106 protein-coding genes and 1 other RNA gene (2 of these 107 only partly in view) are annotated in these 113,041 nt (G+C 73.8%); 27 read left to right on the top strand and 80 right to left on the bottom strand.

What is annotated here, in order from left to right; genetic code table 11:
- Positions 1-3,618, top strand: the 3' portion of a protein-coding gene (gene hrpA, locus KW076_RS10355) for an ATP-dependent RNA helicase HrpA (protein ID WP_255612571.1). 465 nt of this gene lie to the left of the window's left edge; only the last 3,618 of its 4,083 coding nucleotides appear in the window; the start codon falls outside the window, past its left edge; its stop codon occupies positions 3,616-3,618.
- 72 nt (positions 3,619-3,690) lie between these two features.
- On the opposite strand, the gene KW076_RS10360 is transcribed toward hrpA, so the two are convergent.
- The gene (locus tag KW076_RS10360) at positions 3,691-4,119 is read right to left on the bottom strand and encodes an HIT family protein (RefSeq protein WP_224355257.1); all 429 of its coding nucleotides are present in this window, start codon (positions 4,117-4,119) and stop codon (positions 3,691-3,693) included.
- A 49-nt stretch (positions 4,120-4,168) separates the two neighbouring features.
- Positions 4,169-5,212 carry a sulfurtransferase gene (locus tag KW076_RS10365; RefSeq protein ID WP_224355258.1) on the bottom strand — a complete coding sequence of 348 codons (1,044 nt, stop codon included), beginning with the start codon at positions 5,210-5,212 and terminating at the stop codon, positions 4,169-4,171.
- 138 nt (positions 5,213-5,350) lie between these two features.
- Here KW076_RS10365 and KW076_RS10370 point away from each other — a divergent pair, with 138 nt between their 5' ends.
- Complete coding sequence (locus tag KW076_RS10370; RefSeq protein ID WP_224355259.1) at positions 5,351-5,788, top strand: Fur family transcriptional regulator; 438 nt, start codon at positions 5,351-5,353, stop codon at positions 5,786-5,788.
- Between the two features lie 40 nt (positions 5,789-5,828).
- On the opposite strand, the gene KW076_RS10375 is transcribed toward KW076_RS10370, so the two are convergent.
- From KW076_RS10375 to guaB1, 6 genes are all read right to left on the bottom strand, one after another.
- Positions 5,829-6,626 (bottom strand): metal ABC transporter ATP-binding protein, encoded by a 798-nt coding sequence (locus KW076_RS10375; protein WP_224355260.1) that lies wholly within the window; start codon positions 6,624-6,626, stop codon positions 5,829-5,831.
- Positions 6,623-7,543: a zinc ABC transporter permease AztB gene (gene aztB, locus KW076_RS10380; protein WP_224355261.1), complete on the bottom strand. Its 921-nt coding sequence runs from the start codon at positions 7,541-7,543 to the stop codon at positions 6,623-6,625. Before aztB ends, KW076_RS10375 begins: the two co-directional genes overlap by 4 nt.
- Positions 7,544-7,589: 46 nt before the next feature.
- On the bottom strand, positions 7,590-8,609 hold the full coding sequence (locus KW076_RS10385; protein WP_224355262.1) for a metal ABC transporter substrate-binding protein: 1,020 nt from the start codon (positions 8,607-8,609) through the stop codon (positions 7,590-7,592).
- Positions 8,610-8,756: 147 nt separating this feature from the next.
- A complete protein-coding gene (locus tag KW076_RS10390) occupies positions 8,757-9,869 on the bottom strand; it encodes a hemolysin family protein (protein WP_224355263.1) in 1,113 nt (370 codons plus the stop codon).
- Positions 9,866-11,182, bottom strand: coding sequence for a hemolysin family protein (locus KW076_RS10395; protein ID WP_224355264.1), 1,317 nt, complete (start codon positions 11,180-11,182; stop codon positions 9,866-9,868). The genes KW076_RS10390 and KW076_RS10395 overlap by 4 nt, the downstream gene beginning before the upstream one ends.
- Before the next feature lie 193 nt (positions 11,183-11,375).
- On the bottom strand, positions 11,376-12,836 hold the full coding sequence (gene guaB1 / locus KW076_RS10400; protein ID WP_224355265.1) for a GMP reductase: 1,461 nt from the start codon (positions 12,834-12,836) through the stop codon (positions 11,376-11,378).
- 238 nt (positions 12,837-13,074) lie between these two features.
- Here guaB1 and KW076_RS10405 point away from each other — a divergent pair, with 238 nt between their 5' ends.
- From KW076_RS10405 to KW076_RS12715, 3 genes are all read left to right on the top strand, one after another.
- Positions 13,075-16,812, top strand: coding sequence for a multifunctional oxoglutarate decarboxylase/oxoglutarate dehydrogenase thiamine pyrophosphate-binding subunit/dihydrolipoyllysine-residue succinyltransferase subunit (locus tag KW076_RS10405; RefSeq protein ID WP_224355266.1), 3,738 nt, complete (start codon positions 13,075-13,077; stop codon positions 16,810-16,812).
- 80 nt (positions 16,813-16,892) lie between these two features.
- Positions 16,893-17,498, top strand: a complete 606-nt coding sequence (locus tag KW076_RS10410) for a GDSL-type esterase/lipase family protein (protein ID WP_224355267.1) — start codon at positions 16,893-16,895, stop codon at positions 17,496-17,498.
- A gap of 100 nt (positions 17,499-17,598) precedes the next feature.
- Complete coding sequence (locus KW076_RS12715) at positions 17,599-17,673, top strand: 50S ribosomal protein bL37 (protein ID WP_370467464.1); 75 nt, start codon at positions 17,599-17,601, stop codon at positions 17,671-17,673.
- Positions 17,674-17,780: 107 nt separating this feature from the next.
- Here the strand turns inward: KW076_RS12715 and rsrA are convergent, their stop codons facing one another.
- Together rsrA and KW076_RS10420 are read right to left on the bottom strand one after the other, a co-directional pair.
- Complete coding sequence (gene rsrA, locus KW076_RS10415; protein ID WP_224355268.1) at positions 17,781-18,059, bottom strand: mycothiol system anti-sigma-R factor; 279 nt, start codon at positions 18,057-18,059, stop codon at positions 17,781-17,783.
- Positions 18,056-18,748 (bottom strand): sigma-70 family RNA polymerase sigma factor, encoded by a 693-nt coding sequence (locus KW076_RS10420; protein WP_224355269.1) that lies wholly within the window; start codon positions 18,746-18,748, stop codon positions 18,056-18,058. The genes rsrA and KW076_RS10420 overlap by 4 nt, the downstream gene beginning before the upstream one ends.
- Before the next feature lie 232 nt (positions 18,749-18,980).
- On the opposite strand from KW076_RS10420, the gene aroA reads away from it, so the two are divergent.
- Genes aroA through KW076_RS10445 form a run of 5 tightly spaced genes read left to right on the top strand, consistent with a single transcriptional unit; the run spans position 18,981 to position 23,313 of the window.
- On the top strand, positions 18,981-20,432 hold the full coding sequence (aroA, locus tag KW076_RS10425) for a 3-phosphoshikimate 1-carboxyvinyltransferase (RefSeq protein WP_434084323.1): 1,452 nt from the start codon (positions 18,981-18,983) through the stop codon (positions 20,430-20,432).
- Positions 20,432-21,529 carry a ribosome small subunit-dependent GTPase A gene (gene rsgA / locus KW076_RS10430; protein WP_224355270.1) on the top strand — a complete coding sequence of 366 codons (1,098 nt, stop codon included), beginning with the start codon at positions 20,432-20,434 and terminating at the stop codon, positions 21,527-21,529. Before aroA ends, rsgA begins: the two co-directional genes overlap by 1 nt.
- A gap of 27 nt (positions 21,530-21,556) precedes the next feature.
- Entirely contained in the window at positions 21,557-22,372 is an 816-nt protein-coding gene (hisN, locus tag KW076_RS10435; protein WP_224355271.1) for a histidinol-phosphatase, read from the top strand.
- A gap of 3 nt (positions 22,373-22,375) precedes the next feature.
- Entirely contained in the window at positions 22,376-22,921 is a 546-nt protein-coding gene (locus KW076_RS10440; protein WP_224355272.1) for a CrcB family protein, read from the top strand.
- Positions 22,918-23,313 (top strand): CrcB family protein, encoded by a 396-nt coding sequence (locus KW076_RS10445; protein ID WP_224355273.1) that lies wholly within the window; start codon positions 22,918-22,920, stop codon positions 23,311-23,313. Before KW076_RS10440 ends, KW076_RS10445 begins: the two co-directional genes overlap by 4 nt.
- Positions 23,314-23,322: 9 nt before the next feature.
- Here KW076_RS10445 and KW076_RS10450 read toward each other — a convergent pair whose 3' ends face one another.
- The 10 genes from KW076_RS10450 to prfB all read right to left on the bottom strand — a co-directional run bounded on the left by KW076_RS10450 (position 23,323) and on the right by prfB (position 33,060).
- A complete protein-coding gene (locus KW076_RS10450; RefSeq protein WP_224355274.1) occupies positions 23,323-23,934 on the bottom strand; it encodes a nucleotidyltransferase domain-containing protein in 612 nt (203 codons plus the stop codon).
- 113 nt (positions 23,935-24,047) lie between these two features.
- The gene (locus KW076_RS10455; protein WP_286670220.1) at positions 24,048-25,439 is read right to left on the bottom strand and encodes a sodium/glutamate symporter; all 1,392 of its coding nucleotides are present in this window, start codon (positions 25,437-25,439) and stop codon (positions 24,048-24,050) included.
- A 103-nt stretch (positions 25,440-25,542) separates the two neighbouring features.
- Positions 25,543-26,514 carry a potassium channel beta subunit family protein gene (locus KW076_RS10460; protein ID WP_224355275.1) on the bottom strand — a complete coding sequence of 324 codons (972 nt, stop codon included), beginning with the start codon at positions 26,512-26,514 and terminating at the stop codon, positions 25,543-25,545.
- A 102-nt stretch (positions 26,515-26,616) separates the two neighbouring features.
- Positions 26,617-26,988: a transfer-messenger RNA gene (gene ssrA / locus KW076_RS10465) on the bottom strand.
- Positions 26,989-27,122: 134 nt separating this feature from the next.
- Positions 27,123-27,638 carry an SsrA-binding protein SmpB gene (smpB, locus tag KW076_RS10470; protein WP_044659238.1) on the bottom strand — a complete coding sequence of 172 codons (516 nt, stop codon included), beginning with the start codon at positions 27,636-27,638 and terminating at the stop codon, positions 27,123-27,125.
- A gap of 129 nt (positions 27,639-27,767) precedes the next feature.
- Positions 27,768-28,433 (bottom strand): CoA transferase subunit B, encoded by a 666-nt coding sequence (locus tag KW076_RS10475; protein ID WP_224355276.1) that lies wholly within the window; start codon positions 28,431-28,433, stop codon positions 27,768-27,770.
- On the bottom strand, positions 28,430-29,239 hold the full coding sequence (locus tag KW076_RS10480; RefSeq protein WP_224355277.1) for a CoA transferase subunit A: 810 nt from the start codon (positions 29,237-29,239) through the stop codon (positions 28,430-28,432). The genes KW076_RS10475 and KW076_RS10480 overlap by 4 nt, the downstream gene beginning before the upstream one ends.
- A 31-nt stretch (positions 29,240-29,270) precedes the next feature.
- Positions 29,271-30,479 (bottom strand): acetyl-CoA C-acetyltransferase, encoded by a 1,209-nt coding sequence (locus KW076_RS10485; protein WP_224355278.1) that lies wholly within the window; start codon positions 30,477-30,479, stop codon positions 29,271-29,273.
- A 190-nt stretch (positions 30,480-30,669) separates the two neighbouring features.
- On the bottom strand, positions 30,670-31,737 hold the full coding sequence (locus KW076_RS10490) for a 2,3-butanediol dehydrogenase (RefSeq protein ID WP_200970092.1): 1,068 nt from the start codon (positions 31,735-31,737) through the stop codon (positions 30,670-30,672).
- Between the two features lie 201 nt (positions 31,738-31,938).
- The gene (gene prfB / locus KW076_RS10495; RefSeq protein ID WP_224355279.1) at positions 31,939-33,060 is read right to left on the bottom strand and encodes a peptide chain release factor 2; all 1,122 of its coding nucleotides are present in this window, start codon (positions 33,058-33,060) and stop codon (positions 31,939-31,941) included.
- A gap of 104 nt (positions 33,061-33,164) precedes the next feature.
- Between prfB and KW076_RS10500 the strand changes: the two genes are divergently transcribed.
- From KW076_RS10500 to KW076_RS10510, 3 genes are all read left to right on the top strand, one after another.
- Positions 33,165-33,971: an alpha/beta fold hydrolase gene (locus KW076_RS10500; protein WP_224355280.1), complete on the top strand. Its 807-nt coding sequence runs from the start codon at positions 33,165-33,167 to the stop codon at positions 33,969-33,971.
- A 104-nt stretch (positions 33,972-34,075) separates the two neighbouring features.
- A complete protein-coding gene (locus KW076_RS10505; RefSeq protein ID WP_224355281.1) occupies positions 34,076-34,807 on the top strand; it encodes an SAM-dependent methyltransferase in 732 nt (243 codons plus the stop codon).
- A 114-nt stretch (positions 34,808-34,921) separates the two neighbouring features.
- A complete protein-coding gene (locus KW076_RS10510; RefSeq protein ID WP_224355282.1) occupies positions 34,922-35,833 on the top strand; it encodes a 3-hydroxyacyl-CoA dehydrogenase in 912 nt (303 codons plus the stop codon).
- A gap of 90 nt (positions 35,834-35,923) precedes the next feature.
- Here the strand turns inward: KW076_RS10510 and KW076_RS10515 are convergent, their stop codons facing one another.
- The 7 genes from KW076_RS10515 to KW076_RS10545 form a co-directional block, all read right to left on the bottom strand.
- Entirely contained in the window at positions 35,924-36,412 is a 489-nt protein-coding gene (locus KW076_RS10515) for a pilus assembly protein TadG-related protein (RefSeq protein WP_224355283.1), read from the bottom strand.
- Complete coding sequence (locus tag KW076_RS10520; RefSeq protein ID WP_224355284.1) at positions 36,412-36,882, bottom strand: hypothetical protein; 471 nt, start codon at positions 36,880-36,882, stop codon at positions 36,412-36,414. The genes KW076_RS10515 and KW076_RS10520 overlap by 1 nt, the downstream gene beginning before the upstream one ends.
- A complete protein-coding gene (locus KW076_RS10525) occupies positions 36,866-37,285 on the bottom strand; it encodes a TadE/TadG family type IV pilus assembly protein (protein ID WP_224355285.1) in 420 nt (139 codons plus the stop codon). Before KW076_RS10525 ends, KW076_RS10520 begins: the two co-directional genes overlap by 17 nt.
- A gap of 12 nt (positions 37,286-37,297) precedes the next feature.
- Positions 37,298-37,507, bottom strand: a complete 210-nt coding sequence (locus tag KW076_RS10530; protein ID WP_224355286.1) for a hypothetical protein — start codon at positions 37,505-37,507, stop codon at positions 37,298-37,300.
- Positions 37,508-37,608: 101 nt separating this feature from the next.
- Positions 37,609-38,550: a type II secretion system F family protein gene (locus KW076_RS10535; RefSeq protein ID WP_224355287.1), complete on the bottom strand. Its 942-nt coding sequence runs from the start codon at positions 38,548-38,550 to the stop codon at positions 37,609-37,611.
- Positions 38,547-39,404 (bottom strand): type II secretion system F family protein, encoded by an 858-nt coding sequence (locus KW076_RS10540; RefSeq protein WP_224355288.1) that lies wholly within the window; start codon positions 39,402-39,404, stop codon positions 38,547-38,549. The genes KW076_RS10535 and KW076_RS10540 overlap by 4 nt, the downstream gene beginning before the upstream one ends.
- Positions 39,404-40,630 carry a TadA family conjugal transfer-associated ATPase gene (locus KW076_RS10545; protein WP_224355289.1) on the bottom strand — a complete coding sequence of 409 codons (1,227 nt, stop codon included), beginning with the start codon at positions 40,628-40,630 and terminating at the stop codon, positions 39,404-39,406. Before KW076_RS10545 ends, KW076_RS10540 begins: the two co-directional genes overlap by 1 nt.
- 228 nt (positions 40,631-40,858) lie before the next feature.
- Between KW076_RS10545 and KW076_RS10550 the strand changes: the two genes are divergently transcribed.
- Positions 40,859-43,951, top strand: coding sequence for an FtsK/SpoIIIE domain-containing protein (locus tag KW076_RS10550; RefSeq protein ID WP_224355290.1), 3,093 nt, complete (start codon positions 40,859-40,861; stop codon positions 43,949-43,951).
- Positions 43,948-44,562 carry a dienelactone hydrolase family protein gene (locus tag KW076_RS10555; RefSeq protein ID WP_224355291.1) on the top strand — a complete coding sequence of 205 codons (615 nt, stop codon included), beginning with the start codon at positions 43,948-43,950 and terminating at the stop codon, positions 44,560-44,562. The genes KW076_RS10550 and KW076_RS10555 overlap by 4 nt, the downstream gene beginning before the upstream one ends.
- Positions 44,563-44,607: 45 nt before the next feature.
- Here KW076_RS10555 and KW076_RS10560 read toward each other — a convergent pair whose 3' ends face one another.
- Positions 44,608-46,059, bottom strand: coding sequence for an MFS transporter (locus KW076_RS10560; protein WP_224355292.1), 1,452 nt, complete (start codon positions 46,057-46,059; stop codon positions 44,608-44,610).
- Positions 46,060-46,176: 117 nt separating this feature from the next.
- Between KW076_RS10560 and KW076_RS10565 the strand changes: the two genes are divergently transcribed.
- Complete coding sequence (locus KW076_RS10565) at positions 46,177-46,812, top strand: DUF805 domain-containing protein (RefSeq protein ID WP_224355293.1); 636 nt, start codon at positions 46,177-46,179, stop codon at positions 46,810-46,812.
- A gap of 33 nt (positions 46,813-46,845) precedes the next feature.
- Here the strand turns inward: KW076_RS10565 and KW076_RS10570 are convergent, their stop codons facing one another.
- On the bottom strand, positions 46,846-47,424 hold the full coding sequence (locus KW076_RS10570; RefSeq protein WP_224355294.1) for an LURP-one-related/scramblase family protein: 579 nt from the start codon (positions 47,422-47,424) through the stop codon (positions 46,846-46,848).
- Between the two features lie 135 nt (positions 47,425-47,559).
- On the opposite strand from KW076_RS10570, the gene KW076_RS10575 reads away from it, so the two are divergent.
- From KW076_RS10575 to KW076_RS10585, 3 genes are read left to right on the top strand one after another with little or no spacing between them, the layout of a single operon-like run.
- Complete coding sequence (locus KW076_RS10575; RefSeq protein ID WP_224355295.1) at positions 47,560-48,747, top strand: LLM class flavin-dependent oxidoreductase; 1,188 nt, start codon at positions 47,560-47,562, stop codon at positions 48,745-48,747.
- Positions 48,744-49,433, top strand: coding sequence for a CE1759 family FMN reductase (locus KW076_RS10580; protein ID WP_224355296.1), 690 nt, complete (start codon positions 48,744-48,746; stop codon positions 49,431-49,433). Before KW076_RS10575 ends, KW076_RS10580 begins: the two co-directional genes overlap by 4 nt.
- A complete protein-coding gene (locus tag KW076_RS10585) occupies positions 49,405-49,944 on the top strand; it encodes a MarR family winged helix-turn-helix transcriptional regulator (RefSeq protein ID WP_224355297.1) in 540 nt (179 codons plus the stop codon). Before KW076_RS10580 ends, KW076_RS10585 begins: the two co-directional genes overlap by 29 nt.
- A 108-nt stretch (positions 49,945-50,052) precedes the next feature.
- On the opposite strand, the gene KW076_RS10590 is transcribed toward KW076_RS10585, so the two are convergent.
- The 8 genes from KW076_RS10590 to KW076_RS10625 all read right to left on the bottom strand — a co-directional run bounded on the left by KW076_RS10590 (position 50,053) and on the right by KW076_RS10625 (position 56,311).
- Positions 50,053-51,198 (bottom strand): trypsin-like serine protease, encoded by a 1,146-nt coding sequence (locus KW076_RS10590; protein WP_224355298.1) that lies wholly within the window; start codon positions 51,196-51,198, stop codon positions 50,053-50,055.
- A 119-nt stretch (positions 51,199-51,317) separates the two neighbouring features.
- Positions 51,318-52,310 (bottom strand): SseB family protein, encoded by a 993-nt coding sequence (locus KW076_RS10595; protein ID WP_224355299.1) that lies wholly within the window; start codon positions 52,308-52,310, stop codon positions 51,318-51,320.
- Entirely contained in the window at positions 52,307-53,092 is a 786-nt protein-coding gene (priA, locus tag KW076_RS10600; RefSeq protein ID WP_224355300.1) for a bifunctional 1-(5-phosphoribosyl)-5-((5-phosphoribosylamino)methylideneamino)imidazole-4-carboxamide isomerase/phosphoribosylanthranilate isomerase PriA, read from the bottom strand. The genes KW076_RS10595 and priA overlap by 4 nt, the downstream gene beginning before the upstream one ends.
- Before the next feature lie 60 nt (positions 53,093-53,152).
- Positions 53,153-53,305, bottom strand: a complete 153-nt coding sequence (locus tag KW076_RS10605) for a hypothetical protein (RefSeq protein ID WP_224355301.1) — start codon at positions 53,303-53,305, stop codon at positions 53,153-53,155.
- The gene (gene hisH / locus KW076_RS10610) at positions 53,305-53,964 is read right to left on the bottom strand and encodes an imidazole glycerol phosphate synthase subunit HisH (RefSeq protein ID WP_224355302.1); all 660 of its coding nucleotides are present in this window, start codon (positions 53,962-53,964) and stop codon (positions 53,305-53,307) included. Before hisH ends, KW076_RS10605 begins: the two co-directional genes overlap by 1 nt.
- A complete protein-coding gene (gene hisB, locus KW076_RS10615) occupies positions 53,964-54,566 on the bottom strand; it encodes an imidazoleglycerol-phosphate dehydratase HisB (protein ID WP_224356839.1) in 603 nt (200 codons plus the stop codon). Before hisB ends, hisH begins: the two co-directional genes overlap by 1 nt.
- Before the next feature lie 87 nt (positions 54,567-54,653).
- Positions 54,654-55,793, bottom strand: a complete 1,140-nt coding sequence (locus KW076_RS10620; RefSeq protein ID WP_224355303.1) for a histidinol-phosphate transaminase — start codon at positions 55,791-55,793, stop codon at positions 54,654-54,656.
- 95 nt (positions 55,794-55,888) lie between these two features.
- A complete protein-coding gene (locus KW076_RS10625; RefSeq protein WP_224355304.1) occupies positions 55,889-56,311 on the bottom strand; it encodes a LysM peptidoglycan-binding domain-containing protein in 423 nt (140 codons plus the stop codon).
- Between the two features lie 241 nt (positions 56,312-56,552).
- Here KW076_RS10625 and lexA point away from each other — a divergent pair, with 241 nt between their 5' ends.
- The gene (gene lexA / locus KW076_RS10630; protein ID WP_224355305.1) at positions 56,553-57,254 is read left to right on the top strand and encodes a transcriptional repressor LexA; all 702 of its coding nucleotides are present in this window, start codon (positions 56,553-56,555) and stop codon (positions 57,252-57,254) included.
- 36 nt (positions 57,255-57,290) lie between these two features.
- Here lexA and KW076_RS10635 read toward each other — a convergent pair whose 3' ends face one another.
- The 3 genes from KW076_RS10635 to KW076_RS10645 form a co-directional block, all read right to left on the bottom strand.
- Positions 57,291-59,375 carry an ATP-dependent DNA helicase gene (locus KW076_RS10635; protein ID WP_224355306.1) on the bottom strand — a complete coding sequence of 695 codons (2,085 nt, stop codon included), beginning with the start codon at positions 59,373-59,375 and terminating at the stop codon, positions 57,291-57,293.
- Entirely contained in the window at positions 59,372-61,012 is a 1,641-nt protein-coding gene (gene hflX / locus KW076_RS10640) for a GTPase HflX (protein WP_224355307.1), read from the bottom strand. Before hflX ends, KW076_RS10635 begins: the two co-directional genes overlap by 4 nt.
- Positions 61,013-61,080: 68 nt before the next feature.
- Entirely contained in the window at positions 61,081-61,707 is a 627-nt protein-coding gene (locus KW076_RS10645) for a GNAT family N-acetyltransferase (RefSeq protein WP_224355308.1), read from the bottom strand.
- Positions 61,708-61,923: 216 nt separating this feature from the next.
- Here KW076_RS10645 and KW076_RS10650 point away from each other — a divergent pair, with 216 nt between their 5' ends.
- Genes KW076_RS10650 through KW076_RS10660 form a run of 3 tightly spaced genes read left to right on the top strand, consistent with a single transcriptional unit; the run spans position 61,924 to position 65,172 of the window.
- Complete coding sequence (locus KW076_RS10650) at positions 61,924-63,051, top strand: NAD(P)-binding domain-containing protein (protein ID WP_224355309.1); 1,128 nt, start codon at positions 61,924-61,926, stop codon at positions 63,049-63,051.
- 5 nt (positions 63,052-63,056) lie between these two features.
- Positions 63,057-63,704, top strand: a complete 648-nt coding sequence (locus KW076_RS10655) for a class I SAM-dependent methyltransferase (protein ID WP_224355310.1) — start codon at positions 63,057-63,059, stop codon at positions 63,702-63,704.
- Positions 63,705-63,732: 28 nt separating this feature from the next.
- Positions 63,733-65,172, top strand: a complete 1,440-nt coding sequence (locus tag KW076_RS10660) for a dihydrolipoyl dehydrogenase family protein (protein ID WP_224355311.1) — start codon at positions 63,733-63,735, stop codon at positions 65,170-65,172.
- A gap of 3 nt (positions 65,173-65,175) precedes the next feature.
- Here the strand turns inward: KW076_RS10660 and dapF are convergent, their stop codons facing one another.
- From dapF to rpsO, 17 genes are all read right to left on the bottom strand, one after another.
- The gene (gene dapF / locus KW076_RS10665) at positions 65,176-66,129 is read right to left on the bottom strand and encodes a diaminopimelate epimerase (protein ID WP_224355312.1); all 954 of its coding nucleotides are present in this window, start codon (positions 66,127-66,129) and stop codon (positions 65,176-65,178) included.
- 9 nt (positions 66,130-66,138) lie between these two features.
- Entirely contained in the window at positions 66,139-67,077 is a 939-nt protein-coding gene (gene miaA / locus KW076_RS10670) for a tRNA (adenosine(37)-N6)-dimethylallyltransferase MiaA (RefSeq protein WP_224355313.1), read from the bottom strand.
- The gene (gene miaB, locus KW076_RS10675; RefSeq protein WP_224355314.1) at positions 67,077-68,615 is read right to left on the bottom strand and encodes a tRNA (N6-isopentenyl adenosine(37)-C2)-methylthiotransferase MiaB; all 1,539 of its coding nucleotides are present in this window, start codon (positions 68,613-68,615) and stop codon (positions 67,077-67,079) included. The genes miaA and miaB overlap by 1 nt, the downstream gene beginning before the upstream one ends.
- Before the next feature lie 24 nt (positions 68,616-68,639).
- The gene (locus KW076_RS10680) at positions 68,640-69,155 is read right to left on the bottom strand and encodes a regulatory protein RecX (protein WP_224355315.1); all 516 of its coding nucleotides are present in this window, start codon (positions 69,153-69,155) and stop codon (positions 68,640-68,642) included.
- 647 nt (positions 69,156-69,802) lie between these two features.
- Positions 69,803-70,897 (bottom strand): recombinase RecA, encoded by a 1,095-nt coding sequence (gene recA / locus KW076_RS10685; protein WP_224355316.1) that lies wholly within the window; start codon positions 70,895-70,897, stop codon positions 69,803-69,805.
- 201 nt (positions 70,898-71,098) lie between these two features.
- On the bottom strand, positions 71,099-71,317 hold the full coding sequence (locus KW076_RS10690) for a DUF3046 domain-containing protein (protein ID WP_224355317.1): 219 nt from the start codon (positions 71,315-71,317) through the stop codon (positions 71,099-71,101).
- A 46-nt stretch (positions 71,318-71,363) separates the two neighbouring features.
- Positions 71,364-71,774 carry a helix-turn-helix domain-containing protein gene (locus tag KW076_RS10695; protein ID WP_286670221.1) on the bottom strand — a complete coding sequence of 137 codons (411 nt, stop codon included), beginning with the start codon at positions 71,772-71,774 and terminating at the stop codon, positions 71,364-71,366.
- A 79-nt stretch (positions 71,775-71,853) separates the two neighbouring features.
- Entirely contained in the window at positions 71,854-72,495 is a 642-nt protein-coding gene (locus KW076_RS10700) for a CinA family protein (RefSeq protein WP_224355318.1), read from the bottom strand.
- Positions 72,492-73,106, bottom strand: coding sequence for a CDP-diacylglycerol--glycerol-3-phosphate 3-phosphatidyltransferase (gene pgsA, locus KW076_RS10705; protein WP_224356841.1), 615 nt, complete (start codon positions 73,104-73,106; stop codon positions 72,492-72,494). The genes KW076_RS10700 and pgsA overlap by 4 nt, the downstream gene beginning before the upstream one ends.
- Positions 73,103-76,342: an FtsK/SpoIIIE family DNA translocase gene (locus KW076_RS10710; RefSeq protein ID WP_224355319.1), complete on the bottom strand. Its 3,240-nt coding sequence runs from the start codon at positions 76,340-76,342 to the stop codon at positions 73,103-73,105. Before KW076_RS10710 ends, pgsA begins: the two co-directional genes overlap by 4 nt.
- Positions 76,343-76,422: 80 nt before the next feature.
- Positions 76,423-77,340: a 4-hydroxy-tetrahydrodipicolinate synthase gene (gene dapA / locus KW076_RS10715; RefSeq protein WP_224355320.1), complete on the bottom strand. Its 918-nt coding sequence runs from the start codon at positions 77,338-77,340 to the stop codon at positions 76,423-76,425.
- Between the two features lie 10 nt (positions 77,341-77,350).
- Positions 77,351-77,857, bottom strand: a complete 507-nt coding sequence (locus KW076_RS10720; RefSeq protein WP_224355321.1) for a hypothetical protein — start codon at positions 77,855-77,857, stop codon at positions 77,351-77,353.
- On the bottom strand, positions 77,844-78,632 hold the full coding sequence (gene dapB / locus KW076_RS10725; RefSeq protein ID WP_224355322.1) for a 4-hydroxy-tetrahydrodipicolinate reductase: 789 nt from the start codon (positions 78,630-78,632) through the stop codon (positions 77,844-77,846). Before dapB ends, KW076_RS10720 begins: the two co-directional genes overlap by 14 nt.
- 25 nt (positions 78,633-78,657) lie before the next feature.
- Positions 78,658-80,172 carry an alanine/glycine:cation symporter family protein gene (locus tag KW076_RS10730; protein WP_224355323.1) on the bottom strand — a complete coding sequence of 505 codons (1,515 nt, stop codon included), beginning with the start codon at positions 80,170-80,172 and terminating at the stop codon, positions 78,658-78,660.
- A gap of 119 nt (positions 80,173-80,291) precedes the next feature.
- Positions 80,292-81,602, bottom strand: a complete 1,311-nt coding sequence (locus KW076_RS10735; protein ID WP_224355324.1) for a M16 family metallopeptidase — start codon at positions 81,600-81,602, stop codon at positions 80,292-80,294.
- Between the two features lie 126 nt (positions 81,603-81,728).
- Positions 81,729-83,981, bottom strand: coding sequence for a polyribonucleotide nucleotidyltransferase (locus KW076_RS10740; protein ID WP_224355325.1), 2,253 nt, complete (start codon positions 83,979-83,981; stop codon positions 81,729-81,731).
- 248 nt (positions 83,982-84,229) lie between these two features.
- Positions 84,230-84,499: a 30S ribosomal protein S15 gene (gene rpsO, locus KW076_RS10745; RefSeq protein WP_017488396.1), complete on the bottom strand. Its 270-nt coding sequence runs from the start codon at positions 84,497-84,499 to the stop codon at positions 84,230-84,232.
- Positions 84,500-84,679: 180 nt separating this feature from the next.
- Here rpsO and KW076_RS10750 point away from each other — a divergent pair, with 180 nt between their 5' ends.
- Complete coding sequence (locus KW076_RS10750) at positions 84,680-85,744, top strand: CPBP family intramembrane glutamic endopeptidase (RefSeq protein WP_224355326.1); 1,065 nt, start codon at positions 84,680-84,682, stop codon at positions 85,742-85,744.
- 987 nt (positions 85,745-86,731) lie between these two features.
- On the opposite strand, the gene KW076_RS10755 is transcribed toward KW076_RS10750, so the two are convergent.
- The 18 genes from KW076_RS10755 to KW076_RS10840 all read right to left on the bottom strand — a co-directional run bounded on the left by KW076_RS10755 (position 86,732) and on the right by KW076_RS10840 (position 105,626).
- Positions 86,732-87,580 carry a class I SAM-dependent methyltransferase gene (locus tag KW076_RS10755; RefSeq protein WP_224355327.1) on the bottom strand — a complete coding sequence of 283 codons (849 nt, stop codon included), beginning with the start codon at positions 87,578-87,580 and terminating at the stop codon, positions 86,732-86,734.
- Positions 87,581-87,587: 7 nt separating this feature from the next.
- Entirely contained in the window at positions 87,588-88,571 is a 984-nt protein-coding gene (locus KW076_RS10760) for a bifunctional riboflavin kinase/FAD synthetase (protein ID WP_224355328.1), read from the bottom strand.
- Complete coding sequence (locus KW076_RS10765; protein WP_224355329.1) at positions 88,571-89,020, bottom strand: hypothetical protein; 450 nt, start codon at positions 89,018-89,020, stop codon at positions 88,571-88,573. Before KW076_RS10765 ends, KW076_RS10760 begins: the two co-directional genes overlap by 1 nt.
- 11 nt (positions 89,021-89,031) lie before the next feature.
- A complete protein-coding gene (locus KW076_RS10770) occupies positions 89,032-89,400 on the bottom strand; it encodes a hypothetical protein (protein WP_224355330.1) in 369 nt (122 codons plus the stop codon).
- Positions 89,397-90,395 (bottom strand): tRNA pseudouridine(55) synthase TruB, encoded by a 999-nt coding sequence (truB, locus tag KW076_RS10775; RefSeq protein ID WP_255612586.1) that lies wholly within the window; start codon positions 90,393-90,395, stop codon positions 89,397-89,399. The genes KW076_RS10770 and truB overlap by 4 nt, the downstream gene beginning before the upstream one ends.
- A 12-nt stretch (positions 90,396-90,407) precedes the next feature.
- The gene (rbfA, locus tag KW076_RS10780) at positions 90,408-90,845 is read right to left on the bottom strand and encodes a 30S ribosome-binding factor RbfA (RefSeq protein ID WP_224355331.1); all 438 of its coding nucleotides are present in this window, start codon (positions 90,843-90,845) and stop codon (positions 90,408-90,410) included.
- A 78-nt stretch (positions 90,846-90,923) separates the two neighbouring features.
- A complete protein-coding gene (gene infB, locus KW076_RS10785; protein ID WP_224355332.1) occupies positions 90,924-93,770 on the bottom strand; it encodes a translation initiation factor IF-2 in 2,847 nt (948 codons plus the stop codon).
- A gap of 185 nt (positions 93,771-93,955) precedes the next feature.
- A complete protein-coding gene (locus tag KW076_RS10790; RefSeq protein ID WP_224355333.1) occupies positions 93,956-94,255 on the bottom strand; it encodes a YlxR family protein in 300 nt (99 codons plus the stop codon).
- Positions 94,256-94,384: 129 nt separating this feature from the next.
- Positions 94,385-95,437, bottom strand: coding sequence for a transcription termination factor NusA (nusA, locus tag KW076_RS10795; RefSeq protein ID WP_224355334.1), 1,053 nt, complete (start codon positions 95,435-95,437; stop codon positions 94,385-94,387).
- Between the two features lies 1 nt (position 95,438).
- Positions 95,439-95,996: a ribosome maturation factor RimP gene (gene rimP / locus KW076_RS10800; RefSeq protein WP_224355335.1), complete on the bottom strand. Its 558-nt coding sequence runs from the start codon at positions 95,994-95,996 to the stop codon at positions 95,439-95,441.
- Between the two features lie 52 nt (positions 95,997-96,048).
- Positions 96,049-96,846 carry a sulfite exporter TauE/SafE family protein gene (locus tag KW076_RS10805; RefSeq protein WP_224355336.1) on the bottom strand — a complete coding sequence of 266 codons (798 nt, stop codon included), beginning with the start codon at positions 96,844-96,846 and terminating at the stop codon, positions 96,049-96,051.
- A 13-nt stretch (positions 96,847-96,859) separates the two neighbouring features.
- Entirely contained in the window at positions 96,860-98,680 is a 1,821-nt protein-coding gene (locus tag KW076_RS10810) for a proline--tRNA ligase (protein WP_224355337.1), read from the bottom strand.
- A gap of 78 nt (positions 98,681-98,758) precedes the next feature.
- Positions 98,759-99,652 (bottom strand): GNAT family N-acetyltransferase, encoded by an 894-nt coding sequence (locus KW076_RS10815; RefSeq protein WP_224355338.1) that lies wholly within the window; start codon positions 99,650-99,652, stop codon positions 98,759-98,761.
- A gap of 1 nt (position 99,653) precedes the next feature.
- Positions 99,654-100,805 (bottom strand): flavodoxin-dependent (E)-4-hydroxy-3-methylbut-2-enyl-diphosphate synthase, encoded by a 1,152-nt coding sequence (gene ispG, locus KW076_RS10820; protein ID WP_224356843.1) that lies wholly within the window; start codon positions 100,803-100,805, stop codon positions 99,654-99,656.
- Between the two features lie 138 nt (positions 100,806-100,943).
- The gene (locus KW076_RS10825) at positions 100,944-102,314 is read right to left on the bottom strand and encodes a M50 family metallopeptidase (protein ID WP_224355339.1); all 1,371 of its coding nucleotides are present in this window, start codon (positions 102,312-102,314) and stop codon (positions 100,944-100,946) included.
- Positions 102,311-103,573, bottom strand: a complete 1,263-nt coding sequence (gene dxr, locus KW076_RS10830) for a 1-deoxy-D-xylulose-5-phosphate reductoisomerase (RefSeq protein WP_224355340.1) — start codon at positions 103,571-103,573, stop codon at positions 102,311-102,313. The genes KW076_RS10825 and dxr overlap by 4 nt, the downstream gene beginning before the upstream one ends.
- Positions 103,574-103,638: 65 nt before the next feature.
- On the bottom strand, positions 103,639-105,252 hold the full coding sequence (locus KW076_RS10835; protein WP_224355341.1) for a monocarboxylic acid transporter: 1,614 nt from the start codon (positions 105,250-105,252) through the stop codon (positions 103,639-103,641).
- The gene (locus KW076_RS10840; RefSeq protein ID WP_224355342.1) at positions 105,249-105,626 is read right to left on the bottom strand and encodes a DUF485 domain-containing protein; all 378 of its coding nucleotides are present in this window, start codon (positions 105,624-105,626) and stop codon (positions 105,249-105,251) included. The genes KW076_RS10835 and KW076_RS10840 overlap by 4 nt, the downstream gene beginning before the upstream one ends.
- A gap of 182 nt (positions 105,627-105,808) precedes the next feature.
- Here KW076_RS10840 and KW076_RS10845 point away from each other — a divergent pair, with 182 nt between their 5' ends.
- Both KW076_RS10845 and KW076_RS10850 read left to right on the top strand, forming a co-directional pair.
- A complete protein-coding gene (locus KW076_RS10845) occupies positions 105,809-106,465 on the top strand; it encodes a TetR/AcrR family transcriptional regulator (RefSeq protein WP_224355343.1) in 657 nt (218 codons plus the stop codon).
- Positions 106,466-106,519: 54 nt separating this feature from the next.
- On the top strand, positions 106,520-106,990 hold the full coding sequence (locus KW076_RS10850; RefSeq protein ID WP_224355344.1) for a GNAT family N-acetyltransferase: 471 nt from the start codon (positions 106,520-106,522) through the stop codon (positions 106,988-106,990).
- Between the two features lie 36 nt (positions 106,991-107,026).
- Here the strand turns inward: KW076_RS10850 and KW076_RS10855 are convergent, their stop codons facing one another.
- The 3 genes from KW076_RS10855 to KW076_RS10865 are packed head-to-tail and all read right to left on the bottom strand — an operon-like array spanning position 107,027 to position 110,564.
- Entirely contained in the window at positions 107,027-108,367 is a 1,341-nt protein-coding gene (locus KW076_RS10855; protein ID WP_224355345.1) for a dihydrolipoamide acetyltransferase family protein, read from the bottom strand.
- Complete coding sequence (locus KW076_RS10860) at positions 108,364-109,434, bottom strand: alpha-ketoacid dehydrogenase subunit beta (protein ID WP_224355346.1); 1,071 nt, start codon at positions 109,432-109,434, stop codon at positions 108,364-108,366. Before KW076_RS10860 ends, KW076_RS10855 begins: the two co-directional genes overlap by 4 nt.
- Positions 109,431-110,564 carry a thiamine pyrophosphate-dependent enzyme gene (locus KW076_RS10865; protein WP_224355347.1) on the bottom strand — a complete coding sequence of 378 codons (1,134 nt, stop codon included), beginning with the start codon at positions 110,562-110,564 and terminating at the stop codon, positions 109,431-109,433. Before KW076_RS10865 ends, KW076_RS10860 begins: the two co-directional genes overlap by 4 nt.
- 187 nt (positions 110,565-110,751) lie before the next feature.
- Between KW076_RS10865 and KW076_RS10870 the strand changes: the two genes are divergently transcribed.
- Positions 110,752-111,747, top strand: a complete 996-nt coding sequence (locus KW076_RS10870; RefSeq protein ID WP_224355348.1) for an IS481 family transposase — start codon at positions 110,752-110,754, stop codon at positions 111,745-111,747.
- Positions 111,748-111,842: 95 nt separating this feature from the next.
- Here the strand turns inward: KW076_RS10870 and KW076_RS10875 are convergent, their stop codons facing one another.
- Complete coding sequence (locus tag KW076_RS10875) at positions 111,843-112,406, bottom strand: DivIVA domain-containing protein (RefSeq protein WP_224355349.1); 564 nt, start codon at positions 112,404-112,406, stop codon at positions 111,843-111,845.
- A 64-nt stretch (positions 112,407-112,470) separates the two neighbouring features.
- Positions 112,471-113,041 carry the 3' portion of a phosphatidate cytidylyltransferase gene (locus KW076_RS10880; RefSeq protein ID WP_224355350.1) on the bottom strand. Its footprint extends 263 nt past the window's final position, so 571 of the gene's 834 nt are visible here — the last part of the coding sequence; its start codon lies off the right edge, out of view; the stop codon is at positions 112,471-112,473.

The raw sequence follows: 113,041 nt of genomic DNA on the forward strand, positions 1-113,041 counted from the left end.
CTCAAGCGCCTGCTCCCACGCCGGCCGGACCTCAAGGTGATCATCACCTCCGCCACGATCGACCCGGAGCGCTTCGCCCGGCACTTCGGCACCGAGGACGAGCCCGCCCCCATCATCGAGGTCTCGGGCCGCACCTACCCGGTGGAGATCCGCTACCGGCCCCTCACCGAGGAGCCCTCCCCCGACGACCCGGACGACGACGCCGACGACCACGCCGAGACCCGCGACCCCATCGACGCGGTCGGGGATGCCGTGCTGGAGCTGGCCGGCGAGGCCCCCGGCGACATCCTCGTGTTCTTCCCCGGCGAGCGGGAGATCCGCGAGGCGGCGGATCACCTGGCGGGCGTCGTCGCCTCCACCCCGCGCCTGGCGGGCACCGAGGTGCTGCCGCTCTACGGGCGCCTGTCCATGGCGGAGCAGCACCGCGTGTTCGGGCGGGCCGGGGCCGGGGTGCGCCGCCGGATCGTGCTGGCCACCAACGTCGCCGAGACCTCGCTGACGGTGCCGGGCATCAAGTACGTGATCGACACGGGCACCGCCCGCATCTCCCGGTACTCGCACCGCACCAAGGTCCAGCGCCTGCCGATCGAGCGGATCTCCCAGGCCAGCGCCAACCAGCGCTCGGGCCGCTCCGGCCGCACGAGCGACGGCATCGCGATCCGCCTGTACTCCGAGGAGGACTTCCTGTCCCGGCCGGAGTTCACGGACCCGGAGATCCTGCGCACCTCCCTGGCCTCGGTGATCCTGCAGATGCTCTCCCTCGGCGTGGCGGACACCCCGCGGGAGGTCATGGACTTCCCGTTCGTCCAGCCGCCGGACTCCCGGCAGGTCACCGACGGCGCCGCCACCCTCACCGAGCTCGGCGCCCTCCACGCCGACGCGCCGACGCGCGGGGGCGGACGCGGCCGGGGCAAGGGGGCCGGGAACCGGTCCGCCGCCGGCACCATCACGGACATCGGCCGCCGCCTGGCCCGGCTGCCCGTGGACCCCCGCCTGGGCCGCATGATCCTGGAGTCCGGGCGCCGGGACTGCACCCGCGAGGTCATGGTCCTCGCCGCCGCGCTCACCATCCAGGACCCCCGCGAGCGCCCCGTGGAGCAGCGCCAGGCCGCGGACGAGCTCCACGCCCGCTTCGCCGACGACCGCTCGGACTTCTCCGCGTACCTCAACCTCTGGGAGTACCTGCGCGAGCAGCAGAGGGAGCTCTCCGGCAGCCAGTTCCGCAAGCTCTGCCGCCGCGAGCACATCAACTGGCTGCGCGTGCACGAATGGCAGGACCTCGTCCGCCAGCTGCGCCAGCTGTCCAAGGACGTGGGCGTGTCCGTGCACCCGGGTCCGGTGGACCCGGTGGGCAAGCACGACGACGTCCACAAGTCCCTGCTGACCGGCCTGCTCTCCCAGATCGGCGCCTACGACGAGCGTCGCCGCGAGTACCAGGGCGCCCGGAACACCCGGTTCGCGGTGTTCCCGGGCTCCGCCCTGTTCAAGAAGCGCCACCCCTTCGTGATGGCCGCCGAGCTCGTGGAGACCTCCCGGCTCTGGGCGCGCGCCGTCGCGCGGATCGAGCCGGAGTGGATCGAGGAGGTCGCCGGGGACCTCGTGCTGCGCTCCTACGCCGAGCCGCACTGGTCCCGGAAGGCCGGAGCCGCCGTCGCGATGGAGAAGGTGACCCTGTTCGGGGTGACGATCGTGCCCGAGCGCAGCGTGCGCTACGGCCGGATCGACCCGGTGCTCTCCCGCGAGCTGTTCCTGCGGCACGCCCTCGTGGAGGGCGACTGGCGCACCCGGCACCGCTTCTTCGCCCGCAACCGGAGGCTCCTGGAGGAGGTCGACGAGCTGGAGACGCGCCTGCGCCGCCGCGACCTGCGCGTGGGCGACGAGGAGCTGTTCGCCTTCTACGACGCGCGGGTCCCCGCGAACGTCGTCTCCGAGCGGCACTTCGACGCGTGGTGGAAGAAGGCCCGCCAGGAGACGCCGGACCTGCTGGACCTGGACCTGGACGCCCTGCTCACCCAGGACGCCGACGAGCTGGACACGGACGCCTTCCCCACGGCCTTCCGATACCCGCTGCCCGGCGGGGACGCCGACCTGGCGCTGGACTACACCTACGACCCGACGGGCGCCTCCGGCACGGACGGCGTCACGGTGGCCGTCCCCATCCTGCTGCTCAACGAGGTCGCTCCCGGCCCGTTCGCCTGGCTGGTGCCCGGCCTGCGGGGGGAGCTCGTGACCGCCCTCATCAAGGCGCTGCCCAAGGCCGTGCGCAAGAACCTCGTCCCGGCCCCGGACGTCGCCCGTCTCCTCGTGGAGGACCTCGACGCGCACGCCGACCCGCTCCGGGACGAGCTGCCCGCGGCCCTCTCCTCCGCCGTGCGGCGCGTCCGCGGGGCGGTCGTCGAGCCCGAGCTGTGGCGGCTGGACGCGGTCCCGGACCACCTGCGCATGGACTACCGCGTGGTGGACGCCCGCGGCGCGGTCATGGGCGCCGGGCAGGACCTGCCCGCCCTGCAGGCCCGGCTGGCGAAGGCCAACCGCTCCGCCATCGCCGCCCGCCTCGCCGGCACGGACGACCCGCGCAACGCCCGCCCGGGTCAGGGCGCCGGGCGCGGCCGCGGGAAGACCGAGCCGAAGGGCGGGGACGGCGGAGCACGGGGCCCCGCCGCGGACACCGGCCGCCCCGGCCCGTCCCGGACCGCCGACGGCGCTCCCGCCTTCCGCGAGCGGCACGGGCTGACCTCCTGGACCGTCGGCGAGGTCCCGCGGCAGATCACCACCGCCCCCGGCGACCGCGGCCCCGCGATCACCGGCTACCCCTCCCTGATCCCCGAGACCACGGCGGACGGGTCTCCGGCGGCGGGTCTCGTCGTCGCGCGCTCGGCGCAGGACCAGGCGGCCTGGCACCGCGCCGGTGTGATCGCGCTGCTGCTGGCCACGCTGCCGAGCACACACCGGTACGTCCTGGACCACCTGGACAACAAGGAGAAGCTGACCTTCACGCAGAACCCGCACGGCTCCGTGGAGTCGCTCGTGCGGGACGCCACCCACGTGGCCGTCGACCGGCTGGTGGGCACCGACCTGCCGTTCACGGAGGTGGGGTTCCGGGCGCTGTTCGACCGCGTCCGGGCCGACCTGATCGACACGGTCTTCGCCGTCACCGCCCTCGTGGAGCAGGTGCTGTCCCGGGCCGCGGAGGTCCGCCGCCGCCTCAAGGGCGGCGTGTCCCTGGCCATGGCCCCGGCGAAGTCCGACGTCCAGGCGCACCTGGAGCAGCTCGTGTTCCCCGGCTTCCTGGCCGCGACCGGCTGGCAGCAGCTGCAGCACCTCCCCCGCTACGTGCAGGGCATGCTGGCGCGCCTGGACAAGCTCGACGCCGGCGGTCACCTGCAACGCGACGGCCAGCACATGGCCGTGGTGCAGGGCCTCGAGGACGAGTTCGACGCCGCCGTCACCGCGCACCGCAGCCGGTTCCCGGGCACGCCGGTGCCGGCCGAGCTGGAGCGGGTGCGGTGGCTCCTCGAAGAGCTGCGGGTGTCCTACTTCGCGCAGGAGCTGGGCACGGCCGTCTCCGTGTCGGAGAAGCGCGTCCGCCAGGCCCTGGCGCAGGCGAGGCAGGGCTGACGCCGACGGGCCCGCCCGGAGGGGCGGGCCCGGACGGCTCGGTGGTGCGGGAGGGTCGGTCCCGGGGCCTGATCAGTCCTGGGGGACGACGTCGCCGTGCCCGTCCTCGCGCAGGCCGGCCCGGATCGCGGCGGCGGCCTCGTCGAGGGACTCCGGCTCCGGGGCGTTGTCCACGCGCGCCATGTCGTAGTCGTTCATGGAGTTCGAGGGCCACACGTGCACGTGCAGGTGCGGGATCTCGTAGCCGGCCACCATCAGTCCCGCCCGCTGGGCGCCGAACGCGCGCACCTGCACGCGGCCGATCGCCTGCGCCACGCGGGTCAGGTGGGCCAGGAGGTCCGGGTCGGCGTCCACCCACTGGTCGACCTCCTCGCGGGGCACGACGAGCGTGTGGCCCTGCGCGAGCGGGCCGAGGGAGAGGAACGCGACGCACTGCTCGTCCTGCCAGACGAAGCGGGCGGGCAGCTCGCCGGCGATGATCCGGCTGAAGACGGTGGCCATGGGGTCCTCCTGGAGGTCTCGGTGGGGCTGGTCGGCGTCCGGGACGGGGTCAGTCGCCCTCGGGCCGGGGGCCGGTCGCCACGGGGCGGTCCGGGTCCTGGATCCAAGCCGACCACGAACCCGGGTACAGCGCCACACCGTGGCGTCCGGCGACGGCCAGGGCGAGCACCTGGTGCGCCGCCGTGACCCCGGAGCCGCAATACACGGCCGCGGGGACCTCGTCGGACAGGCCCGCGTCCTCGAAGCGGGCGGCGAGCGCCGCGGGGTCCAGCAGCCGCCCGTCGGCGGCGACGTTGCCGGAGGTGGGCAGGGACCGGGCGCCGGGGATGTGCCCGGCCACCGGGTCCAGGGGCTCCTCCTCGCCGCGGTAGCGCTCGGCCGAGCGGGCGTCGAGCAGGAGGCCGCCGGCGGCGATCGCCTCCGCGCCGTCCGTGTCCACCACCGGCATGCGACCCCACGAGGGGTGCACGGAGCCGGGCTGCGGGATGACCTCGCCCGGCTGCAGCGGCAGACCGGCGGCCCGCCAGGCCCCGAGCCCGCCGTCCAGGAGCACGGAGTCCCGCAGGCCCGCGTGGCGCAGCAGCCACCATGCCCGCGCGGCGGCCAGGGAGCGGTCGTCGTCGTAGACCACCACGGTGTCGCCGTCGTCGATGCCCCACATCCGCAGGGAGTGCGCGAACTGCACGGGGTCCGGCAGCGGGTGCCGCCCCTGGCGGGGGCCGGCGTGCCCGGCGAGCTGGTTGGGCAGCGAGACGAACACCGCCCCGGGCAGGTGCCCGCGCAGGTAGGCGTCGTGGCCCGAGCCGCCGGCGCCGGCCACCGCGTAGCGCACGTCGAGGAGGATCACGCGGCCCGGGTCGACGCGCCGGTCGAAGACGGGCCCGGGCGGCGGGGCGGGCACGGGCTCGGCGGGGGTCAGGCCCAGCCATCCGGCGAGCACGCCCACGTCCACGAGGGACGGCGGCTCGGCGGCCGCGGGGTCGGGGGCCGTGGCGTCCTCGGCGAGCTCCGCCAGGGGCGTCTGATCGGTCGGGGCGTCCGCCGCGGGCGACGAAGCCGGAGACGGGGGACGGCCCTCGGTTGAATCCTTCACGACGGACACCCTACTGTGCCGCCCCCGCCCCGCGCGGGGCCCGCTGGTAGCCTGGGGATCCACCGTCCCGGCGCCGCGCCCGCGGCCCGCCCCGTCCAGCGACGCCGCCCGCAGGCGGTGCGGAAGGAGCCCGTCAGCGTGAGCGAGACCCCCGGCCGCCCGTCCGAGGCCCCCGCACCGCGCGGGCGCAGCACCCGCCAGAAGGCGGCGGTGGACGGCGCCCTGGACGCCGCCGAGGACTTCGTCAGCGCCCAGGAGCTGCACGCGCGCCTCAGGGACGCCGGCGAGCGCGTCTCCCTGGCGACCGTCTACCGCGCCCTCCAGCAGCGGCTCGACGAGGGCACGGTGGACATGCTCCGCCGCGAGGACGGGGAGTCCGTGTACCGCCGCTGCGCGGCCGAGGGGCACCACCACCACCTGGTGTGCCGGGTCTGCTGGACCACCGTGGAGGTGACCGCGCCCGGCGTCGAGGAGTGGGCCGCCCGCATGGCCGCGGAGCACGGCTTCTCCGACCCGGACCACACCGTGGAGATCACCGGCGTGTGCGCCGAGTGCCGCGCCGCCGGCCGCGGCTGAGCCGCGCGCCGCTCCCGGCCCGAGCCGGGGGCGCCGGCCGTCAGCGGACGCCGTCCACCGGATCGTCCAGGAACGGCAGGCGGGGCCCGTGCAGGACGCCGTGGCCGTAGGCCGCCTCCAGGTTCGCCTCCGTGAGGACCTGCCGCGGGGTGCCCGCGGCCACCACCCGCCCGCTCATCAGCACCACGAAGTCCGCGGCGGCCGCCTCGTCGAGGTCATGGGTCGTGTGCACCACGGAGACCCCGCGGGCGGGCTCCTCGTGGAGGAGCCGGTCGATGGTGCGGGCGGAGACGAGGTCCAGGCCGGTGAGGGGCTCGTCGAGCATGAGCACGTCGTGCTCCTGGGCCAGGGCCTGCGCCACGTACACGCGCTGCCGCTGGCCGCCGGAGAGCTCGTCCAGGTGGCGGCGGGCCAGGTCGGTGACCGACATGCGCTCCATGGCCGCGTCCACGGCCTCGCGGTCCGCCGCCCCGAAGCGGCCGAACCAGCCGACGCGCGGGTACCGGCCCATGCGCACCACGTCCCGCACGGTCAGGGGCACGCCCTGGGGCACCGGGATGGTCTGCATGACGAACGCGGTGCGGCGCGCGTGCCGGGAGGGGCTCTCCCCCCGCACCGTGAGCGAGCCGGCGGCCGGCTCCAGGGTGCCAGCCAGGGCGTGCAGGAGCGTGGACTTTCCGGAGCCGTTCGGGCCGATCACGGCCACCAGCACCCCGGCGGGCAGGGTCAGGTCGGACGGGGCGACGGCCACGTGCGCGGCGCGGCGCAGCTCCAGGCCGCGGGCCTCGGCGAGGACGCCAGCCCCCGGAGTCGGAGCGGTGGGGACGGTGCGGGTCATCGGGCGGGGCTCCCCTCGGTCTCGCGGCGGCTCTCGGCGTCGTCGTCTCCGGCCGGGGTGGGCGCGGACGCGGCTCCCCGTGTGCGCCGGCGTCGTCCGGCGGCGGCCTGCACGGCGGACCGTCCGAGCAGCACCACGAAGAACAGGACGACCGGGACCAGCGCCATGGTCGCGGAGGCGGCGGTCCCCCAGTGGTAGCTGAGCACGAGGCCGGCGACCACGGACAGCGCGCCGATCCCGGCGGAGAGCGCCATCATCTGCGGCACGGTGCGGGTGAGCAGCGCGGCGGTGGCGGGCGGGCCCACCAGCAGGCCGAAGACCAACACGGTGCCCACGGCCTGGAAGGAGCCGATCACGGCGGCGCCGATCAGCACCAGCAGCAGCGTGTGGGTCAGGCGCGGACGCATGCCCAGGGCCTGCGACTTCGCCTCGGAGAAGCTCAGGGCCAGCAACGGCCGGTAGAGCACCAGGGCGAGGACCACCACCACGACGCCGATCGCCGCCTGCACGAGCAGGTTCTCCGGGGTGACGCCCAGGGCGTCGCCGAAGAGGATGGCCGTGAGCGATCCGGTGTAGGAGCTCGAGAGCGAGATGATCACCACGCCGAGGGCCATCATGCCCACGAAGAGCAGACCGATCGCGGTGTCCTCCTTGAGGGTCGTGGTGCGGTGCACCAGGGAGATCCCGCCCATCATCAGGACGGCGGCCAGCGCCGCCCCGAGGTGGGGGCTGCCCCCGAGGAGCACGGCCAGCGCGATGCCCGGCAGGACGCCGTGGACGAACGCGTCGCCGAAGAAGCTCATGCCCCGCAGGACGAGCCACGTGCCCACCGCCGAGCACATCAGGGCGGCGATCAGCCCGCCGAGCAGGGCGCGCTGCTGGAAGCCGAGAAGGAAGGGGTCGATGAGCCAGTCCACGGCGGGGTGGTGTCCTCTCTGGACGTCGTCGGCGGCGGGGCGGGCGTCAGCCCTTCAGGGCGTCGGCGAGGGTGCGGGCGTTGTGCAGCATGGCCTGGGCGTAGTCCGCCTCGGGGGTGCCGACCGGGCCGACCCCGCCCTCGTATAGCTGGACGACGGGCAGTCCCCCGGCCTCCCTCGCGACGGTCTCGACGAGCCCGTTGGGGGTGCCCGTCGAGGTGAGCAGCGCGGCGGCGCCGTGGTCCTTCACCTGCTGCGTGAGGGCGGCCAGCTCGCGGGAGGAGGGCTCCGCGTCGGTGGAACCGCCCGGCACCACCACGCCCTCGATCGTGAAGCCGTAGGCGGCGGAGAAGTAGCCGTAGGCGTCGTGGTCGGTGACCAGCGTACGCCGCTCCTGGGGCACGGCCGCCAGGATCTCCCGCACCTGCCGGTCGGTCTCCTCCAGCTCACCCTCCACCGTCGCGCCGCACTCCGCGTACTTCTGCTCGCCGGTCTCGGCGGCGAGCTCGTCGCCCACCACCCGGGCGGCGGCGGCCATCCGGGCCACGTCCATCCAGACGTGCGGGTCCTGGGAGCCGTGCTCGTGCCCGGCGTGGGCGTCCGCACCCTCGTGCCCCGCGTGGTCGGCGTCGTGCTCGCCGAAGGGCAGGGGGTCCAGGCGCGGCGCCACCTCGACCACCACGGCCCCGTCCTGGCGGGCGTTGTCCAGGGCGGAGTCCATGCCGCCCTCCAGGCCCAGTCCGTTGGTGAACACCAGGCCGGAGTGCACCATCTGCGCCACCTGATCGGAGGAGGCCGCAACGTCGTGGGGATCGTCCCCCGGGCCCATCACGGAGACGACGGACCCGCCGCCGCACCGGGCCACGCGGTCCGCCACGGACGCGAGCTGGGTGGTGGTGGCCACGGCCACCACGGGCCCCGCGGCCGACGACGACGCCGTCACCGCCCCCTCCTCCGCGGCGGACGGGCTGCTGGAGTCCGCCACGGAGCAGCCGGCGAGGGCCACGCCGAGGGCGGCCACCACCGCGGGGGCTGCGAGACGGGGAGTGGGGGACGAACGGGACACCTGGGACGGTCCTTCCGGGGAGGGCGGGCCGCCCGGTCGGCGGCGCTTCTTGCTAAAGATTCTCACTATAGCACCCGCTCCGTGCCTGGACGCGCCGACGCCCGCCCCGGAACGGGGGCGGGCGCCGGCGTCGTCGGGGCCAGGGCGTCACCGGGCGGGCAGGTCCCGCATCCGCGTCGGCTCGGGGGCCGCGTGGGAGCCCGTGGTCGGGCGGAAGCGCCGCGGGGACTGCGTCACGTCGTGGATCTCGCCCACGAGCTCCTCGAGGACGTCCTCCAGGAAGAGCACGCCCACGGTGGCCCCGTCCTCGGAGATCACGCGCGCCAGGTGCGAGCCCGTGCGCTGCATGAGACCCAGGGCGTCCTCGACCTCGTCGGCCACCCGGACGTTGGCCAGGGAGCGCACCCGCGTCACCGGCACCGGGTCGGCATAGCGGGAGGGGCCCCCGGCCAGCACGTCCTTGAGGTGCAGGTAGCCCGCGTAGCCGCCCTGCGAGTCCTCCACGACGAAGCGCGAGTACCCCACGCGGCCCACGGCCCACTCGAACTGCTGCGGCGTGACGTCCTCGGGGACGCTGACGACCTTCTCGATCGGGACCATGACGTCCCCGGCCGTGTAGGAGGAGAACTCCAGGGCCGAGTGGAGCACCCCGGACTCGTCCTCGAGCGTCCCCGACCGCGTGGACTCGGCCACGATGGTCTGCACCTCCTCGAGGGTGAAGGAGGAGGCGACCTCGTCCTTCGGCTCGATCCCGAACGCGCGCAGCACCGTGTTCGCGGCCCAGTTGAGCACCACGATCAGCGGGTGCAGGAGCTTGGACAGCCACACCAGCGGCTGCGCCAGCAGCATCACCGCGCGGTCCGCGAAGGAGACGGCGGCGTTCTTGGGGACCATCTCGCCCATCGTCACGTGCAGGAAGGTGACGATCAGCAGCGCCAGCACGAACGCGACGACGTCCGCGGCCGCCAGTGGCAGACCCAGTGCCTCCATGGGCGCCGCGAGCAGATGGTGGAGGGCGGGCTCGGAGACGTTGAGGATCAGCAGGGAGCAGACGGTGATGCCGAGCTGGCACACCGCGAGCATCTGGGAGACGTGCTCCATGGCGAACAGGGCCACCTGGGCCTGTCGTGAGCCGGCCTCGGCCCGGGGCTCGATCTGGGAGCGGCGCGCCCCCATGACGGCGAACTCGCCCGCCACGAAGAACGCGTTGGCGGCCAGCAGCACCGCCAGCCACAGCAGTCCGACGACGTCCTGGCTCATGCGCGGGCCTCCTCGGTCACGGGGCGGGGGTCGAACCGCACGCGGTCGACGCGGCGGCCGTCCATGCGCTCCACGGTCAGGGTGCCGACGTCGAGCGGCACCACGTCGCCGACGGCGGGGATCCGGCCCAGGCGGGCCATGACGAAGCCGCCGATGGTCTCGTAGGCGCCGTCCTCCGGGACGTCGAGGGCCTTGATCTGGGCGTGCGCCTCGTCCGGGCGCAGCTCGGCGGGCAGGTACCAGCGGCCGGAGGCGGTCTGGAGGACGCCGGGGGTCACGCGGTCGTGCTCGTCGGAGACCTCGCCGACGATCTCCTCGACGACGTCCTCCAGGGTCACGACGCCTGCCGTGCCCCCGTACTCGTCGACCACGATGGCCAGCTGCAGGCTGGCCTCGCGCAGCTCGGCGAGCAGCTGGTCCAGGTGCACGGTCTCGGGGACGCGGATCACGTCCGTCATCAGGGCGCCGGCGGTGAGGTCCGCCCGGCGGTCCATGGGCACGGCCACGGCCTTCTTCACGTGCACGACGCCGAGGACGTCGTCGGGCGACTCGCCGATCACGGGGAAGCGCGAGTAGCCGGAGCGGCGGGCGAGCTCGACCACGTCCAGGAGCCCGTCGTCCTCGCCCACGGTCTCCATCCGGATGCGCGGGGTCATCACGTCCGCCGCCGTGCGCTCGGCGAAGCGGAGGGTGCGGTCCAGGAACGTGGCGGTCTGCTCGTCGAGGGTGCCCAGCTGGGCGGAGCGGCGCACCAGGGAGGAGAGCTCCTCCGGGCTGCGGGCGCCGGAGATCTCCTCCTTGGCCTCCAGCCCCATGCGGTGCAGCACCCCGTTGGAGAATCCGTTGAGCACGAGGATCGCGGGCTTGAACACGGCGGCGAACACCAACTGCGGGCGGGCCAGGGCCCGGCCGAGGCGCAGCGGCTCCGCGATGGCCATGTTCTTCGGGACCAGCTCGCCCAGCAGCATGGACAGCAGCGTGGCCGCGGCCATGGCAACGACGAGCGACACCGGCCCGGCGACGGACTGCGGGAGGCCGACGGCGAGGATCAGGGGGTCGACCAGGCGGCTGATGGCCGGGTCCATGACGTAGCCGGTGAGCAACGTCGTCAGCGTGATGCCCAACTGGCAGGCGGAGAGCTGGGTGGACAGGGACTTCAGGCACGTCAGCAGCGGCTCCCACGAGCGGTCGCCGTCGTCGACCATGCGCTGCACGGTGGGCGCGTCGATCGCGATCAGGGAGAACTCGACCATCACGAAGAAGCCGGTCCCCAGGACCAGCAGCAGGCCGAGGATCAGCAGGATCCACTCCACGGGACCCCACCCCCCGCGGCCGATCGGCGGCGCTGCGCACCGCGGGACGGGCGGGGACTGGAGGGCTCCGATCCGGCCGCGTCCGCGGGGGCGGACGGGCGGTCTGGCACGGCAGTGTCAGGGTGATCCATAGTCCGTCCAGCATACCGAAGGCCGCCCCGGCGCACCCGGGTCGGCGAGCGTCCCGGGGCGGTCACCAGGACGCGGGGACGGGGCGCCCCTCCTCGTAGCCGGCCGCGGACTGCACGCCGACCACGGCCCGCTCGCGGAACTGCGCCAGGTTCGCCGCGCCGGCGTAGGTCAGCGACGAGCGCAGGCCCGCCGTGATCCCGTCCACGAGGTCCTCCACGGAGGGCCGCCGCGGGTCCACGTACATGCGCGAGGAGGAGATCCCCTCCTCGAACATCGCCTTGCGCGCACGGCTGAACGCGTCCTCGTCCCGCGTGCGGTGCTCGACGGCACGGGCGGAGGCCATGCCGAAGCTCTCCTTGTATCGGCGCCCGTCGGAGCCCTGGACGAGGTCGCCCGGGGACTCGAGGGTCCCGGCGAACCAGGAGCCGATCATCACCTGGCTGGCGCCGGCCGCGAGCGCCAGGGCGACGTCCCGCGGGTGCTTGACGCCGCCGTCGGCCCAGACGCGGGCCCCGACCTCGCGCGCGGCCGCGGCGCACTCGAGCACCGCCGAGAACTGCGGACGGCCCACGGCGGTCTGCATGCGGGTGGTGCACATGGCGCCGGGGCCCACGCCCACCTTCACGACGTCGGCGCCGGCCGCGACGAGGTCGCGCACCCCCTCGGCGGTGACCACGTTGCCGGCCACGACGGGCACCTCCGGGTCGAGGGCGCGCACGGCGGCCAGCGCGTCGCGCATGACCCGCTGATGGCCGTGCGCGGTGTCCACGACGAGGACGTCGGCCCCGGCGGCGAGCAGGGCGGCCGCACGGGAGCCGACGTCCCCGTTCACGCCGAGGGCGGCGCCGACCTGGAGGCGGCCGGACGCGTCGAGGGCGGGGGCGGCCAGCGAGGAGCGCACCAGGCCCTGGCCGGTGACGACGCCGCGCAGCACGGGGCGGTCCGCGACCGGGTCCTCCACCACTGGAGCCAGCGGCCGTCCGGCGGCGTGGAGGACCTCGAAGGCCGCGCGCGGCGCGTCGGGGCCCTCGAGGTCGGCCGGGGACAGCAGGACGGAGGGGGTGCGCATCACGGAGACGACGGAGGCGAACCGGTCCACGTCCCCGCAGTCCTCGGCGCCGGCGACGCCGAGGAGGCGGCCGTCGTCGTCCACCACGCAGACGGCGCCGTGGGCGCGCCGGTCCACGAGGTGGAGCACGTCGAGGACGGTGGCATGCGCGTCCACCGTCAGCGCCGTGTCCGCCACCGCGTGGGCGGCCTTCACGGCGGCCACCGTCTTCGCCACGACGTCGACGGGGACGTCCTGCGGCAGCACGCCGAGTCCCCCGCGCCGGGCCAGGGTCTCGGCCATGCGCCGCCCGGTCACCGCGGTCATGTTGGCGGAGACGAGCGGGACGGATCCCACGGTCCCGTCGTCGGGTGCGATGTCCACGGCCGTGCGGCTGCCCACCTCGGAGTGCGAGGGGACGAGGAAGACGTCGTTGTAGGTCAGGTCCACGGCGGGCTCGTGCATCAGGCGCATGGGGCCATGCTCTCAAAGGCCCGTGGCGCCGGTCACGTCGAGCGCCCGGCGGGGCCCGGGCGGCGCGTGCCCCTGCCGCTGGCCCGGGGCGAGCGCCTATGCTGTTCCGAGGCGTTCTCGCGCCCGTTCCCGCGCGGGGACCGGCGGTGCGCGGACGCGCCGAAGCGACCGGCTTCCCCGCACCCCCTGGATTCCGGTCGGCCATCAGCATCCAAGGTTCAGGAAGAGGCGTTTCACAGTGCCAGAACTCACGTCCGATCGGCTCTCGCAGGAGTTCCCGGGCAACGAAGATCTCGTCGCCCAGATCTACCGGAAGTACCGGGAGGACCAGGGCGCCGTCGACCGGCAGTGGGCCCAGATCTTCGCCCGCCTCGAGGCCTCCCAGCCGCAGCCCGAGCCCGCCGCGGCCGCCCCCAAGGCGACCTCCTCCGCCACGGCCGAGCCGGCCCCGGCCGTGAAGCCCGCCGTCAAGAGGGGGGCGGCCACCCCCGCCGACCCGCAGGCGGCCGCCAAGAAGTCCGGCCCCACCGACGTCTCCGCCCCGGCCCAGCGCAAGCGCTCCGTCTCCGAGGCCGTGCCGTCCGAGCCGGCCCGCGACGCCGCCGCCGGCGCCTCCGAGAAGCAGGACAAGGCCACCGTCCTCAAGGGCATGGCCAAGGCCGTGGCCACCAACATGGACGCCTCGCTGTCCATGCCCACGGCCACCACCGTGCGCGACCTGCCGGCCAAGCTGCTGATCGACAACCGCACGGTCATCAACAGCCACCTGGCCCGCACCCGCGGCGGCAAGGTCTCCTTCACGCATCTGATCGGCTATGCCGTGGTGCGCGCGCTGAAGGCCATGCCCTCCATGAACACCCTCTACGAGGAGCGCGACGGCAAGCCCACCATGGTGGAGCCGGCGCATGTGAACTTCGGCCTGGCCATCGACCTGCCCAAGCCGGACGGCACGCGCGCGCTCGTCGTCCCGAACATCAAGGCCGCCGAGACCCTGAGCTTCCGCCAGTTCTGGGAGGCCTACGACGACCTCGTCAAGCGCGGCCGCGCCAACAAGCTGACGATGGACGACTACGCGGGAACCACCGTCTCCCTGACCAACCCGGGCGGCATCGGCACCGTGCACTCCGTGCCGCGCCTCTCCAAGGGCCAGGCCGCGATCATCGGCGTGGGCGCGCTGACCTACCCGGCCGCCTTCCAGGGCGCCGCCGAGTCCACGCTGAACAGCCTGGCGATCTCCAAGACCATCACCCTGACCTCCACGTACGACCACCGCGTGATCCAGGGCGCCGGCTCCGGCGAGTTCCTCAAGCTGATCCACGGCTACCTGCTCGGCGAGGACGGCTTCTACGACGACGTCTTCCACGACCTGCGCATCCCCTACGAGCCGGTCCGCTGGGCCCAGGACGTGCAGGTGAACCCGGAGGAGCAGATCGGCAAGGTCGCCCGCATCCAGCAGCTGATCCACGCGTACCGGGACCGCGGCCACCTGCTGGCCAACGTGGACCCGCTCGAGTACCGCATGCCCACCCACCCGGACCTGGACATCCGCGAGCACGGGCTCACCCTCTGGGACCTGGACCGCGAGTGGCCCACCGGCGGCTTCGGCGGCGCGGACACGCTGACCCTGCGCAGGATCCTCGGCGTGCTGCGCGACGCGTACTGCCGCACGGTGGGCGTCGAATACATGCACATCCAGAACCCGGCTGAGCGCGCCTGGTTCCAGGACAAGCTGGAGCGCCCGTACGAGAAGCCCAGCCGCGAGGAGCAGCTGCGCATCCTGGGCCGTCTCAACGCCGCCGAGGCGTTCGAGACGTTCCTGCAGACCAAGTACATCGGCCAGAAGCGCTTCTCCCTGGAGGGCGGCGAGTCCCTGATCCCGCTGCTCGACTCCATCCTCGGCGACGCCGCGGACGAGGGCCTGGACGAGGTCGCGATCGGCATGGCGCACCGCGGCCGGCTGAACGTGCTGACCAACATCGCGGGCAAGACCTACTCCCAGGTCTTCCGCGAATTCGAGGGCGCCACCCCCGGCGGCGCCTCCGGCTCCGGCGACGTGAAGTACCACATGGGCACGGAGGGCACGTTCGTCTCCGACGCCGGCAACTCCACCCGCGTGTACCTCGCCGCGAACCCCTCCCACCTGGAGGCCGTGGACCCGGTGCTCGAGGGCGTCGCCCGCGCCAAGCAGGACCGCCTGGAGGCCGCCGGCGAGTCCGGCGCGGCCTTCCCCGTGCTGCCGATCCTGGTGCACGGCGACGCCGCGTTCGCCGGCCAGGGCGTGGTGACCGAGGTCCTGAACCTGTCCCAGCTGCCCGGCTACCGCACCGGCGGCACGATCCACGTGGTCGTGAACAACCAGGTGGGCTTCACCACCTCCCCCGCCGAGGGCCGCTCCTCGGTGTACGCCACGGACGTCGCCAAGACCATCCAGGCGCCGATCCTGCACGTGAACGGTGACGAGCCGGAGTCCGTGCTGCGCGTGGCCCGGCTGGCCTACGAGTACCGCCAGCGCTTCCACAAGGACGTCGTCATCGACCTGGTGTGCTACCGCCGCCGCGGCCACAACGAGGGCGACGACCCCTCGATGACCCAGCCGCGCATGTACACGCTGATCGAGCAGAAGCGCTCCACCCGCAAGCTGTACGTCGAGTCCCTCGTGGGCCGCGGCGACATCACTCAGGAGGAGGCGGACACCGCGCTGAAGGACTACCAGCAGCAGCTGGAGCGCGTCTTCGCGGAGACCCACGCCGCCGAGACCGGCCAGGCGGTGGCCACCACCGGTCTGGAGCCGGCCCGCGACCGCGACGCCGCCCGCCCGGCGCCGTCGACCACCGCGATCTCCCCGGACACGCTGCGCCGCATCGGCGACGTGCACCTGGAGGTCCCGGAGGACTTCACCGTGCACCCCAAGCTCTCGCAGCTCCTGGAGAAGCGCGCCAAGATGGCCGTCGACGGCGGCATCGACTGGGGCTTCGCCGAGCTGGCGGCCTTCGGCTCGCTGCTCATGGAGGGCGTGCCCGTGCGCCTGTCCGGCCAGGACTCCCAGCGCGGCACGTTCACGCAGCGCCACTCGGTCTTCCACGACCGCGTGACCGACGAGACCTGGACCCCGCTGAACCACCTCTCCGAGTCGGAGGCCCCGTTCTGGGTCTACAACTCGCTGCTGTCGGAGTACGCGGTGCTCGGCTTCGAGTACGGCTACTCCGTGGAGCGCTCTGACGCGCTCGTGCTGTGGGAGGCCCAGTTCGGCGACTTCATCAACGGCGCGCAGACGATGATCGACGAGTTCATCTCCTCCGCCGAGCAGAAGTGGTCCCAGAACTCCTCCGTCGTGCTGCTGCTGCCGCACGGCTACGAGGGCCAGGGCCCGGACCACTCCTCCGCCCGCATCGAGCGCTTCCTGCAGATGTGCGCCGAGGACAACATGCGCGTGGTCAACCCGTCCCACGGTGCGAACCACTTCCACCTGCTGCGCGAGCAGGCGTACTCCCGCCCGCGCCGCCCGCTGGTCGTGTTCACGCCCAAGCAGCTGCTGCGCCTGAAGGCGGCCGCCGACCCCGTGGAGGCCTTCACCCAGGGCGGCTTCCGGAAGGTCATCGGCGACGCCTCCGTGGACGCCGCGCAGGTCGAGCGCGTGATCCTGGTCTCCGGCCGCCTGTACTACGACCTGCTGGCCCGCCGCGAGAAGTCGGGCGACACCTCCACCGCGATCGTCCGCGTCGAGCAGCTCTACCCGCTGCCCGCCGAGGAGATCCGCGCGGAGCTGGCCAAGTACCCGGGCGCCCAGGTGCGCTGGGTGCAGGACGAGCCCGCCAACCAGGGCCCGTGGCCCTTCATGGCGCTCAACCTGCTGCCCCAGCTGGACCGCGAGGTCACGCTGGTCTCGCGTCCGGCCCTGGCCGCGACGTCGGCCGGCACCAAGGGCCGTCACGACGAGGAGCTCTCCACGCTCCTGGACACGGCCTTCGGGGCCTGAGCATCCGTCACCCGTGACCGCGGGCCCGCGGCGTCGTCGACGTCGCGGGCCCGCGGGCGCATCGACCGAAAGGACTGACCGTGCAGAACCGCCGGATCCGCATCGCCGCCGTCGGCGACCACATCCTGGCCGGCGCGGGCGACCCGCGCTCCATCGGCTGGTGGGGGCGGGTCCTGGCCCGCACCGCCGCGCCGGAGGTCACGCTGGAGAACTACGTGCTGGCCGTGCCCCACGAGACCACGGAGCAGCTCAACGAGCGCTGGTGGGGCGAGGCCTCGCGCCGCTTCTCCGAGTCCGCGGAGAACCGCCTCGTGGTGGCCCTCTCCGACGCCGACCTGGACCTCGAGGCGTCCTCGAGCGCCCGCTCCCGCCTGAACCTGGCCAACGTCCTGGACACGGCCTCGCAGCGCGGGATCACCGCCCTCGTGGTCGGCCCCGTGCCGACGCTGGACGAGGCCCGCAACGACCGCCTGGCCGACCTGAACACCGCCTACCAGGACGTGGCGGCCCGCCGCGGCCACCTGTACGTGGACGCCTTCACGCCCCTGCGCACCCATGAGCAGTGGCGAGCGGACCTGGCCGCCGGCGACGGCGTCCCGGGCCAGGCCGGCCACGGGCTGATCGCCTGGCTGGTGCTGCACCGCGGCTGGTACCAGTGGCTCGGCGTCCCGGAGCCCACGGCCTGACGCCGCGCGGGCCCACGGCCCGAGTCGGCACAGGGGCGACGGCCTGATGTGACAGAATGACTCACCGACCATCGTCCGCTATCCGAGGAGAGGAGACGCCATGAGCAAGCGTGCCCGCAAGCGCCGCGACCGCAAGAAGGGCGGCGCGAACCACGGCAAGCGTCCCAACACCTGAGCGTGAGCTCAGCGCGGCGACGCGCCGGGTGAACAGCCCGCGACGACGAGGGGCCGGTCCGTCCAGGACCGGCCCTTCGTCATGTCCCGGCGAGGCCGGGCGGCGTCTCAGCCGGCGCGGCGCACCGTGGTCGTGGAGACCTGGGTGATGCGCGTCATGATGGTGGCGCGCAGCTGCGCGGGGGCCTTCTCCTGGCAGGAGCGGCGCAGGGCGGAGCGGATGATCAGCTCGAGCTCCTGCTGGTGGTGGCAGTCGGGGCACTGGTCCACGTGCGCGCGGACCTGGTCGATGTCCTCGGGGGTGAGGGCGCCGTCGAGGTACTGGTAGAGCTGCTCGAGGCGGTCCTCGCCGTCGTTGCAGCCGCGGCAGTCGCCGTCCTGGCTCATCGCTTCTCCTCCTGGGTGCTCGTCTCCTGTGCCGTCCGGCCCTTGGGGCCCATGCCGCGCTCGCCCGCGTAGTCCGTGAGCCTCTCGCGCAGCTGCTTGCGGCCGCGGTGCAGGCGGGACATGACGGTGCCGATGGGGATGTCGAGGATCTCGGCGATCTCCTTGTAGGCGTAGCCCTCGACGTCCGCGAAGTACACGGCCAGTCGGAACTCCTCGGGGATCGCCTGGAGGGCGTCCTTCACCTCGGAGTCCGGCAGGTGGTCGAGCGCCTCCGTCTCGGCGGAGCGCAGGCCGGAGGACGTGTGCTCGGCCGCGCGGGCCATCTGCCAGTCCTCCACCGTGTCGGTGTCCGCCTCCAGCGGCTGGCGCTGCTTCTTGCGGTACAGGTTGATGTACGTGTTGGTGAGGATGCGGTACAGCCAGGCCTTGAGGTTGGTGCCGGGCCGGTACTGGTGGAAGGAGGAGTACGCCTTCGTGTATGCCTCCTGCACCAGGTCCTCCGCGTCCTGCGGGTTGCGGGTCATGCGCATCGCGGCCGAGTAGAGCTGGTCGACGAACTCGAGGGCGTCGCGCTCGAAGCGGGCGCGGCGCTGAGCCTCGGACTCGGCGTCGACGTCGATCCCCGGCAGGTCCAGGGCGGGGGCGTCCGCGGGCCGGGCGATCTCCGGGGTGCTGTTCTGGGTGCTCATCGCAGGCCAGTCTACGGCGGCGCCCCGACTCCCGGTCAGGACGGGGCGCTCCAGCAGGGTCGCGGCCATGCGGGGGCTCCTTCCTGACGCCGGTGCAGCGGTGCGCGGGCGGCGGCCTCGGGGCCGCCGGCGGGACGGTGCGTCCCGCACGGGGCACAGCGCACCGCCCCCCGTGCGGTATTCCCGTGCCCACGCCCCGGTCCGGCGTCGGGCCGCTCGGTAGGCTGGACGGGTGACCGCACCTGGACCCGCCGCCCCCTCCCCCACGACGCCGCCCTGCGCCTCCGCCGCGTCGCGCACGCCCGCCTCCGCCTGGCCGGACCCGTGGCCGGCGCCGGCCGCGGCCGGGCCGGTGCGCGGGACGGTGCGCGTGCCGGGCTCGAAGTCGCTGACCAACCGGTGCCTGGTGCTCGCGGCGATCTCCGCCGGCCCCTCGGTGCTGCACGGCGTCCTGCGCTCCCGGGACACCGACCTGATGCGCACCGCCCTCACGGCGCTGGGGGCCCGGTTCGAGGACCGGGCGGACGGCGCCGTCGTGGTGCAGCCGCTGCCGGTGGGCGTGCCCTTGGAGGAGCCGGTGGCGGTCGACTGCGGGCTGGCGGGCACGGTCATGCGCTTCGTGCCCGCAGTGGCCGCGCTCCGTCCGGGCACCGTGGTCCTGGACGGGGACGCCGGCGCCCGCGTGCGCCCCATGGCGCCCCTCCTCGACGGGCTGGCCCAGACGGGCACCCGCGTCGAGTTCCTCGGCGCGGAGGGCTTCCTGCCCGTCCGCCTGACGACCGGCGAGGAGCTCGGGGCGGAGGCGGCGATCGACTCCTCGGCCTCCTCGCAGTTCCTCTCCGGCCTCCTGCTGTCCGCCGCGCGCCGCCCGGCGGGGCTGACGCTGCGGCACACGGGTGCCCAGGTGCCCAGCCCGGAGCACGTCGCGATGACGGTGCAGTTCCTGCGCGAGCACGGGGTCCACGTGGACACCCTCGAGGAGGGTGCGTGGCGGGTGCACCCCGGCGCCCCCGCCGGCGTCGAGTCCGCGGTGGAGCCGGACCTCTCCAACGCCGGACCCTTCCTCGCGGCCGCCGCGGTCACGGGCGGAGAGGTCTCCGTGCCGGACTGGCCGGCCGCAACCACCCAGATCGGCGACCGCTGGCGCAGCATCCTTCCCGCCTTCGGCGCCGAGGTCTCCTTCACTCCGGATCCCACCGACGACGCGCGGGGCACCCTGACGGTGCGCGGCGGCGTGGACGAGGCGGGCCGGCCGCGCATCGCGGGTGCGGGCGAGCTGGCGGGCACCGCCGAGCTGGCCCCCACCGCGGCCGCGCTGGCGCTCCTGGCGTCGGGGCCCACGCATCTGACCGGGATCGGCCACCTGCGCGGACATGAGACGGACCGGCTCGCGGCGATCGCGGCGGAGGCCGGGCGCTTCGGGGTGCGGGTCGAGGAGTCCGCGGACGCCCTCGCCTTCCCCGGCTCGGACTCCTCCGGACCGCTGCGCCCGGCCGAGGCCCGCACCTACCACGACCACCGGATGGCCACCTTCGCCGCCGTCGTCGGGCTGGCGGTGCCGGGCACCGCCGTGCAGGACGTGGCCACCACGGCCAAGACGCTGCCGGACTTCCCCGCGCTGTGGACGGCCCTCGTGGGCGGGGAGCCCGCGCACGACCGGCCCGAGAGGGACGAGGTGCGCTGATGGGACGGAGTCTGGACCCCTCGGCCTGGGACGAGTCCCACGTGCGCGTGCGCCCGTCGAAGCGGGGCACCAGGCCCCGCACCAAGCAGCGGCCCCAGCACGAGGACGCGCAGACGGGCCTGGTCACCACAGTGGACCGCGGCCGGTACACGGTGGTGCTGCCCGGCCGGGCCCACGCCCCCGTCACGGCGATGCGGGCGCGGGAGCTGCGCCGCACCCCCATCGCCACGGGCGACCGGGTGGACGTCGTGGGCGACCTCTCCGGGGACGAGGGCTCGCTCGCCCGCATCGTCCGGGTGCAGGAGCGGGACACGGTGCTGCGCCGTTCGGCGGACGACTCGGACGCGGTGGAGCGCGTCGTCGTCGCGAACGCGGACACGCTGATGGTGATGGTGGCCGCGGCCAACCCGGAGCCGCGCACGGGCTTCATCGACCGCGCGCTCGTGGCCTGCTACGACGCCGGCATCCACCCGGTGCTGCTCATCACCAAGACGGACCTGCGGGATCCGGCCGAGCTCGTGGCCCACTACGAGGCCCTGGACCTGGAGGTCATGACGTCGGGCGCCTCCCGGTTCGAGGCGGAGTCCGGGGACACGGACCTCGACGACGGGCTCGTGGAGCGGGTGGCCGAGCGCCTGGCCGGGCACACGGCGGCGTTCGTGGGCCCCTCGGGCGTCGGCAAGTCCACGCTGCTCAACGCCCTCACGGGCGCCGGGCGCGCCACCGGCCACGTGAACGCCGTGACCGGCCGCGGCCGGCACACCTCCTCCTCCGCCCTGGCCATGTCCCTGCCCGGCCCGGACGGGGAGCCGGTGCCGGACACCTGGGTCGTGGACACCCCCGGCATCCGCTCCTTCGGGCTGGGCTGGGTGGAGCCGGACCGCGTGGTGGAGGCCTTCGAAGACCTCGCCGGCGGCCTGGAGGGCTGCCCGCGCGGCTGCACCCACCTGGCGGACTCCCCCGGCTGCGGCCTCGACGCCTGGGTGGCGGAGGGCCACGCGGGTGAGGCCGGCCCGGCCCGGCTGGCGTCGCTGCGGCGGCTGCTGGGCAACCGCACGACGGCGGAGGCCGGCGGGTCCGCCTCCTCCGAGGACTGAGCCCGCCCGCGGTATAGCGTGGGACACATGGACCAGACTTGGAACGCCGCACGGGACCTCACGGAGGACCTCCGCCTGGCGCACATGCTCGCGGACAACGTGGACTCGATCACCATGTCCCGCTTCAAGGCCCAGGATCTCGAGGTCAGCACCAAGCCGGACCTCACCCCGGTGTCCGACGCCGACCGCGCGGCCGAGGAGTCCATCCGGTCCACGCTGTCCCGGGCTCGGGCGCGCGACCTGATCCTCGGAGAGGAGTTCGGCGGGAACCTCTCCCGCACCGGACGCCAGTGGGTCGTCGACCCCATCGACGGCACCAAGAACTTCGTGCGCGGGGTGCCCGTGTGGGCCACCCTGATCGCGCTGCTGATCGACGGCGAGCCGGTGGTCGGCGTCGTCTCCGCCCCCGCCCTGCACCGGCGCTGGTGGGCCGCGGCCGGCCAGGGCGCGTTCGCGGGGACGTCCCTGACGCGCGCCCAGCGGATCCAGGTCTCCGACGTGGACCGCGTGGAGGACGCGTCCCTGTCCTTCTCCTCGATCGAGGGGTGGCGGGAGCGCGGGGCGGTGCGGGAGTTCCTGCAGCTCACCTCGGACGTGTGGCGGGTGCGCGGCTTCGGCGACTTCTGGTCCTACATGCTGCTGGCGGAGGGCGCCGTGGACGTGGCCACCGAACCGGAGCTCGCGCTGCACGACATGGCCGCACTCGTGCCGATCGTCCGGGAGGCCGGTGGCCGGTTCACCTCCCTCGACGGCGAGGAGGGCCCCTTCGGCGGGCACGCCCTGGCCACCAACGGCCTGCTGCACGACGAGGTCCTGCGCCGGCTGACCCCGGGCCAGGACTGACCCGTGGCGGACGCGCGGCCGGCCGCGGGCGGAGCCGCGGCGCGCCGGACGCTGCCCTGGGTGGCGCTCGGCGGGGCGGCGGGTGCGCTCGCGAGCCTCGGGGCCGGGGCGCTGATCGCCCAGGCGATGGGTCCGGGGGACCCGAGCATCTCCGGGCCGCTCGGCACCGCGTCGGCCACGCTGGCATCGGTGGCGGCCGTGAACGTGCTGGGCTCCTTCCTCCTGGGCCTGCTGCGGGGCGCGTCCGGACGTCCCGGCGCGCGGTGGGATCCCCGCCTCGTGGCGGCACTGGGGACCGGCTTCCTGGGCGCCTTCACCACCTTCGGCACCGTGGCCGCGACGCTGGCGCTGCCCGTGATGATGACCGCCGGCCTGGCCGCCACGGGGGACACGTGGTGGATCCTCCTGGCGGTCGTGGTCGTGGGCCTGCTGATCGCCGTGGCGGTGCTGGCGGCGCTGAGCACCGCCGCGGCCGCCCTGGGACTGCACCTGGGCGGCCGGGGCGCCGGGTCCGGCTCCGCCGGCCGTCCGGACGGGGCGGCCGCATGAGCGCCGGGACGGTCCTCCTGACCGTGCTCCTCGCCGGCCTGGCGGCAGCCGTGGGGGCCGGGTTGCGCCATCTCGCCGACCACCGCTGGGGCGGCCGGGGTGTCCTGCTGGCCAATGTGACGGCCTCCGCGCTCGCCGGGGCGCTGTTCGCGATCGGCTTCGGGCCCGGATCCGCTGACCCCGAGGGCCCGGCCGGGGCCGCACTGGCCCTCGGCGCCGCCGGCGCGTTCGTCCTGGCCCTGGGCACATGGTCCACGGTGGCGTTCCAGGCCGCGCAGGAGGTCCTCGCCGGCCGGACCCGGCGCGCCGTCCGGGTGTGGTTGGTGCACCTGGCCTCCGGGACGGCGGCCGCCGTCGTCGGCGTCCTGGCCGTGGGGTTCCTGGTCCGCTGAGCCGCGGGCTCAGCCGACGAGGACCCGCTGCGCCCACCCGAACAGCAGGCGGCCGTCCCGGTCCACGTCCACGGCGGCGCCGCCCCGCACGGCGAGCGCGAGGGCCAGCACGTCCCGATCCGCGGGGTCCACCACGTCCAGCAGGTCCGTCTGACGGCGCACGTGCGTCCCGGTGCGTTGCAGGTGCCGGGCCTGGACCACGAAGGCGGCGGCCTTGGCCAGGCCGGCGATCGTCTCCGGGCTGCGGGTGTGCACCAGGGTGTGCACGGCGCCGTGGTAGACGTTCCCGGCACCCGCGGTGACCGCCCGGGCCACGGCGGCCGCGTCCAGGCGAGGCAGCAGCTCCGCGAGGCTGCCGCGGATCGGCGTGGTGTCGTGCACGAACTGCACCAGGTCCGCCGCGTCCCAGGTGAGCAGCTCGTCCCGGCCGGAGAGGAACCCGCAGGCCAGCTCCCGGTGCGGCAGGCCGTCCAGCAGCTCCCGGTAGGCGTCGACGTCCCGGGGCGTGAGCGCGTCCAGGACCAGGACGGCGTCGATGTCCGAGGTCGCGGACGCCTCACCGCGGGCGCGGGAGCCCTGCAGGCCGAGGAACCGGACGCGGGGGCCGAAGGCGGCGTCCACGGCGTCGGTCCATCGCCGGACCCAGTCGGCGGTCAGCGGGTCGAGGGGCGGGCTCGGGGGCTGCGGACATGGCCCCCAGGGTCGTTAGCCGGCCGCGAGGCCGGGCGTGCCGCTCAGGCGCGTGCCGCCGTCGTCGTCCGCCGGGGGTCCGGCCCGCCCTGACGGACCATGACGACGGCCCCGACGACGGCGATGACGCCCCAGATCGCGACCACCGACCAGGGCGCCCCGGCGACGATGAGCAGCGGGGCGATCGCCACCGCGGCCCCCTCCACCGGGATCAGCGGCAGGTAGGCGTACCCGAAGTCCTCGACGGTCCCGGACTCGAGGTCGGGATCCACGATGCGCAGCAGCGCGATGCCGGTGGCCACGGACCCGGTGGCCCATCCCCACGTGAAGATCTGCTTCTCGAACCAGCTCTCCCCCAGGTACCGCGGGGCGACCACGAGCCCCAGGAACAGGCAGAACGCCAGGCCCAGCGCGAACACCACGGCCAGCTCCGCCAGGTGGTCGGCGACGAACGCCGGCTCGATGGACACGATGCCGCAGACGATCAACACGTCCGAGGCCGCCCCGGACAGCGCCTTGAGGGTCTGCGGCTCCATCACCCGCGAGGCGCCGGAGCGGACCACGACCCACCGGGCGAGCAGGCCCGCCAAGAAGGCGCTGGCGAACAGGGGCAGGGCGAAGTCGTCCAGCACCTCGCCGGTGGTGGTCATGAACAGCCAGCCGAGGGCAACGACGGCGCCCACCAGCGCCATGTGCAGGGTGAGCGTCTCGATGGAGGACCCGGACATCGTGTGCCGGGCGGCGACGGGGCGGTCGTCGTGCTCCAGCACGCCGGTGCGCAGGGACGGTGTGAACGCGGCCTGCGTGCTGAAGGCCCGGGTGTGCCCCCGGGAGGAGCCGATCTTCGCCAGGATCACGCCGCCGACGATCCCGGAGAGCATGCCCACGGTGGCCGAGGTGAAGGCGATCGAGGTGATCTCCGGGCGGCCCGCGTCGGCGAACACGTCCCCCAGGGCCGCGGAGGTGCCGAACCCGCCGGACCAGGAGGCGAACAGCACCATGCCGATCGCGTCCGAGGAACCCATCACCGGGCCGAGGACGAGCAGGACCAGCAGCATGCCGGCGACCACCTGGCCGGCGGACATGAGCACGCCGTAGCCGGTGAAGCCGGCCAGCGGGCCGGTCGCCTTCCTGAAGGAGAAGGACTGGGACAGCGCCAGGCAGGCGAAGACCACCGCGATCAGCAGGGTGGTGTAGGAGCCCACGTACGGGGAGAACGGCAGCCCCGTGAACTCCCAGGCGCCGACGCGCAGGCCCCACGCGCCCGCCACCTGCGGCCCAAGCAGGAACCCGAGCAGACCGGCGATCACAGGGGCGGGCAGCAGCAGCCACTGGAGGACCCGGACCTTGGCCCGCAGGACCACCGCGACGAGCAGCAGGCCGCCGATCAGCCCCGCATCGCCGATGAGGGTCTCACGAAACAGTGCAGCCTCCACGGGGAGCCCCTTCCACGCCGGGGCGCTCGAAGTGGCGGCCCTCTGCGGGGACTCTACCGGGGCGCGACGACGCCGGCCGCGGTCGCCCGCGACCGGCGGACCGTCAGGCGAACACCGCCTCCAGGCGCTCGCGGACCTCCGGGGTCACCAGCTCGATCACGTCCAGCGCCTTGAGGTTCTCCTGGACCTGCGCCACGCTCGAGGCGCCGAGGATCACGGTGGACACGCGCGGGTTCGAGGCCGTCCACGCCAGGGCCAGCTGCGCCGGGGTCACGTCGAGCTCGGCGGCGATGTCCACGAGCTGTCGGACCTTGGCGGTGGTCTCCTGGTCCGCGATCGAGTCCTTCACGAAGTCGTAGCCCTTCAGCGCGCCGCGGGAGCCCTCCGGGACGCCGTCCACGTACTTGCCGGAGAGGATGCCGGAGGCCAGCGGGCTCCAGGTGGTCAGGCCGAGCCCGATGTCCTCGTAGAGGCGGGCGTACTCCTCCTCCACCTTCGTGCGGTGCAGCAGGTTGTACTGCGGCTGCTCCATCACGGGCTTGTGCAGATGGTGCCGCTCGGCGATGTTCCACGCCGCGCGGATCTCGTCCGCGCTCCACTCCGAGGTGCCCCAGTACAGGGCCTTGCCCCGGTTGATCATGTCGCTCATGGCCCAGACGGTCTCCTCGATGGGAGTGTGCGGGTCCGGGCGGTGGCAGAACACCAGGTCCACGAAGTCCAGGCCGAGGCGCTCGAGGGAGCCGTCGATGCCCTGCATCAGGTACTTGCGGTTCAGGGTGTTCTTCATGTTCACCACGTCGCCGTGGATCCCCCAGAACAGCTTCGTGGAGACGACGTACTCGTGGCGCTTCCAGCCGAGCTCGGCGATGGCCCGGCCCATGATGGACTCGGACTCGCCGCCGGCGTAGACCTCGGCGTTGTCGAAGAAGTTGACCCCGCCCTCCTTGGCGGCGGCCAGCTGGTCCTTGGCCAGGCCCATGTCGACCTGGTTGCCGAAGGTCACCCAGGAGCCGAAGCTGAACTGCGAGACCTGGAGGCCGGAGGAGCCGAGACGGTTGTAGATCATGTCGCTCATGGGCCCACGCTACTACCGCGTGGCGCGGCCGGAGCAGGGACGGAGACTCCCGGGCACGACGAAGGCCCCCCGACGTGACGTCGGGGGGCCTTCGCGTGTGGTGAGTGGAGCCGGCGGGAATTGAACCCGCGTCCGATGAGGTGTTGCCAGGTCTTCTCCGGGCGCAGTCTGCTGTGGGTGTTGCTCGGTCCTGGCCGTCCCGCAGACGGGCGGCCAACCCGGACCCAGCCGGATTGATGTCGGCGTCACGACCCCCGGCGAGGGTGACGCCCAGTGGCTATCTAGCTGACGCCACGATCCGAGGCGACAGCGACCTCGGGGTGACGGACTCGATCACTGATCAGGCAGCGAGAGCGAAGTCAGTGCGCTTGGATTCGGCACTTATTGGTTTGCAGAGAGCGTTTGACGAGATGACTCTGCATCCTCGGCCCGCTTCTCCCGACGCGACACACACCGTCGAAACCGATCGGCCCCAGGGGGGCGACTCCTCTATGAGGTTGTCAATCACCACTGCAGGCGGAGGGCGCGGAGCCCGCCGGTCCTGAAACCGGGCCTGCGAGAGATACAACGTAGCACGCCCCCCGGGCATTCCCAAGGGGCCGCCGCGCTCAGGCCACGCCGGCGCGCCGGTTGCGCATCCGCATGGCCCGCTGGGCCTCGCGGTTGTCCTGCTGCTCGCGCAGCTTGTGCCGCTTGTCGTATTCGCGGTTGCCCCGTGCGACGCCGATCTCCACCTTCACGCGCCCGTTCAGGAAGTACAGGGACAGCGGCACGATGGTCAGGCCCGGATCCTGGATCTGCCGGGAGATCTTCGTCAGCTCGGCGCGGTGCAGCAGCAGCTTGCGACGCCGGCGGGCGGCGTGGTTGGTCCACGAGCCGTTGAGGTACTCCGGGATGTAGACCTGCTCGAGCCACAGCTCGTCCCGGTAGAAGACCGCGAAGCCGTCCACGAGCGAGGCCTTGCCCTCGCGCAGCGACTTCACCTCGGTGCCGGTGAGCACCATGCCGGCCTCGTACGTGTCGAGGATGGTGTAGTCGTGGCGCGCCTTCTTGTTGTTGGCGATCACCTGGCGCTCGCCGGGGGCCGGCTGCTTGGCGGCCTTGCCCTTGCTGTTCTTGCCCATGGCCTCACGTCCTTCCAGCGTCCACGGCGACGGCCGCGCCCCGATCAGGGCGCGGCCGTCCAGTCTATCCCGTGCCGGTCCGATGCCCGCAGAGGCGATGCGCCGGGGCCGCGGGGCGGCGTCGTCGGCTCAGTCCAGCGGTGCGCCGGTGAGCGCGCGGACCTGCTCCTCGGTGACGCCGGGCGCGGTCTCCACGAGCGCCAGGCGGGGCTGTTCCGGGGTGCCGACGACGTCGATGACGGCCAAGTCCGTGATGATGCGGTCGACGACGGCGCGGCCGGTCAGCGGCAGGGTGCACTGGTCGACGATCTTGGGGGTCCCGTCTTTGGACACGTGGTCCATCATGACGATCACGCGGCCGGCGCCGTGGACGAGGTCCATCGCGCCGCCCATGCCCTTGATCATCTTGCCGGGCACCATCCAGTTGGCCAGGTCGCCCGCGGCGGAGATTTCCATGCCGCCCAGGACGGCGACGTCGATCTTGCCGCCGCGGATCATGCCGAAGCTCAGCGCGGAGTCGAAGAAGGACGCCCCCGGGTTCACGGTGACGGTCTCCTTGCCCGCGTTGATCAGGTCGGGGTCCACGGCGTCCTCCGTGGGGTACGGGCCCGTGCCGAGGATGCCGTTCTCGGACTGCAGCACCACGGACCGCCCGGCGGGGATGTGGTTGGGGATCAGCGTGGGCATGCCGATGCCGAGGTTGACGTAGGCGCCGTCCGGCAGCTCCTGCGCGGCGCGGGCCGCCATCTGGTCGCGGCTCAGGCCCCGGGGGCGCCCGGTGGTCTGCTCGCTCATGCCTGCTCCTCCCCCGATGCGCGCACGGTGCGCTTCTCGATCCGCTTCTCGATGTCCGTGCCGACCTCCACGATCCGGTGCACGAAGACGCCGGGCAGGTGCACGTCATCCGGGTCGATCTCGCCGGGCTCGACGAGCTCCTCCACCTGGGCGATGCACACCCGGCCGGCCATGGCCGCGGGCGGGCCGAACTGGCGGGTGGCCTTGCGGAACACGAGGTTGCCGTGGCGGTCGCCCTTCCAGGCGTGCACGAGGGAGAAGTCGGTGACGATGGAGCGTTCGAGCACATAGGTCTCGGGCTCGCCCGGGGCCTGGTTGAGGTAGCCCTCGCCGAGCACGAACGTGTCCGTGGGCTTGGCCTGCGAGGACTTCACCACGGTGCCGTCCGCGTCGTAGTGCATGGGCAGGCCGCCCTCGGCCACCTGGATGCCGACGCCCGAGCGGGTGTAGAACGCCGGGATGCCGGCGCCGCCGGCGCGGAGCTTCTCCGCGAGGGTGCCCTGCGGGACGAGCTCCACCTCGAGCTCGCCCTCGAGGTACTGGCGGGCGAACTCCTTGTTCTCCCCCACATAGGAGGAGGTCATCTTCCGCAGCCGGCGCGCGCCGAGCAGGATGCCCAGGCCCCAGCCGTCCACGCCGCAGTTGTTGGACACGACGGACAGGTCCATGGCGCCCTGCTCGAGCAGGGCCTCGATGAGCTGCACGGGGTTGCCGGAGAGTCCGAAGCCGCCGACGGCCAGGGACGCGCCGTCCGGCACGTCCGCCACCGCCTCGGCGGGCGTGGCCACGGTCTTGTCGAGAGCCATGTCCGGGGCCCTTTCTGTCAGGGGCGGTCCGTCAGCGGAAGAGGATCAGGGCCTCACCCTGGCCGCCGCCGCCGCAGAGCGAGACGGCCGCGCGGCCGCCGTCGCGCCGGTCGAGCTCGAGGGCGGCGTGCAGGGCCAGCCGGGCCCCGGAGGCGCCGATCGGGTGGCCCAGGGCGATGGCGCCGCCGTGGATGTTGGTCTTCTCGTGCGGGTAGCCGAGGTCGCGCAGGGACTGCACGGCCACCGCGCCGAATGCCTCGTTGATCTCGATGAAGTCGAGGTCGGCCACGTCCCAGCCCTGCTTCCGCACGGCGGCGTTGATCGCGTCGGAGGGCTGCGAGTGCAGCTGCGAGCTGTCCGGGCCGGCGGTCTGGCCGGGGGCGCCCACCGTGGCGAGGACCGTCAGGCCCTTCTCCTCGGCGAAGGCACGCGAGGTCACCACGAGGGCGGCGGCGCCGTCGGACAGGGGCGAGGAGTTGCCGGCCGTGATCGTGCCGTCCTTCGCGAACGCCGGGCGCAGGGAGCCCAGCGACTCGGCGGTCGTGTCCGGGCGGACCCCTTCGTCCTGGGAGACGACCAGCGGGTCGCCCTTGCGCTGAGGCACCTCCACCGGGGCGATCTCGCCCTCGAAGACGCCCTGGGACTGGGCCCGGGCGGCCCGCTGGTGCGAGGCCGCAGCGACCTCGTCCTGCTCGGCGCGGGCGATGTTCCGCTCGCCATTGCCGGACTCGGTCAGCTCGCCCATGGCCTCGTGGCTCAGGGAGTCGGTGAGGCCGTCCCACGCGACGGCGTCGAGCATCGTGGCCGGGCCGTACTTGAAGCCCTTGCGCGCGCCGGGCAGCAGGTGCGGGGCGTTGGTCATGGACTCCTGACCGCCGGCCACCACCACGTCCGCCTCGCCGAGGCGGATGAGACGGGCGGCGTCGATCACGGCGGTGAGGCCGGACAGGCACACCTTGTTGATCGTCATGGCCGGGACGTTCCACGGGATGCCCGCGGCGAGCGCGGACTGGCGGGCCGGGTTCTGCCCCGCGCCGGCCTGCACGACCTGGCCCATGTAGACCATGTCCACGTCCTCGGGGGCCACGCCGGCGCGCTCGAGCGCATGCGTGATCGCGTGGGCGCCCAGGTCCACGGCGCGCAGGTCGGCCTGCTGCGAGAGCAGCCGGGTGAAGGGCGTGCGGGCACCGCCCACGATCACGGCGTCGGTGGGCTGAGGCTGGGGCAGCTCGGCGGTCATGCGGTCCTCCTGGGACGTTCAACTCGGTTCATCACGATTCACTCAAATACAGTCTATGACCCCGGTCACAGGCGCGCCAGGCGGCGACGCATCCATGACGACGCGCCGCGGGGCAGGGACCACGACGACCCGCACCCGCCGGCTGCGGGCGCGGGCCGTCGTCGGGACGTCCGGGGATCGGACCGGCGCCTCAGAGACCCTGGCCGGTCGGCGAGACGAGGATCTTCACGGCCGTCTCGTTGTGGTGGATGAGGGTCTCGAAGCCCTGGTCGACCAGGTCGTCGAGGCCGATCTTGCCGGTGATGAACGGCGTGAGGTCCACGGCGCCGTCCTCGACCATGCGGATTGTGTCCGCGTGGTCGTTCGCGTACGCGATGGTGCCGCGCAGGTCGATCTCCTTCATCACCAGCTTGTGAAGGGCCACGGCGGGCTCGTGGCCCCAGATGGACTCGTTGACGATCACGCCGCCGGGGCGCACCGCGTCCAGCAGCATGTCCAGCACCACGTCCACCGAGGTGCACTCGAAGCCCACGTCCGCGCCCTGGCCGTCGTGCAGTTCGCGGATCTTGGCGGGCACGTCCACCTCGCGCGGGTCGAAGGCCTCGTCCACCACGCCGGCCTCGAGCACCTTCCGGCGGCGCAGCTCGGAGAGCTCGGAGACGTACACCGTCAGGCCCTTGCCCTTGAGCACGGCCGCGGTGAGCGCGCCGATGGGGCCGGCGCCGCCGATCAGCGCCACGCCCGACGTCGGAGAGCCGGCCCGCACCCACGCGTGGTGGGCCACGGAGAGCGGCTCGATGAGCGCGGCCTGGTCGAGGGGCACGGAGTCGGCCACCGGGTGGACCCAGCGGCGCTGCACCGCGATCTGCTCGGCCAGTCCGCCGCCGTCGCCGCCCAGGCCGATGAAGTTCATGTCCGGCGCGAGGTTGTAGTCCGGTCGGTCCCGGTCCTCCTCGCGCACGATGTACGGCTCCACGACGACCTTCTGGCCGACCTCGAGGTCCGTGACGCCCTCGCCCAGGGCGGCGACGGTGCCGGACATCTCGTGGCCGAGCGTGACGGGGGCGGCGTCGCCGGAGATCGGGTGCGGGTGCCCGGCCGGCGGGATGAAGATCGGGCCCTCGAGGTACTCGTGCAGGTCCGTGCCGCAGATGCCGCACCACGCGACGTCCACGAGGACCTGCCCCGGACCGGCCGTGGGCGAGTCGATCTCCTCGATGCGGATGTCCTTCTTGCCGTGCCAACGGGCGGCGCGCATGGTCATGCTGTTCGACCTCCTGGGTGGGAATGGAGTCGGCTGCCGGACCGGCGCGCGGGGGCGCCTGCCCGGTGCTTCGAGCATCCCACCGGGCCGGCCTCCCAGGCCAGGCCCGAGGCCCCTGCGGGGGCTTGAACGACGACGCCGGCCCGCACCTCCAGGTCAGAGGTGCGGGCCGGCGGCGTGGACTGCGGGAGGGGCTCAGTCCTCCTGGGCGGCCTTGACCTGCTCGGCGCGCCAGCGGATGCCGGCGTCGATGAAGTCGTCGATGGCGCCGTCGAACACGGAGGACGGGTTGCCCTCCTCGTGGCCCGTGCGGAGGTCCTTGACCATCTGGTACGGGTTGAGCACGTAGGAGCGCATCTGATCGCCCCACGAGGCCTTGATGTCGCCGGCCATCTCCTTCTTCTTCGCGTCCTCCTCGGCCTTGCGGACCAGGAGCAGGCGGGACTGGAGCACGCGCAGCGCGGCGGCGCGGTTCTGGATCTGCGACTTCTCGTTCTGCATGGACACGACGATGCCCGTGGGGATGTGCGTCATGCGGACGGCGGAGTCCGTGGTGTTCACGGACTGGCCGCCGGGGCCGGAGGAGCGGAACACGTCCACCTTGATCTCGGACTCGGGGATCTCGATGGAGTCGTCCGACTCGATGAGCGGGACGACCTCGACCGCGGCGAAGGAGGTCTGGCGGCGCCCCTGGTTGTCGAAGGGGCTGATGCGCACCAGGCGGTGCGTGCCGGCCTCGACGGAGAGGGTGCCGAACGCGAAGGGCGCGTTCACCTCGAACGTGGCGGACTTCAGGCCGGCCTCCTCCGCGTAGGAGGTGTCCATGACCTTCGTGGACCAGCCCTTCTGCTCGGCCCAGCGCAGGTACATGCGCATCAGGGTCTCGGCGAAGTCGGCCGCGTCCACGCCGCCGGCGCCCGCGCGGATGGTCACGACGGCGTCCCGCTGGTCGTACTCGCCGTTGAGCAGCGTGACGACCTCGAGCTCCTCGAGGGCCTTGCGGATCGAGGTCAGCTCGACGTTCGCGTCGTCCAGCAGGGAGGGCTCGTCCTCCTCCGCGGCGAGCTCCACCATGGTCTCGAGGTCGTCGATCCGGTCCGCGAGGGACTTGATGCGCTTGAGGTCCGCCTGGCGGTGGGAGAGCTTGGAGGTCACCTTCTGCGCGGCCTCGGGGTCGTCCCAGAGGTCGGGGGCGGCGGCCTCCTTCTCGAGCTCGGCCACCTCCGCCGTCATCTTCTCGACGTCGGAGACCTGCTCGATGGAGGCCAGGGTGTGGCGCAGAGCGTCGATCTCTGCGGAGAAGTCAGTGTCAGCCATGGTGGGGCGAGTCTACCGCCCCGCCTTCCCAGGGCGCGCGGCGGAGGCGGACGGCAGTCGACGAAGCCATCCGCGGGATCGCGGGCCAGCGGTAGCATCGGCCCATGTCACAGCCCGCCCCTCACCTCGTGCGCCGCGGCTCCGGCGCCCCGCTGGTCCTCGTCCACGGCATGGGCGTGGACCACCGCCTCCTCCTCCCCCTCGACGCCGCCCTGGAGGCCGCCGGCGGCTGGGAGCGCGTCTACGTGGACCTGCCCGGCTTCGGCGGCACCCCCGCCCTGCCCGCCCCCGGCGGACTGCCGGAGCTGGCGGACTGGCTGGACGGCGTCGTCGGGGAGATCGCGGGCGAGGACCGGTTCGCGCTGCTGGGCAACTCCCTGGGCGGGCTGCTGGTGCGCGAGGTGCTGGCGCGCCGCCCCGGGCAGGTCGCGGGCCTGGCGATGATCGCCCCCGTGGTGGACCCGGACCCGGAGCGCCGGGACGTGCCCGAGCGCGTGGTCCTGGAGCAGGACGAGGCCCTGCTCGCCGAGCTGGACGGGGACGACGCCGCGCCGTTCGTCGAGATGGCCGTGATCCAGACGCGGCCGGTGTGGGAGGGCTTCCGCGAGCACGTGCTGCCCGGCGTGCTCGCGGTGGACGAGGACGCGGTGGACCGGCTCGAGGACCGCTACGCCCTCGACGGCCCGCTGCCGGAGGAGCGGTTCGGCGAGTTCGACCGCCCCACGCTGATCGTCACCGGCCGCCAGGACGACAAGGTGGGATGGAGGGACCAGCTCGCCCTGGCCGAGCACTTCCCGCGCCTGACCCTGGCCATGCTGGACCGCACCGGCCACAACGCGCACCTGGACCAGGAGGCCGCCGTCGGCGCGATGGTGCGGAACTGGGCGGAGGACGCCGCGCGGGAGCTGTGAGGACCCCGGCGGTGGGCCCGCGCCGGCCGGGATCCGGGGAATGATCGCCACCCCGGGTGCGCTGTCGGGGGCGAACCCCTGACGTCCCCGAACATCGGAGCACCATGAGCGATCAGCACTCCCCCGGCCACGAGCATCGCCACGGCGGGGCGGCCCCGCAGATCGACCCGGGCATGGATCCGCGCGAGTTCTGGGAGAACCGGTACGGCGGGGAGCAGGTGTGGTCGGGGAAGGTGAACGCGACCACGGCTGCGCTGGTGGCCGGCCTGGACCTGCCGGACGGCCCCGGCCGCGCCCTGGACCTCGGCTGCGGCGAGGGCGGCGACGTGGTGCACCTGGCCGAGGCCGGCTGGCACGCCACGGGCGTGGACATCTCCGAGGCGGCGGTGGCCCGCGGCCGGGAGGCGGCCGCGGCGCGCGGCGTGGCCGAGCGGACGCGGTTCCTGGCAGCCGACCTCACGGACACCTCCGCGGACTGGGGCGCCCGTGACGACGGCGCCGCCGGCTACGACCTGGTCACCGGCTCCTTCTTCCAGTCCCCCGTGGCCCTGGACCGCGCGCGGATCCTGCGGCACGCCGCGTCCCTGGTGGCGCCGGGCGGGCACGTCGTGCTCGTCTCCCACGCGGCGCCGCCGAGCTGGGCTCCGCCTGAGGTGGCCGCACGTGGGGACTTCCCCACCCCCGCCGGAGACCTGGAGGCCCTGGGCATCATGACCGAGGGGGACGAGGACTGGGAGGTCCTCGTGGCCGAGGTGCGCGGCCGCGAGTCGACCGGTCCGAACGGCGAGGCCGGGCACCTGGACGACGGCGTCGTCGTCGTGCGCCGACAGCGTTGAAGGAGGGGGCCGACGGCGGGCCGCCAGGGGGTCCGGCCGGCAGCGCCCGAGAGTAGGCTGACAGATAGCGGGACGACCCGTCCCGGGAACCGACTCCGAAGGATTGGACTGATCGTGACGACGATTCAGAAGGTGACCGTGTTCGGCACCGGCGTGCTCGGCTCGCAGATCATCATGCAGGCCGCCTACCACGGCAAGGACGTCACCGCGTACGACGTCGACGACAAGGCGCTGGCCCAGCTGCCGGCCCGCTGGGAGTGGATGCGCGGGTACTACCAGCGCGACCTGCCCGACTTCGACGCGGAGCGCTTCGACAAGGCGGTCTCCTCGATCCGCACGACCACGGACGTCGCGGACGCGGTGACGGACGCGGACGTGGTGATCGAGTCGATCCCGGAGAACCTCGAGCTGAAGAAGTCCGTGTGGGCGAAGATCGGCGAGGCCGTGCCGGAGCGCACCGTGCTGCTGACCAACACCTCCTCCCTGCTGCCGAGCTCCTTCGCGGACTCCACGGGCCACCCGGAGCGGTTCCTGGCGCTGCACTTCGCGAACCTGGTGTGGAAGAACAACACCGGTGAGGTCATGGCCACGGCGAAGACCGCGCCGGAGCACTTCGACGCGGTCCTCGCGTTCGCCGGCGAGATCGGCCTGGTCCCGGTGCCGGTGCGGAAGGAGGTCCCGGGCTATGTGCTGAACTCGCTGCTGATCCCGTGGCTGGACGCGGGCGCGAAGCTGTACCAGGGCGGGGTGTCCGACCCGGAGGACATCGACAACGTCTGGAAGATCGCGACGGGCGCCCCGAAGGGCCCGTTCGAGGTGTACGACGTCGTGGGCTTCAACGTGGCCTACAACATCTCCCGCGTCTCGGCCGATCCGCTGAAGAAGGCGTTCGCGGAGGAGACCCTGAAGAAGGGCATCGACGCCGGGACCACCGGCCTCGGCGTGGGCGAGGGCTTCTACCGCTACGACAAGGACGGCAACAACCTGGGCGCCGTCGAGTCCTGGAAGCAGGAGAACCGCGGCTGAACCCAGCCGACGGAGCCGGGTGATCTACCCGGCATGACGAGGGCGGGGTGCCGGACGGCGCCCCGCCCTCTCGCGTCCCGGGTGGGAGGGTCAGCGGGTGAGGACGGTGCGGGAGCTGCCTTCGGCGCTGACGGGGACGGAGGCCGGGATCAGGTCGGCCAGCCAGCCGGCGCCGGACGGCACCAGGGTCACCTTCGCCCGGGCCCGGACGACGACGGTGGCGCCGTCACCGGCGACCTGGGCCGAGACGGACTCCAGACCGGGGACGGACTCGCGTGCGCCGACCGCGTCGAGGTGCTCGTTGACGGAGGCCTGGACGGAGCCGGGCTCAAGGACCACCCGTGGGTCGGCGTCGAGCTGGAAGGCGAGCTGCTCTGCCCCGGCGAGGGCCGCCCCGTCCGCCAGGGACTGGACCTTGCGGGCCTGGATGAGCACGAGCGTGGCGGAGAGGACCACGAGCAGGAGCCCCACCACGATCGCGCTCAGGCCGAGCGTCAGGACGGTGATCTCGCCGCGCTCGTGGGCACCGTGGCGTCGGTCGGGGCGGCGCTGGGGGCGGCTGCGATGGCGGCGCGTCATCAGAACCTCGGCATCCGGGCGCGGGAGTGGGAGTCGACCGTGGCGATGTCGACGCTCACCCATCCGTCGGGAAGGAGTGGCGGGTCGAGGCTGATCGCGACGGTGACGTCCACGACCTCGCCGGGCTCCAGGGTGCCGCAGCCGCCCACGTCGCACGCCACAGACCATTCGGCATCGGCGGCGTCGAAGCCGTAGTCGGCCAGCGTGAGCGGGATCGTGCCCTCTGCCTGCCCCGGGTTCCCGCCCTCCCCGGAGACCATGACGCGCGCCGCCTGATCGGCGGACGCGAGGGCGCCGAAGGCCGCCGCCTGCACCTGGGAGACGAAGAGCATCAGGTAGGCCAGCGGGATGAGCAGGATCAGGGACAGGCCCAGGAACTCGACCGTGGCCGAGCCGACGTCGTCCGCGAGGTCGGTGCCCCGCCACGGAGCGTGCGTGGGGCCGTGGCGGGCGTCAGTAGCGGAAGGCATGGCCGTGCACCTCGATGGGGACGGGACCGGGCAGGAACCCCAGCCCGGGCAGACTGCTGGTGATGGTCACCCGGACCACCGGCACCCCGCCCACGGTGGTGGGCTCCGACCGCACCTGGGCGCCGGACTGGCCGGGGACGGAGGCGGAGAGGACGTCGCGCGCCCGCGCCGCGCCCTCCGCGGGGTCACGGTCCGCGAGCGCCCCGTAGCGGGCGCCGGCGGAGGCGGCGTCGATCATCACGTTGCGGACGTGCACGATGATGCCGACCTGGAGGACGGCGGCGAACAACAGGACGAGCAGGGCGGTGACCATGGCGTTCTCCGCCACGACGGAGCCGCGGTCGCCCGCCCGGCGGTCGGGGCCCGGTCGGCCCTGGACCGCCGGGCGGGCTGCGGGTTCCATCGGTGCGCTCACTCAGCCGGCGGCGTTGTTCACCTGGGTGATGGCCTGGTCGAACATGGCCTTCAGCGCGGGCATCGCGAGTCCGAGCAGGGCCACGACGAGCGCCGCGGACATCAGGGTGATCATGACCCAGCCGGGGACGTCGCCGCGCTCGTCGCGGGCGTCGTCGTGCAGCAGGGACGTCAGGGCGGAGACGACGGTCAGGTAGGCGTTGGTGAGCATGGTTTCCCTCCTGGGGTGCGGTGCCCCGTGGCACCGCGCGAAGTGATGGGTGGGGGTCGTCGGGACGGGTGGACTATTCAGTTGTGGGTCTGTGGGCGCCGTCAGAAGCTCAGGCGCAGGAGTGCGAGGCCGGGGAAGATCGCGAACACCACCGTGAGGGGCAGGATCCCGAACACGAGCGGGACCATCATCTGGATCTCCTTGCGTCCCGCGGACTCCATGAGCTCGCGGCGGCCGAGCTCGCGCACGTCCTGGGCCTGTGCGCGCAGCACGTCCGCCAGCGGGGTGCCCCGGTCCAGGGCGATCAGGATGCCGCCGATGAACCGCTCCACCGGTTCCAGCTGCACCCGCCGGCCCATGGCCTTCAGGGCGGAGGACAACGACGCGCCCGCGCGCACGTCGGCCAGGGTGCGGTCGAACTCCCCCGCCATCTCGCCGCGGGCGGAGCGCACGATGCGCTCCATGGCGCCGGTGGCGCTCTCCCCGGCGCCGACGGACAGCGCGAACAACTCGGCCACGGAGGGGAACTCGGTGAGGATCGCCGTCCTGCGACGCGCGACCGCCCAGGTGAGCATCTGGTCCCGCAGCACGTAGCCGGACAGCCCCGCGGCGACGACCAGGGCGACGCCGGAGACGACCGGGACCGCCCCCGCCAGCGTGAGCAGGACGGAGAGGACCGTGCCGGCCGCGGTCGCGATGACCGCGCACAGGACCTGCTGGGCGCGGAAGTCCATGACGGAGAGCTCGGAGCCGGCGGCCTGCAGCTTCAGCGTGAGGCTCTCCCCCGCGGGGCTCAGCCGCTGGAGCCCGCGCGTCGCCCCCGCCAGGGAGGGGCCCAGGAGCCTGCCCCACGTCCCCCAGGGGGTCGACGTCGCCCGTCCGTCGGCCAGCAGCCGTGACGCGGGCACATGATGGCGCAGCTGCGGCTCGATGCGCTCCTCCAGGGAGGGACGCCACCCCCACGGCTGGGCCGTGACGATCAGCCAGACGCCGGCCGCCATGACCAGCCCGAGCGCGATCCCCCACAGCAGGCCGCCGCTCATGCGAACACCCTCTTCTCCTGCGGAAGCGCACCGATCCGGAGCATGATCCGGTAGCACAGCGCCGACACCACGAGTCCGGCCAGGAGCAGCGCGCCGCCGGCGACGCTCTGGTAGGCGGTCACGGCCAGCGGCTGGGTGCCGAGCAGGAGCAGGACGATCCAGGGGGCGCAGACGGCCAGGCGGGCGGCGTTGACGGTCCACGACTGCCGCGCCTCGAGCTCCGCCCGGGTACGGGCGTCCTGACGGAGGAACTCGGAGAGCGACTGCAGGAGCAGTCCGATGTCCGCGCCGCCGACCTCCCGGGTCAGGCGCAGCGAGGCGACGAGCCGGTCCGCCACGGGATCCGCCATGCGCGTCTTCAGCCGTTCCAGGGCGTCCAGGAAGCGTGCTCCGGACCGGTAGTCACGGGCGAACTCGCGGAACGGCGCCCGTAGGCCCTCCGGCCCCGTCTCGCCGAGCTGTGTGAGGGCCTCGGGCAGCGTCAGCCCCGCCCGGACGGCGGAGCGGACATGGTCCACCGCGTCCGGCCAGAGGTCGCGCAGCGCCCTGGTGCGGCGAGTCGCCTGCCAGGTCAGAAGTGCCCAGGGCAGGGCCGCCCCGAACAGGCCGAAGCAGGCGGCGATGGTCCAGGTCCGCGTGACCGCCAGGACGATGAGAGCGGCGACCACGCACCCCGCGGCCATCGCCCCCACGACGCCGGCGGGGGTCAGCCGCTCGATGCCCGACCGGGCGATGAGCTCGGCCAGCCGGCCCGGGCCGCGAGGCTCCTCCGCGGAGACGACGGGCTCGGACCACAGAGACCACCACATGAGGAAGAGTCCGGCTCCGAGTCCGAGCCCGAGAACGGCGCCCATCAGCGCACCTCCACGAGATCGCGCGGATCGAGCCCGCGGCGGGCGAACGCCTCGAACTCCAGGTCCGCCGAGGGGTTCAGCACGAGGTCCCCGTGCGCGTCGCGGCGGAACAGCGTGGAGGTCTCGATGACGCCGCCCTCCACACGGGAGCCCACGGTCAGGATCTCCCGGACCCGCCGGCGACCCTCCCGGTCCCGCTCGCAGTGGACGACGACGTCGATGCAGGTGGCGACCGTGGGCACCACGAAGTTCCGCGAGATGTTCTCCCCCGCCAGCAGGGGCAGCGTGCACAGCTTCGTGAGCGCGTCGGACGCGGAGTTGGCGTGGATGGTGCACATGCCCGCCAGACCCGAGTTCAGGGCCACGAGCATGTCCAGCGCCTCCGCCTCGCGGACCTCCCCCACGATCAGGCGGTCCGGGCGCATCCGCAGGGCCTCCTTCACCAGCCGGCGCAGCGGGATCTCACCGGTGCCCTCGAGGTTCGGCTGGCGGCACTGGAGCCCGACGACGTCGCGCACGGGGATCTGCAGCTCGAAGATCTCCTCCACCGTGATGACCCGCTCACGCGCCCCGATCGAGGCGGACAGGCAGTTCAGCATGGTGGTCTTCCCCGCCTGGGTGGCGCCGGAGACCAGGATGTTCATGCCCGCGTCCACCGCGGCGTCGAGGAAGCGGGCGGCCGGCGTCGTCAGCGACTCGGAGCGGACCAGGTCGTCGAGCCGGTGTGCCCGGCTGATGAACTTGCGGATGTTCACGGCCCAGTGGCGCCGGGTGATGTCGGGGATCGCCACGTGGAGGCGGGAGCCGTCCGGCAGCGAGGCGTCCACGAACGGCATGGACAGATCCAGTCGGCGGCCCGAGGACTTCAGCATGAGCTCGACGAGGTCGCGCACCTGTTCCTCGGACAGCACGATCCCGGTCAGCTCGGACCGCCCGGCGCGGGCGCAGTAGACCTGGTCCGGGGCGTTGAGCCAGATCTCCTCCACGGTCGGGTCGTCCATGAGCCGCTGCAAGGGCCCGAGGCCTGCGATCCGGTCGAAGAGCTCCTGCCGGGCCGCCTCGGGATCCTCCAGGGGCGGGAGGGAGCTGACCAGGGAGCGCGACTCGTAGTCGAGGGTGGCCTCCGCGATCATGGTGCGGATCCGATGTCCCTCCACACGGGGATCGACCCCTCTGCGGCGGACCAGCTCCCGGAGCTCGTCCTCCAGCATGCGCACGGCATCCATGCAGCCTCCTGTGACCGTCTCGGCGCCATCCCCAGCGCCTCTCACTGCTGGACACGACAGTACAACGGCATCGCCTCTGCCCAGTCCATGCCCAGCGTTCCTGTGGAGAACGTGGTCGCGGGGGGACATGGAGAGGTTTTCCACAGGCTCGTCGCGCGGGAGGCGCCCTCTGGCAGGGTCTGTCCTGTGCGCCGCCCAGGAGGGCGGCCGGAGAGGAGGGAGGAGGCGATGACCTGGCGCGTGCGCGTCCTCGGCCTGCCCGTCGAGCAGGACTGGGCCGTCTCGGAGCTCCCCCTCGACGTGGACGGGCAGGACCGCGTCGTCGCCGAGCACTTCGCGCCGCTGCGGGTCGAGCGCGCCCGTGGCGGCGGAACGACCCTCACCTACGTCGCGCATCCCTCGGGGACGCCCCCCGTCCCGGCAGCGGGCTCGGGACCCGAGCTGGCGGTCGGCACTTCCGCCGGCCCCGACGCCGGCCGGCTGGTGCCGCTGACGGCGGCAGGCCTCACGGTGGGACGCGGACGCAGTCGGATGCTCCTGGACGACCCGCAGTGCCCCTCGCGGCCGGTCCGCCTCGCCCTCGGCCCGTCCGGGGTGAGCGTCGACGACGGGCGCACGCGTCGGACGTGGGACGGCCTCGACGGACTGCCGATCGGCGACTCCATCCTGCGTCTCGTGCGCGGCCGACAGCGTCCTCTCCCGCCGGCGCTCACCCCGCCGCCGGCGCAGATCGACCTCGGGGCCGCACCTGCCGAGCAGTCGCTGCTCGTGTCCCTGGCGATGGCCGTGGGCCCCGTGCTGATCGGGCTGGTCCTCGCCGTCACCACCCGCAGCCCCCTGTTCCTGCTGTTCGGGATCGTCTCCCTCCTGGGGGTCGGCGTGCTGCTCGGCGTGCAGCGGCGGACCCGACGACGCCACGCTGATCTCCTCCGCGAACGGGCCCTGGACGTGGTGCGTCGCCGGGTGGCAGCCGTGTCCGGGCCCGCCGACGTCTCGGCCGCGTGCCGCGCGAAGGCGGAGGACCGCTTCGGGCTGGTGAGCGCCCGGCCGGGGGACGGCCCCGCCCTCCTCTGGGGGCGGGCCCGCGGATCCGTCGCCTTCACCCGCGGTGACGTCGCCGACCACTGGCGCAGCGCGGCGTGCGTGGACCAGCCGGTCCTGGGGGTCGCGGCCGCGGACCGCGGCACGGTCCTCTGCGGCACTGGCCGGCCCGCGCAGGCGGCCGCCCGCTGGACGCTGTTCCAGCTCCTGCGGCACGCGGTGGCGACGGGGTCCTCCCTCGTGGTGCGGAGCCCGGACGGCGCCCGTGTGTGGTGGCCGGCCGTGCCGGGCGCGCCCACGATCGCCCTCGAGCTCGAGGACACCGCACCCCTGGCCGGGGCCTGGGAGGTGTGGACGGCCTCCCTCGGCGCGGAGATGTCGGAGACGCGGCGGCACGGCTGCGCGGACGAGGTGCTCGTCCGCTGCACCGGCACGCCCCCGGCGGACCTGGACGCGGACGTGGTGGACCTGGATGCGCGCCAGGCGACGCTTCCGGGGCAGGGCCTGGAGCTGACGGACCTCACGCCCCTGGGGATCAGTGCAGACACCCTGCAGTGGTGGCTGGCGGAGCTGGCCGACGACGTCGCGCATCTCGGGCTGGGCGGACCCCCGGCCTCGGCACCTCCGCTCCGCCGGCCACACGACGTCGGCGCGCACCGGGCCGTCCGCAACCTCGCCGTCCCCCTGACGTCCTCCTCCGCGGGCGACGCCGCCCCGATGGTCCTCGACCTGGCGGCGGACGGTCCCCATGCGCTCATCGCGGGGACCACGGGGTCGGGCAAGTCCGATCTGCTCCTGTCGGTCCTCGTCGGACTGGCGGCCCGCCACGCGCCCGCCGAGGTCTCCTTCGTCCTGCTCGACTTCAAGGGCGGCGCGTCCTTCGGACCCCTGCGTCGCCTGCCGCACACCATGAGCGTGGAGACGAACCACGTGGGCGCCGCCTCCCTGCGCGCCCTGCAGGCGATCGGCGCCGAGCTCCGCCGCCGCGAGGCCCTCTTCGCCGAGGCACGGGTCGCGGACTACCCCGCCTTCCGTGCGGCGCACCCGGACACCGCGCTGCCCCGCCTCGTCGTGGCCGTGGACGAGCTGCGCGTGCTCGTGGACGAACATCCGGACGCGAACGCCGTGCTGCAGCGGCTGGCGGCCACCGGTCGGTCCCTGGGGTTCCACCTGCTGCTGGCCACCCAGCGCCCCGGTGGCGCGGTCTCTGCCGACGTCCGGTCCAACCTGGGCACCACCATCGCCCTGCGGACGGCCACCGAGCAGGAGTCGTGGGACCTGGTCGGCTCCGCCGCTGCCTCCCGGATCGACCCGGCGGCACCGGGGACGGCGCTGCTGGCGCGGGGAACCGGCGCCCCCGTCCCCTTCCGCGCCTCACCCTGGTCCGCGGGTCCCGTCCGCCCCCGGTGGACCCCCTGGGGTGTGCCGGTCGCGTCCGCGGCCTCGGGCACCGACTGGCCGTCCGTCGTGGAGGACCTCGTCCAGGCCTGCCGCGACCGTGACCTCCCGATCCCGGAACCGGTGGTCTCCCCTCCCCTGCCCGGGTCCTTCGCACCGGACCGCTCCCGGCGCCGGTCTGCGGACGTGCTCGCGCTGGTCGACGACGCCGCCCGGGCCCGGCACGTGCCGTGGCGGTGGCCCCTGGGGGCCCAGGGAAACGGCGCCTGGATCGTGGAGCCGGCCGGCGGCCGAGCCCTGGTCCTCGCCGCCGTCCTGGAGGCCGCCGGGCGCACGTCCCCGGCCGTCCTGATCCTGGACGGGAGCGGCGAATGCGCCGCGGCCCTGCCGACCGTGGCGGACGCCCTGCCGGACCTCGCCGACGTCACGCTCCTGACACCGGAGGCCCAGCCGGCGGACGTGGGGGAACAGGTGTGCGGCGCCGTCGCCGACCTCGCCGCGGTGGGCGGCACCCTGGTCATCACCGGCTGGCAGTCCTGGGCGGGGGTGCGCGTGGGCGAGACCTACCGCACCCTCGACGAGGAGCTCCACCGGCTCCTCGGCACGCAGGCGGCCCGCGGGCTCCGGGTGGCCGCCGTCGGAGGTCGGGAGCTGGTCACCGCGCGCATCGCCCCGCACCTGCCCCACCGCTTCTACGTGCCCGCCGGCACCACCCCCGACCATCGACTCGTGTGGCCGCCCAAGCTGGTCGAGGTGGAGCAGCTCCCCGGGCGCGCGGTCCACGTGCACCCGGGCGGCCCGACCGTCGGCGTCCCTGCCCAGCTCGCCTTCCCCGCGCACTCCGCCGCCGGTGCAGGGACCGACTCCGACGACCAGCAGTGATCCGGCCCACGCCGCACTACCCTGTCCCCATGGCGCAGATCATCCTCTTCCACCACGCCCGCGGCCTCACCGAGGGCGTGCTCGCCCTCGCCGAGCAGATCGAGCAGGCCTCCGGCCACCACGTGCACACCCCCGACCTCTTCGGCGGCGCCGTGCTCCCCACCGTGGAGGACGGACTCGCCCACCTCCAGCAGATCGGCCAGGACGAGGTCATGACTCGGGCCATGCACGCCTGCGCCGAGCACAAGGAGGCGTCCGTCGTCGCCGGGATCAGCATGGGCGTCATGCCGGCCTGGAAGGCCGCACAGACCGCCCCCGGCTTCCGCGCCTGCATCGCCATGTCCAGCGCCCTGCCGCTGGACGCCTACGCCCGCCTCTGGCAGCCCCACACCTCCCTGCAGATCCACCTCGCCGCCCAGGACCCCTGGGTGAAGGACGAGGACCTCCCCCTGGCCCGCACCTACGCCGCCACCGCCGAGCACCCCGACCGGCCCGCCGACCTCTTCGAGTACGAGACCGCCTCGCACCTGTTCATGGACTCCTCCACGGACCAGTACGACGCCCGGCACACCGAGGTCATGGTCGAGCGCATCCGCGAGCTGCTCGCCTGAGCGTCCCACTCCCCCGGGCACGGCCGCCGGCCGGGCCGGCGCCGCTCAGCCCCGCGCGGGCGAGCGGCGCCGCCGCGCCGCCGTGAGGATCGCCGCGGCCCCGATCATCACCACGGCGGCGCCCGCCGCCCCCACGTAGCCGGCACCCGGGCCCACGCCGTCGATCACGAGGCCCACCACCGGCGCACCCAGCGCCGAACCCGCCGTCATCGCCGAGCCGTAGTAGCCCATCGCCTCCCCGCGGCGCTCCTCCGAGACCAGCAGGGAGATCCGCGAGGACGCCGCCGCCAACGTCGGCGCCGTCAGCAGCCCCGACGGCACCGACGCCCACGCCAGCGCCCACAGCCCGTCCACGAACGCCATGGGCGCCACCGCGAGCGCGAACAGCGCCCCCAACAGGTAGGGGTGCACCTGCCGGCCCCACGCCCCGTAGAAGAGACCGCCGAGCGCTGAGGCTCCGCACCAGAACGCGTAGACCACGCCCACCGACGCCTCCTGCCCGGCGTGCTCCAGCTCCGCGACCATGGTCACCTCCGTGCCCACCAGTGCGATGCCCGCGGCCATCGCCACCACCAGTACGCCCAGGACCTCCGGGGTCACCCAGCCGAAGTGCCGCACCCGCCACAGCCGCCACCGCTCGTCGCGGGTGAGGCCGTCGGCCGCCCGGCCGTCGTCATGCCGCCCCGCCCGGGGCGCCGGTGAGACCGGCCCGGAGCCGTCCGCGGCGATCACCGGGAGGGACCCGGTGACGATCGGCACCGCCTCCGTGACCACCGGCAGGGCGCCCGTCGCGAGGTCCGCGGCGGCCACGGTCGCGCGCACCGGCGCGGTGTGCACCGCCTGGCTCAGCGCCTGCTCCCGGTCCTCCTCCTCCGTGAAGGGGTCGCCCGCGGAGGGGCCGTCGGCCGCCAGCTGCGTGGAGCGCGTCGGCGGGTTGAACCACATGAGCAGCGCCCCGGACAGCGCCCCGGACAGGCCGACGACGGTCAGGCCGAGCGCGGTGGACCCCGTGGCGGCGATGACGGCCCCCAGCGCCGGGCCGACCATGAACACGAGCTCGGTGATGATCGAGTCCAGGGTGAACGCCGTCTGGCGGTCCGCGCCGTGCGTGAGCACGCCCAGCCCCTGCCGCACCACGGAGAAGATCGGCACCGCGAACAGGCCGCCGAAGAACACCGCCACCAGCAGGAAGCCGAACGGCAGCCACGGCACCACCGGCCAGATGACGGCCTCCGCGACCACCGAGGGCAGCAGCGCGCGCCGCAGCCCGTCCCGGTCGATCGCCCGGCCGCGCCACGGCGAGCCGCACGCGATGCCCAGGGTCATGGCCGCCGCCGCCAGCCCGGCCTGGCCGTAGCCCAGCCCCAGGGTCACCGCCACATGCAGCGTCAGGATGACGCCGGCCGCCGTGTGCGGGAACCTCGCGATGAACCCCACTGCCAGCAGGTTCCGGATGCGCGGGTCCTGCAGCAGTCGTCCATAAGCTCTGAAGTCCACCCGAGCATGCTAGTCGTCCCCCGCGCCCGGTACGACGGCCGTCTCGCCTAGACTGGAGGGCGGCGGACGGGACCGCCGGGGGCACCCCCTGGGGCCGCCGCACCGACGGAGGAGACCATGACCCAGCCCCACGACCCCAGCCAGAACCCCTACGGCCAGCAGCCCGCCGCCGGACAGCCTCCCTACGGCCAGGCCCCGTCGGGCCAGTCGCAGTACGGCCAGGCCGACTACGGCCAAACCCAGTACGGCCAGACCCAGTACGGCGCCCCCTCCCCGGGCTACGGATACGGGTACCAGCCGGGCGTGCCCTTCCCGGAGGACCCCCGAGTCGCCCCCGCCCCGGGCGTCGGCCCCGTGGAGGCCGTGAAGCGCTTCTACACCCGCTACGCGCTGTTCTACGGGCGCGCGAGCCGCTCCGAGTTCTGGTGGGTGCAGCTGTACCTGGTGCTGGTGAGCCTGGTGCTGACGGCCCTGATGTTCGCCGTCCTGGTGCCCGCGGGCGCGTTCTCGAACACCACCACCGAGCTCAGCGAGGCGGGCGCGGTCGGCGTCCTCGCCATCACCGGCCTGTTCCTGGTGTTCGTGCTGGCGCACCTGGTGCCGTCCATCGCGCTGCAGGTGCGCCGCCTGCACGACGCCGGCTTCTCCGGCTTCTGGTTCTTCATCGGCCTCGTCCCCTACGTGGGCGAGCTGGTGCTGCTGGTGTTGTCCGTGCTGCCGTCGAAGCCGGAGGGCGCCCGCTTCGACCGCTGAGCCTCACCCACGCTCTCCCCGGGGCGCCCGCCGTCAGTCGTTGCGGCGGGCGTCCTTCGCGCGCAGGAGGTCGAGGGCGATCGCGGTGCCGAGCACCGCGCACCGCACCACCGGCGGCATGGCCGGGTCCAGCTCCAGGCGGTACCGCGAGCGCCCCAAGAGCGCATTGCCGAAGCCGGACCACTGGGAGACGGCGCGGGCGATCGGCACCTCGCCGGCGATCATGCGGTAGTCGTGGTCGAAGAGGTCGCCCTCCACGCGGAACACGGTGCCGTCCACGACCTCCACGGAGACGGCCGTGCGGAAGAACGCGACCTCCCGGCGGAGGTTGGCCAGGGGCAGGCCGGCGGGGTCGAGCACCTGGAAGCGGTCGCGGCCGAAGGTCGCCGGGTCCTGCAGCTCGAACAGCGGGCGCCCGTCGTCGCCGTCGCAGACCAGCAGGCGGCGGCTGCCCATGAGCATGCGGCTCAGGCCGCCGCCCTGCGTCTGGACGGTGGCCACCACCTCGCCGTCGGGCCCGAGCACCTGCATGTCGTTGGACAGGAACGAGGTGACCTGCTGGAGGGCGAGGCTGTTCACGAGGGCCAGGCGGCCGGCGTCGAAGGTCGTCATGTCCCCAGTCTGCCCGGCCCCGGAACCCGGATGGAATATCCTGCGCCGGCCCCCCGTTGGCCTGTATAGTTCACTTTTGAAAAAAGACGACGACGCCGCTCCGGCGCCCGCCGCCTGCGACGAGAGGAGCACGCCGTGCAGCTCGGCATCTTCACCATCGGCGACATCACCGCCGATCCCACCACCGGCACCACCCCCACCGAGCACCAGCGCATCAAGGACACCGTCACGATCGCGCGCCACGCCGAGCAGGCCGGCTTCGACGTGTTCGCCACCGGCCAGCACCACAACCCGCCCTTCGTGGCCCCGGGCAACCCGCCCACGCTGCTGTCCCACCTGGCCGCGGTGACCGAGACGATGACCCTGTCCACCGCCACCACCCTGATCACCACCATGGATCCCGTGCGCCTGGCCGAGGACTACTCCTACCTCCAGCACCTGGCCGACGGCCGCGTGGACCTCACCCTCGGCCGCGGCAACACCGGCCCCGTCTACCCCTGGTTCGGCAAGGACATCCGCCAGGGCGTGAACCTCGCCGTGGAGAACTACAACCTCCTCTACCGGCTGTGGCACGAGGAGACCGTCGACTGGTCCGGCCAGTTCCGCACGCCCCTGCAGGACTTCACCCTGACCCCTCAGCCGCTCGACGGCGTCGCCCCCTTCGTGTGGCACGGCTCCATCCGCTCCCCCGAGATCGCGGAGCAGGCCGCCTACTACGGCGACGGCTTCTTCCACAACAACATCTTCTGGAACAAGGAGCACATCATCCGGATGGTGCGCCTGTACCGGCAGCGGTTCGAGCACTACGGCCACGGCAAGGCCCACCAGGCCTACGTGGGCCTCGGCGGCCAGGCCTACATGGCCAAGAACTCGCAGGACGCCGTCAAGGAGTTCCGCCCGTACTTCGACAACGCCCCCGTCTACGGCCACGGCCCGTCCCTCGAGGACTTCACCTCCATGACCCCGCTGACCGTGGGCTCCCCGCAGCAGGTCATCGAGCGCACCCTCTCCTTCCGCGACTGGGTGGGCGACTACCAGCGCCAGATGTTCCTCATCGACCACGCCGGCCTGCCCACGGACACCGTGCTCAAGCAGATCGACCTCTTCGGCGAGGAGGTGCTGCCCGTGCTCCGCGAGGAGTTCGCCGCCCTCAAGCCGGACGACGTCCCCGAGGCCCCCACCCACGAGTTCCTCGTGGAGCGCGCCCGCCGCGGCGAGGCCCCCGTCCCCGGCGGCAGGGAGGGCTCCCCCGCCCACGCCGCCCGCGAGGCCGCCCGCGCCAAGCAGGCCGAGCAGCAGAAGAAGAAGGAGGACGCCCGATGAGCACCTCGGCCTTCGAGTCCACCGACCCGTTCACCCCCGGCGCCCGGCACATCGCCGTCGTCTCCGGCGGCATCGGCGACCCCTCCCAGACCCGGAAGCTGGCCGACCGCCTCGCCCGGGCGAGCGCGGACGCCCTGTCCGCGGCCGGCGTGGTCCCGGAGATCCACGTGGTCTCCCTCCGCGAGCTGGCCACGGACCTCGGCGCCGGGATGGTCACCACGGCCAGGTCGCCCGCCCTGCTGGACGCCGTCGCGCAGGTGGAGCACGCCGACGCCGTGATCGCCGTGTCCCCGACGTTCAAGGCCTCCTACTCCGGCCTCTTCAAGTCCTTCGTGGACCTGATCGACGACGAGGCGCTCGTGGGCGTGCCCGTGCTGCTCGGCGCCACCGGCGGCACCGCCCGCCACTCGCTCATGATCGACCAGGCGATGCGCCCCCTGTTCGCCTACCTGAAGGCGCGGATCGTCCCGACGGCCGTGTTCGCCGCCTCCGACGACTGGGGCCGAGCCGACGGGCAGAACGACTCCACGCGCACCACCCCGCTGGACGCCCGCATCCGCGCCGCCGGGGAGGACCTCGCCGAGGTCCTCCGCCACCGCCCCGCGCGCGTGCGCCCCGCCGCGGACGCCACCGACGACGACCTGGAGGTGATCCCCTTTGACCAGCTCCTCCACCCCGGCCGCTGAGCCCACGGGCCCCCGTGCCGCCAGGCACGCCTGGCGCGCGTACTTCGAGTCCACACAGATGCTGCAGGACCAGCTTGAGCGCGGCCTCAAGGCGGAGTGCGGCATCACGCTGGCCGACTACAACCTGCTCCTGCTGCTCGTGGAGTCCGACGGGGGGCGCCTCCGTCTCGGGGAGCTCGCCAGCCGCATGGTGTTCTCCCCGTCCCGCGTCACCTACCAGGTGAAGTCCCTCGTGGCCCGCGGCCTGATCGAGCGCCGCCGCGTGGAGTGCGACCGCCGCGGCTTCGAGGCCGTCCTCACCGACGCCGGCCGCACCGCGTTCCGCCGCGCCGCCGTGGTCCACGCCCGTCAGGTCGACGAGCTCTTCCTGGACCTGCTCCAACCGGGCGAGGCCGAGGTCCTCGGCCGGGTGTTCACCCGCGTGGGCACCGCGCTGGAGTCCCGCTGCGCCGGACGCGCGGCACCGTCCGAGCCGTGCGGGGCTCAGGCCTCGAACAGCGCGGACGCCTGAACCGGCGCCTCCGCCCGGACGCCGAAGGGCCCCCGACCTGTGCTGGACAGGTCGGGGGCCCTTCGGCGTCCGCTCCGGCCGCGGGGGTCGGCGGGGCGGGGAGCCGGGTCAGTTCACCGGGACGCCGCCCAGGGTGACGGTGGCGTCGGTCGGCTGACCGGCCGCATCCTTCAGCTGGACCTCGATGTGGCCGCCGGCCGGGACCTGAGCCGGGGTGTTGATCCAGGTCATCGGCTGGCCGTCGGAGTGCAGGTGCAGATGGCCGATCTGCTTGCCGGCGGCGTCGTAGGCCGTGACGGCCATGTAGCTGAAGCCGCCGGTCTTCGTGGTGGCCTGCACGCGGGTGCGGAAGTCGATGCCGTCCTCGGGGGCGACCTTCAGCGTGGTGGTGCCGGCCGTCGCGGTCTCCGCGGACACGCCGTGCTTGCCGAGGGTCGGGGCCGGGGCGGCCTTCTTCTCGGCGGCCGGAGCCTTCGCGGCGGGGGCCTTCTTCTCGGCGGCCGGAGCCTTCGCGGCGGGGGCCGTGGGGGCCTTGAGGATGACGCCGTGCTTGCCGACGGTCGGGGCCGGGGCGGTCGCCTTCGCCGGGGCGGCCGCGACGGCCTTCAGGGACTCGGCCGGCACCATGATGGTGGACAGGCTCGCGGCGTCGCAGCCCACGGCCCGGCCCTCCTCGTCGAAGGACACCGGGGCCAGGCCCGAGACCACGCCCACGACGCGCTGCTTCGCGTCGTACACGGCGCCGCCGGAGTCGCCCGGGCGGGTGGTGGCGGCGTCCAGGGAGACCTGGTCGGTGTACACGTCACCGCAGGTCTCGGCGATGTCGTAGGTCTCGGGGTCGCTGATCGAGTTCGGGGAGCCCAGGGGCACCGAGGAGCCCTGGGTGTAGACGGTCTCACCCGGCTTGACCGAGGCGGCCGGCCGCGTGGACCAGTCGCCCACCACGTCCACGTCCTCGTCGAGCGCGATCTTCACGACGTCCACGCCGGTGGAGCCGGGCAGCGCGGAGACGGAGCCGATCCGGGCGCCGTCCGCGGCGTGCACCGCCGAGCCGACGGTCCACTGGCCGGCGCCGCAGTGGGCGGCGGTGAAGGCGGTCGTGTCGCTGACGAGGGTGATGGAGCACTCGCCGGCGGGCACGGACAGCGCCGCGCCCTGGGTCAGGGGGGTCGCCGCGAGGGCGGAGCCCGCCCCGGCCACGACAACCGCACCCAGGGCCGCCGTGGTGGCCCCGGTGAGGGTGGTCTTCTTCATGGATTCGTCCTCTTCCTGGGGGAGGTGTGGCGGCCGGGCTCCCACGCCCGGACCGTGGACGCGTGCCGCGGGAGCCGTCGTCCTTCGCCCTCTACGGTATACGATGCCCCGGACATCGTTCAGGGGCGTCGGACGGTGATCTCCACCGAGTCCGCGCGTTCCGCGAGCAGGGGCAGGTCCCCCAGCAGCATGGCGAGCGTGGTGGTCATCAGACGGATCCCGGCGGCGTCGGCGTCGCGGGCGGGCATGGCCAGCACCGTGAGCTCCGTGCCGGAGCCGCCGCCGTTCATCACCTCACCGGAGGCGGTCTCCGTGGCCACGCCCGGGCCCGGCGCCAGACCGAGGTTCAGGAGGTTCGGGACGAGGTCCGCGACGCCGGCGATCTCCTCGGCGATCTCCTGGTCCAGGTAGGACGGGGTCCAGGGCTTCTGCTGGGCCAGCGCCCACACGGCGGGTCGCCGGACCGCGTAGGTGTGCTCCGCACCGGCGTCGACGACGACGAGCTCGCACCCCTCGTCCACGGCCGACAGGCACGCGCGGGGCGCCCAGACCGCCACGGGGCGGGCCAGCGGGTTCCACGCGGTGAGCGCAGGCACGGAGGTGAACACCGGCAGGGCCTGGCGGCCGTCCGGGGCGCGCATGGTCACGAGGGCCACGTCCGCGGCCTTGTCACCGTGGGCGGCGTCCTCGTGCTGGGCGTGCTCGTGGACGGAGTGGGCCGCGTGATCGTGCACGTCCGCCTCGTCGACGGCGAGGGTGGGCACCACCGCGGCGAACACCCGGATGCGGCCCAGCACGTCCACGACCTCGGCCTCGCCCGCGGTGCCCTCCGTGAGGGCGTCCATGACGCGGGCCCACTCGGCCGGGGCGGTCCCGTCGTCCTCGTCGAAGATGTGCAGCGGGTTCGCGGACCCCTCGAGGCCGGGCCCGGAGAGGTCGCGCCCGGCCCACGGCACGCCGGCCGTGTCCGCGGTGTTCTCGCGCGCCGTCTTCTGGCGCATCCGCTCCATGGCGGCGCGGATGTGCCCCGGCAGCTCGCGGCCGCCGGGAGCGGGGACCGGGACGGTGGCCTCGGCGTCGTGCGCGGGCTCGCTCGAGGACGCGGAGCTCACGGGGCCGCCTGGAAGGGGTGCTGCTCGCGGGCCCGCTCCACGGTGGCGCCGGCGGCCACCGCGAGCGCCTGCTCCAAGGAGAAGCGTCCGGCGTAGAGGGCCTTGCCCATGATCGCGCCCTCGACGCCCTGCGGCACCATGGCGGCGAGCGCGGCGATGTCCTCCAGGGAGGAGATGCCGCCGGAGGCGACGACGGGCTTGTCCGTGGCGGCGCACATCCGGGCCAGGAGCTCCCTGTTCGGGCCCCTGAGCGTGCCGTCCTTGGTCACGTCGGTGACCACGTAGCGGGCGCAGCCGGCCTCCTCGAGGCGGGCGAGGACCTCCCAGAGGTCGCCGCCGTCCTGGGTCCAGCCGCGGGCCGCGAGGGTGGTGCCGCGCACGTCGAGGCCCACGGCGACGCGGTTCCCGAAGCGCTCGATCGCGCGGGCCGTCCAGGCCGGGTCCTCGAGGGCGGCGGTGCCGAGGTTCACGCGCGCGGCGCCCATCGCGAGGGCGTTCTCGAGGGATGCGTCGTCGCGGATGCCGCCGGAGAGCTCGATCTTCACGCCGATCTCGTCGACGACGCGGCGCAGCACGTCGCGGTTGTCCCCGCGGCCGAAGGCGGCGTCCAGGTCCACGAGGTGGATCCACTCGGCGCCCGCGTCCTGCCAGTCGAGGGCGGCCGTCAGCGGGTCGCCGTAGGAGGTGGCGGAGCCGGCCTCGCCCTGGACGAGGCGCACGGCCTGGCCGTCCTGCACGTCCACGGCGGGCAGCAGCTCGAGCGCGGGGGTGGTCTCGGTCATCGGGGTTCCTCTCGGCGGGGGCGGATGGGGAGGTCGAGGGTGTCGGGGGGACGGCCGCCGTCAGACGGTCAGGAAGGCGGCGGCGACGGCCATGGCGGCCAGCACCAGGGCGATCACGACGGCCCAGGTGGGGGCCTTCTGCGTCCGCATCGACCAGGCGGCGCCCAGGAGGATGCCGCCGAGGCCGAGGTAGAGGACGGACCAGTACGGCATCAGAGGGTCTCCAGCCAGTTGCGCAGCAGGGCCTGCCCGGCGTCGCCGGACTTCTCGGGATGGAACTGGGTGGCGCTGAGCGGGCCGTTCTCCACGGCCGCGATGAAGTCCGCGCCGTGGTGCGACCAGGTGACCTGCGGGGGGCGCATGGCCTCGTTGCCCTGGTCGAACTCCCAGGACTGCACCGCGTAGGAGTGCACGAAGTAGAAGCGCTCGTCCTCGATGCCCGCGAACAGGGCGCTGCCCTCGGCGGGGCGCACCGTGTTCCAGCCCATGTGCGGCACGGTCGCGGCAGGCAGGGGCTCGACGACGCCGGGCCACTCGCCCATGCCCTCGGTCCGGACGCCGTGCTCCACCCCTGCCTCGAACAGCACCTGGTGTCCCACGCAGATGCCCAGCACGGGGCGGCCGCCGGCCACACGGCGGCCGATCCAGCGGGTGCCGCCGGACGAGCGCAGGGCCTCCATCACGGAGGCGAAGGCCCCCACGCCGGGCACCACGAGGCCGTCCGCGCCGAGCACGGCGTCGGGATCCTTGGTGAGCTCCACGCGCGCGCCGGCGTGCTCGACGGCGCGGACGGCGGAGTGGACGTTGCCGGAGCCGTAGTCCAGGACGGCCACCGTCGGGCGCACGCCCGGGACGGAGGTGGGCGAGGCCATCAGAGCGCACCCTTGGTAGAGGGCACGTCGTGCACGCGGGGGTCGTCCTCGACGGCGGCGCGCAGGGCGCGGGCGAACGCCTTGAACTGCGCCTCCACGATGTGGTGGGGGTCGCGGCCGCGGACCACGTCCATGTGGAGGCAAATGGAGGCGTGGTACGTGATCGCCTCGAACACGTGCCGGGTCATGGACCCCGTGAAGTGCCCGCCGATCAGGTGGTACTGCTGGCCCTCGGGCTCTCCCTCGTGCACCAGGTAGGGACGCCCGGAGACGTCGACGACGGCGCGGGCCAGGGCCTCGTCCAGCGGCACCGAGGCCTCGCCGAAGCGGCGGATGCCCCTCTTGTCCCCCAGCGCGGTCTTGAGCACCTCGCCGAGGGTGATGGCCACGTCCTCCACGGTGTGGTGCACGTCGATGTGCGTGTCCCCCGTGGCGCGCACCGTGAGGTCGATCTGCGAGTGCCGGGACAGCGCCGTCAGCATGTGGTCGTAGAACGGCACGGTGGTGGAGATCTCGGAGGTCCCCGTCCCGTCCAGGTCCATCTCGACGTACACGTCCGACTCGCTGGTGGTGCGCTGCATGCGCGCACGGCGTCCGGACATCAGCTCGGCGGCCACGGGTCCTCCTGGGGGTGGGCGGGAAGGGCACCCACCATCCTAGGCGGGGGCACGGGTGGGACCCGGTGTGGGTCAGTCGGCGTCGACGGCGGAGACGACGGCGGGATCCTGCTCGACGATCTCGCGCAGCGCGTCGAGGAACGCGGTGGTCTCCTCCTCCGTGCCGGCGGTGACCCGCAGGTGGTGGGGGATGCCGACGTCGCGCACGAGGACCCCGCGCTCCAGCAGCGCCTCCCAGACGGCGTGCGCGTCCGCGAGGCGGCCGAAGAACACGAAGTTGGAGTCGGAGACCGCGGGGACGAGCCCCATCCCGGTCAGCTCGGCGACGATGCGATCCCGCTGGCCCTTGATGTCCTCGACGGTCTCCAGGAGCTCGTCCACACGCTCGAGCGCGGCGATGGCCGTGGCCTGCGTGACCGCGGAGAGGTGGTACGGCAGGCGGACCAGGCGCAGGGCGTCCGCGACGGCGGCGTCCGCGGCCAGGTAGCCCAGGCGAGCCCCGGCCAGGGCGAACGCCTTGGACATGGTGCGGGTGACGATCAGCCGCTCCCGCCCCCGCAGCAGGGTGAGGGCGGAGTCCGTGCCGGCGAGCGCGAACTCTGCGTAGGCCTCGTCCACCACGACCATGGCCCCGTGGCCGCCCTCGGCCTCGTTCTGCGCCTGCGCCGCGTAGATCGCCTCGATGACGTCCAGGCCCAGGGCGGTGCCGGTGGGGTTGTTCGGAGAGGCGAGGAACACGACGTTCGGACGGTGCTCCCGGACCAGGGCCGCGGCGTGCTCTGCGGAGAGCGTGTGGTCTGCGGCGCGGCCGCCGTCCACGAACGCGGTGTCCGTCCCGTTGGCCAGCAGCGGGTACATCGAGTAGGACGGCAGGAAGCTCAGCAGGGTGCGGCCGGGACCGCCGAAGGCCTGCAGGATCTGCTGGAGGACCTCGTTGGAGCCGTTGGCGGCCCAGACCTGCTCCGGGGTGATGCCGTGGCCCAGGTAGGCGGCGAGGTGCTCGCGCAGCTCGGTGAACTCGCGGTCCGGGTAGCGGTTCAGCCCGCCGGCGACCTTCGCCACCCGCGCCGTGATCGCCTCGGCGACCGCCTGGGGCACGGGGTGCGTGTTCTCGTTGGTGTTGAGCATGTACGGGACGTCCAGCTGAGGGGCGCCGTAGGGGCTCTGGCCGCGGAGGGAGTCACGCAGGGGCAGGGAGCTCAGGTCGGTCATGGTGCTCATCCTAGGAAGCCGGACCCGCCTGCGGCCCCATGCGTCGGAGGTCCGACGCGGCGCGCCAGGACGGCGGAATCTCGGTGTGGCGGGCCTCAGCGCGTCGGGGGCACGTAGAGCTCCTGGCCGAGCTCCGGGTCCCGGCCCTCGAGGCCGTTCAGCTCGTCGATGCGGCGCATGGTGTCCCGGCGGTCCGCCTCCGGGGCGACGTCCCGCGCGATGGTCCAGAGGCTGTCCCCGGGCATCACCGTGACGGTCTGGAGCTCCTCGGCCGGGGTGTCCGCCGACACGGCGGGCGGGGAGAAGAGGACACCCGCGAAGAACGCGGCGGCAACGGTGGCGGCGGCCACGGAGAGGATGACGGGCAGCCCGCGGAAGAGCAGGCGCCCGCGGCGGGTCAGTCGCACGCCGGACGTCCGCGCGGCGGCACGGGTGGAGGCCGCGACGGCGCGGGTCGGCCGCGCGCGGACGGAGGTGAGCTGGTGGGTCCGGGAGAGCACAGCGGTGACGGCGGTCATGGTCTTCTGCCTTCCTCCCGCCGGAGCGGGTGAGTCGAACATCTGTTCGATTCGGTTCGAACCCATTTCTAGCACATCCGTTCGAGACACGCCCAGGAGACCTCGAACACATCTTTGAATGCGGGGGCGCACTCGACTAGGGTCGAGGCCAGAGCGGACGCGCCGTTCCGGCCGACATCCCAACGTCATCACGCGGCGCGGACACGTTAAGGCTCCTTCCCCGAGAGAACGGACCCCCGGCATGGCCACCTCGCCGACGCCGCCCCCCGGCGGCGCCCAGCCCCTGACCGACCGGCAGCGTCGGATCGTGCGCACGATCCGCCAGGCCATCGCCGAGCGCGGGTATCCGCCGTCCATGCGGGAGATCGGCGACGCCGCGGGCCTCGCGTCCCTCTCCTCCGTCACCCACCAGCTCGGGCAGCTCGAGCGGTTCGGCTACCTCCGGCGCGATCCGGGACGCCCGCGGGCCCTCGAGGTGCTGCGGGACGAGGACGGCGCCGCCGCGGTCGCAGACGCCGCCCCGGGGGCACCGGAGATCCCGTCCTGGCACACGGGTGCGTCCGAGGATGCCACGGTGGAGGTCCCCTGGGTCGGGCGGATCGCGGCCGGCGGGCCGATCCTGGCCGATCAGCAGGTCGAGGACGTCATGGCCGTCCCGCGCCGGCTCACCGGCGAGGGCGACCTGTTCATGCTGCGCGTCGTCGGCGACTCCATGGTGGACGCCGCCATCTGCGACGGCGACTGGGTGGTCGTCCGGCGCCAGGAGACCGCGGAGAACGGGGACATCGTGGCCGCGCTGCTCGACGACGAGGCCACCGTGAAGACGCTGCGACGACGCGACGGGCACACCTGGCTGCTGCCGCAGAACACGGCCTACGAGCCGATCCTCGGCGACCACGCGACCCTGATGGGCCGCGTGGTCACCGTCCTCCGCGCGCTCTGAGAGACGCCGGACCCGTCGAGGGCGGGCCCCTCCGCGTCAGTGCGCCTCGCGGGCCAACCGCTCCAGCACGCCGCGCACCACCGCGCGGTCGGTGGTGCGCCAGAAGTCCGGCAGGGCGCTGGTGATGTAGCCGCCGTACCGCTCGGTGGCCAGGCGCGAGTCGAGCACGGCCACGACGCCTCGGTCCTCCACGGAGCGCACCAGGCGCCCGGCGCCCTGCGCCATGCGCACCGCCGCGTGGGTGGCGGAGACCCGCATGAACCCGTTGCCGCCGTGCCGGGCGACGTCCCGGGTCCGCGCCTGGGACAGCGGGTCGTCCGGACGCGGGAACGGGATCCGGTCGATCACCACGAGGCGCAGCGAGGGCCCGGGCACGTCCACGCCCTGCCACAGGCTCATGGTGCCGAACAGGGACGTGTCCGGCTCGTCCGCGAACTGCCGCACCAGCGCCGAGAGCGTGGCGTCGCCCTGGCAGAGGACCGTGTGGCCCCTGCCCAGGCGCCGGCGCATGTGCTCGGCGGCGTCCTCCGCGGCCCGGCGCGAGGAGAAGAGCCCCAGCGCGCCGCCGTTGGACGCCCGCAGCAGCGCCTCGAGCTCGTCGAGGGACTCCGGCGAGGCGGTGCGGCCCGGCTTCGGCAGGTGCCGCGCCACATAGAGCACGCCCTGCCTCGGATAGTCGAACGGGCTGCCGACGTCGAGCGCCGTGAACCGCGGGGCGTCCGGTCCCGCCAGGCCGACGTCCCCGGCCACGGAGTCGAAGCGCCGCTCCCCCTGCCCCACGGTGAGGGTGGCGGAGGTGAGCACCGTGGTCGCCTTGCCGAACAGGCCCTCCCGCAGCCTGCCGGCCACCGAGATCGGGGCGACGTACAGCTGCGGCGGGTCGGCCTCGTCCCCGGGCTGCCAGCCGGAGCCCGGCTCGAACCGGCCGGGGCGGGTGGCCCACAGGACCTCCGGGAAGTCCGCCTCGGGGTGGGCCGCCAGCATCCGCTCGGCCACCTCGACCACCTCCAGCAGCCGGGACCGGGCCATCTGCCGGCCGGCGTCCGCCTCCCCCTCCTTGTCCTTCCCGAGGTCGGAGAAGCACTGGCGCGCGGCCGAGAGGACCGCCGTGAGCGCCTGCTCCTGGACGTCGTCCGGGCCGCCCTGGATCAGACCGGAGGGGGTGTCCGTGAACGCGCGGTCCAGCCCCGCGGCGGCCTGCGCCAGGTCCTCGACGGCGACGGAGGTGTGCCGCCGCAGGGACGTCGCCGCCCCGTGCACGATCGACCCGGACAGCTGCCCCGTCACCGCACCGGTGACGCGGTCCTGCAGCTCGTGGGCCTCGTCGACGATCACCGCCGAGTACGCCGGCAGCACCGCCAGGCCCTCGAACGCGCTGATGGCGAGCATCGCGTGGTTGGTGACCACCACGTCGGCGTCGGCGGCGTCCGCGCGGGCGCGTTCGGAGAAGCACTCCTCCGCCAGCGGGCAGCGGGTCGCCCCCAGGCAGTCCACGGCGTTCACGGAGACCTGCCGCCAGGCCCGGTCCGTGACGGGGACCTCCAGGTCGTCGCGGTCACCGGTCTCGGTGACGTCCGCCCACGCCCGGAGGTACATCACCTCCTTGCCGAGCGGGGACGAGGGCTCGCCGTCCTCGCCGGAGCCGATGAGGCCGCCGTCGTCGGCGACCTCGAAGAGGGTCTCCTCCCCCTCGTCCCCGGGGTAGCCGCCGTCCACCTTGTGCCGGCACAGGTAGTTCGAGCGGCCCTTGACGAGGGCGACGACGGGCTCCCGCGGCAGCTCCCCCGCGAGCGCCTGGACCAGCCGCGGGGCGTCCCGCTTCATGATCTGGGCCTGCAGGGCGAGCGTGGCCGTGGCGACGACGACGGGGTCCTCCTGGTCCATGGCGTGCTGCAGCGCCGGGATCAGGTAGGCCAGCGACTTGCCCGTGCCCGTGCCGGCCTGCACCAGCAGGTGCCGTCGCGACTCCAGGGCGCGCGCCACCTGGAGCACCATCTCCCGCTGGCCGGCGCGCTGCTGGCCGCCGGTGGCCTCGACCACCACGTCGAGCAGGCGCAGGGCCTCCTCCTCGCGGTCCGTGGTCGGCACGGCGCCGGCGGGTCCCGTCGTCGAATCCGTCATGCCGAGGCGGCCTCCTGGGCGTCATCGCCTGCGGCGGCGTCCACCCGGTAGCCCTCCAGGTCTGCGGCGATGTCCCGGCGGACGAGAACCGTGAGCCGGGTGCCGGTCTCCTCGTACGTCTCGGAGAGGATCTCCGCGTCCACCGAGTGCAGGCGGGAGACCACCTGCCCGTCCGTGAAGGGCACGAGCAGCTCGAGGCGCACGTCCGGGCGCGGGATGGTCGCGGAGATGGCGGACTCCAGCTCCGGGATGCCCTCGCCGGTGCGGGCGGAGACCACCACGGTGTGCGGCTCCTTGGCGCGGATGCGGGCGATCACGTCCGGCTCGGCGGCGTCCGCCTTGTTCAGCACGATGATCTCCGGGACGGACTGGGCGTCCACCTCCCGCAGCACGGAGCGCACCGCGGCGATCTGGCCCTCCGGGTCCGGATGGGAGGCGTCCACGACGTGCAGGATCACGTCCGCGTCCGCGACCTCCTCCAGGGTCGAACGGAACGCCTCCACGAGCTGCGTGGGCAGGTTGCGCACGAAGCCCACGGTGTCGGAGAGCGTGTAGCCGATGCCGTCCGGCGTGACCGCCTTGCGGACCGTCGGGTCCAGGGTGGCGAACAGCGCGTTCTGCACCAGCACGCCCGCGTGGGTGAGGCGGTTCAGCAGCGAGGACTTGCCCGCGTTCGTGTAACCCGCGATCGCCACCGAGGGCACCCGGTTGCGCCGCCGGTTGGCCCGCTTGGCCTCGCGCGCCGGCTTCATGCCGGCGATGTCCTTCTTCAGCTTGGCCATGCGGGTGCGGATGCGTCGCCGGTCCAGCTCGATCTTCGTCTCGCCGGGGCCGCGCGAGCCGATGCCCTCGCCGCCGGCGGCCCGGCCGCCCGCCTGGCGGGACATGGACTCGCCCCAGCCGCGCAGGCGCGGCAGCAGGTACTCGAGCTGGGCGAGCTCCACCTGGGCCCGCCCCTCGCGGGACGTGGCGTGCTGGGCGAAGATGTCGAGGATCAGGGCGGTGCGGTCGATGACCTTCACGCGCACCACGTCCTCGAGGGCGCGGCGCTGGGACGGGGCCAGCTCCGAGTCCACGATCACGGTGTCCGCGCCGGTGAGCGCGACGACGTCGGCCAGCTCGCGGGCCTTGCCCTTGCCGAGGAACGTGGCCGGGTCCGGTGTCGCGCGGCGCTGGATGACGCCGTCCAGGACCTCCGAGCCGGCGGTCTCCGCGAGCGCGGCGAGCTCGCGCAGGGAGTTCTCCGCATCCTCCGCGGTGCCCTCCGTCCACACGCCGGCCAGCACCACGCGCTCCAGGCGCAGCTGGCGGTACTCGACCTCGGTCATGTCCTCGAGCTCGGTGGACAGGCCCTGCACGCGCTTGAGGGAGTGGCGCGCGGCGAGCTCGTCCTGGTCGCCGTCCGCCGCGGTGTGGCCGTCGCCGCCCTCGGCGAGGGCGAGTGCGCGGCCCGCGAGCGCGCCGGAGCGGTCCGGGGCGCCCTCGTGGTCCGCGGCGGCGCTGTCCGCGGAGCCGCGCCCGGCCGCCTCGCGCTCGGTGGCGCGGCGAGCGTCGTCGGCGGCCAGGATGCGGTCGATCACGGCCTGGATCTCGTCCTCGGAGCCGCCGGCGGGAGTGGGGTTCTTCTCTTCAGTCATGGTCTCCTCTGGGGCGCCTCGCTCGGGCGTCCCGATGTCAGTTCAGGGTAGTGGGTGGGGCGGACGCGCTAGCCGGTCATCCCCACGGGGCGGACGTACCGGCTCACGCGGACCACCCGGTGGAAGCGTTCGCGAATCCACGCCTCGTCCTCGAGGGAGGCGTGGAAGAGCCCCTTGACGGGGGCCGAGAGGGCGGGCGGGGTCCGGATCAGGGCCGCGACGTCGTCGCCGTCCACCCAGCTCTCCAGGTGGACCTGGAGGTACACGTGGTCCCGGGCGAAGCCGTGCGCGCGGTACCAGGCGTTCGCCGCCTCGTCCTCGCGCGTCCACACGTCCACGTGCCCGACCCGCTCGGGCAGCCGCTCCAGGACGGCCTCGAACAGGCGGCCGGCCAGGCCCCGACGTCGGTGGTCCGGATGGACGGCCAGGGTGTCGATCGTGGCCAGCCCGGCGTCGTCGCCGTCCGCGGCGCCCACGGATGCGTCGAGGATCCCGGCGACCGTGCCGGCGTCAGGCCCGTCACGCACCACGGCGACCCACTGGAGCGAGTCCGCGGGGTCGGCCACGTCGGGGTCGGGGACGGGGTGGGCGGCGTGGACGTCGTCGTGGTTCTGGGTGTCGAGGAAGGCGAGGACCCGGCAGCGCAGCCACGACGGCTCGTCCTCGGGTGTGCAGGGGCGGACGATGAAGTCCATGGGGGTGTCCTGTTCGCGTCGGCGGGATCCGGGCGCACGGGGGCGCGGACCGGAGCGGGATGCGGAGCGATCGACGGCGGCCGGAGCGGGGGCTCGACGGGCGGCGGCGATCAGGCGAACAGCAGGAACATGCGGACCATCCTAGCGGCCGACCGTCGCCGGCGACACCCCTCCCCCGTGGGCGAACACGCGCGGGCCCCGCCTACGCTGGGCCGCATGACCCCGCACCCGGACCGGCACGTCACCGTCCTCGTGGTCGGCGCCGGCCAGGCCGGGCTCTCCGCCGCCCACCACCTGCGCCGCCGCGGCTTCCTGCCCGTCGGCCCCGGCGAGGCCCCGGGACCGGCCCCCGGGGGGTCGCCGGGCACGTTCGCCGTCCTCGACGCCGAGGACCGTCCCGGCGGGGCGTGGCTGCACCGCTGGGACACCCTCACGATGGGCTCGGTCAACCACATCCACGAGCTGCCCGGCCACCCGGTGCCGCCGGCGGACCCGGACGCGCAGGCCAACGCGGTGCTGCCCGCCTACTTCGCCGAGTACGAGGAGCGCTTCGACCTGCGCGTGCACCGCCCCGTGCGCGTGTCGAGGGTGGAACGGATCGGCGAGCCCGGGGCCGCCGAGGGGTTCCGGGTGCACACCGACACGGGCACGTGGACGTGCGGGTTCCTGGTCAACGCCACCGGGACGTGGACCTCGCCGCACTGGCCGGCGGTGCCGGGCCGGCGGGAGTTCCGCGGCCGGCAGCTGCACACCCACGACTACCGCGGCCCGCAGGAGTTCGCCGGGCGGCGCGTGGTGGTCGTGGGCATGGGCGTCTCCGCGACCCAGCACCTGGCCGAGGTCTCGCGCGTGGCGGACACGCTCTGGGTGACCAGGCGCGAGCCCCGCTGGATCGACGACCCGGACCCGGGCCACCTCGCCGAGTCGGTGGAGGGCGTCGACGAGCGCACCCGCCTCGGCCTGGCCCCGCGCTCCGTGGTGAGCGCGACCGGCATGTTCCGCTCCGACTGGGTGCGCGAGGCGCAGGCCCGCGGAGTGCTCGAGCGCCACCCCATGTTCGAGCGGATCGAGCCGGACGGGGTGCGCATGCCCGACGGCTCCCTCGAGCGCGCCGACGTCATCCTCTGGGCCACCGGCTTCCGCCCCGCCGTCCGCCACCTCGCCCCGCTGCGCCTGCGCACGCCCGACGGCGGCATCCGGGCGGCGCACGGCCGCGCCCTCGACGAGCCGCGCCTGTTCCTCATCGGCTACGGGCCGTCCCAGTCCACCGTGGGCGCCAACCGGGCCGGCCGGGACGCCGTGCGGGCGATCCTGGCGGACCTGCGGGCCGCCGGCGCCGCCTGACTACGATGGACGCCGTGACCTCGCCTGCGCACTACTTCTCCCCCGACCCCGGCACCCCTGAGCGGCGCCGCCGCGTCGACGTCGAGATCGCCGGGCGGCGCGTCACCCTGCAGACCGCCAACGGCGTGTTCTCCCCGGACGGGATCGACAAGGGCACCGCGGCCCTGCTCTCCGCCGTCCCCGCGCCCCCGGCGCGCGGCGCGTTCCTCGACGTCGGCGCCGGCTGGGGCCCGCTCGCCCTCACCCTGGCCCTGACCTCCCCCGAGGCCGAGGTGACCGGCGTCGAGGTGAACGAGCGCTCCCTGGCCCTGGCGCGCGACAACGCGGCCGCCGTCGGGGCGCAGAACGCGCGCTTCCTCACCCCCGAGCAGGTCCCGGACGACGCCCGGTTCGACCTGATCTGGTCCAACCCGCCGATCCGCATCGGCAAGGCCGCCCTGCACGACCTGCTCGCGCAGTGGCTGCCGCGCCTGGCCCCCGGCGGCGAGGCCTGGCTCGTGGTGCAGAAGAACCTCGGGGCGGACTCGCTGCTGCCGTGGATCTCCGGGATGCTCCAGGAGCGGGCGCCCGGGGAGTTCACGGCGACGCGGGCGGCCACGGTCAAGGGCTTCCGGATCCTGCGGATCTCGCGGGCGGCCGAATCGTCCTCCTGAACGGACCGTCCTGGATAGTGTCGAGGGCATGAGCAGCCTGGACACCGTGAAGGACACCGTAACCACCGCCGGCACCGCCGAGCTCGAGACCGACATCCTGGTGATCGGCTGGGGCAAGGGCGGCAAGACCCTGGCCAAGACGCTCGGCTCCCAGGGCCGCAAGGTCACCCTCGTGGAGCGCGACGCCGGCATGGTCGGCGGCACCTGCATCAACGTGGCGTGCGTGCCCACCAAGGCCCTCGTCCACCGCGCCGACGCCGTCCGCCCCGGGGACGACCCGGACGCCGCCGTCGCCTCCGCCTGGGACTTCCGCGACGCCCTCACCTCGAAGCTGCGCGACGCGAACCGCGCCATGCTCGAGGACCTGGACGCCGTCACCCTCGTCCAGGGCGAGGCCCGCTTCACCGGCGAGCGCACCGTCGAGGTCCGCCCCGCCGAGGCCGCGGACGGCGACGACGACGGCGAGCGCCTGACCATCCGCGCCCGGCACGTGGTCGTCAACACCGGCACCACCCCCCTGCGCCCCGAGATGCCCGGCGTGGACCTGCCCGGCGTGCACGACTCCGAGACCCTGCAGCTGCAGATGGACCGCACCCGCGCGCCGCGCCGCGCCGTCGTCGTCGGCTCCGGCCCCGTGGGCCTGGAGCTGGCCTCCATGCTGGCCGGCTTCGGCGCCGAGGTGACCGTCCTGGTGCGGGGCGAGCAGATCCTGCCCGACGAGTCCGACGCGGTCCGCGACTCCCTGGTCGAGGCCCTGCAGGACCGCGGCGTGCGCCTGGCCACCGGGGCCTCCGCCACGGGCTTCGCCGAGGCCGACGGCGGCCTGCGCGTGGACCTCGAGGAGGGCGAGCCGATCGCCGCGGACATCGTGGTGCTGGCCACGGGCCGCGCGTCGACCGCCGAGGCCCTGGACCCGGCGGCCGCCGGCATCGAGCTGGACGAGAAGGGCTTCATCGCCGTCGACGAGCACCTGCGCACCTCGGCGCCGGACGTGTGGGCCGTGGGCGACGTCAACGGCGGGCCGCAGCAGACCTACATCTCCCTCGACGACCACCGGATCGTCACCGGCCAGCTCGCCGGGGACGGCGCGTACTCGCGCGCCGACCGTGTGGCCGTGCCCACCACGGTCTTCACGACGCCGCCGCTCGGCTCGGTCGGCATGACCGCGGAGCAGGCCCGCGAGGCCGGCCACGAGGTGAAGGTCGCCTCCAAGCCCGTGGCGAAGATCGCCGCCATGCCGCGCCCGAAGATCGAGGAGGACGCGCACGGCGTCATCGAGGTGGTCGTGGACGCCGCCACCGACCTCGTGCTCGGCGCCCGCCTGCACTGCGTGGAGGCGCAGGAGCTCGTGAACCTCGTGGCCCTGGCCATGCGCGCGGACGTGACGGCGTCGGCGCTGCGCGACGGGATCTGGACGCACCCCTCCGCCACCGAGGCCCTCAACGAGGTGCTCGGCGAGCTGAGCTGACGCTCAGACGGTGAGCTCGCCGTCGAAGACCAGCTCGGCCGGGCCCGAGAGGACCACGTGCTCGGCCCCCTCCGGGCCCGGCACGACGTCGACGGCCAGCACACCGCCGGGCACCTCGATGAGCCACGAGTCGGTGCCCTGGTCGCCCGCCCATGCGCGCATCGCCACGGCCACCGCGCACGCGCCCGTCCCGCAGGACTGGGTCTCACCCACCCCGCGCTCGTGCACGCGCATCCGCACGCGGCCCACGCCCTCGCGCACGAGCGGCTCGTGCGCGGCCACGAACTCGACGTTCGTGCCGTGCGGCGGAGCGGGGTCCACCTCGGGAGCGCGGCCCAGGTCCAGGCCCTGCAGGTCGGCGAAGGAGGCCAGCGGGACCACGGTGTGGGGGTTGCCCAGCGACACGCTCAGCGCCGGCCGCGGATCGGGGAGGCCGTGGGCGAGGACCATCGAGTCCGACGCCGCCTCCTCCGCCAGCTCGGGGTCGAGGTAGGACCAGGGGCCCATGTCGATCGCGTAGCCGTGCTCGAGCCGGGTCACGGCCTTCACGCCGGCGCGCGTGCCGATGGTGATCGCTTGGCCGGGGGCCAGGTCCACGAGACCCTTCTCGACCAGGAAGTGCACGAAGACGCGCACCCCGTTGCCGCACATCTCGGCGATCGAGCCGTCGCCGTTGCGGTAGTCCATGAACCACTCAGCCTCGGGGTGCTCGGCGAGCAGCGCCTCACCCTCCGGCAGGCGCGCGGACCGCACGGCGCGGATGACGCCGTCGGCGCCGATCCCCCGGTGCCGGTCGGCCAGCCGCGCGACGTGCTGGGCGTCGAGCTGCGTGTTGCCGTCCGGGTCGGCGATCAGCACGAAGTCGTTGCCCGTGCCATGGCCCTTCGTGAACGGCACGCGCGGCGCGCTCGCGTGGAGGGGGTCCTGGGCGGCGGGCGCCGCGGGCTGCTCGGTCATGGGCCCAGTCTAGGTGGCGTCCCCGGCGACGACGGCGAGCGCCGCCGCCACGACGTCCTCGCCCTGCGCGTCGAGCCAGACGACGCGTGGGTCGGCCCGGAACCAGGTCTCCTGGCGTCGGGCGAACCGGCGCGTGGCCACGACGGTCTGCTCGGCCGCCTCCGCCGCGGTGAGCTCGCCGTCGAGGACGGCGAGCATCTGGGCGTAGCCGATCGCGCGGGACGCGGTCGGCCCCTGCCGCAGCCCGTCCGGCCCGGGGACGTCGAGGCGGCGGACCTCGTCCAGCAGCCCCCCGGCCAGCATGCGCTCCACCCGGGCCGCGATCCGCTGGTGCAGCTCGGCCCGGTCCAGGCGCAGGCCGAGCTGCACCACGGGGGCGACCTCCGGGGCGTATGTGCGCTCCGGCATGAACGCGGAGAACGGGCGGCCCGTCAGCCGGCACACCTCCAGCGCGCGCACGATGCGGCGGGCGTCCCGCAGCCGCTCCGCCGAGGCCGGGTCCAGGGCGGCCAGCTCGGCCCTCAGCCCGGTCAGGCCCTCCCGCTGCGCGCGCGCCTCCAGCTCGGCCCGCAGCGCCGGGTCCGTGGGCGGGAACTCGAGCACGTCCAGCGCCGCCCGCACGTACAGCCCGGAGCCGCCCACGAGGATCGGGGTCCGACCCCGCGCGCGGATCTGGTCGAACAGGTCGCGGGCCGCGGACTGGAAGGCCGCCACCGAGGCCTCCTGGCCGACGTCGAGCACGTCCAGCAGATGGTGCGGGACGCCCTCGCGCTCGGCCTGGGTGACCTTCGCCGTGCCCACGTCCATCCCCCGGTAGAACTGCAGGGCGTCCCCGTTGACCACCTCGCCGTCCAGCGCGTGCGCCAGGGCGACGGCGAGGGCGGACTTGCCCGTCGCCGTCGCCCCGACGACGGCGACGACGGGCGGCCGGGCCGCGGCGGCGGACATCAAAACCGCGGGCGCAGGGTCGGCATGCCGAGGCTCGTGGCCCCGGAGCCGCCCGCCGCGCCGGGGGCGGGCGCGCCGCACGACTCGGCCTGGGCGCGGTCCCACGCGTCACCGGCCCGGGAGCGGCGCAGGACGTAGTCCTGTGCGGTGGGGTCGGCGACGGCGAAGAACGGGTGGGCCTCGGTGACCGTCACGGTGACGAAGTCACCGGGGCGGGGGGTCTCGGCGCCGGCGGGCACGGAGAAGTGCACGAGCCGGTTGTCGGGTGCGCGCCCGGACAGGCGGCCGCGCTCGGTGGCCTTGGAGCCGGAGTCGGCGGTGACGAGCAGCTCCTGGCGGGTGCCGACGAGCGTGGCCATCTCCTCGGCCGAGATCCGGTCCTGCAGGGCCACGAGGCGCTCGAAGCGCTCCTGGACGACGGCCTTGGGCACCTGGTGGTCCATCTCCCCGGCCGGGGTCCCCGGGCGGATGGAGTACTGGAAGGTGAACGCGGAGGAGAAGCGGGAGGCCTCGACCACGCGCATCGTCTCGGCGAAGTCCTCCTCGGTCTCCCCGGGGAAGCCGACGATGATGTCCGTGGTGATGGCGGCGTGCGGGATGCGCTCGCGCACCTTCTCCAGGATCCGCAGGAACTTCGCGGACCGGTAGGAGCGGCGCATGTCCTTGAGCACCTTGTCTGAGCCCGACTGCAGGGGCATGTGCAGCTGCGGCATGACGTTGGGGGTCTCGGCCATCGCGTCGATGACGTCGTCCGTGAACGCGGCCGGGTGGGGGCTGGTGAAGCGGACGCGTTCGAGGCCATCGATCTCCCCGCACGCGCGCAGCAGCTTGGCGAACGCGCCGCGGTCGCCGAACTCGACGCCGTAGGTGTTCACGTTCTGGCCCAGCAGCGTGACCTCGACGGCGCCGGCGTCGACGAGCGCCTGCACCTCGGCGAGGATCTCCCCGGGGCGGCGGTCCTTCTCCTTGCCGCGCAGCGACGGGACGATGCAGAAGGTGCACGTGTTGTTGCAGCCCACGGAGATGGACACCCAGCCGGAGTGGGTGGACTCGCGCTTGGTGGGCAGGGTGGAGGGGAAGACCTCGAGGGACTCGAGGATCTCCATCTCGGCCTCCGCGTTGTGCCGGGAGCGCTCCAGCAGGGCCGGCAGGGAGCCGATGTTGTGCGTGCCGAAGACGACGTCCACCCACGGCGCCTTCTCCTGGATGGTCGCCTGGTCCTTCTGGGCCAGGCAGCCGCCGACCGCGATCTGCATGCCCGGGTGCGCGTCCTTGACCGGGCGCAGGTTGCCGAGGTTCCCGTAGAGCCGGTTGTCCGCGTTCTCGCGGACGGCGCAGGTGTTGAACACCACCAGGTCCGGCTGCGTGCCGTCCTCGGCGGGGGTGTAGCCCGTGGACTCGAGGAGGCCGGAGATCCGCTCGGAGTCGTGCACGTTCATCTGGCACCCGAAGGTCCGGACTTCATAGGTGAGGCCGGCGTGGGCGTCGGGGGCGGTGCCGAGGGCGGGGAGGTGCGTGGTGGGGTCCGTCAGAGTCACCGCACCATTCTAGGAGCGCCGACCCTAGGCCTCGTCGAGCTCGGCGAGGACCTCCTTGACGACGCCGAAGGCGAGCCCTGGCCCGTAGCCCTTGCGGCCGAGCATGCCGACGAGGCGGCGGGTCACCTTGTCCCGCTCGGCCCGGCCCTCGGGCCCGTCCGCGGCGGGGGCGGGCCGTCCGCGCATCTTGGAGCGGACCAGCTCGAGCGCCGCCTGCCGCTCGTCCTCCGGCTCGATGGCCGCGAGGGCCTCCTCGGCGACGTCCCTGTCCACGCCCTTGTCGTGGAGCTCGCGGGAGATGGCCCGGCGGGACAGGCGCTTGCCGCGCGCGCGGCTGCGGACCCACACCTCGGCGAACGCGGCGTCGTCGACGAGGCTGACCTCCTCGAACCGGTCGAGGACCCGCTCCACCAGCTCCGGCTCCGCCTCCCGGTCGGCGAGCTTGCGCTCGAGTTGGCGGCGGGACCGCGGGCCCATGGCCAGCTGCCGCAGGACGACCTGGCGAGCGGCCTCCTCCCGCTCGCGCGGGTCCTCGGGCAACGGGGCGGGTCCGGGACGTCGCGACTGCCGTCGCGGGCCTCCGGGGGCGGGCTCGTCCCTGCCGCCTCCTCCGATCACGGGCGTGGCCGGCTCGGCCGGCCCGGCCGTCGCCGAGGACGACGGCTCCCCGGCACCGGCTCGGGCACCGACGTCGCCACGCCCCCGCCGGCCCGCACGCCCCCGACCGGTGGTCCGGCCTGTCGCGGAGGCATCCCGCCGGCGGCGCGAGTGGGAGGGCGCCTCGGACTCCTCGGACGTCCACGGCAACGGGGTGGGCCCCGCCCCACCCCCTTCTCCCGCGTCGCGGGGGCGACGGGGCGGGGTGGGGAGGTCGCTGGCGCGCGTCAGCAGCGCGCCGAGGTCGACCGGCGCGGACGGGTCGGCCTCAGGCGCCTGGTGACGTCGACGACGCGGCCGCGAGCGTGCCGTCGCCCCCGGTGCCGGAGTCTCCGTCTCCGGATCCGACTCTGTCCGCGATCGCGAGGCGAGTGCCGGATCGGCGCCGGGCGCCGACGCCTCGACGCCGGCGAACTCGAGCCAGGCCAGACCGGCCTCGGAATCCCGGGGATCGTCGAAGGCGGGGCGGCTCTGCCGGTCAGAAGCCCGACCCGCGGAACCGCCCCGCCCTCGACCGTGCACGCCGGAGGTCATCCGGCGGCGACGTCACCCGCGACGGCCTGCAGCGCCGGGGTCTCCCCCTCCGCGTCGTCCTCGGCCTGCGGATCGGCGCCGATGCCCAGCTTGGTGAAGATGCGGTGCTCGATCTCGTCCGCGAGGTCGGGGTTGTCCTTGAGGAAGCGCCGTGCGTTCTCCTTGCCCTGGCCGAGCTGGTCACCGTCATAGGTGAACCAGGCGCCGGACTTCTTCACGATGCCCTCCTCGACGCCCATGTCGATCAGGCTGCCCTCCTTGGAGATGCCCTCCCCGTAGAGGATGTCGAACTCGGCCTGCTTGAAGGGCGGGGCCATCTTGTTCTTCACGATCTTCACGCGGGTGCGGTTGCCGACGGGGCTGCCGGCCTCCTTCAGGGTCTCGATGCGGCGCACGTCGATGCGCACGGACGCGTAGAACTTCAGCGCCTTGCCACCCGTGGTGGTCTCCGGCGAGCCGAAGAACACGCCGATCTTCTCGCGCAGCTGGTTGATGAAGATGGCGGTGGTGTTGGTCTGGTGCAGGCGACCCGTCACCTTGCGGAGGGCCTGGGACATCAGTCGGGCCTGGAGGCCCACATGGGAGTCGCCCATCTCGCCCTCGATCTCGGCGCGGGGCGTCAGGGCCGCCACGGAGTCGATGACCACGATGTCCAGGGTGCCGGAGGAGACCAGCATGTCCATGATCTCGAGCGCCTGCTCGCCGGTGTCCGGCTGGCTGACCAGGAGGGCGTCGGTGTCCACGCCGAGCTTGCGGGCGTAGACCGGGTCCAGGGCGTGCTCCGCGTCGATGAACGCGGCGATGCCGCCGTTGCGCTGGGCGTTGGCCACCGCGTGGAGGGCGAGCGTGGTCTTGCCCGAGGACTCCGGGCCGTAGATCTCCACGACGCGGCCGCGGGGCAGGCCGCCGATGCCGAGGGCCACGTCCATGGCCACGGAGCCGGTGGGGATGACCTCGACGGGCGCCTGGCTGCGCTCACCGAGGCGCATCACGGAGCCCTTGCCGAACTGCTTGTCGATCTGGGCGAGGGCGGCCTCGAGCGCCTTCTCGCGCTCCGTGGCGACCTTCTCGGTGGCTGACGCCTTGCTCATGGACTGCTCCTGACGTGATCGATGCTCGTGACGGGCCGTGCGGACCGCCCTGCCTGATGTCGTCGACAGTAGGCGCGGGTGCGGACACGATAAGGCCGGAGTGGGAGGACTGTGCACGGCCGCTCCCGGCCACGCTGCTGTGCAGGACTCTACCCCATCACTCGAACACCTGTTCGATGAACGGAGTTCGAATCCTCCTCCTCACCGCGTGGGCGGCACGTCCCTCCCGAGTCGGCGCTCGGCGGGGATCTCGTGCAGGTCGCAGACGGCCCGCCAGACGTCCTTGGGATCGGCGCCCGCGGCGAGCGCCTCGGACGCCGTCGCGTCGAAGCCGGGCAGGTGGAGGGAGTCGGCCACCAGTCCGGCCCGGGCGGGGCCGAACTCGTCCTCCATGAGGCGCTGGAACTCGGTCATGCGCACGCCGCGGCCCCCCGGGGAGCCGCGGCGTGCGGGGCGCGGGCGGCGCTCAGCGGACCGCGAGGGGTGCGACGTCGGCGGCGCCGTCCTCGGCCATGTCGGCGGGGACGGTGTCCGGGACCACCACGCCCTCCTGCTCGGCGAGGCGGTCGGAGACCTCGCGCAGCAGGAAGGACAGCGGGATCTGCAGGGCGTCGCAGATGGAGGCCAGCAGCTCGGACGACGCCTCCTTCTGGCCGCGCTCGACCTCGGACAGGTAGCCGAGGGACACACGGGCGTCATGGGAGACCTCGCGCAGGGTGCGGCCCTGGCGCTGGCGGACGTCGCGGAGGACGTCGCCGATCTCATGACGGAGGATGGGCATGCTGCGCTCCTTGAGCTCAGGGGTGGGCTGGGACGGGCGCGGCTGGCTGTCCACCCAGCGGGTGATGCCGTGCGCCTGGACGGGGTGTCGCATCATGTGTACTGACCGCTCCTGGGATTGTCCTGGGGGCGAGCCGGGCGAGACCCGTCCCGCACCCCCGATGATCTTGACCTGTTCAGGACAACGCGGGCGCCTCGTCGGGCATTCCCCGACCAGTCGTCCCGAGTGCCGCCAGCAGATCGAGCACGGTCTCCACGGTCGCCGCGCGGATCTCCGCCCGGTTCCCCGGCAGCGTCAGCGCGAACGCCGCGGCGGCCACGCCCGCCTCGGATCCGCCCGATCCGGCCTCCCCGGGCGCCGCCTCGCCGGCCCCCGGCTCCCCGTCGAGACCCGCGAGCGCCGGCGCCAGCTCGGCGGGCACCGCGACGCCCACGAAGACCGTGCCGACCGGCTTCCCCTGGTGGGGCTCCGGTCCCGCCACGCCCGTCGTCGCCACGCCGACGTCGGCCCCGGCCGCCCGTCGGGCGCCGCACGCCATCTGCCGGGCGACCTCCGGGTCCACGGCGCCGCGGGCGGTCAGCAGCCCGGCGTCCACACCCAGCAGCCCCGCCTTGACGTGGTTCTGGTAGGCCACCACGCCCCCCTGGAGGGCGGCGGAAGCGCCGGGCACGTCGGCCAGGCGGGCAGCGACGAGCCCCGCCGTGAGGGACTCGGCCGTGGCCACGGTGAGCCCCGCCGTCGTCAGCGCGCGGACGGCCGCCCGCGCCGGGTCCGCGGCCTCCCCCTCGGCCGCCACCGCCCCCACCCCCGTGCTCATCGGCGAGCCTCCGGATGGGAGGCCAGCCAGTCGGCGCGCAGGCGCACGGCGTCGCGGACGTACTCGACGCCGGTCACCACGGTCAGCGCCAGCGCCGCGCCGATGACGGTCCAGCCCAGCCAGGGCCACCAGCCGCCCAGCACCGGCGCCAGCGGCATGAGCAGCAGCCCGATGCCCACGGCCTGCAGGACGGTCTTGAGCTTGCCGCCGCGCCCCGCGGGCATGACGCCGTAGCGGATCACCACGAAGCGCATGGCGGTGATGCCCCATTCGCGCACGAGGATCACGATCACCACCCACCACCACAGCTCGCCCAGCAGCGCGAACAGCACGAGGGCGGAGCCGGTGAGCAGCTTGTCCGCGATGGGGTCGGCGATCTTGCCGAAGTCCGTGATCAGGCCACGGGACCGGGCGATGTCCCCGTCCAGCTTGTCCGTGTACATGGCCGCGGCGAACAGCGCGACGGCGATCCACCGGGCGGTCAGGGAGTCCTGCCCCCAGGGGCCGCCGGCCCACACCGCCCACACGAAGAAGGGCACCATGAGGATTCGCACCGTGGTGAGGATGTTGGGCAGGTTCCAGGCGGAGACGCGCTCCGGCTGGGCGTTCATCGACCCGTGAGCTGCCACGCGTCCTCCGATCCCTCGTCGTCGTCCTCACCGTCCCAGCTCGTCGCGGCGGGGCGGGAGTCCAGGTCGTCGCCGACCAGGTCCGCGGAGGCCCACCGGTCGGGGGCCGCCTCCGTCGCCGCGGCCGGGGCCGGTGCCGGCGCCGCGGCGGAAGCCGGAGCGGCCGGCCGCGACGGCGGGGTGTCGCCGTTGATCGTCGCGAGCACGTCCGCCAGGTCGTCCGGCTTCACCAGCACGTCGCGCGCCTTGGAGCCCTCCGAGGGGCCGACGACGCCGCGGGACTCCATGAGGTCCATGAGCCGGCCGGCCTTGGCGAAGCCCACGCGCAGCTTGCGCTGGAGCATGGACGTCGAGCCGAACTGGGTGGTCACCACCAGCTCGACGGCCTGCAGCAGGAGGTCCAGATCGTCGCCGATGTCCTCGTCGATGACCTTCTCGGACTTCTCCGGCACCACGTCCTCGCGGTACTGGACCTGCATCTGCGCCTTGACGTGCTCCACGACGGCGTGGATCTCGGACTCGTTCACCCACGCGCCCTGCACGCGCATGGGCTTGGACTTGCCCATGGGCAGGAACAGGGCGTCGCCCTGGCCGAGCAGCTTCTCCGCACCCGGCTGGTCCAGCACCACGCGGGAGTCCGTGACGGACGACGTCGCGAACGCCATGCGGGAGGGAACGTTGGCCTTGATGAGGCCGGTGACCACGTCCACGGACGGGCGCTGCGTGGCGAGCACGAGGTGGATGCCGGCGGCGCGCGCCAACTGGGTGATGCGCACGATCGCGTCCTCGACGTCGCGCGGGGCCACCATCATCAGGTCCGCGAGTTCGTCCACGATGACCAGCAGGTACGGGTAGGGGCGCAGCACGCGCTTCGAGTCCGGGGGGAGCTTGACCTCGCCGGCGCGCACCGCGCGGTTGAAGTCGTCGACGTGCTTGAAGCCGAATGCCGCGAGGTCGTCGTACCGGGTGTCCATCTCCTTCACCACCCACTGGAGGGCCTCGGCGGCCTTCTTGGGGCTGGTGATGATCGGCGTGACCAGGTGCGGGACGCCCTCGTAGGCCGTGAGCTCCACGCGCTTGGGGTCCACCATCACCATGCGGACCTCGTCCGGGGTCGAGCGCATGAGGATGGAGACGATCATCGAGTTCACGAAGGACGACTTGCCCGCGCCGGTGGCGCCGGCCACGAGCATGTGCGGCATCTTCGCCAGGTTCGCGACGACGTAGCCGCCCTCGACGTCCTTGCCGACGCCCATGATCATCGGGTGGTCGTTGCGCTGGGCGGCCTGCGAGCGCAGGACGTCGCCGAGGGCCACGACCTCCTTGTCCGTGTTGGGGATCTCGATGCCGATGGCGCGCTTGCCCGGGATGGGGCTGAGGATGCGCACCTCGGAGGAGGCCACGGCATAGGCGATGTTCTTCTCGAGCGCGGTGACCTTCTCCACCTTGGTGCCGGGGGCCACCTCGACCTCGTAGCGGGTCACCGTCGGGCCGCGGGAGAACCCGGTCACCTGGGCGTCCACCTTGAACTCGGTGAACGTGGTGGTCAGGGCCTGCACCACGCGGTCGTTGGACTCGGTGCGCTCCTTCGGCTGAGGACCGGCCGGGAGCAGCGCGGACTGCGGCAGCTCGTAGGGGTGCCCGCCGTCCTGCGGGGGGCGGGACGGCCGGGCCGGCTCGGGCGTGACCTCCGGCACCGGCTCGGGGCGGCTGACCGAGGGGACGACGGCGGCCGGGGCCGGCGCGGGGGCGGAGGCGGCCGCCGTGGGCAGGACCAGGGTCTCGTGCTCGTCCCACGCCTCGTCGTCGTGCTCCTCGGCCTTCTCGGCCTCCTCGACGGTGGCCTCACGCTGGCTGCGGGCGTGCTCCCGCACCTGCTCGAGCGCGCGGTCCGCGGCGGTGGGGCGCTTCACGCCGGCCGGGGGGACCACCTCGAGCGCGCCCGTGTCGGCGTCGTCGGCGCGGTCGAGGTCGTCGGCGGAGTCCTCATCCACCCAGGGGTCGAAGTCGTCGTCCGCCGGCGGGGCGGACCGGCGTCCGCGGGGCGCCTCGGCGTCGAACACCTCGGTGGCGGCGGCTCGGCGGGGCGCGGCGTTCCGGCGCCGGGCGGGGCGGGCGGGCTCGACGGCGGCGGCCGGGGCCTCGTCGGCGGCGTGGGAGCCGGAGGCCGCGCGGGAGGCGGCGGGGGCCTCCTCCACGACGGCGGACTCGTAGGCCCGCGGTGCGGAGACGCGTCCGGCGGGGGCCGGCTCCTCGTGGCCCCGGCCGAACAGCCGGGCCAGCAGGCCCGGACGCCGGGCCGGTGCGGGCGCGGCCGAGGAGCCGTGCGCGTCGAGGTAGGACTGGTCGTGGTCGGGGTGTGTGCGGCCACCGGGGCGGTCGTCCCCGAACAGGTCCGCCGTGGTCTGCTCGCCCCGGTGCTCCCCCGCCTCCCGGCGGTCGGCGCGCTCGGCGCGGCGCTGCTCCCGGCGGGCCTCGGCGTCCTCCGCGTCCTGCCCGGTGAGCCAGGCGTAGGCCCCGCGCAGGCGGGACCCGATCGAGCCCAGCGGGGTCGCGGTGATCACCAGGAGGGAGAACACCGCCAGGGCGACCATGAGCGCCCACACGGGGACGGCGGTCAGCAGGGAGGCCAGGGGGACCGTGGCCAGGTAGCCCACGATGCCGCCGGCGTGCAGGACGTCGGCGAAGGACTCCGCGGCGGAGGGCAGCCCTCCCACGAGGTGCGCGATGCCGCTGCCGGCCACCGTGGCCAGCAGCAGGCCGATGACGATGCGCCCGTTCGCGCGGTGGTCGAGGGGGTGGCGGAAGCACCGCACCGCCACCACGCCCAGCACGACCGGCAGCAGGAAGGCGAACCAGCCGACCGTGCCGCCCACCACGTCGTGCACGACGCCGCCGACCGCGGTCTCCCGCAGCCCCCACCACTCGACGGCCGCGACCAGGAGCGCGACGAGCACGAGCAGCAGCCCGGTCCCGTCCCGGCGGTCGTCACGCGCGATGCGCACGTCCGGGCCCGCCTTGCGCACGGCGGCGCCCACCGGGGTGGCCAGGGCCATCCAGCCGGTGCGGACGGCGCGCGCGAACGCGGGCTGTCGGTCGAGGTCGGGGGAGGCGGCGGACGCGCCCTTCCCGGAGGAGCCCTTCGCAGGCCGGGACGAGCCGGAGCGGGACTTGGCCGAGGAGGACGACGACCGCGCGGGGGAAGTACGGGTCGCCATGGGCTCCACGGTATCCCGCCGCGGGCGGGCCGGGCACCTCGGAGCGGGTCTGCCGCGCCCCGCGCGGGGCGCTCAGGCCGTCAGAACGAGATGCCGGCCTCGGCCAGGTCCGCGCGGATCGCGGCGAGCTCGGCGTCGTCGGCCGCCACGAGCGGGAGGCGGACCGCGGCGGTGGGGATGATCCCCTGCCCGGCCAGCACGGTCTTGGCCGCCACGGCGCCCTGGACGTGGGACATGATGCCGCGCTGCACCGGGTCCAGCGCGAAGTGCGCGTCACGGGCCGCCCGGAGGTCGCCCGCGTGGACGGCGTCCACGAGGGCACGGTAGCCGGGCACCGCCACGTGGGCCGCCACGGAGACCACGCCGACGGCGCCCATCGCCATCAGCGGCAGGGTGGCGCCGTCGTCGCCGGAGTACACGTGCAAGTCCGTGTGTGCGAGCACGGTGGTGGTGGACTGCAGGTCGCCCTTGGCATCCTTGAGGGCCGTGATGTTCGGGTGCGCCGCCAGGGCGACGAGGGTCTCCGGCTGGATCGGCATCACGGAGCGGCCGGGGATGTCGTAGAGCATGATCGGCAGGTCGACGCCGTCGGCGATGGTCTCGAAGTGCCGCCGGATGCCCGCCTGGTTCGGCTTGTTGTAGTACGGGGTGACCAGCAGCAGGCCGTGGACGCCGATCTCCGCCGCGCGGCGGGACAGCTCCAGCGAGTGGTGCGTGTCGTTGGTGCCGGTGCCCGCGATGACCCGGGCCCGCTCCCCCACGGCCTCGACCACGGTGCGGAACATGGCCAGGTTCTCCTCGTCCGTCAGCGTGGAGGTCTCGCCGGTGGTGCCGGTGATCACGAGGGCGTCAGCGCCCTGGTCCACCAGGTGCGTCGCCAGCACGGCGGCGGCCTGCAGGTCGACGGCGCCGTCCTGGTCCATGGGCGTGACCATGGCCGGGACCACGGTCCCGAAGGGGAGCTCGGAGGGGTTCACGGTGCGTCGCGCGTCGGTCATGCGGCACACCCTACCCGCGCCGGGACGCGAGGCTGATCGCCTGACGCGCGGCCTCGCGGGCGCGACGCCGGTCCCCGGCCGCGTCGTAGGCGAGGGAGAGCCGGTAGCGGGCGCGCCAGTCCTCCGGTGCGGCGCGCACCTCGTCGGCGGCATCCGCGAAGGCGGCGTCGGCGGCGTCCCGGTCGATGCGGCCGCCGGGTGAACGGGGCAGGTCGTCCGCCGGCAGGCCGCCCTCGGCCTCCAGGGTGCGGGCGAGGCGCTCGGTCTGCAGCCCGAAGAGCATCTCCCGGCCGAGCAGGCCCAGGCCCACCAGCACCACGAGGATCACGGCGACGCCGATCACCGCGGGGAGCACGCCGCCCGCCGCGATGAACACGACGGCGGCACGCACGACGAAGAAGGCGAAGAACAGGGTCAGGGCCGCGACGAAGAGCACCCAGAGCTTGGCGCCGGTGGAGGAGCCGGCGCGCGGGGCCTGCTCGCGGTCGACCCCGGGGCGGGGATCAGTCGAGGCCAAGGACGGCGTCCAGTCCGTAGGTGAGACCGGGGCGCCCGGCGACCTCGCGCAGCGCGAGGACGACGCCGGGCATGTAGGCCTGACGGTCGAAGGCGTCGTGCCGCACGGTGAGCTGCTCGCCCGGGCCGCCGAGCAGGACCTCCTGGTGGGCCTCCAGACCCCGCAGCCGCACGGCGTGCACGTGCACCCCGTCCACGACGGCGCCGCGCGCCCCGTCGGGGTCGCGCTCCGTGGCGTCCGGGGAGGGGCCGACGCCGGCCTCCGCACGGGAGGCGGCGATCATCTCGGCCGTGCGCACCGCGGTGCCGGAGGGGGCGTCCAGCTTGGCCGGGTGGTGCAGCTCCACGACCTCCACGGACTCGAACCAGCGCGCCGCCCTGGCGGCGAACGCGGAGGCGAGCACGGAGCCCACGGAGAAGTTGGGGGCGATCAGCACGCCCACGCCCGGCCGGGCCGCGAGCCGCTCTTCGAGGGCCGCGCGGCGCTCGGCGCCCCAGCCCGAGGTGCCCACCACGACGTGCAGGCCGTGCTCCACCGCGAACGCCACGTTCTCCGGGGAGGCGTCCGGGACGGTGAGGTCCAGGACGTGGGTGGCGCCGGCGTCGAGCACGGCCTGCAGGGGGTCCCCGGAGCCGAGCTCCGCGACGAGCTCGAGGCCCTGCGCGGCGCGCACGGCGGGGACCGCGTGGCGGCCCATCTTGCCGGAGGCGCCCAGGATCGCCACGCGCGGCGTGGCGTCCCCGGGCACGGGGGTGCGGGGGGTGGTCTCGGTCATGGCACCACCCTACGCGCCGCCCCGGTCAGCGGACGGAGGAGCCGCCCGTCGCGTGCGGGTGCAGGTGCTCGGCGTGGGCGCGGTCCAGCTGCTTCTCCTGGGCGAGCCACTCGCGGTAGCCCGGGTCCTCGGCCATGAAGTCCCGGATCTGCGCCTCGGTCGCCACGAGCTTCGGGTCGTGCTTGAGGTACAGGCGGGTCTCGCGGGCGATCAGGCCGGACAGGATCAGCAGGCCCAGGAGGTTCGGGATGGCCATCAGGCCGTTCATGACGTCGGAGAACGTCCAGGCCAGGTCCAGCTCGGTGGTGCAGCCGAAGAACACCACGAGGGAGAAGAGGACGCGGAACGGCATGATCAGCCTGGTGCCGAACAGGCGCTCCACCTGGCGCTCGCCGTAGTAGGACCAGCCGAGGATCGTCGAGTAGGCGAACATGACGAGGCCGATGGTCACGATCCAGTGGCCCCAGTTCCCGGGCAGGCCGGTGGCGAAGGCGTCGCTGGTCATGGTGGCGGCCGTGGCCTTGCCCTCGGTCCACGTGCCGGTGGTGATGAGCACCAGGCCGGTGCAGGTGACCACGATGATCGTGTCGATGAACGTCTGGGTCATGGAGACGAGGCCCTGGCGCACCGGGTGCGTGGTCTGCGCGGCGGCGGCGGCGATGGCCGCCGAGCCCATGCCGGACTCGTTGGAGAAGATGCCGCGGGCCATGCCGTACTGGACGGCGACGATCATCGCGGAGCCGGTGAAGCCGCCCACGGCCGCCGAGCCGGTGAAGGCCTCGGTGAAGATGGTGGCGAAGGCAGAGGGGATGGCGGAGGCGTTCACGATGAGGATCCACAGGGCGCCGAGCACGTAGAACACGATCATGACCGGCACGAACCCGGCGGTGACCTTGCCGATGGACTTGATGCCGCCCACGAGGACGACCATGGTCATGACGGCCAGCACCGCGCCGGTGATCCACGTGGGGACGCCGAAGGCCGAGTCCACGTTCACCGCGATCGAGTTGCCCTGCGTCATGTTGCCGATGCCGAAGCACGCCAGCAGCGCCGCCACGGAGAAGAACAGGGCGAGGCCCTTGCCCAGACCGCCCTTGATGCCGCGCTGGAGGTAGTACTGCGGGCCGCCGGACTTCTCCCCGGCGTCGTCGGTGGTGCGGAAGCGGACCGCCAGGAACGCCTCCGAGTACTTCGAGGCCATGCCGAGCACGCCCGTCACCCACATCCAGAACAGGGCGCCGGGCCCGCCCACGGCGATCGCGGTGGCCACGCCGACGATGTTGCCCGTGCCCACCGTCGCGGCCAGGGCGGTGGTGAGCGCCTGGAACTGCGAGATCTCGCCCTCGGCGTCCCCGTCGTCCTTGCGGCGCAGCAGGCCCAGGTGCAGGCCCGCGCCCAGGCGCAGGAACTGGACGAAGCCGAGGCGGATGGTCAAGTACAGGCCGGTGAGGAACAGCAGCGGGATGAGGACGAAGGGTCCCCAGATGATGCCGCTGAGCTCGCCGAGCCCGTCGGTGGCGGCGGTGACGAAGGCGTCCATGGGTGCTCCAGTGCGAGGGGGTGCGAGTGCGGCCCGCCACTCCGCGAGGGACGGAACTCACTCAGGGTACCGACCGCCCTGGACCGCCATGTCGTGTGTCACACCCGTGACAGGGCCCCTCAGGCCGGGGCGACGACGACGCGCGCCCGCTCCCCCGCCGCCAGCCGGGCCGCCACGGCGCGGACCCGCCCGGCGTCGACGGCGCGCACCCGCGCCAGCGAGGCCGAGAGGTCCACGAACTCCCCCGTGACGAGCTCGGCCCGGCCCAGCCGGGACATCCGCGCCCCGGTGGACTCCATGCCCAGCACGGTCCCGCCGCAGATCTGGCCGTGGGCGCGGTCGAGCTCCTCCGCCGTGACCTCGGCGGCCGCCATGCGCTCCAGCTCCGCCTCCATGAGCGCGGCGACCTCGTCCACCCGCTCCGGCTGGCAGCCGGCGTAGAGGCCGAAGTAGCCCCCGTCCGAGTAGCCCGCCGAGAAGGAGTACGTGGAGTAGGCCAGACCGCGGCGCTCCCGGATCTCCTGGAACAGGCGCGAGGACATGCCGCCGCCGAGCACGGACATCATGACCCCGAGGGCGAACCGGTCCGGGTCCGTGGTGGACAGCGACTGCCCGCCCACGATCACGTTGGCCTGCTCCACCTGCTTGGCCACGGTGTGGGTGCCGGCCAGCACGGCGCCCGCGCCGGCGGCGTCGGCGGTGCGCCGCGGCGCGGGGGCGGCCCCCTCGGCCAGGTCCCAGCCGGAGCGCTCGAGGGCGTCCAGGACCAGGCGGCAGACGTCGTCGTGGTCCAGGTTGCCGGCGGCGGTGATGACGAGCTCCTGCGGCCGGTACCAGTGCCGGTAGTGCGCCACCACGTGCTCGCGGGTGACGGCGCGGATGGTCTCCGGGGTGCCGCCGATGGGCCGGCCCAGGGGGTGCCCGTCCATCAGGACGGCGGCCAGCCTCTCGTGCGCGACGTCGACGGGGTCGTCCGCGTCCATGGCGAGCTCCTCGAGGATGACGCCGCGCTCGGTCTCGAGCTCGTCGGCGTCGATCAGGGAGGAGGTGACCATGTCCGTGAGGACCTCGACGGCCATGGGCAGGTCCTCGTCGAGGACGTGTGCGTGGTAGACGGTGGACTCCTTCGCGGTCCCGGCGTTGGACTCGCCGCCCACGCGGTCGAACGCGCTGGCGATGTCCATGGCGGTGCGCGTGGGGGTGCCCTTGAAGAGCAGGTGCTCCAGGAAGTGCGTGGACCCGTAGCCCTCCGGGGACTCGTCCCGGGAGCCCACGGCCACCCAGTAGCCCACGGTCACGGAGCGCTGGTCCGGCATGGACTCCGTGAGCACGCGCACACCGCCGGGCAGCACCGAGCGGCACACCACGGCGCCGCGGTCCTCGGCGAGCACGCCGGAGAAGTCCAGGGGGATCTCACGCTGCACAGTCATGCCCGCCATTCTCGCTCAGATCCGATCCCCGCACTTTCGCTCAGAAGAACGTCGCCACCATCCCGGCGGACCGGGATGGTGGCGACGTTTTCTCCAGCGGAAGTCCGGCGAGGCCGACGGGGAGGATCAGGCCTCCTCGTCCTCCTCGCGCGACTCGCCGGCGGCGGCGTCCTCGTCGGCGACCACCGGGGCGAGGGAGAGCTTGCCGCGGTCGTCGATCTTGGTGATCTCCACCTGGACCTTCTGGCCCACGCCGAGCACGTCCTCGACGTCCTCCACGCGCTTGCCCTCGTTGAGCTTGCGCAGCTCGGAGATGTGCAGCAGGCCGTCCTTGCCCGGGGTGAGGGAGACGAACGCGCCGAAGGTGGTCAGCTTCACCACGGTGCCGAGGTAGCGCTCGCCGACCTCGGGGACCTGCGGGTTGGCGATCGCGTTCACGGCGGAGCGGGCGGCCTCGGCGGAGGCGCCGTCGGTGGCGCCGATCAGCACGGTGCCGTCGTCCTCGATGGTGATGTCCGCGCCTGTGTCGTCCTGGATCTGGTTGATCATGGCGCCCTTCGGGCCGATGACCGCGCCGATCTTGTCCACGGGGATGCGCACGGAGATGATGCGCGGCGCCGTCGGGGCCAGCTCGTCCGGCTGGTCGATGGCGGCCTCGAGCACGGAGAGGATGTGCAGGCGGGCCTCGCGGGCCTGGGTCAGCGCGCCGGCCAGCACGGAGGCGGGGATGCCGTCGAGCTTGGTGTCCAGCTGGATCGCGGTGACGAACTCGGAGGTGCCGGCCACCTTGAAGTCCATGTCGCCGAACGCGTCCTCGGCGCCGAGGATGTCGGTCAGCGCCGCGTACTGGGTCTGGCCCTCCACCTCGGCGGAGACGAGGCCCATGGCGATGCCGGCCACGTGCGCGCGCAGCGGCACGCCCGCGTTCAGCAGGGACAGGGTGGAGGCGCAGACGGAGCCCATCGACGTGGAGCCGTTGGAGCCGAGGGCCTCGGACACCTGGCGGATCGCGTAGGGGAACTCCTCGCGGGCGGGCAGCACGGGCACCAGGGCGCGCTCGGCGAGGGCGCCGTGGCCGATCTCGCGACGCTTCGGGGAGCCCACGCGGCCGGTCTCGCCCGTGGAGTAGGGCGGGAAGTTGTAGTGGTGCATGTAGCGCTTGGAGGTCTCCGGCGCCAGGGAGTCGATCTGCTGCTCCATCTTGAGCATGTTCAGCGTGGTGACGCCCATGATCTGGGTCTCGCCGCGCTCGAAGATCGCGGAGCCGTGCACGCGCGGCAGGACCTCGACCTCGGCGGTGAGCTTGCGGATGTCCGTGAGGCCGCGGCCGTCGATGCGGACCTGGTCCTTCAGGATGCGGCGGCGCACGATCTGCTTGGTCAGCGAGCCGTAGGCCTTGGCGACCTCGCCCTTGCGCTCGGCGAAGTCCTTGCCCTCGCCGGCGAGTTCCTCGATGACCTCGAGGTGGTAGGCGTCCGAGGCGGCCTCGCGCTCCTGCTTGTCCGCGATCGAGAAGATCTCGGTCAGGCGGTCCGTGGCGATCTTCTCCACGGCGTCGTAGGCGTCCTGCTCGTAGTCCTTGAACACCGGGACCTCGACCGGGGCCTTGCCGGCGCGGGCCGCGAGGTCCGCCTGGGCCTCGCAGAGGGCGCGGATGAAGGGCTTGGCGGCCTCGAGGCCCTCGGCCACGATCTCCTCGGTGGGGGCCTGCGCGCCGCGCTCCTTGACCAGGGTCCAGGCGTTCTCGCCGGCCTCGGCCTCGACCATCATGATGGCGACGTCGTCGCCCGCCACGCGGCCGGCGACCGCCATGTTGAACACGGCGTCCTCGAGCTGGGAGTGCTTCGGGAAGGCGACCCACTGGCGCTGGCCGGAGCCGTCGTCGAGCAGGGCCATGCGCACGCCGCCGATGGGGCCGGAGAACGGCAGGCCGGAGAGCTGCGTGGACAGGGACGCGGCGTTGATGGCCACCGTGTCGTAGATCTCGTCCGGGGCGATGGAGGTGACGGTCACGACGACCTGGACCTCGTTGCGGATGCCCTTGGTGAACGCCGGGCGGAGCGGGCGGTCGATCAGGCGGCAGGTGAGGATCGCGTCCGTGGACGGGCGGCCCTCGCGGCGGAAGAAGGAGCCGGGGATGCGCCCGGCGGCGTACATGCGCTCCTCGACGTCCACGGTCAGCGGGAAGAAGTCGAAGCCCTCGCGCGGGTGCTTGCCCACGGTGGTGGCGGACAGCATCGACGTCTCCTCGTCGATGTAGACCATCGCGGAGCCGGCGGCCTGCTGGGCGAGGCGGCCGGTCTCGAAGCGGACGGTGCGGGTGCCGTGGCGGCCGTTGTCGATGACGGCCTCGGCGAACGTGATCTCAGGACCTTCCATGGGGTCCCTCCTCTCGGGAGGACGCTCCCGCTCGGACCCGTCTCCTGGTCTTCGATCGAGGCCCTCGGCCCGCCCGCCGTGCGGGGGACGTCCGGGAGCCACTGTCGAGGACCGCGAAGCGCGGGCGCGGGGCGTCGTGTGGTTCTGTGCGGTGTGCCCCGCCGGAGGGCGGCGCACGGGTACAACACTAAGGGCGGCATCGGACGTCGTGGGAGGTCCCACGAGCCGATGCCGCCCTCAGCGTCGAGTCACTTGCGCAGGCCGAGGCGCTCGATCAGCGCGCGGTAGCGCTCGATGTCGACCTTCTGCAGGTAGCCGAGCATGCGACGACGGCGACCGACCAGGGCCATCAGGCCGCGGCGGGTGTGGTGGTCGTGCTTGTGCTCCTTGAGGTGCTCGGTCAGGTCCTTGATGCGACGCGACAGGACCGCGATCTGCACCTCGGGGGAACCGGTGTCGCCCTCGTGGGTGGCGTACTCCTTGATGATCTGCTGCTTGACAGCGGGATCCAGGGCCATGTCAGGCCTCCTTCACTTCGGTACCGCGAACAGGGGCCGCGCACCGGCCGCCGGGGCGGGGCGCGCGGGGGGCCTCTCCACCGCGGACTGCAGGGAGGCCGAGCGTCCATCCTACCAGCGGGGCCGCTGTCATCCCTCCGGCGGATCCACCGCGGCTCCGGCCGTCCCTATGCTGAGGCCATGACGACGCCCTCGCAGCCCCGGCCCGCCCCGAGTCCGACCGCGCCCGCCGCGGGACCGCTGTGGGCGCCCCCGGCATGGGGCCCGCCCGCATGGGGTCCTCCGGCTCCACTGCCGAAGCCCCTGGACCTTCCGCTGGTCGGCCACTCCTACCCGGAGCTGATGCGCACCCCGCGGGCCCGCTGGTGGAACCCGCTGGCGTCCTTCGGGATGGTCCTGCTCGGCGTCGGTGTCCTCACGGTGCTCCTGACGGTGCCGATGGCGCTGGTGCTGTTCCAGCAGCTCGACCCGGGTGAGCTGTGGTCCGCCGAGGGTCCCTCCGAGGCGTCCCTCGAGCTGGCCTTGTTCTCCGCCCCCATGGTCCTGCTGAACAACCTCCTGCTCGCGGCGCTGACCGGCGTCGCGCTGCTGGCCGTGCTGGTGGCCCACCCGGTGAAGGCGCGCTTCCTGCACTCCGTGGAGGGGCGCGTGCGGTGGCGGTGGCTGCTGCGCGCCCACCTCGTGCTGCTGCCGCTGTTCCTGGTGTACGTCCTCGGCACCTGGGCCCTCGACGGCGCCCGGGTGGCCCCCCGGCCCGAGGACTGGGGGTGGCTGCTGGCCATGGCCCTGCTGGTGACCCCGTTCCAGGCGGCGGGCGAGGAGTACCTGTTCCGCGGGTGGACGATGCTCGCGCTCGGCACGTGGATCCGCCGCCCCGGGGTGGCCGTGGCGGTCACGGCCGCGGTCTCCGCGGTGGCCTTCGCCCTCGCCCACGGCTCCCTGAACCCGTGGATCCTGCTGGACCTGGGCGTCTTCGCGGTCGCGGCCGTCCTGCTCACCTGGCGCACCGGCGGGCTCGAGGCCGCCGTGGCCCTGCACGTGGTGAACAACGTGGTCATCCTGGCCTTCGGCACGGTCACCGGCCTGGCGACGGAGAGCTACGTGACCGCCTCCACCCAGGGCGACCCGCTCGCCACGCTGGTCTCCGCGGCCGTGACCGCGCTCGCCACCGTCCTGTTGCTGTGGCAGGCGAAGCGGGCCGGCGTGGCCCGCACGGTGCCCTCGGCGGTGGGCGCGCGCCCCTGACGCGCAGCCCGGCTCCCACTACCCGCCTCTGCCCCACCGCGGCCCAGTCCGGGAGCACCCACGTCCCGCGGAGACCGGTGTGGTCGGCCAGCAGCCGGACCGTCTCCGAGGGAGCGGGTCGGGGCCAGGAGGTGACGAGCTCCAGCCAGTCCTCCGATGACCGCACCTCCAGCACTCTCGGAGCTCCGGAGGACGGGGCCAGGGTCTGGACCACGTACTCCTCCCACAGGGGCCCGTCCTCCTGCAGCACCAGGCCGACGGCCTGGGCGCGGCCGAGGGGGCCCGTCGTGGCCAGCGGCCCGCCCTGGCGCAGGGGCACTCCCAGCCAGTCGCGTGCGGGAAGGTCCCTGACGAGCCGCTGAGGCCGCACGAGCTCCGCTCCACGCGTCCACCAGGGCCCGGAGGCACGGCGTCCAAGGCGTGAAACAGTGTGGCCTCCTCTGCGAGAGCCGACGGAGACGTCCGGGTGGCGGGGCCACTACCGGGTGCGTAGGTGCTGTTGGCCGCGAAGAGGTGGACTGCGCGAGCGACCGCCAGAGCATGGGAGGCCGGGGCGATCTCCCGGCTGGGCGGAATGCAGGACAGCTGATCCAGGAACACCCGCCGGGTCGCCGTCATCGCATGCATGGCCACCTCTCCTCACTCGCCCAGCGCCACGGCATAGACGCGGCGCGCATGCACCTTGTACAACGTGGCTATGCCGGGCCTGTCGATGTCGACAGTCCACCCGCCGCGACGCAGTCGACCCTCCGGACCTCTGCATTACTGTCGGCCTGCCGCACCTGGTTTGAATTCCTCGCGCCGAAATACACATTCAGGTGGATTTCCAACGCGCGAAAGTCTTTCGGGGTGGTCGATGGTCCGCACCACCGTCCTTCGACCATCGCTGGTGACATTCCTGCGTCCAGGACGCCAGTGGCAGACCGGGTCGCTGGGGCGACGCCAGCGATGGTCGGTGCGTGGCCGGCGTGTCGCGCACAGCTCCCGTCAGCGGGCGGGTGCCGGTGCCCGCCAGGCCACGGTGACGTAGGGCAGGGTCAGTTCCTCCCCCGCCGCATGCCCCAAGTGCTCGTGCAGGTACCAGTCCAGGTTCGCCGTCATCCGCGCCCGGGTCCCTTCCCTCGCGCGAAGCCAGTACGAGCGCGAGGCCATGAGCGCGTGGAGCCCGGCCGGCGTCGTCGTGAGGGACCAGGACCAGCGGGCGTGCTCCTCCGGGCCGAACGGGGCGGCGAACCGGCGGCGCTCCGGAGCGGCGGCGTGCACGTCCCCGGCGTGCATGATGCGCGTGAGCCGGTGCACCCACGGCACGGTGACGTCCAGCTGGTTCCACACCGCCGCCAGCCGACCCCCGGGCCGCAGCACGCGCGCCGCCTCCGCACTCGCCCGCTCCGCGTCCATCCAGTGCCAGGCCTGGGCCGCCACCACGACGTCGGCGCACCCGTCCGCCAGGCCGGTCGCCTCGCCCGTGCCGTCCACGGCGCGCACCCGACCCGCCGAGCCGGCGGCCACGTCCCGCTCCAGGACCGCGCGCATGGCCTCCGAGGGCTCGACGGCGGCCACCGAGCGCACCCGCTCTGCGGGCCGCTCGGCGAGCCGCCGGGTGAACAGGCCCGTGCCCGCGCCCGTCTCCACCACGTCCAGGCCCGCGCCGAGCCCGTCCAGCACCCAGTCCACGGCCGCCGCGGGGTAGGAGGGGCGGACGGCGTCGTACTGCTCGCCCTGCTCCGGGGAGACCTCGAACGGGTTGACCCCGCCGGTGCGGGTGATCGCCGGCCGCGAAGGCAGCGCGGGGACGTACCCGCCGGCGGGGCGCGGCGCGGCGCCCGAGTCAGGCAAGCCCCGCTCAGACACGGCCGGCGGGCTGCGGGGCCGCGGCGAGGACGGCCCGGGCCTGGTCCACGTCCTGGTGCATCTGCGCCACGAGCTTCTCCACGCCCTCGTAGGCCACCATGCCGCGCAGCCGCTCCACGAACTCCACCTCGATCTGCTGGCCGTAGAGGTCGAAGTCCTCCACGGGCTCCTCGGGGCGGTCGATCACGTGGGCCTCCACCACGCGGGAGACGCCCTCGAACGTCGGGTTCGAGCCGATCGAGACCGCCGCCGGCCACACGGAGCCGTGCGCGTCGTGCACCCAGCCGGCGTAGACGCCGTCGGCCGGGATCATGCCGGCCGCGTCCGCCTCGAGGTTCGCCGTGGGGAAGCCCAGCTCGCGCCCGCGGGCGAACCCGTGCACGACCGCGCCGGCCACCACGTGGTTGCGGCCCAGCACCTCCGCGGCGTGGGCGACGTCCCCGGCCGCCAGGAGCTCGCGGATCCACGTGGAGGAGCAGCGGCGCTCCCCGTCCCCGTCCTCTGCGGGCAGGTCCTCCACGGCGACGACATCGAAGCCGTGCACGCCGCCCAGGCGCACCATCTCCGCGAAGTCGCCCGCGTTGTCCCTCCCGAAGCGGACGTCCCGGCCCACCACCACGGCGGCGGCGTTCAGGCCCCGCACGAACATCGAGGTGACGAACTCCTCCGGGGTCTGCGCCGCGAACTCCAGCGTGTAGTGCTGCAGGAACAGGGCGTCGATCCCCGTCTCGTCCAGGCGCACCGCACGCTGCTCCGGGCTGAGGATCTCCACATGCTCCAGGCCGGGCTGGTGCACGACGCGGGGGTGCGGGGTGAACGTGACCGCCACGGCCAGCTGGCCGCGCTCGTGGGCGATCTCCACCACGCGCTCCAGCACGGCCCGGTGGCCGCGGTGCACGCCGTCGAAGTTGCCCAGGGCCACCACCGTGCGGGGCAGGTCCGTGGGGACCTCCGCCATCGAGTTCCAGACGAGCATCAGCGCACCCGGCCTTCGCGCGAGGGACGGTGGGACAGCAGCCAGGCCAGGCCGACCATGGGCAGCACCAGGGGCACGTAGCCGTAGCCGGCGCCGAAGCGGGACCACACGGTGGCGTCCGCGAACAGCTGCGGGTCCAGCACGGTCAGCAGGCCCACGCCGACGACGCCGGCCAGCTCCACCCCGACCGCGGCCACGGCGACCTTCCAGGCCGTGGGGCCGGAGCGGGCCAGGGCGAGGGTGGCCACGATGTACACCACCGCCGCGAACGCCGAGAGCACGTACGCGAACGGTGCCACCCAGAAGTGGTCGAGGATCTGGAAGAGGCTGCGCGCGCTCGCGGACAGGGCGAACACGGCGTAGACCATCACGATGATCCGCCCCAGGCCCTGGTTGCGGCGCGGACGTGCAGGGGCGCCGTCGTCGGCCACGGGATGCTGCTCCACCATGCTCTCCTCCTTCACCACTGTCCGAACCAGATGACCTGCATGCGGTGCAGCATGACGACGACGGTGGGCCCGGCCACCGCCATCACCAGGTTGGACCAGCGGGTCTTGTCCGTCACGGCCCACGCCACCGCGATCACCGGCACCAGCAGCGCGGTGAGCACGTAGCCCCAGAACTCCCAGGTCGGCCCGTTCAGGGGCTGCCCGCCGAGCTGGCGGAAGGCCCCCACGACACCGTAGACGAGCAGGAACAGCTCCACGGCCGCCACCGACACGATCGACGAGTCCGCCGGGTGGCGGCGCAGCGCGGTCATGGCCAGGCAGACCACGAAGGACAGGCCGCCGACGACGGCGCCCGTCCAGAACCAGGCGTCGAGGATCATCGCGCCTCCTCCTTCCCCTGCCCCTCGGCGGGGGCGAACACCAGGTGCGGGCGGGCCACGTCCCTCCCGGAGCGGCGGCCGTCCTGGAGGAGGGCGACCACGGTGCCGTCGGGGGTGCGGCCGGCCACGAGGCCATCGGCGGCCTTCCCGGACGCCCCGGCGGCCGCGGCGAGCTCCCCGGAGGGGTCGATCGCCCGGCCGAAGGAGAGCTCCGCGGCCTCGTGGGCGGTGAGCTCCCGCACCGGGAACAGCCCGGCGGCGGCCGCGGACAGCTCGGTCATGACGAACCGCTCCGCCAGTGCGTCCAGGTCCACGGCGTCCTCCACCCGGAACGGCCCGACCGCGGTGCGCCGCAGCGCGGTGAGGTGGCCGCCGGTGTCGAGGGCCTCCCCCAGGTCCCGGGCCAGCGCCCGGACGTACGTGCCGGACGAGCACCGCACCGTGACGTCCAGGTCCACGGTGCGGCCGCCGTCGAGCCGACGGAAGTCCTCCACCTCGAACGCGTGCACCGTGACGGGCCGGGCGTCCAGCTGCACGTCCTCGCCCGCGCGCACGCGGTCGTAGGCGCGGCGGCCGGCCACCTTCACCGCGGACACCGACGACGGCACCTGGAGGATGTCCCCCGTCAGCGCGGCCACCTGCTCCGCCACCCGCTCCGGCGTGACCGCGTTGGCCAGGCGCGTCTGGACGACCTCACCCTCGGCGTCGTCCGTGGTGGTCGACTGCCCCAGGCGGATCGTCGCCGTGTACTCCTTGTCCGTCCCCGTGATGGCGGTGAGCAGGCGCGTGGCCTTGTTCACGCCCACCACCAGCAGGCCCGTGGCCATCGGGTCCAGGGTGCCGGCGTGGCCCACCTTGCGGGTGCCCGCCAGCCGGCGGACCCGCCCGACGACGTCGTGCGAGGTCCATCCGGCCGGCTTGTCCACGAGGACGACCCCCGACGCCTCCGTGCCGGGGGCGTCAGGGGTCGGTGCGTGTGCGGTGCGCGCGTTCACGACGGCGGGGCCTCAGTCCTGCTCGTCGTCGTCGCCGGAGGTGCGGTACGGGTCCGCGTCGCCGGCGTACTGGGCGCCCTCGCGGGCCTTCGCCAGCTCGGCGTCCCGCTCCTTCGCGGCACGCAGCACGTCCTCGAGGTGGGCGGCCGCCTCCGGGACGGTGTCCGCCACGAACTCGAGGGTCGGGACCAGGCGGATGGTGAGCCCGCGGCCCACCTCACGGCGCAGCACGCCGCGGTTCTCCTGGATGGCCTCCTGGGCCGCAGCCACGACGGCCTCGTCCCCGAGCACCGTGTAGTACACGGTGGCGTGCTGCAGGTCGTTGGTCACGCGGACCTCCGTCACGGTGACGGGCTCCACGCGCTCGTCCTTCACGGCGCGCCGGAGCGCCTCCGCGACGAGCACCTTGATGCGCTGGGCCAGGCGGCCTGCGCGGGCCGGATCGGCCATGTCAGTCTCCTTCCGTGTCCACGGACGGACCGGGAGGGGCGGGGCGCCCTGGAGGGACGCCCCGCCCCGTCGTCCCGGTCAGACGCGCGGCTTCTCCTGCATCTCGAAGGTCTCGATCACGTCGCCCTCCTTGATGTCGTTGAAGTTGCCCAGGCCGATGCCGCACTCGTAGCCCTCGCGGACCTCGGTGGCGTCGTCCTTGAAGCGGCGCAGCGACTCGATCTTGAGGTTCTCGGACACCACGGCGCCGTCGCGCACCAGGCGGGCCTGGGCGTTGCGGCGGATGAGGCCCGAGCGGACCAGGGAGCCGGCGATGGCGCCCCACTTGGAGGAGCGGAACACCTCGCGCACCTCGGCGCTGCCGAGCTGCACCTCCTCGTACTCCGGCTTCAGCATGCCCTTGAGCGCATTCTCGATGTCGTCGATCGCGTCGTAGATCACGCTGTAGAACCGCATGTCCACGCCCTCCTTGTCGGCCAGGTCGGCGACCCGCTCGGCGGGACGCACGTTGAAGCCGATGATGATGGCGTTGTCCACGGTGGCCAGGTTGACGTCGTTCTGCGTGATCGCGCCGACGCCGCGGTGGATGACGCGCAGCTGCACCTCGTCCTCCCCGACCTCGATCTTGAGCAGCGAGTCCTCCAGGGCCTCGACGGCGCCGGAGGCGTCGCCCTTGATGATGAGGTTGAGGGTGTCCAGCTTGCCCTCGGCCACGGCCTGGTCGAAGTCCTCCAGCGTGATGCGCTTGCGGCGCTTGGCCAGCTGGGCGTTGCGGTCCGCGGCCTCGCGCTTCTCCGCGATCTGACGCGCGGTGCGCTCGTCGTCGGTGACGAGGAACGAGTCGCCGGCGCGCGGCACGGAGGACAGGCCGAGGACCTGCACGGGACGCGACGGGGTCGCCTCCTCCACCGGCGTGCCGTTCTCGTCGAACATGGCGCGCACGCGGCCGTGGGCGGAGCCCACCACCATGGTGTCGCCCACGCGCAGCGTGCCGGTCTGCACCAGCACGGTCACGACAGCGCCGCGGCCCTTGTCGAGGTTCGCCTCGATGGCGACGCCGCGGGCGGCCTTGTCCGGGTTGGCGCTCAGCTCGAGGGCGGCGTCCGCGGTGAGCAGGATCGCCTCGAGCAGGTCGTCGATGTGCAGGTTGTTCCGCGCGGAGACGTCCACGAACATCGTGTCGCCGCCGTACTCCTCGGGGATCAGCCCGTACTCGGTGAGCTGGCCGCGGATCTTGTCCGGCTGGGCGGAGTCCTTGTCGATCTTGTTGACCGCCACCACGATCGGCACGCCGGCCGACTGCGCGTGGTTCAGGGCCTCGACCGTCTGCGGCATGACGCCGTCGTCGGCCGCGACCACGAGCACGGCGATGTCCGTGACCTTGGCACCGCGGGCACGCATGGCGGTGAACGCCTCGTGGCCCGGGGTGTCGATGAAGGTCAGGCGACGCTCGGAGCCCTCGTGCTCCACCGGCACCTGGTAGGCGCCGATGTGCTGGGTGATGCCGCCGGCCTCGCCCGCGGTGACGTTCGAGGAGCGGATGGCGTCCAGCAGACGGGTCTTGCCGTGGTCGACGTGGCCCATGACGGTCACGACGGCCGGGCGCGGCTGCAGGTCGGCCTCGTCCTCGCCGGCCGCCTCGGCCTCGAGGTCGATGTCGAAGGCCTCGAGCAGCTCCTTGTCCTCGTCCTCCGGGGACACGATCTGCACGACGTAGCCGAGCTCGCCGCCCAGGAGCTGGAAGGTCTCCTCGTCCAGGGACTGGTTGGCCGAGGCCATCTCGCCCAGGGTGAAGAGCACCTTCACCAGGTCCGCCACGTCCGCGTGGATCTTCTCCGCGAAGTCCGCCAGGGACGCGCCGCGGCGCAGGCGGACCACGGTGGTGCCGTCGCCCTTGAGGACCTTGACGCCGCCGATCTCGCGGGTGTGCTGCTGCTCGAACTCCTGGCGCTTCGCGCGCTTCGACTTGCGACCCTTGCGCGCGCCGCCTCCGCGGCCGAATGCGCCCTGCGCATTGCCGCGGCCGCCGCCACGGCCGGCGGGACCGCCGCCGGGACGGCCGGGGCCGCCGCCGGGACCGCCCGCACCGGGACGGCCTCGGCCGCCGCCCCGTGCCGGGGTGGCGGCAGGGGTGATGTGCTTGGGCATCATGCCCGGGTTCGGGCGGGGGCCGCCCGGACGGGGACCGCCGGCACCGGCCGCTGCGGGGCGGGGGCCGCCCGGACGGGGGCCGCCGGCGCCCGCCGCCGGACGCGGGCCGCCCGGACGGGGCGCGCGGTCCTCACGGCCGGAGCGCATGCCCTGGGAGGGCGCGAACGGGTTGTTGCCCGGACGCGGGCCGCCGGAGCGGCCGCCGCCCGGACGCGGCCCGGCGGAGCCGGCCTTGGACGTGAACGGGTTGTTGCCCGGTCGCGGGGCCGGCTTGGCACCGCCCGGCTTCGGGGCGGACGCGCCCGGCTTGGGCGCGGAGGCGCCCGGCTTCGGGGCCGGGGCCTGGGGTGCCGGTGCCGCGGGAGCCTTCGGAGCCGCGGGGGCGGACTTCTGGGCCGCCGGGGCCGGAGCGGACGCGCCCGGCTTCGGGGCGGACCCGCCCGGCTTGGGGGCGGCAGACCCCGGCTGGGGGGCGGCGGAGCCCGGCTTCGGGGCCGACGCACCGGGCGCCGACGCCGCGGCGGGCTTGGCCGCGGCAGGCGACGGGGCGGACCCGCCGGCCGGCTTCGGGGCGGCGGGGGCCGCCGCGGCGGGCTTCGCGGAGCCCTTCGCTCCGGCGCCGGGGTAGGCGCCGCGGAGCTTCTTGACCACCGGGGGCTCGATGGTCGAGGAGGCGGAGGAGACGAACTCCCCCAGGTCCTTGAGGGTGCTCAAGGCCTCCTTCGAGGTGATGCCGAGCTCCTTGGCGAGCTCGTGGACGCGGACCTTTGCCACGGTTCTCCTGTTCTGGCCTCGCGGGCCGCCGGAGCCGTGGGGCGCCGGTCAGCGCGTCGCGAGACCGTTGACGTATGTCCAGGCCGCCGCGCACGCCTCGGTGGCGCACGCCTCACGGCCTGCCTGATAGCAGGGGGTGAAGTTCATCGCTGGGCACTCATGCTTCAGTGCTCATCGGGTACGCATCAGATCTCTGACCCGCCTTCATCTGTCGGTCTGGCAGCCGATGCGCGCGTGCCCGCCTCGAGGCCGTCCGGGTCCACCTGGCCGCGGAAGGCCCGGTGGAACGCACGACGGCGCAGGGCGAGCTGGAGGCACTCCGGGCCGGGGTGCACCCAGGCACCGCGTCCGGGGCGGCGGCGAAGGGGATCCCACACGACGGTCGGGGGTGTCGTGCCGGGCTCCAGCGCCACGCGCATCAGCTCTTGCTGGTCCGCCTGCGACCGGCATCCGACGCAGGTGCGCACGACCGTCCTCGGGGACATGCGTGCGCCTCCTTCCGGTGCCGGATCGAAAATGGACCTCACCCATCCTACCGCCTCCGTCCGGAGTTCTCTCCCGGGGGACGACGACGGGTCCGGACGCGCGCGCGTCCGGACCCGTCCTCGATCCGCTCAGGCCTCGGCGCCCGCCTCCGTCGCCGGGGCCATCTCGGAGGCGGCGTCCGCGCCGGGCTGCTGGGCGGCGTCCGCGCCGGGCTGCTGGGCGGCGTCGCCCACGATGTCGATGCGCCACCCGGTGAGGCGCGCGGCGAGGCGGGCGTTCTGGCCCTCCTTGCCGATGGCCAGGGAGAGCTGGTGCTGCGGCACCACGGCGCGCGCCGAGTGCTGGTCGGCGTCGAGGATCTCCACGGACAGCGCCTGCGCCGGGGAGAGCGCGTGCTTGATCATCTCGGCGGGGTCGTCGGCGTGCTCGACGATGTCGATCTTCTCGCCGCCGAGCTCGGTCATGACCGCGCGCACACGGGAGCCCATCTCGCCGATGGCCGCGCCCTTGGGGTTCACGCCGGGGCGGGTGGCCTTGACGGCCATCTTGGTCCGGTGGCCGGCCTCGCGGGCCAGGGCGGTGATCTCCACGGTGCCGTCGGCGATCTCCGGGACCTCGAGCGCGAACAGGCGGCGGACCAGGTTCGGGTGCGAGCGGGAGAGGGTCACGGACGGGCCCTTGGGGCCGCGCGTCGCGGAGACGATCACGGCGCGGATGCGACGGCCGTGACGGTAGTCCTCGCCCGGCACCTGCTCGGGCGGCGGCAGGACGGCCTCGAGGCTGCCGAGGTCCACCTGCACCATGTGGCGGTGGCTGCCCTGCTGGATCACGCCGGAGACGAGCTCGCCCTCGCGGTCCTTGAACTCGCCGAGCACCTTGGCGTCGTCGGCGTCGCGCAGGCGCTGGAAGATGACCTGGCGCGCGGTGGACGCGGCGATCCGGCCGAACCCGTTGGGGGTGTCGTCGAACTCGCCGACGCAGGTTCCGTCGTCCTCGACCTCCGGCGCCCACACGGTGACGTGGCCCGTCGAGCGGTCCAGCTCCACGCGGGAGCCCTTGATGGCGCCGGGCGTGCGGTGGTAGGCGATGAGCAGGGCCTGCTCGATGGCCGGCACCAGCCGGTCCAGCGGGATGTCCCGCTCCGCGACCAGCATGCGCAGCGCGCTCATGTCGATGTCCAACTCAGGCCTCCGTCTGCTCTGCCGTCTGCTCCGCCCCGGACTGCTCCGCGGCGGTGGACCACTCTACCTGCACCTGCCCAGGCCCCAGGCGGGAGAAGTCCACGTGCTCGGCGGGCAGCACCTTCGCCGGCATACCCTTCTTGGCGCCCGGACGGACCACCTCCAGCTCGACGCCGGACGCCTCCACGCCCAGCACCCGCGCGGTGACCGGCAGGGCGGCGTCGATCGAGACCTCCACCAGCCGGCCGACGTTGCGCAGCCAGTGGCGGGGCCCGGTCAGCGGCCGGTCCACCCCGGCGGTGGAGACCTCCAGCAGGTACTCACCCGCGCCGACCCCGGGGACCTCGTCGCCGCACGCGTCCAAGGCGTCGGAGACCAGCCCCGAGAGCTCGGCGACCTCGTCCAGGCTCAGGCCCTCGGTGCCCTCGAGACGGTCCAGGACGACCTCGACGGTGGGGGCGTCGGCGGCGCCGGCCACCCGGACGGACTCCACCACGACGCCGCGGTGGGACACGGCCCCCTCGACGAGTTCGGTCAGGGCGGCGGGGACGGTCTCCATGGGGCTCCTCGGACGGGTCGGACGACGCGGGCAGGGCCACTGTACGCGGCGCTCAGCCGAGGAGCGGGGCGAACACGTCCCAGGCCAGTCGCAGGATCAGCGCGCACACCACCACGAGGAACACCGTGCGGATGAACCCCGTGCCGCGCGAGATGGCCATCCGCGCGCCCACGTAGCCGCCGGTGAGGTTGGCGGCGCCGAGCAGCAGTCCGAGGCCCAGCACGACGTGCCCGGCGGGCAGGAAGAAGGCCAGCGCGCCCACGTTGGTGGCGAGGTTCACGATCTTCGCCTTCGCGGACGCCTGCAGGAAGTCGTAGCCGAGCACCCCCACCAGGCCCAGGATCAGGAAGGTGCCGGTGCCCGGGCCGAGGACGCCGTCGTAGAAGCCGACGACGGCGCCCACCGCCAGCGCCCGCAGCGCGTGGGCCGTGCCGGCGTGCTTGAGGCCCTGCGTCAGCCCCCACTGCGGGCGCAGCGCCGTCACGAGGGCCACACCGACCAGGGCGACGAGGATCACGGGGCGGATCACCGCCGCCGGCAGGACCGTGGCCACCACGGCCCCGCCGAGGCTGCAGAGCAGGGCCACGGCCGCCATGGGCAGGGCCGTGCGCAGGTCGGGCCGGACCCTCCGCGCGTAGGTGGCCGCGGAGGCGGCCGTGCCGAACACCGAGCCCATCTTGTTCGTCGCCAGCGCCTGCACCGGGCTCAGGCCCGGGACCAGGAGCATGACCGGCAGCTGCAGGAGCCCTCCCCCGCCCACGACCGCGTCGATCCAGCCGGCGGAGAAGCCCGCCGCGAGGACGAGCAGCACGATGCCGACGCTCAGCTCGACCGGTCCGAAGAGTTCCATGGGCGGCCGGGTCTCAGCCCTGCGGGCGGACCTCCGCGAGGACCTCGTCCACGGCGGAGTCCAGCGCGATCGCCCGGGAAGCGCCCGTGGCGCGGTCCTTGAGCTCCAGCTCCCCGTCGGCCAGGCCGCGGCCCACCACGACGGCGGTCGGCACGCCGACCAGCTCGGCGTCCTTGAACTTCACGCCGGGGCTGACCTTGGGGCGGTCGTCGACGATCACGGTGAGACCGCGCTCCTCGAGCCGCGCGGCGAGGTCGAGGGCGGCCTGCACACCGTCCTCGCCCTTGGTGGCGACGACGACGTGCACGTCCGCCGGGGCGACGGCGCGCGGCCAGACCAGGCCCTTCTCGTCGTGGTAGCGCTCGGCGATCGCGGCGACGGCGCGGGTGACGCCGATGCCGTAGGAGCCCATGGTCACGACGACCTGCCTGCCGTTCTCGTCCAGGACCTTCAGGTCCAGCGCCTCGGCGTACTTGCGGCCGAGCTGGAAGATGTGGCCCATCTCCATGCCGCGGCGCGTGTGCAGCGGGCCGGAGCCGTCCGGCGCCGGGTCGCCCTCGCGCACGACGGTGGCCTCCACGACGCCGTCCCAGGTGAAGTCAAGGCCGGCGACGAGGCCGAAGGCGTGCTTCTGGTCCGCGTTGGCGCCGGTCATCCATACGGTGCCCGCGGCGATCCGCGGGTCCACCAGGAAGGGCAGCCCGGAGACCGAGTCCTCGGCTCCGAGAACCGGGGTGCCGTCCGGGCCCGCGCCGGGGCCGATGTAACCCTTGACCAGGGACGGGTGCCGCTTCAGGTCCTCGGCGGTGGCGGCCTCCAGGTCCGGCTCGCCGACCAGGCCCAGGGCCGGGCCCACGGACGCCTCGAGGCGCTTGAGGTCCACCTCGCGGTCGCCCGGCACGGCGACGACGAACTGCCGGCGCTCCCCGCCCTCGACGACGGCGGTGAGCACCACGCACTTGAGGGTGTCCGCGGCCTCCCACGGGCGGTCCTCGCGCGGGAGGAGCTCATTGGAGACGTCCACGAGCGCGGCGATGGTGGTGGACGCGGGGGTGTCCTTCACCTCGGCGGCGGGCAGGGCCGCCATGGCCGCCTCGTCCAGCGGGGCGGGGGCCACCGTGGTGACGGCCTCGACGTTGGCCCGGTAGCCGCCGTCGGACTCGACGAAGGTGTCCTCGCCCACCTCGGTGGGGTGCAGGAACTCCTCGGAGCGGGAGCCGCCCATCGCACCGGAGGTGGCCCGCACCGGCACGACCTCGAGGCCGAGGCGGTCGAAGATCCGCAGGTAGGCGGCCCGGTGGGCCTCGTACGCGGCGTCCAGGCCGGCGTCGTCCACCGTGAAGGAGTAGGAGTCCTTCATGATGAACTCGCGCCCGCGCAGCAGGCCGGCGCGCGGGCGGGCCTCGTCCCGGTACTTCGTCTGGATCTGGTACAGGTACGCGGGCAGGTCCTTGTACGAGGAGTACAGGTCCTTCACCAGGAGCGTGAACATCTCCTCGTGCGTGGGGGCCAGGAGGTAGTCGTTGCCCCTGCGGTCCTGCAGGCGGAACAGCCCGTCGCCGTACTCCTCCCAGCGCCCCGTGGCCTCGTAGGGCTCCCTCGGCAGCAGCGCCGGGAAGTGCACCTCCTGGGCGCCGATCGCGTCCATCTCCTCGCGCACGATCTGCTCCACCTTGGCCAGCACCTTCAGTCCCAGCGGCAGCCAGGTGTAGATGCCGGGGGCGGCACGGCGGATGTAGCCGGCGCGGACCATCAGCTTGTGGCTGGCCACCTCGGCGTCGGCCGGGTCGTCGCGCAGGGTCCGCAGGAACAGGGTGGACATGCGCAGGGCCATGCCGGGACTCCTCAGATGTGGGGCGGGAATGCTCCCGCCGATCCTAGCCCGCGCGCCGCCGTGCCCCCGCCGGGGGCCTCAGTACAGCACCGTGGCGAACGTCCCGACGCGCTCGAAGCCCACGCGCTCGTAGGTGCGCAGGGCCGGGGTGTTGAAGCCGTTGACGTACAGGCTCACCGCGGGGGCGCGGCGGGCCATCAGGGCGACGGCGGCGGCCATCGCCGGGGCTGCCTCGCCGCGGCCGCGCCGGGAGGGGTGCAGCCACACCCCCTGGACCTGCACGCACGAGGCGGAGAGCAGTCCGATGTCCGCCTTGAAGCGCACCCCCGAGGTGGGGTCGTCCACCACCGGCTCGCCCGGGGCCGTGAACACCCGGCCGTCGGCCACCAGGCGGCGCACGCGGTCCCGGTACTGGGCGGCGCCGGTGAGGAACGGGGAGAAGCCCAGCTCCTCCTCGAACATCGCCGCGCTCGCCGGCACCACCGACTCCCACTCCCCCGGCGCGGCCGCCCGCACCGCGGGGTCCGGGACCAGGTCCCCCGGAGTGCGCGCATGCACCATCAGCGGCTGTTCCTCCCGCACGGCGCGCGGCCGGTGGCCGGCGTCCCGCAGGGTGCGGCCGACGGCCAGCACCGTCACCGCCGGGCCGTACACGGACGCGAACCGGCGCCGCAGCGCGGCGACGGAGGCCGCGAGGGCGGGGACGTCGTCGTCGTGGCCGGCCAGGGGCACCACCGTGGATCCCACCCAGCAGGCCGAGCGCAGTGCGCCCGGCCGGTCCGGGTCCTCCACGCCGAGGAACAGGGTGCCGTCCGCGCGCCCGCCCCGGGGGCCGGCCAGGCGGCCGGCCTCCAGCAGGGACGCCGCGTGGACGTTCGCCACCGGGTCCGCGGCCGCGAGCGCCGTCAGCGCCGGGGTGTCCGCATCCGTGAGGACCCGCACCCGGCCGTCCGACGCGGCGGCGAGGTCCACGTCAGTGGACGGTGACCGACGGGGCACCGGCGGGCGCAGCCTCACCCTCGCCGTCCTCGTGGCCCATCTCCGCCGCGATGCGGCGGGCCTCCTCGATGAGGGTGTCCACGATCTGGTCCTCGGGCACGGTGCGGATGACCTCGCCCTTGACGAAGATCTGGCCCTTGCCGTTGCCGGAGGCGACGCCGAGGTCGGCCTCGCGGGCCTCGCCCGGGCCGTTGACGACGCAGCCCATGACGGCCACGCGCAGCGGCACGGTGACGTCCTTGAGGCCCTCGGTGACCTGCTCGGCCAGCGTGTACACGTCCACCTGGGCGCGGCCGCAGGAGGGGCAGGAGACGATCTCCAGCTTCCGCTCGCGGAGGTTGAGGGACTGCAGGATCTGCAGGCCGACCTTGACCTCCTCGACCGGCGGGGCGGAGAGGGACACACGGATGGTGTCGCCGATGCCCTTGCCGAGCAGGTAGCCGAAGGCGGTGGCGGACTTGATGGTGCCCTGGAAGGCGGGGCCGGCCTCGGTGACGCCGAGGTGCAGCGGCCAGTCGCCCTGCTCGGCGAGGAGCTCGTAGGCGCGGGCCATGATCACCGGGTCGTTGTGCTTCACGGAGATCTTGAAGTCCTTGAAGCCGTGCTCCTCGAAGAGGGACGCCTCCCACACCGCGGACTCGACGAGGGCCTCCGGGGTGGCCTTGCCGTGCTTCTGGAGGAGGCGGGGGTCCAGGGAGCCGGCGTTGACGCCGATGCGCAGCGAGGTGCCGTGCTCGGTGGCCGCCTGGGCGATCTCCTTGACCTTGTCGTCGAACTTCTTGATGTTGCCCGGGTTCACGCGCACCGCGCCGCAGCCGGCCTCGATCGCGGCGAACACGTACTTGGGCTGGAAGTGGATGTCCGCGATCACGGGGATGGTGGACTGCTGCGCGATGACCTTCAGCGCGTCCGCGTCCTTGTCCGTGGGGCAGGCGACGCGCACGATGTCGCAGCCGGCGGCGGTGAGCTCCGCGATCTGCTGCAGGGTCGCGCCGATGTCGTGGGTCTTCGTGGTGGTCATGGACTGCACGGAGACCGGGTGCTCCGAGCCCACGCCGACCCGGCCCACCTGGATCTGCCGGGTCCGCCGGCGCGGGGCCAGCACGGGCGGCGGGGCGGACGGCATTCCAAGGCTGACAGGCACGGTGGCTCCTCACGGATTCGCGGTGGGCGGCACGGGCCGCCCGGGGACGTCGCACCCATCCTAGGCCCGGGGCCCCGGGGCGGGCTCGGGCGGGGTGGGCACAGGACGGGGGCGGCGGGATCAGAACAGCTGGACGGGCTTGACGATGTCCGCCACGATCAGCAGCACGCCCATGGCGAGCATCGCGGCGCCGACGACGTAGGTCAGCGGCATCATCACGGCCAGGTCGAACGGGCCCGGGTCGGGGCGGCCGCGCAGGCGGGCCCAGCCACGGCGCAGCCCCTCCCAGAGCGCGCCGGCGACGTGGCCGCCGTCGAGGGGCAGCAGCGGGATGAGGTTGAACACCAGCAGGGCCACGTTGACGCCCGCCACCAGCGAGAGCAGCAGGGCCGCCTTGTCCGCCGGCGACGCCGTGTCCAGCGCGGCCGCCTCCCCCGCGATCCTCCCGACACCCACCACGGACATCGGGCCGTTCGGGTCGCGCGGGGCCGGGGTGACCACCGCGACGGCGGTGTCCCACAGCCGCTGCGGCAGCGCGAGGATCACGCCGACGACGCCCTGCGCCTGCCGGCCGACGAGCGGCACGGCCTCCCACGGGGCGAGCGTGACGGTCTCCTGCCGGGAGGCGAGTCCGATGAAGCCGACCGGCTCCGTCTTCACGCCGCCGTCCGCCCCGCGCTCGGGGACGCCGAGCGCGTCGGTCACGGGCCGCTCGGTGAGCAGCGGGGTGAGGGTGGACTCCGTGCGGGTCCCGTCCCGCTCCCAGGCGATGGCCGTGGCCTGCCCGGCGCGGGCGCGGATGGCCGTGGAGAGCTCCGCCCACGAGCCGACGTCCCTGCCGTCGAAGGAGACCACCCGGTCCCCCGGGCGCAGACCGGCCTCGTAGGCCGGCGCCGCGGGGTCGCCCGGGCGGCAGTCCTGGGCGGCCCCGCCGTCCGCTGCCCGGGACTGCTGCTCCGACTGGGAGACGACGCACTGGAACACCTCGTCCGCCGTCGTCGACGGCCGGGCCACCCCGAGGGTGCTCACCAGCACCGCGGTGAGCGCCAGCGCGATCAGCAGGTTCACGAAGGGGCCGCCGAGCATGATGACCACGCGCTTCCACACGGGCAGCTGGATGAACTGGCGCCCCTCGTCGGCCGCGGTGATCTCCTCAGCGGCCTGCGCCCGCGCGTCGTCGGCCATGCGCCCGGCCCGGGCGCGGAAGCCCGTGGACCCCGTGCGGGCCACGGTGCCGCCCTTCGGCGGGGGCAGCATCCCGACCATCGCCACGTACCCGCCCAGCGGGAACGCCTTGATCCCGTACTCGGTCTCGCCGCGCCGCCAGGACGCCACGGTGGGGCCGAAGCCCACCATGTACTGCGTGACCCGCACGCCGAACAGCTTGGCCGGGACCAGGTGGCCGACCTCGTGCAGGGCGATGGACAGGGCCAGCCCCAGGGCGACGACGACCACGCCGCCCACGAACCACAGCGCCTCCACGGCGCTCACCAGCGCCCGCGCGCGGCGGCGCGGGCCCAGTCCTCGGCCGCGAGGACGGCCTCGACGGTCAGCTCGTCCGGATCCGCCCCGGCGGCGGCGAGCACCCCGTCCGGCCGGTACTCGCCCAGGACGGCGCGGACGGTCTCCACGATCTGGTCGAAGCGGATGCGCCCGCCGTGGAACGCGTCCACGGCCTCCTCGTTGGCCGCGTTGAACACGGCCATGTGGGTGTCGGACGACGCCGCGGCCTCCTTGGCGAGGGACACCGCCGGGAACGCCGCCTCGTCGAGCGGCTCGAAGGTCCACTGCGCGGCCTGCGTCCAGTCGCAGCCGGCGGCCGCCCCCAGGACGCGGTGCGGCCATCCGATGCCGAGGGCGATGGGCAGGCGCATGTCCGGCGGGGAGGCCTGGGCCAGGGTGGAGCCGTCCGTGAACTCGACCATGGAGTGCACCACCGACTGCGAGTGGACCACCACGTCGATCCGCTCCAGCGGGACGTCGAAGAGCAGGTGCGCCTCGATCACCTCGAGGGCCTTGTTCACCAGGGACGCGGAGTTGGTGGTCACCACCCGGCCCATGTCCCAGGTGGGGTGGGCGAGTGCCTGGGCCGGGGTGACCTCGGCGAGCTGCGCCGCCGAGAAGCCGCGGAACGGCCCTCCGGAGGCCGTGAGGACGAGCCGGCGCACCTCGCCCGCCGTGCCGCCGCGCAGCGCCTGCGCCAGCGCCGAGTGCTCCGAGTCCACGGGGACGAGCTGGCCGGGCGCGGCGGCGGCCTTGACCAGTGCCCCGCCCACGATCAGCGACTCCTTGTTGGCGAGCGCCAGCCGGTGGCCGGCGCGCAGTGCGGCAAGTGTGGGGGCCAGGCCGATGGACCCGGTGATCCCGTTGAGCACGGTGTCCGCGCCCTCCCAGGCCGCGATCCGCGCGGCCGCCTCGGGTCCGGTGAAGAGGGCGGGGCGCGGGTCGGGGCGGCGCAGGCGGGCGGCGGCGTCGGCCAGGGCCGCGCGCAGCTCTTCCTCGGAGGCCGCGGCGGAGCCGACCGCCTCGACCCCGTGGGCCACGGCCTGCTCCGCGAGCAGCGCGGTGTTCGCGCCCCCGGACAGGGCCACCGCGCGGAACCGCTCGGGGGCCTGGGCGATCACGTCCAGGCCCTGCGTGCCGATCGAGCCGGTGGACCCGACCAGCGCCACGGCCCGGCAGGCCCCGTCGGAGGCCCCCGGGCCGTGGTCGGCGGGGAACGTGTAGTCGGTGAGGGATCCGTGCGTCACCCGGCCATCATGCCAGCGGCGTCTGGACGGACGCCGAGGGCACGACGGCCGGGCCGCCGGCCGCCTCAGTGGGCCACGGGCTTCTCCGCGCCGACGCCGGTGAGGGAGCGGACCTCCATCTCGGCCTGCTTGTCCGGGTCCTCGACGTCCTTCGAGGTCACCGAGCCCAGCCAGCCCAGGACGAAGGCCAGCGGGATGGACACGATGCCCGGGTTCTTCAGCGGGAACACCGCGAAGTCCGCCGTGGGGATCATCGAGGTCTCCGCCCCGGACATCACCGGGGAGAGCACGATCAGGACGATCGAGGCGATCAGGCCGCCGTACATGGACCACACGGCGCCGCGCGTCGTGAAGCCCCTCCAGAACAGCGAGTAGAGGATGGTCGGCAGGTTCGCCGAGGCCGCCACCGCGAAGGCCAGGGCCACGAGGAACGCGACGTTCTGGCCCTGCGCGGCGATGCCGCCGACGATCGCGAGGACGCCGATGACGACCACGGTGATCTTGCCGATGCGGACCTCCTCCTCGGGCGTCAGGGGCTCCTTCGCGATCACGGAGCCCCAGACGTCGTGGGCGAACGACGCCGCCGCCGTCAGGGCCAGGCCGGCCACCACCGCGAGGATGGTCGCGAAGGCCACCGCGGAGATCAGTCCCAGCAGGATGGACCCGCCCAGCTCGAACGCGAGCAGCGGGGCGGCGGAGTTCACGCCGCCGGGCGCGGCGAGGATCTTCTCCGGGCCGATGAGCGCGCCGGCGCCGTAGCCCAGCACCAGGGTGAAGAGGTAGAACGCGCCGATGAGCACGATGGCCCAGACCACGGACGTGCGGGCCTCCTTGGCCGTCGGCACCGTGTAGAAGCGCATCAGCACGTGCGGCAGGCCGGCGGTGCCCAGCACCAGGGCCAGGCCCAGAGACAGGAAGTCCAGGCGGGTGGTGAAGTTCTTGCCGTACTGCAGGCCGGGCTCCAGGATCGCCTCGCCCTGGGGGTTGAGCTGGACGGCGGCGCCCATCATGGCGTTGAAGTCGAACCCGAAGAGGGCCAGGGACCAGAGGGTCATGACGCCCGCGCCGGTGATCAGCAGGATCGCCTTGATGATCTGCACGTAGGTGGTGCCCTTCATGCCGCCGACGAGCACGTAGACGATCATCAGCACGCCGACGATCACGATCACGAGGGCCTGACCGCCCTTGTCCGTGATGTTCAGCAGCAGGGCCACGAGGCCGCCGGCGCCGGCCATCTGCGCCAGCAGGTAGAAGAGGCAGACGGCCATGGTGCCGAAGGCGGCCGCGATGCGCACCGGCTTCTGGCGCAGGCGGAAGGAGAGCACGTCCGCCATCGTGAATTTGCCGGTGTTGCGCAGCAGCTCGGCCACGAGCAGCAGGGCCACCAGCCATGCCACCAGGAAGCCGATCGAGTAGAGGAAGCCGTCGTACCCGTAGAGGGCGATGGCGCCCACGATGCCCAGGAAGGACGCCGCGGAGAGGTAGTCGCCGGCGATGGCGGTGCCGTTCTGCGTGCCCGAGAACCCGCGGCCGCCGGCGTAGTAGTCCGCGGCCGAGGCGTTCTTCTTGGACGCGCGGATGACGATCACGAGGGTGACCGCCACGAAGGCGACGAAGATGCCGATGTTGACGACCGGGTCGCCGACGGCGGCGGCGAGGGGCAGTGCGAAGGTGCTCACAGGGCGACCTCCGGAGTCTCGGGGGCGGCGCCGGCGGCCTCGCGCTCCAGGCGCTCGCGCAGGGCGGCGGCGCGCGGGTCGAGGACGCGGTTGGAGAACCGCACGTAGGCGAACGTGATGGCGAACGTCGTGACGAACTGCAGGAGTCCGAGCACGAGGCCGAGGGTGATGTTGCCGCCCAGGCGAACGGCCATGACCTGGGGGAAGAACGCCCCCAGGATCACGAAGAGCAGGTACCAGACGAAGAACGTGACCGTCATGGGGAACGCGAAGGAGCGCTGGGTGCGGCGGAGTTCACGGAACTCCGGCGAGTCCTGCGCCGCGCGGAACTGCGCGGGCGTGGGGGCCGGCGGTGTGTGCGGGCCGGTGGACATGGGGGGCCTCCCGAGGATGGTGGGACGTGCGCCGCGTGTGACGCGGATCACTGTGATGACCATCACACTGTGAATGCAGGCGCACAGCCTCGTCAACCCGACTGCCCGGCATGACCCCCGCGTCACGAGGCCCCTCCCCCGATCCCCGGGGGTCCGCGGACGCGGGTCACTACAGTGGGCGCATGCCCCACGCCCCCGACACCGCCGCCCCCGGCCCCACGGGCACCCCGCGGGAGCGGGCCAAGGCCCGTCGTCGCGCGGAGCTGCTCGCCGCCGCGGCCCGGCTCTTCGCAGCCCACGGCTACGAGGCCACCCGCCTGGAGGACATCGGGGCCGCCGCGGGGATCAGCGGCCCGGGGATCTACCGACACTTCGCCGGCAAGGCAGCCGTCCTGGTGGAGATCCTCTCGAGCGCCAGCCTCTTCCTCCTCGACGGCGCCGAGGCCGTGGCCGCCCGCGGACTGTCCGGCGCCGAGGCCGTCCACGACCTGATCGCCTTCCACACCGACTTCGCCCTGGCCAACCGCGACGTCATCCGCGTGCAGGGGCGGGACATGTCCTCCCTGCCGCCGGCCGACGGCGCCGAGATCACCCGTGTGCAGCGCCGGTACATCGACCTGTGGGGCGCCCAGCTGCGCCGCCTCCACCCCGGCGAGGATCACGCCACCGCCCGGTTCCGCACCCAGGCACTGCTCGGCCTCATCAACTCGACGCCGTTCTCCGTGCGCCGCTCCCGGGCGGACCGCGGCGCACGTCGGGACGCGCTCATCGGCATGGCCTGGGCGGCGGCCCGGACGCCCGGGGGGACGGCCCGCCCGGAGCCTCCGGTGGTACCGTGAGCGGCACCGCAGGCCCGCCCCCCGCGGGCCGCCAGCACAGAGAGGTGCAGCGTCGTGCCCCTGCGTGACGTCCGCCCGGACGACCTGGACGCGTTCTTCCTCCACCAGCAGGACGAGCGCGCCAACCTCATGTCCGCCTTCGCCCCCCGGAACCCCTCGGACCGCGGTGTGTTCGACTACCACTGGGCCCACCTGCTCGGCGACGACGCCACCGAGGTCCGGACCATCGAGCACGAGGGCCGCCCCGTGGGCGCCCTGGTGTGCACCCGGGTCGACGGCGTGGACGAGCTGTCCTTCTGGGTCGCCCGCGAGTTCTGGGGCCAGGGCCTGACGACGTCCGCCGTGGACGAGTTCCTCTCGACCCATCGGGAGCGTCCCGTGCGCGCCCACGTCCCCGAGGACAACCTCGGCTCCGTCAAGGTCCTCACCCGGCGCGGCTTCCGCGAGGTCGGCCGGGAGAAGGTGTTCTCCAACGCCCGCGCGGAGGTCGTCGAGGAGCTCGTCCTGGAGCTCCCCGGCGCCTGAGCCGGGGCCCGGCGCAGGCGTTGCGGGTCCTCCCGCTCAGACGAGCGCCAAGGTCATCCCGGGCCGTCGGAGCATCGCGCCCACGTCCGCGAGGAACCGCGAGCCCTGCTCGCCGTCCACCAGGCGGTGGTCGAAGGACAGCGACAGCGTCACGACCTGACGCAGCGCGATCTGCCCGCGGTGCTCCCACGGCTGGGTCCGCACCGCGCCGAGGCAGAGGATGGCGGCCTCGCCGGGGTGGATGATCGGCGTGCCGGAGTCGACCCCGAACACCCCGACGTTGGTGAGGGTGAAGGTGCCGCCCGTGAGCTCGGCCGGGGTCAGGGTCCCCGCCCGCGCGCGCTCCGTGAGCGCCGCGACCTCCACGGCCAGCCCCCGCAGGTCCAGCGCCTGGGCGTCCTTCACGTGGGGCACGAGCAGGCCGCGGGGCGTGGCCGCGGCCATGCCGAGGTTCACGAAGTGCCGGCGCTCGATGGTCCCGTCCTGCCCGTTCCAGCGGGCGTTGACCTCGGGGGTCCGCTCCATGGCGAGGACGCAGGCCCGCAGCGCCAGGGTCATGGGCGTGACCTTGACGTCCCGGAAGGCGCGGTCCCGCCGGAGCTCGTCCAGCAGCTCCATCGACTCCGTGACGTCCACGGTGAGGAACTCCGTGACGTGCGGGGCGGTGAAGGCGGAGGAGACCATGGCCTGCGCGGTCGCCTTGCGCACCCCGCGGACCTGCTCCACCACGACGCGCGGGCGGCCTCCCAGCGTGCGCACGCCCGGAGCCGCGTCGGCCTCGGCGGGTGCCTCGGACCCGGCCGAGTCCGAGGCCGCGCGGGCGGCCGCGTCGACGTCCGCGCGGGTGATCACGCCGTGGTCGCCGGAGCCGGTCACCGACTCCAGGTCCACGCCCAGCCGGCGGGCCAGGAGCCGCACCGGGGGCGTCGAGCGCGGGCGCTCAGCGGGAGCCGACTCTGCGGGCGCGGGGGCGGGCTCCGCGGACGTGCCCGTCTCCGGCGTGGACTCTCCCGCGGACGAGGCGGGCCGGCGGCGGCGGCGTGCGGGGGCGCCGCTCTCCGGCGCCGCCCCGTAGCCCACCAGGGTGGGCACGCGACCGTCCGCCGCGGGCCCGTCGGACGGGGCCGCGTCGTCGCCGGGCAGGTCGAAGGTGACCAGGGGCGACCCCACGTCCACCGTCTGCCCCTCCTGGGCGTGCAGCTCGGCGACGGTGCCGGCGTACGGGCTGGACACCTCGACCACGGCCTTGGCGGTCTCGACCTCGGCCAGCACCTGGTTCAGGACGACGTCGTCGCCCGCGCTCACACGCCAGGTCACCAGGTCGGACTCGGTCAGGCCCTCGCCGAGGTCGGGGAGGCGGAACACCGTGCGGGTCATGCGGGGACCTCCGAGGAGTCGGCGCGGGCGGAGAGGAAGTCCTCCGCGGTCTGGGGCGGGGCGAACGCGTCCACCGCGTCCTGGGGGTTCGGCCGGCCGAGGGCGCGATCGACGCCCTCGAGGATCCGGTCGAGGTCCGGCAGGTGCAGGTGCTCGAGCGTGGCCGGCGGGTAGGGGATGTCCAGGCCCGTGACCCGGACGGGCGGGGACTCCAGCCAGTGGAAGGCGCGCTCCGCCACCGTGGCCACGAGCTCGGCGCCGAGGCCGCCGGTGCGGGAGGCCTCGTGCGCCACCACCAGTCGCCCCGTGCGTCGCACGGACGCCTCGACGAGCCCCGTGTCGAGCGGGGAGAGGCTGCGCAGGTCGATCAGCTCCACGCTCACGCCCTCCTGCTCCGCGACCTCGGCGGCCTGCAGGGCGGTCTTCACCAGCGGCCCATAGGCCACGAGGGTGACGTCCGCGCCGGGACGCAGCACCCGCCCGACGGAGAGCGGTCCCGGTGCCGCGTCCAGGTCCACCGGGCCCTTGTCGTGGTACCGGCGCTTGGGCTCGAAGAACACGACGGGATCGTCCGAGGCGATCGCCGCGCGGATCATCTCGTAGCCCGCCTGCGGGGAGCTCGGGGAGACGACCCGCAGGCCCGGGGTGTGCAGGAAGTAGGCCTCCGGGGACTCGCAGTGGTGCTCCGGAGAGCCGATGCCGCCACCGTAGGGGATCCGGATGGTCACCGGCACGGCCACCCGCCCCCGCGTGCGGGCGCGCAGCTTCGCGAGGTTCGCGACGATCTGGTCGAAGGCCGGGTAGAGGAACCCGTCGAACTGGATCTCCACCACCGGCCGGTAGCCCCGCAGTGCCAGGCCGATCGCGGTGCCGACGATCCCGGCCTCCGCCAGGGGCGTGTCCACGACCCGGTCGACCCCGAACTCCTCCTGGAGCCCGTCGGTGATCCGGAAGACGCCGCCCAGGCGCCCGATGTCCTCGCCCATGAGCAGGACCTTCGGATCGTCGGCCAGGGCCCGGTGCAGGCCGCGGTTGAGCGCGCGGCCGAACGTCATCTGCTCGCTCATGCCTGCTCCTCCCCCGCGTCGAGGCCGTCCAGGTGCAGCTGCAGGTCGCGCTGCTGGCGCGCCAGCTCCTGGTGGGGCTCGGCGTACACGTGCGCGAAGAGGGCCTCCGGACCCTCCTCGGGGAGCGCGTCCAGGTCTGCCCGCATCCGCGCGGCGAGGTCGTCCGCGGCCGCCTCCGAGGCGTCGACGACGGCGTCCGCGTCCGCCCCGACGTCCCGCAGGTGGGCCGTGAGCCGCTCCAGCGGGTCGCGTCGCGCCCACGCCTCCAGCTCCGCCGGATCCTGGTAGCGCGTGGGGTCGTCGGCGGTGGTGTGGGCGCCCATCCGGTAGGTGACCGCCTCGACGAACATGGGACCGGCCCCGGCGGCGGCCCGGTCGACGCCGCGCCGGACCGCCGCGAGGACGGCCAGGACGTCGTTGCCGTCCACCCGCAGGGCGGGGATGCCGTAGCCCCAGGCTCGGTCCGCGATGCTCCGTCGGGCCTGCAGCCCCACCGGCTCGGAGATGGCCCAGTGGTTGTTCTGGCAGAAGAACACCACCGGTGCCTGATAGGAGGCCGCGAACACCATGGCCTCGTGGACGTCGCCCTCGCTCGTGGCGCCGTCGCCGAAGCACACCAGGGTGGAGACGTCCGCCGCGTCGCGCTGGACGCCCATCGCGTAGCCGACCGCGTGCAGCGTCTGCGCGCCGATGACCAGCTGCTGGGTGGCGACCCCCGTGGCCGCCGGGTCCCAGCCGGAGAAGGAGGACCCGCTCCACACGCGCAGCAGCTCCCCGGCCTCCACGCCGCGCAGCAGGCACAGGCCGTTCTCGCGGTAGGAGGGGAACACGTGGTCGGCCGGCCGGAGCGCGGCGGCCGCCCCCACCTGGGAGGCCTCCTGGCCCCGCAGCGGCGGCCACAGCGCGAGCCGCCCCTGGCGCTGCAGGTGGGTGGCCTCGGTGTCCAGCCGGCGCACCAGCGTCAGCTCCCGGTGCAGCCGCGCCAGCATCTCCTCGTCGACGTCGGTCAGCCAGGGGTCGAGCTCCGGGGAGGGCGAGCGTCGGCCGTCCGGGGTGAGGACCTGCAGCTGCTCGGCGGGACGGTCGGAACGCGGTGGGGCGTCCTGCTCCGGGAGGTGCACGTCGGTCATGGAAGTCCTCTGCTCGGGCCCCGGGGTGCGGGGCGGCGGAACGCTCCGGCGTGGTGTTGCCGGTCACGTGCATGTGATTCTAGTTGTGATGTCCAGGGACGTTGTTGCGTGAGCAGCTGACAGGCGAAGGCCTCCTGTTGCGAGAGTGGAGTTGTCAAGAAACCGCTCACGCGAACAGAAGGCCTTCATGTCCCACGCTAACGCCGCCCTGACCCCTCGCGCCCGTCTACGCCTGGCCAAGCTCATCGTCGAGGAGCACTGGCCGGTCGCCACCGCGGCCAAGATGTTCATGGTCTCCCCACCCACCGCCCGCAAATGGGCCACACGCTTCCGGGCCGAGGGACCTGCAGGCATGGTCGACCGGTCCAGCCGGCCGTCCACGATGCCGACCAGAACACCGCCTGCGGTGGTGAAACAGATCGTGGCCGCCCGATGGCGCCGGCGCCTGGGGCCCGTGCAGATCGCCTCAGAACTCGGGATGCCGGCATCCACCGTCCATGCCGTGCTCGTGCGTTGCCGGATCAACCGCCTCGCCCGTCTGGACCGGGTCACCGCCGAGCCGATCCGCCGCTATGAGCACCCCCACCCCGGCTCGCTGATCCACGTTGACGTCACGAAGTTCGGACGCATCCCCGACGGGGGCGGGCACCGATTCGTCGGGCGTCAGCAGGGCATGAAGCACCGCGCGGCGACTTCGGACCGAGAAGGAACCCGTGATGCCCGATACCAGCCCCGGCTCGGGGTGGGCTTCCTGCACACCGTGATCGATGACCACTCCCGCTTCGCGTATGTCGAGATGCACTCCGACGAACGCAGCCAGACCGCCATCGCGGTGCTGCGCCGCGCGGTCGCTCACTTCGCGCAGCTGGGCGTGGAGGTGGAGCGGGTGCTCTCGGACAACGGTTCGGCCTACCGCTCGCATGCCTGGCGGGATGCTTGCACCGAGCTCGGGATCAAGCCCAAGCGGACTCGGCCCTACCGACCGCAGACGAACGGGAAGATCGAGCGGTTCCATCGCACGCTCGCTGACGGGTGGGCCTACGCCAAGTTCTACGGCTCAGAGACCGAACGCAGGGCCGCGTTGCCTGGGTGGGTGCACTTCTACAATCATCACCGAGTCCACTCCGCGATCGGAGCCGCACCTGCCAGCAGGCTCAACAACCTCCCTGGACATCACATCTAGTCACATGCCCGGACCCGGGCACCCGTGCCGAGGAGCCCATGGACGACGACGGCCCCGCACCCTGAGGGTGCGGGGCCGCGTCGGAGCGGGGCGGCTCAGCCGCGGCGCAGCAGCACGTCCACGGCGGCGTCGAGGTAGGCGTCCACCTGGGCCTCGTCGTAGCCGTCGCCGCCCTGCGCGGAGGCGAACCCGGCGCGGCGGACGTCGTCGGCGGTGAGCTCGTCCGAGCCGTCCGTCAGGGTGGCGCGCAGGCGGTCCACCAGTGCGTCGACGTCGTCCACGTCGTAGGACTGCGCGTCGTCCGCAGAGGGCCGGCGGAAGCGTTCGGCCGGCGCGCGGTCGGCACGGCCCAGCAGCTCCTGCGAGCGCTCGGCCAGCTCCCTGTCCCACGCGCCGTCGCCGACGGCGTCCTCACGCTCGCGGCCCATGAGGACCTCCTCGAGGCGGTCCAGCTCGTCGTCCACCTGGTCCGCGGCGTAGCCGCCGTTGACGGTGGCGAAGCGCGCCTGACGGACGTCCTCGGCGGTGAGGTCGCCCTCGCCGGCCTCGGCGCGGCGGGCGCGCTCCAGGAACGCGTCCACATGGGCGGGCTCGTAGCCGATCTCGTCCGGCCCGACGTGCTCGAAATCGGCGCGGGCCTCGGGGCTGGTGGGGGTCATGGCGTCTCCTGCACGGTTCGTGCCCCGGGGGCGGGGCGGGGGAAGGGGAAGGGTCGGTTGAGGGTCAGGACAGGGGCAGCGCGAGCACGGCGTAGGCCACCGGGGCCGCGAAGACGAGGGAGTCGAGCCGGTCCATGATGCCGCCGTGGCCGGGCAGGGCCGAGGACATGTCCTTGATGCCGAGCTCGCGCTTGACCATGGACTCGGAGAAGTCGCCGGCCGTGGCCGCCCCCACGGTCAGGGCGCCGAGCAGCGCGCCCGCCCACCAGGGGTGCCCCACGAGCACGGGAACCAGCACCGATCCCACCGCCACGGAGCCCGCCAGGGAACCGAGGGCGCCCTCCCAGGACTTCTTCGGGCTGATCCGAGGGGCGATGGGGGTCCTCCCCCACCGGTATCCCACCATGTACCCGAACGTGTCGTTGGAGACGACCATCAGGACCAGGCACACGACCATCATGTGGCCGGCGGGCTGGTCGAGGAGGGCGGCCGCGAAGGACAGCAGGAACGGCGCCCAGAGCAGGACGAACGTCCCCGCCAGCATGAACTGGCCCGTGGGCCGGCGTCGCGTCACCGCCGTCCAGGCGAACATCAGCACGAGGGACGCCATCAGCGCCAGGAACAGCGCCGGGATC

The organism is Micrococcus porci (assembly GCF_020097155.1).
Lineage (GTDB): Bacteria > Actinomycetota > Actinomycetes > Actinomycetales > Micrococcaceae > Micrococcus > Micrococcus porci.

Excerpts from the sequence above, each read along its gene's own strand:
- KW076_RS10360 (WP_224355257.1), bottom strand. The coding sequence starts at position 4,119 with ATGGCCACCGTCTTCAGCCGGATCATCGCCGGCGAGCTGCCCGCCCGC.
- KW076_RS10375 (WP_224355260.1), bottom strand. The coding sequence starts at position 6,626 with ATGACCCGCACCGTCCCCACCGCTCCGACTCCGGGGGCTGGCGTCCTC.
- KW076_RS10390 (WP_224355263.1), bottom strand. The coding sequence starts at position 9,869 with ATGAGCCAGGACGTCGTCGGACTGCTGTGGCTGGCGGTGCTGCTGGCC.
- guaB1 (WP_224355265.1), bottom strand. The coding sequence starts at position 12,836 with ATGCGCCTGATGCACGAGCCCGCCGTGGACCTGACCTACAACGACGTC.
- rsrA (WP_224355268.1), bottom strand. The coding sequence starts at position 18,059 with ATGAGCCAGGACGGCGACTGCCGCGGCTGCAACGACGGCGAGGACCGC.
- KW076_RS10420 (WP_224355269.1), bottom strand. The coding sequence starts at position 18,748 with ATGAGCACCCAGAACAGCACCCCGGAGATCGCCCGGCCCGCGGACGCC.
- rsgA (WP_224355270.1), top strand. The coding sequence starts at position 20,432 with ATGGGACGGAGTCTGGACCCCTCGGCCTGGGACGAGTCCCACGTGCGC.
- hisN (WP_224355271.1), top strand. The coding sequence starts at position 21,557 with ATGGACCAGACTTGGAACGCCGCACGGGACCTCACGGAGGACCTCCGC.
- KW076_RS10445 (WP_224355273.1), top strand. The coding sequence starts at position 22,918 with ATGAGCGCCGGGACGGTCCTCCTGACCGTGCTCCTCGCCGGCCTGGCG.
- KW076_RS10460 (WP_224355275.1), bottom strand. The coding sequence starts at position 26,514 with ATGAGCGACATGATCTACAACCGTCTCGGCTCCTCCGGCCTCCAGGTC.
- smpB (WP_044659238.1), bottom strand. The coding sequence starts at position 27,638 with ATGGGCAAGAACAGCAAGGGCAAGGCCGCCAAGCAGCCGGCCCCCGGC.
- KW076_RS10475 (WP_224355276.1), bottom strand. The coding sequence starts at position 28,433 with ATGAGCGAGCAGACCACCGGGCGCCCCCGGGGCCTGAGCCGCGACCAG.
- KW076_RS10480 (WP_224355277.1), bottom strand. The coding sequence starts at position 29,239 with ATGGCTCTCGACAAGACCGTGGCCACGCCCGCCGAGGCGGTGGCGGAC.
- KW076_RS10485 (WP_224355278.1), bottom strand. The coding sequence starts at position 30,479 with ATGACCGCCGAGCTGCCCCAGCCTCAGCCCACCGACGCCGTGATCGTG.
- KW076_RS10490 (WP_200970092.1), bottom strand. The coding sequence starts at position 31,737 with ATGCGCGCCGCCCGTTGGCACGGCAAGAAGGACATCCGCATCGAGGAG.
- prfB (WP_224355279.1), bottom strand. The coding sequence starts at position 33,060 with ATGGCTGACACTGACTTCTCCGCAGAGATCGACGCTCTGCGCCACACC.
- KW076_RS10500 (WP_224355280.1), top strand. The coding sequence starts at position 33,165 with ATGTCACAGCCCGCCCCTCACCTCGTGCGCCGCGGCTCCGGCGCCCCG.
- KW076_RS10505 (WP_224355281.1), top strand. The coding sequence starts at position 34,076 with ATGAGCGATCAGCACTCCCCCGGCCACGAGCATCGCCACGGCGGGGCG.
- KW076_RS10515 (WP_224355283.1), bottom strand. The coding sequence starts at position 36,412 with ATGACGCGCCGCCATCGCAGCCGCCCCCAGCGCCGCCCCGACCGACGC.
- KW076_RS10520 (WP_224355284.1), bottom strand. The coding sequence starts at position 36,882 with ATGCCTTCCGCTACTGACGCCCGCCACGGCCCCACGCACGCTCCGTGG.
- KW076_RS10525 (WP_224355285.1), bottom strand. The coding sequence starts at position 37,285 with ATGGAACCCGCAGCCCGCCCGGCGGTCCAGGGCCGACCGGGCCCCGAC.
- KW076_RS10530 (WP_224355286.1), bottom strand. The coding sequence starts at position 37,507 with ATGCTCACCAACGCCTACCTGACCGTCGTCTCCGCCCTGACGTCCCTG.
- KW076_RS10535 (WP_224355287.1), bottom strand. The coding sequence starts at position 38,550 with ATGAGCGGCGGCCTGCTGTGGGGGATCGCGCTCGGGCTGGTCATGGCG.
- KW076_RS10540 (WP_224355288.1), bottom strand. The coding sequence starts at position 39,404 with ATGGGCGCCGTTCTCGGGCTCGGACTCGGAGCCGGACTCTTCCTCATG.
- KW076_RS10545 (WP_224355289.1), bottom strand. The coding sequence starts at position 40,630 with ATGGATGCCGTGCGCATGCTGGAGGACGAGCTCCGGGAGCTGGTCCGC.
- KW076_RS10550 (WP_224355290.1), top strand. The coding sequence starts at position 40,859 with ATGACCTGGCGCGTGCGCGTCCTCGGCCTGCCCGTCGAGCAGGACTGG.
- KW076_RS10565 (WP_224355293.1), top strand. The coding sequence starts at position 46,177 with ATGACCCAGCCCCACGACCCCAGCCAGAACCCCTACGGCCAGCAGCCC.
- KW076_RS10570 (WP_224355294.1), bottom strand. The coding sequence starts at position 47,424 with ATGACGACCTTCGACGCCGGCCGCCTGGCCCTCGTGAACAGCCTCGCC.
- KW076_RS10580 (WP_224355296.1), top strand. The coding sequence starts at position 48,744 with ATGAGCACCTCGGCCTTCGAGTCCACCGACCCGTTCACCCCCGGCGCC.
- KW076_RS10590 (WP_224355298.1), bottom strand. The coding sequence starts at position 51,198 with ATGAAGAAGACCACCCTCACCGGGGCCACCACGGCGGCCCTGGGTGCG.
- priA (WP_224355300.1), bottom strand. The coding sequence starts at position 53,092 with ATGACCGAGACCACCCCCGCGCTCGAGCTGCTGCCCGCCGTGGACGTG.
- KW076_RS10605 (WP_224355301.1), bottom strand. The coding sequence starts at position 53,305 with ATGCCGTACTGGTCCGTCCTCTACCTCGGCCTCGGCGGCATCCTCCTG.
- hisH (WP_224355302.1), bottom strand. The coding sequence starts at position 53,964 with ATGGCCTCGCCCACCTCCGTCCCGGGCGTGCGCCCGACGGTGGCCGTC.
- hisB (WP_224356839.1), bottom strand. The coding sequence starts at position 54,566 with ATGTCCGGACGCCGTGCGCGCATGCAGCGCACCACCAGCGAGTCGGAC.
- KW076_RS10620 (WP_224355303.1), bottom strand. The coding sequence starts at position 55,793 with ATGACCGACCTGAGCTCCCTGCCCCTGCGTGACTCCCTCCGCGGCCAG.
- KW076_RS10625 (WP_224355304.1), bottom strand. The coding sequence starts at position 56,311 with ATGACCGCCGTCACCGCTGTGCTCTCCCGGACCCACCAGCTCACCTCC.
- lexA (WP_224355305.1), top strand. The coding sequence starts at position 56,553 with ATGGCCACCTCGCCGACGCCGCCCCCCGGCGGCGCCCAGCCCCTGACC.
- KW076_RS10635 (WP_224355306.1), bottom strand. The coding sequence starts at position 59,375 with ATGACGGATTCGACGACGGGACCCGCCGGCGCCGTGCCGACCACGGAC.
- hflX (WP_224355307.1), bottom strand. The coding sequence starts at position 61,012 with ATGACTGAAGAGAAGAACCCCACTCCCGCCGGCGGCTCCGAGGACGAG.
- KW076_RS10645 (WP_224355308.1), bottom strand. The coding sequence starts at position 61,707 with ATGGACTTCATCGTCCGCCCCTGCACACCCGAGGACGAGCCGTCGTGG.
- KW076_RS10650 (WP_224355309.1), top strand. The coding sequence starts at position 61,924 with ATGACCCCGCACCCGGACCGGCACGTCACCGTCCTCGTGGTCGGCGCC.
- KW076_RS10655 (WP_224355310.1), top strand. The coding sequence starts at position 63,057 with ATGGACGCCGTGACCTCGCCTGCGCACTACTTCTCCCCCGACCCCGGC.
- KW076_RS10660 (WP_224355311.1), top strand. The coding sequence starts at position 63,733 with ATGAGCAGCCTGGACACCGTGAAGGACACCGTAACCACCGCCGGCACC.
- dapF (WP_224355312.1), bottom strand. The coding sequence starts at position 66,129 with ATGACCGAGCAGCCCGCGGCGCCCGCCGCCCAGGACCCCCTCCACGCG.
- miaA (WP_224355313.1), bottom strand. The coding sequence starts at position 67,077 with ATGTCCGCCGCCGCGGCCCGGCCGCCCGTCGTCGCCGTCGTCGGGGCG.
- recA (WP_224355316.1), bottom strand. The coding sequence starts at position 70,897 with ATGAGCAAGGCGTCAGCCACCGAGAAGGTCGCCACGGAGCGCGAGAAG.
- KW076_RS10695 (WP_286670221.1), bottom strand. The coding sequence starts at position 71,774 with ATGATGCGACACCCCGTCCAGGCGCACGGCATCACCCGCTGGGTGGAC.
- KW076_RS10700 (WP_224355318.1), bottom strand. The coding sequence starts at position 72,495 with ATGAGCACGGGGGTGGGGGCGGTGGCGGCCGAGGGGGAGGCCGCGGAC.
- pgsA (WP_224356841.1), bottom strand. The coding sequence starts at position 73,106 with ATGAACGCCCAGCCGGAGCGCGTCTCCGCCTGGAACCTGCCCAACATC.
- KW076_RS10710 (WP_224355319.1), bottom strand. The coding sequence starts at position 76,342 with ATGGCGACCCGTACTTCCCCCGCGCGGTCGTCGTCCTCCTCGGCCAAG.
- dapA (WP_224355320.1), bottom strand. The coding sequence starts at position 77,340 with ATGACCGACGCGCGACGCACCGTGAACCCCTCCGAGCTCCCCTTCGGG.
- dapB (WP_224355322.1), bottom strand. The coding sequence starts at position 78,632 with ATGACCGAGACCACCCCCCGCACCCCCGTGCCCGGGGACGCCACGCCG.
- KW076_RS10730 (WP_224355323.1), bottom strand. The coding sequence starts at position 80,172 with ATGGACGCCTTCGTCACCGCCGCCACCGACGGGCTCGGCGAGCTCAGC.
- KW076_RS10735 (WP_224355324.1), bottom strand. The coding sequence starts at position 81,602 with ATGACTGTGCAGCGTGAGATCCCCCTGGACTTCTCCGGCGTGCTCGCC.
- KW076_RS10740 (WP_224355325.1), bottom strand. The coding sequence starts at position 83,981 with ATGGAAGGTCCTGAGATCACGTTCGCCGAGGCCGTCATCGACAACGGC.
- rpsO (WP_017488396.1), bottom strand. The coding sequence starts at position 84,499 with ATGGCCCTGGATCCCGCTGTCAAGCAGCAGATCATCAAGGAGTACGCC.
- KW076_RS10750 (WP_224355326.1), top strand. The coding sequence starts at position 84,680 with ATGACGACGCCCTCGCAGCCCCGGCCCGCCCCGAGTCCGACCGCGCCC.
- KW076_RS10760 (WP_224355328.1), bottom strand. The coding sequence starts at position 88,571 with ATGCTCGTCTGGAACTCGATGGCGGAGGTCCCCACGGACCTGCCCCGC.
- KW076_RS10765 (WP_224355329.1), bottom strand. The coding sequence starts at position 89,020 with ATGGTGGAGCAGCATCCCGTGGCCGACGACGGCGCCCCTGCACGTCCG.
- KW076_RS10770 (WP_224355330.1), bottom strand. The coding sequence starts at position 89,400 with ATGATCCTCGACGCCTGGTTCTGGACGGGCGCCGTCGTCGGCGGCCTG.
- rbfA (WP_224355331.1), bottom strand. The coding sequence starts at position 90,845 with ATGGCCGATCCGGCCCGCGCAGGCCGCCTGGCCCAGCGCATCAAGGTG.
- KW076_RS10790 (WP_224355333.1), bottom strand. The coding sequence starts at position 94,255 with ATGTCCCCGAGGACGGTCGTGCGCACCTGCGTCGGATGCCGGTCGCAG.
- rimP (WP_224355335.1), bottom strand. The coding sequence starts at position 95,996 with ATGGAGACCGTCCCCGCCGCCCTGACCGAACTCGTCGAGGGGGCCGTG.
- KW076_RS10805 (WP_224355336.1), bottom strand. The coding sequence starts at position 96,846 with ATGGAACTCTTCGGACCGGTCGAGCTGAGCGTCGGCATCGTGCTGCTC.
- KW076_RS10810 (WP_224355337.1), bottom strand. The coding sequence starts at position 98,680 with ATGGCCCTGCGCATGTCCACCCTGTTCCTGCGGACCCTGCGCGACGAC.
- ispG (WP_224356843.1), bottom strand. The coding sequence starts at position 100,805 with ATGCCGTCCGCCCCGCCGCCCGTGCTGGCCCCGCGCCGGCGGACCCGG.
- KW076_RS10840 (WP_224355342.1), bottom strand. The coding sequence starts at position 105,626 with ATGTCCACCGGCCCGCACACACCGCCGGCCCCCACGCCCGCGCAGTTC.
- KW076_RS10845 (WP_224355343.1), top strand. The coding sequence starts at position 105,809 with ATGCCCCACGCCCCCGACACCGCCGCCCCCGGCCCCACGGGCACCCCG.
- KW076_RS10855 (WP_224355345.1), bottom strand. The coding sequence starts at position 108,367 with ATGACCCGCACGGTGTTCCGCCTCCCCGACCTCGGCGAGGGCCTGACC.
- KW076_RS10860 (WP_224355346.1), bottom strand. The coding sequence starts at position 109,434 with ATGAGCGAGCAGATGACGTTCGGCCGCGCGCTCAACCGCGGCCTGCAC.
- KW076_RS10865 (WP_224355347.1), bottom strand. The coding sequence starts at position 110,564 with ATGACCGACGTGCACCTCCCGGAGCAGGACGCCCCACCGCGTTCCGAC.
- KW076_RS10870 (WP_224355348.1), top strand. The coding sequence starts at position 110,752 with ATGTCCCACGCTAACGCCGCCCTGACCCCTCGCGCCCGTCTACGCCTG.
- KW076_RS10875 (WP_224355349.1), bottom strand. The coding sequence starts at position 112,406 with ATGACCCCCACCAGCCCCGAGGCCCGCGCCGATTTCGAGCACGTCGGG.